Here is a 115,343-nt window from a genome sequence, read left to right as displayed (position 1 = left end):
TTCTGCGAGGTAATTTGGCTAATGATATTAGCGATTGCAAATTTCAATAAAGCACGATCACTTTCATTGTAAGTTTCCAAGAACGATTGATAATGATCCAAACGGAATAATACAAGCTGGAGAGGTCCGTTCAAATCCACATTAGAGCCATATTCTTTTTGCTTGCTTAGCAAATCTTTGGTGCTTAAAAAAGTAGTTCCTTGAAGAATATCCTTTAGCCAGCTGTTTTTTAGGCTGTGATGATGATTTCTGTGTTCCCGCTCGAGTTCCTCGGTTTTCATTATCATATCGCTAAATGCATTATGCAAAAAATGAATATCCGCCGAAGAAGCGTCGTTGCTATATGGAGCTTTTAATTTCTGGCGGACAGTGTTCATCAACTTGCCAACGGGGGCATAAATAGATCTCGACATAATAATGGAAGTGAGCAACCCGAATAATAAAACGACAAGGCAAATGATCAAGGTAGAAAATTTAATAGAATTAACAGGACCCATAAACGAATTGTATGATGTTAGACTAATAAATTTCCAGTTAGGATTATCGGAAGAAACAAAATTCACATTATAAAGTTCGTTATCTATTTTAATTTTGAAATTTCCTGTTGAAGTTTGAAAATCCAAAACTTTCTGGATATATTCCGTGTGCTCCAAATTTTTAGAAAATAAGTTGTTATTGGTGCCATTGACAATTAAACCATTCGAATCGATCACCGTAATGTGATTACCTGGCGTTTCTGATTTGGCATTCAACGAAGTAATTAGACCACTTAGCTGGTTTGATTTGATGTTGACTACAACGGCTTTATCTGGATGCTTGTCTGAGCCATTCCAATAAGGAACGATGTAAGTATATACATTCGTATGCTGCGATGGGTCACTCACATTATATCCATTCGGTATTGTTCGAGCTATAGGCATAGAAGAAGGCGTTACTATGTTCATATTTTTCAGTATGCTAATAATATTTTGATCGTAGAAATCGCTTTCATTGTAGAACCGACTAGTTTCAGTAGAAGTAATCCGATCTAGCGTGAGATTGACCGTGTAAACGGAAGAAACATAATCTTGAAGCAGAGTAAGGTTGTTAAGATTTCGCAGCGCATCACCGAGCAAGTACATGTCATCTTCCTTATTGTATATAAGAATAGACGTGAATGGACTTGTGATGAGGGAATCTATAAAACTTTTAGATAAATTCTCCATATAATTAGCGCTATAGCTAATTTGAGATAGTTTTGATGAATCCATACGATTGATAAGTTTCAGGGAAGCTGATGAGTAATTTTGGTACAACAGAAGGGACAACCCTGATATAAGGACGGTCAACATAATGGTTAAAGAGATCAGCAATTTGGCAAACAAACTGTTTGAATAGGACTTAAAGGGAAAAATCATAGGTACAAGTCTCCTGTAATCTCTAGTATTTTATAATCGTTAATACCTATTAATTATAAATATGTAATTATGTTTTTGCTATAGAAAGTCAACAAATTATAGAAAAAGTTATTATTTTGAGAGCCAACAGGACTAAAATTGGTGGCTGGATTGCATTTTATAGTATTTATTTGGTGAGTGCCATTGTACAGTGAAGTTGAGCAAAAGAGTAACCAGAATTAGAAAATATGGTTCTATGAGAAAGGGGATTTATTACAGAGATGAATAAGGGATCTGAGGTAGCAGTTAGAAGTCATTCACGTATTGGAAAAAAATTAAAGTCTGTTTTGCCATCGAGAAGCGAATGGAAAACCCAACGAGCATTCTATACAATGATGATTCCAGGAATACTTTTATTGTTTGTTTTTAACTATATTCCAATGTTCGGGGTCATCTTGGCTTTTAAGGATTTTAATTTATCAGAAGGAATATTGGGAAGCGATTGGGCAGGGTTTAAAAACTTTGAATTTTTCTTTAGCTCCCAAGATGCTGCAAGGATTACATTTAATACGATTTATTACAATGGTATTTTTATTGTCAGTGGATTACTTGTTGCTTTAATTTTTTCTCTACTACTTAATGACATAAAAAATAGCCATCTATCGGGATTTTATAAAAGCGCGATGTTCCTTCCTTTTCTTATGTCGTGGGTTGTTGCAGGCTATATATCATATGCAATGTTCAACGTTGATCTAGGGATCGTCAATCAATTGTTAAATGCGTTAGGTTTAGACTCCGTGAATTGGTACTCGGATGCAGAGAAGTGGCGATACATCCTCCCAATTGCTAACTTATGGAAAACAGTTGGTTACTTGAGTGTTATCTTTATCGCTGGATTAGCAGGAATCGATAATTCGTATTACGAAGCGGCTGAAATGGAAGGGGCCGGAAAAATTCGTCAAGCACTTAGTATTTCCCTTCCTATGTTAATGCCGATTATCGTGACGTTATTCTTGTTACAGCTTGGCAAAATATTTTATGCTGATTTCGGTCTGTTTTATAACTTACCAAGAGAAAGCGGTTTGTTGTTTAGTACGACCGATGTTATTGATACCTATGTTTTCCGTGCTCTTAGAACGATGGGAGATATCGGAATGTCTTCAGCGATTGGATTATATCAATCTGTAGTTGGTTTTACTCTTGTCGTTTTATCCAATTGGATTGTACGCAAGTTCAATAGTGAGAACGCATTATTCTAAATGGGGAGGAGGTACATGATGATACAGAAACGCAGAAAGATATTTTCAGGTCAAATCATTAGTAACATGATTCTAGCAGTTTTCAGTCTTTTTTGTATATTGCCACTGGTGCTCGTGCTTTCGATTTCATTATCAGATGAGAGAACAATAGCTAGCTCAGGATATAGTCTCATTCCAGAAAATTTCACATGGTTCGCCTATGAATACGTTATGAAATCATCGGCAAGTCTATTAAATGCTTACGGCGTGACCATATTCGTAACTGTCGTAGGTACAGTGCTAAGTGTAATAATAACTGCCTTACTCTCTTATCCATTATCACGCAGTGAATTACGCTACCGCCGACCGGTTCTGTTCTACGTTTTTTTCACGATGCTGTTTAATGGTGGTTTGGTGCCTTGGTACATTCTGATCACACAGTATTTAGATATGAAAGACCAGATTTTCGTACTGATCGTGCCGTACTTGGTTTCTGCATGGAATGTGCTCTTAATGCGAAATTTCTTCCGTACTATTCCAGAATCTATTATGGAATCTGCTCGAATTGATGGTGCTGGGGAGTGGCTTATTTTTTTCAAAATCGTAGCACCGTTATCGTTACCTTCTTTTGCTACGATTGCGCTGCTTAACTCGATAGCTTATTGGAATGATTGGTGGCTTGGTTTGTTGTTTATTGAAAATCGCAACTTGTTCCCACTTCAACTCTTACTTCAATCCGTCTTATCTAATCTTGATGCTCTTGCAGCATTCTCGGCAGCTCGGAATATTGTCGTAGAGATACCTGGAGAAACAGCAAGGATGGCGTTATGTATATTGGCGATTGGGCCGATTATAATAGCTTACCCGTTCCTTCAACGTTACTTTGTCAAAGGCTTAAGCGTAGGTGCTGTTAAGGAATAAAGTAAACGGTACGTTAGGTTCGGTGATATTGCAGATTATCTGCATTCACATATAGGCTTCATAAATATAAGGGAGGTTTTTTTCGAAATGATGAAAAAAAAATCAAGTCGTTCCAAATGGGCAGCACTAGCAATGGTGAGTATTTTTTCAGTAACTGCTCTATTATCCGGATGCGGGGCGGATAAACAGAATACGCCGTCACCCACACCCGATTCAGAAGGAACAACAAATGATTCACTAGCTCCAGTAGAGTTGAGTTACTATTATGTCGCTCCGCCGCAAAAGAACCAACAGGCAATCGAAGATGCGCTGAACGTAATTACAAAGAAAAAGATTAATGCAACTGTCAAATTAAATGCACTTGACTTCGGTAACTATGAACAAAAAATGACAGTCATGATCGCTTCTGGTGAAAAGTTCGACCTTGCTTTTACTGCATCTTGGTTTAACAACTATTTTGCTAATGCAGCCAAAGGAGCTTTCCTTCCGATTGACGATCTGATGGATCAGTATGCACCGCTCACGAAAGCTGGCGTACCTGCTAAAATTTGGGAAGCAGCTAGAGTAAACGGTAATATTTACGGTGTCATCAACTATCAAACGATGGCGGCTGGTCAAGGGATCATGGTTCAAAAGGAATTAGCGGATAAGTATAATTTCGATTGGAAATCGGTTACTAAGCAGTCTGACTTAGAGCCATATTTGGCAGCCGTTAAAAACGGGGAACCGGATAAGGTGCCTCTAGAATTCTCCACAGGATCGGATTTATTTAATCTTAACATGCATGGATTCGATGGCATCGGTGATACCAAATCACCGGGAGTTATTTCCTTAGCAGATTCAGATTTGAAAGTTGTGAATCAATATGAGTCCGAGGAATACAAAGGTTTCATTACTATGTTGCATGATTGGTATAACAAAGGATATTTGCGTAAAGATGCAGCAACGGTTAAGGATGTTTCCTCTGATCGTAAAATAGCGAAATACGCGGCAGTAATGCCAGCGGGACTAGATTTTGATTCGACGAGCTCTTATGATCAGTTCGGCAAATTGAAGGCATTAACTAGTGTGGAGTGGTATGACAAATTAATTACGAAACCGATAGTAACGACTTCCTTAGCATCAGCAACGCTTACAGCAATTTCTAAAACTTCAGCGAATCCGGAACGTGCAATGATGTTTATCGAGCTATTAAATAGTGATCCAGAGGTTTCAAATTTACTTAACTACGGAATTGAAGGCGTTAACTATAAGAAGGTTGGCGAAAACAAGATCGAACAAATCAAAGACAGCGGTTATGATCCGGTCGTTCCATGGGTATTCGGTAACAATATGATCGTTTGGCAAAACCAGAACGAGACTCAAAATATGACTACAGTTTGGGATGAGTTGAACAAAACAGCCGATGTATCGCCAATTTTGGGATTTACGTTCGACGTAGAACCTGTTAAATCAGAGATTGCTCAAACCCAAGCGGTAATCGACCAGTATTTGGCTGCACTTTCTTCAGGTACAGCAGATCCAGAAAAAGTTCTGCCAGAGTTCGTTGGAAAGCTAAAAACAGCTGGATCTGAGAAGATCATTGCTGAAAAACAAAAGCAATTGGATGCTTGGCGCCAAGTAAACGGCAAATAAATAGTTGAAGTAAGCTTTATAGTTGAGGGAGCTATCCTACTCGTGGATATAGCGGGGGAAAGTTCCCTTTTCTACAGGCATTTAAGGAGTGGAAATGGATATGAGGAAAATTACAGCAGTGTTAATCGGGGCTGGGCAAAGAGGCGCGGGATCGTATGCTCCTTACGCATTAAAACACCCGGAAGAAATACAATTTGTTGCAGTTGCGGATACCGATCCAAAGCGGAGAGAGTTATTCCAGCAAGCACATGTTATTCCCGAAGAGAATTGTTTTGCAACTTGGGAGGAACTTCTTGCAGGTCCTAAACTAGCGGATGCTATTCTAATTTGTACACAAGACAAAATGCATTTCGAGCCTTCGATTAAGGCATTGGAGAAAGGGTATCACGTACTATTGGAAAAACCGATGTCACCCGATCCGTTGGAATGCATCATTATGGGCGAATATGCCGAGAAATATAATCGTGTATTCTCGATCTGTCACGTGCTTCGTTATACTGATTTTTTCTCCAAAATCAAAGAAATCATTGCGAGTGGACAGATCGGCAACCTTATTTCGATACAACATACGGAAAATGTGGAGCATCGACATCAGGCACACAGCTTTGTCCGAGGAAATTGGCGGGATTCGGAAGTGTCTAGCCCGATGATTCTAGCCAAAAGCTGTCACGACATGGATATCATTCAATGGCTGGTGGATTCGGATTGTACAAAAGTCTCTTCATTTGGCGCCTTGACTCATTTCAAAAAAGAGAATGCGCCAGAAGGAGCCCCTAAGTACTGTTTGGATGGTTGTCCTGTTCAAGATACATGCCCATATTATGCGCCTAAGACGTATCTGGAGCGGGATGACTGGGTAGGAGAAGTGCTCCGTGCCGTTGTTAGCAATGATACAAGCGACGAGGGTGTTCTTCGTCAATTGAAAGATGGGATTTACGGGAGATGTGTGTATCATTGCGATAATAATGTGGTAGATCATCAGGTAGTTAATATGGAATTTGCCAATGAGGTGACTGTGTCCTTTACTATGAGTGCTTTTACTTTAGAAGGCGGTAGATCGATGAAGTTGATGGGCTCACTCGGACAAATTCGAGCGAGTACGGACAAAAATGTAATTGAAGTAACAAACTTTAGTACTCGCGAGACGGAAACAATCCAGTTAGATAATGATTTGGCAGGACACGGTGGAGGAGATAGCGGTATTATGCGTGACTTTGTGCGATTGGTGCAAAGCGACGGTAGGGATAAAGCCCTTACCGGGGCAGATGCTTCTATTAAAAGTCATCTTATTGCATTCGCCGCGGAAAAATCACGCTTGGAAAGCCGTGTCATTCTGATACCAGATTATATAAATGAATTGAAAAATACGGATAAATAAGTCGAAATAGTGAGGTGGTATCCGTGTCTACGACGCGCACAATCGTATGTAAAGTAGCTAAGCTATATGCTGATCAAGTTGAAAATTATGAGAAGCTTCATAACGAAATTCCCGAACTGAATAAGAAATATATGCAGGAAGCGGGCATTATTTCATTGCGAATTTTTCGGGAAGGATTAAGCCTGTTCATGATAGTGGAATCAGATTCCATGCTTGAAGTACCAGATAGATTCGTCGATCCTGTCGTTGAAGGGCGATGGCAGCAACTCACTGGTGCCTGTTTCTGGGAGACGTGGGAGGATGCAAACGAAATATTCACTTTTACGCGGAGAGAGGATTAAGCAGAATGAACGTTATTGAAGAAGCTAACTTTAAGAATCCTGTATTACCAGGCGACAATCCTGATCCATCGATTGTGCGCGTCGGATCGGACTATTACATGGTAACGTCAACGTTCCAGTTTTTCCCTGGCGTACAAATTCATCACTCACGGGACTTGGTTCACTGGAAGCCGATCGGTCATGTTATCACTCGCAAGAGTCAATTAGATTTGACTGGAATGCCGGATTCATTCGGCGTATTCGCGCCGGACATCTCTTATTATGATGGGAAGTTTTGGGTCGTCGTGCCGTATTATCACGGGCAACCAAGATGTACGAATCTATTGTTTACCGCAGACCGTCCAGAAGGCCCTTATAGCGAAGCGATAGAGTTGAATCATCATTTTATTGATCCGTCTATCTTCAACGACGATGACGGAAAGCGCTACTTGGCATTTGGCGGCGGTTGGGTACATGAGATGGCGCGGGATGGCTCGCGACTCATCGGAGAAGCGAAGCAAGTATGGCCAGGAACTGGCGGTTCCGCCCCAGAAGCACCTCATCTAGTAAAGAGAAATGGTTGGTATTATCTTATGCTCGCAGAGGGAGGCACTTTCTTCGAGCATAAGGTAACGCTAGCGAGGAGTCGATCGATTTGGGGGCCTTACATACCATGTCCGCACAATCCAGTACTTACTCAGAAGGACCCAGAGAAACGCATTCAAAAAGCGGGCCACGGAAAATTGGTGCAGGATGAATCTGGAAACTGGTGGATGTATCATCTTGGAGGCCGGCCTCTTACGCCTGGCGGTTTCTGTCCACTCGGCCGTGAAACGTTTCTGCAGCCAGTTCATTGGACAGAAGATGATTGGTTCGTTGTCGGGGATAAGGGAATTCCGATGGATGCTATTACGATTCCGTACATGAAGAGCATGGACGTACCGAACTTCGAATCGTTAGATACATTTTCTGAGAAGGAATTATCTCCAGAATGGGAGTGGGTACGTCATCCAGTAGAGGATGGATTCCGATTAACGCCTGAAGGACTTCGGATATTCTGTAAGCCGTTCATCCCCTATGGACTTCAATCTACACTTATTTTAACCCGGCGATGGAAGCATTTCGGTTTCGAAGTGACGACGAAGCTAGTATTTGATTCGAAGACCCGAGGAGAAGAAGCGGGATTGACTCTCTACCGTGATTCCGACGCGTTTCTATTCTTCTCTATACGGAACGGACTCGGGCAAACTACTGGGCAGGCCTTCGATGTAAGTCGACGACATGAAAACCAGGAGATTGATGGACTCTACCTCGAGGTTGATCAATACGTTGCTGTCGGCAAAAAAAATCTCAAGAGGGTATCGCTCCCAATAGAAGCTTCCTTGGCAGTATGGCTCAAAGCGCAGTTACACTCAGATTCGAAAACTTTCACTTTCTCTTATTCACTAGATGGGGAAACTTATACGGATGTTGGAATGGAATTGTCTGCGGAATTTCTATATCCCGAACGCCATACGCGATTTTTATGCTTTACGGCTCCTCGCGTCGGTATCTATGCGAAGGGCGTTAAGGGGCACATCGAAGGGAATTCGACATTTGAATCGTTTGAATATAAAGGATTGTAAGCGGTTTAGCAACTAAAAAACAGCTTCATACATGTTTATTTAGTAAACGACTGGGGGAAAATGAAATGCTTAAAAAGCAATTAAGTTTTTTGATTGTGCTGAGTATGCTAATCACGACATTGCTAGGCTCGGGAATTAGTGTACAAGCCTCAAGCATGACGGAAGACAGAATACAGGCACAATTTTTTGTTGCACCAACCGGTAACGACACCAATGATGGGTCTTACGACCATCCATTCGCTACGATTCAAGCGGCTAGGGATGCCGTTCGCTTAATTAACAGCAATATGACAGGTGATATTTATGTATTTATAGCTGCTGGTACCTATTATGTTGACGAGACAATCGCATTCAATGAAAGCGATTCGGGAACAAATGGGTTCGACGTTATTTATAGAAATCTGGATGAATTGGGTAGCGCGCAATTTATCGGTGGTAATAAAGTGACATCGGCATGGGAGTTAGTCACTCGTACAGACGCGGATGCAGATTTACCTGCAGCAGCAGAGGACAGTGTGTATAAAACGAATGTGGGAACAGAAGTAGACTTCAATACATTATATGTAAATGATGTCCGTGCAACGATGGCACGCACGAAAAATAAAAAGGATGACCCTAGATTTCCAGCTTCGTCCACTGAATATATGCGATCAGCTGGCGGTGGAATTTCTTCATTAGTGTATCATGCGGGTGATCTGGATGCAGAATCACTAGCTGGCTTAGTAAATGCACAGACGCGCGGCGAGTTAGATGCACAAGTATATATGTGGGACGGGGGATACTGGGATTGGATGACAGATACGATTCCGGTTGCAGGTATTAATGCTTCATCAAATACTTTGACTTACAAAACAGTGCCAGGAAAACCGCATAAATATCGTCCGAAATATGCAACAGGAACTAACGCTAGATACTTCTTACAGGGTAATTTAGGATTTTTGGACCAACCCGGAGAATATTATTATAACAAAAAAACGGGATATCTCTATTACTATCCGCTAGCTGATTCGGGAAATATAGAAGATCAGAATATCGTCATCCCTGCTGTAGAAAAAATCATCGATATTAAAGGTAAATCTCGTACAAGCATGGTATCGCATATAACATTCAGCGGTTTAACATTTAAAGATACAAATTTCCCTGACTATTATGCCTACGGTTGGAACTGGGGAGATGCTGGTGTTGGCTTAGGGTACTACCCGCCAGAAGCAGCTGGTAGCACACAACCGTCATATGCTGAACAATCTGAAAGAGTAGAGTTTCAGGTTGGTGTTATTACGTTGTCCAACACGAATAACATCACAATATCCAAAACGCATATTAAAAATGCGGGTATGTTTGGAATAGAGCTTTATTTGGCCAACCAGAATACGACGATTGAAGATAGTCTTATCGAGCATACCGGACATGGCGGGGTCAATATCGAGGGCGGTTATCCTGGCACTGGCGGAGATGCTAATGGAGATGGGTATAGCAGAGATAATACCGTTACGAATTCGATTATTCACGATATCGGTCAGTTAGTGGGTCAAACTGCGGGTGTTACGATCAATAATTCAGGTTATAACACGATTTCACATCTGGAAATTTACAACTCGCCAAGAAGAGGAATATTTATTACAGGTGGTTATAACCGCAATCCTAACGTAGATTTTCCTAACGGAGATAAAAATTATAATATTATGACTGATTTATATGCCCATCACAACAGCTTCTCCTATATCTACATGCACGATATGCAACAAGATGGCGGAGATGATGGCGCATTCTTTTCTATGAATTTATACAAAGGTTCCACCAATAGTAAACCCAACTATATTAATCAGATGTTGATAGACAATGTAGGAGCAAATCCTAGTATGACGGACTTTGCACCTAACGGCATAAATCTCGATGTAGGCGCTTCCGGATTTGAACTTAGTAATCTGAAAGTCATCAATCCGCAAAACTTTAATGTTGAAGTGAACACGATCGTACAGTATGGAGACAAAATAAAGTTTACGAACACCAATGTTGATTATGGTTCTGTTGTTAGTCAAATCGGTACTTTTGACGATACTTTGATGGAGTATGATCTAATTGGCGTTACGAAGGATTTCCCAAGTACTTATTTGCCAGCGAGCCATATCGCAAGTGAACCAGATGATATTTATTTCAAGGAAGATTTTGAAAATGGTATTGCATTTTCGAAATGGTCATACAAAGGTACTGCACCAGTGATTACAACCGAATGGATGTCAGAGGGCGTTCTCGATGGTAAGCAAGGCCTAAAAGTCGATAGCAATAAAGCATCAGGTGCGAAGCCAGTGCTGTACAGAAGCTTTGCGGATGACCTTAATAAAATCGTTACTGTAAAAATGTTTGACAGACAAAATAATAATCTTGCTTCTTACGATTCTGGGGTTCAAAATTCCTCAAGAGTCAAATCACTAGCAAGAGCAGATGACGGTACTCATATTCTCGGTCTAGGAATAGATGCGGTTGTGGATAGCAACTATTATGTTATGTCCAATAATGGTACGGTAACATCAACTGCTGTTCCTCGCACATATGGTTGGCATGAGTTGAAATGGGATTATACGAGTGGCAGCGATGTAAAACTGTATATCGATGATGTATTGGTCTCCACTACTACTACATTGACAAGTTTCAATAACGTTTCAATCGGTTCTGAAGATGGTTTCGGCATCAGTTATTACGACCAGCTGTATATTTATGGCGGGGAAGATGCAGCTGATCCTGGCTCAGTATCCACACCTACAGCACCAGCTTATGATTCATCTAATGACAATGTAATACGGTTGGATGAAAGTTTTGAAGATGGTGTCACGCCGGACTTCACTCCGAATAATAGATCGACAATGAGCGTTATTGCCGATTCAAACGATCCGGATAATAAAATATTGGAAAATGTTAATGCAGATGGATCGAATTTTTATGAAACAGGTGCGTCATGGAATAACTATATATTTAATTTGAAGTGGAAGTTTGGTGGATGGGGTACAGAAAATGTACTTGGACAAGCATATGATAATTTCACCATCTATGTAATGACCGCAGTCATTAATGGAACAACATCAAAAAATCCTGCAGCCTATCAAGTGATCTACAGAAGAAATAAAAATGGCACAACCGGATTTCCAGCAGGAACTCCATATTTCGAAGTGAATAAGCATACTTCTTCAAGTGATATCTCGCTCGGGAAGAGTGCGGTACCAGAAGGATTCGTCGCTACAGACTGGCATGATTTCCAAATCCAGACATACGGCGGTAAAGTCGGGTTTGTTGTAGACGGATCCACATTATTGACAGTAGACGATGGAACCTATACGTATGGCGGAGTAGGTTTTGGAGGAATTAATTCAAAGGTTTACATGGACGATTTCAAGATTACTTCAAATCCGACCTACGTAAATTATGGAACGAATTTCAATTTGGGCAATGCAACATTATCCGGTGATTTTAATCCAAACTGGTATCTGTATGAAGCATCTATCAACGATGATTCACAGCCGATCACCTTGGTTAGACCTGAGCCGATATTGGCTGGATCAAGCACAAAGGTGAAGCTCAATGGTAATGATATTACGGATCAATTTACCGATTATACAACAGCAATAGAATTGCCTAACTTAAATTATGGAAGAAACACTTTAGTTTTATCAGAAATTACACCAGCAGGCACGAAAACGTATACGATTAATATCGAGAAAACGTATACGATTTCGTCGATTGAAACTATCGATTCTCTGACTACTGAACTCGGAACGGCTCCAGTCTTACCAGTTACAATCGATGTTACTTTTGACGATGAAAGTATTAAAACGGTAGGAATTAAATGGGATCATGTAAAGCCAGCACAATATAAGAAGACAGGAATGTTTACAGTAAGTGGACAATTGGTGGGCATAAATGGAAAAGTCAGTACAACTGTAAACGTTGTAGGACTCGAGTCGATTAGTGAACTTGAAGATGTTATCACGACTGCAGGCACAGCGCCGACGTTAGCAGAAACGATTAGCGCACAATTTACTGATGGACCTCAACAATTAGCGTTAACGTTTGCTGAATTTGATCCAGCTATGTATGCAAATGCAGGTACAATTATTGCAGTTGCTATCGTTGAAGGTTATCCGGGTAATGTTTTGCAGAAGGTTATCGTGGAAGCGGCGCCTATAACAACGGATTACACTCTAACGGCTACGGGAGACGCTAGCGTCATTGCCGGTGAATCCTTTGATGTGACCTACATCTTGAGCAATGTTGCAGACAGCGTTTATGCACTGGATCAAACGATCCATTATGACAGGGCCCAAGTCGAATTGATTTCAGTCGATGCTTTGCAAAGTGGATTTTCGATTGTTGGACAGAAGGAAGGAGAAGGTGAGGTTCGTATTCTGATGGCAAGTGCGGGGTCCGGAAGTGCAATAAAACACACGGCTCCTGTATTGAAAGTGAACTTTAAGGCCAAAGAGGCTGACCAAAACGTAACGAGCTCCATCTTCTTAACTGACGTGGCTGTTGCGGGTGCAAGCGGAGTCGAAACGACGGTGGACAATGGTTCCGCGTACACGATTCAAATTATCGCAGTGGATAAAGCAGTATTGCAAGCACTTATTACAAGTGCGCAAGCATCGCATGATGCAGCGGTAGAAGGAGCAGGAATCGGTCAGTATCCTGCTGGTTCGAAAGCGATATTGCAAGCGGCAATTGATCTTGCCAAGGCAGTAGCGGGTCAAGGCGGGGCTACTCAAGATCAAGTGGAGCAAGCGATCGTTCAACTAGAAGCAGCGTTGCAAGCATTTACAGCTTCCGTGAATGTAGAGGCTAATGGTGACCTAAATGGAGATAGTAAATTCAGCATTGGTGATCTCGCTCTCATCGCAGTGAGTTATGGAAAGACTTTTGCTGATGCGGATTGGGCTATGTATAAACAAGCGGATATGAACGGTGATGGTAAGATAGACATCGTTGATCTTGCAGCTGTTGCAAAATTGATAATAGGCTAACTACAAAAGGGGGAGGGTGCAATACCTTCCCCCTTATCTTTTTTATCGAAAATATGAATGAGTCAATGGTACGTAAACTACTTTGATGCAGCTTAGCTTTGGTACTCTATGTTTCCGTCTTGCCTTCGAAAGCTGCGTTCGCAGATAAAGCTCCTACCTTTTCATTGTCCATCACCAATGCAAGCCCAACGGTGAACGAAACCTTTGAAGTCAAAGTGATGCGTGGGCAAAACCTTATGTAGCTGCTGCAAATGAAGCGGGTATCATTAAGGGGCGAAGAAATAACCTATTTGCACCGAATGAGAATGCAATAAGAGCGGAAGCGGTAACGATGGTCTTGGCGATGTTGAATTACAAATAGTAGGTTTACTACGAAAGGAGGAAGGTCTTTTACCTTCCTCCTATTTTTATTGTCGCAAGGATAACTAAATGATTGTTTACCGTATATCATCAACAAATTGAAGAAAAAGCAACTTTTTAGGGATGCTTTTGGTGAAATATCGGAGATTTAATTGCTTTTTGCTCTGTTAATTATACCAGTACAACTGTAATGTTTAGTTACACTAGAATTATTAACCGATGTGAGCTGTTCCATGCCACAGCATATTTGGGAACTGAAGAAGGATATTGCGAAGGTTGAAATCCGTCAATTGGCGAATCGTTTATCTCAATTCTAAGGAGGTAGTCATAAATGAGGTTAGAAAACAAAGTTATTCTAATTACAGGTTCTGGTTCTGGTATCGGCAAAAGCACGGCATTGTTATTCGCTCGTGAAGGCGCAACTGTAATTGTAAATGATCTCAATGAAGTCAATGGAACAGAGACGTTGAAGGAAATTCATGCTGCCGGAGGAAAAGGTTACTTCATCTGTGCAGACGTGACAAATCCGGAAGCTGTATTACAGATGGTAGATCAAATCATTGAAAAATGCGGTCAGATTGATGTGTTATTTAACAATGCGGGAATTAGTGGTGTCGGAGCTTTGCATGAAATAGAGCCCGATGCATGGGACCGAATTATTCAGGTCAATATTCGTGGTGTATACTTGCCTTCCAAATATGTGCTTCCGCATATGATGAAACGCAGATCTGGTAACATCATTAACATGTCCTCCTTCGTTGCAGAAATGGGACTTGCCAGAAGGGCATCTTATTCCGCAACTAAGGGAGCAGTATTAGCACTGACGAAGTCGATGCAAGTGGATTACGCATCATACAATATCCGTGTAAATGCCCTTCTGCCCGGTACAATCCTAACACCATTCGTTGAGAACTATTTAAAAACATCTTACGATGATCCAAAAGCTGCAATTGATTCACTCAAGAAACGCCAGCTCAGCGAGGAGCTCGGTTTACCTGAGGATGTTGCTCAAGCTGCATTATTCCTCGCTTCGGATGAATCGAAATTTATGATGGGTTCTCCTCTGTATATCGATGGAGGCGCTACTTTCGGAAAAAATGCGTAAATAACATTAAACGACAAAGGTGAGGGTTTGACAATGAAATTATTAACATTCATTAACAACGGAGAATACCAACTAGGAGTCAAAACAGAAAAAGGTATTCTGGATGTTGCAAGTGCATTACTAGATATGCCTATGCATAATGGAGAATCCGTGCCGCTGACCGTTCATGAAGTGATCAACGGTGGTGAGGCAGCGGTTACGGCACTTGCTCAATTCACAGCACAAGCACTAGAGAAGTCTGGCGACGATTGTTCCTACTTGCTTGATGAAGCGAAGCTGACGCTCGGGCCCTGTGTGACCCATCCGAATAAGATCATTTGCGTAGGTCTTAACTATCGCAAGCATGCGGAGGAAACGAATGCAGCGATCCCGCAATACCCGATTCTATTCAATAAATTCAACAATACATTAACGGGCCATGGCGACGATATTCCACTTCCGAAAGTGACGACGAAAGTCGATTATGAAGCGGAGCTCGTCATCGTTATCGGCAAAACTGCAAAGTACGTTACCAAAGAGGATGCGCTTAGCCATGTGTTTGGTTATTGCAGCGTGAACGATTTGTCTGCACGAGACTTGCAGCTGAGAACACAGCAATGGTTGCTAGGCAAGTCATGTGATAAATTCTCTCCACTTGGACCGTATCTAGTTTCGGCGGATGAAGTCGGAAATCCGAATGATCTGGATATTAAATGTACGGTCAACGGACAGGTTCGCCAGCATTCCAATACGTCGGATATGATCTTCCCTTGTGACGAGATCGTGAGTTATATATCACAGCATATGACACTTGTACCTGGGGACATTATATTAACTGGAACACCTGAAGGCGTCGTTCTCGGTTATCCGGAAGATAAACAGATTTACTTAAAGGATGGAGACATCGTCACGATTGAGATTGAGAAGCTGGGTAAGCTGACGAATCGGCTTGTTAGCGAGGTTTAATAATATGAGAATTGATGCTCATCAGCATTATTGGCAATTAAATCGAAACGATTATGGATGGCTTACACCAGAGATTCCTACACTTTATCGGGATTTTATGCCTAATGACCTTGCAGAAGCATTAAATCGGCATGGAATAACGAAAACAATTGTTGTTCAAGCTGCTGCCACTGTTGAGGAAACCGAATTTCTTCTAGGTTTGTGCAAGACGCATGATTCAATAGCTGGTGTAGTAGGGTGGTTGGATTTTGAGCAGGACAATTTCGTGGAAACATTTGAACGGTTACGTAATGATCAATATTTTATCGGTGTCCGTCTCATGCTTCAAAGTATAGATGCTATGGAATACTTGCAACGTCCTCAAGTTATTCAAAATTTAAGATGGTTGGAGAAGTTGGGATTCCCTGTAGATTTATTAATCCACGCTGCCCAATTCCCTGCTGTACTAAAATTACTAGAGCTTGTACCTAATTTAAATGCGGTCATTGACCATTTGGGTAATCCACAAATTTCTAAGCAAGAAGTATCACCTTGGCAAGAGTGGATTACGGAAGTCGCCCAATTTCCACAACTGTATTGTAAACTATCAGGCATGGTTACCCAAGGGAATATTTCAGATCGGGTAGAATCTGATTATAGCTTTTATGTGGAACATGTCATAAAAACATTCGGATTGAAGCGAGTCATGTTCGGCAGTGATTGGCCAGTTTGTCTACTTGCAGCAAGCTATGATCAGACAGTTGGCATTTTGCATTATAATTTACCTAATGAGCTTACAAATCAACACTTAGACGATGTTTTTGGCAATAATGCGATTCGATTTTATCAATTGGAAAGACTGTGCAGTTAAAGATAGAGATGAGCAAAATATATAAGAACGTTGAAATACTTGATGACCGTGAGAGGAAGTTGTCATTGCACGGTGTTATATCAATAAATGAAACCAAATGGCAGAGATTCCGTTTGGTTTTTTTTGTATACACACTCATCCCATGTGGAGGTTACAGTAAGACTTGAAAGAAAAGATACAGCCCGATAGACTGTACCTTAGTTGGTGGCGTAAGGATTGGAAAGGTTATAGTGAATCTTAATCCTTTCGCCTTCAAACACTTCGATTTTGTGGATTAACCGTTGCAGGACTTGCTTCATTACTTGCTCGTCGTCGAGGTCAAGCGTAATGAAACGTCCTACTTCTTTTTTTGAATGTGTGTAACTGTTGGTCGCAATTCTGTTGCAGTGCCATTTTTTTTGAAATACGGTGTACGTACAACAATTGCTCAGAATCTACAGAATCTATATATTCTCTTAAAAAAGTAGCTATTCACGTTTCTAAAAGATGCTAAACTGTAAATGTGCTTGAAGAATTTTACATTGGAGTTGTTTACGTGAATAAAGAGATTTATTTAAAGTTAATATCACGTGCATTGGCAAAACTAGCACTTGAAGTGGAACTTAGAAATTGTTTAAGTCTATTTGATATCAATATTATTGCGGAGGACTTCTACAAAGAGTTTTTGAAGTTAGTGTACGGCTATAACTTGATAAATTTGAATATTCTTGAAAAGAATATGTCAGCAATTGATTTAGCTGACCAAGTTAGTAGAATTGCTATTCAAGTCACCTCTGATAACTCTAGCACAAAGATAATTGATACTATAGTAAAGTTTAATGATAAGAAGATACATACTCAGTATGACAGATTAATTTTTTTAATGCTTATCAAGAAGAAAAAATATACAACAACATTTGATACAAGCGGTCTTTTCTCTTTTTCGAAAGATATTGATATAATTGATCATTTTGACATGATGCAACATATTAAAGAAAAAGATACTGAAGATTTGAAAAGGATTTGCGAATTTTTAGATAGAGAATTATCTGTGAAGGTCAAAGAAACAACAAGAAAACAGGCGAGTGAAGTAGAAACAGTCATTACCTTAATTGAGTACTTAAGCAGTCATAAAAAGGTTACTGCAAAGAAAGAGGAGACAGTTACTGACCCTGAGGATAAAATTAATAGAAGGTTTAAAGAGTACTCCGATTTTCTAAAAGGGCTTTATATCGAATTAGTTTCACTGTATGGGGAAGCTGTTAAGCAGGCAAACGACATATTGGGCTTAGATGATGTGAAAATTTTGGTAATTAGGCTATACTTGAAAGACATTAGTAATCAATTTTTGGAACAAACAGGTGGAAATCCTAGGGAGGCACTAGAATTGTTAGCGTCGTTTTTCGAAGCGCAAATGGGTGCGTCGGGTTTTGAATTTGACAGAATGGCAATAAAATACTATTTGATTTCCGAAACAATAAAATGCAATGTATTCCCCAATATAGTAGGTGAAAAAGTTGGCGTTATTAGTTGAAGATGGTGAGAACTTTAAATCATCCGCTGTTTATATCGGATATTTGATACTGAAAGAAGTAAAAAAGAGTGAAACTAAAAAGGTTTCTATATATAAGGTGTCCGATACTCTGAAGAAGAATGGGATATCACACAGCAGACAATTAATATTCGGATTATTGTTTTTATATTCACTGGGAATAGTGAAATTTGAGGAGCCTTATTTATGGATAGAGTAGTAAATAGAATCAAGTTGTTAAAGTTGTATTCTGAACCTGAAGTATTCGAAACCATTGTATTTGAAGATGGAATAAATGTTATTCTAGGTGAGAAATCAGATGCTAATACAACTCGGGGCAGAAAAACTAATGGTGTTGGGAAATCAATGTCTATTGAGTTTATTAATTTTTGTTTATTTAAGAAATATAGTGATAGCAGAATTAGGCTAATACCTGATGAAGTGTTCAGTGTTGACGTGCTAATAAAGCTTGATCTACAAATTGGTAAAGAAGAAATAACAATTATAAGAAGTAAGGGCGAACAGAATAGGCCTCTATTAAAGAAGAATGAAGAGACCATTATTTTTGAAAGTGTGGATGAAGCCCAAAGATATCTTAAGGACTTACTATATAACGATTTTAATGAGGGGGTACTTCCCTCCTTTCGTGAACTGATATCCCCGTTGATACGAGATGAAAAATCTGAATTTAAAACCATATTAGAGTGTTTTGACGTTAGCAAAAAAATTCCTGTAAGCGTTGTTCCTCATTTATATTTTCTTAATATCTCGTTGGAATTTTATATGAAGGTTCAAGTAACTATTAAGAAAATAGAGCAATATAAGAGTGTTTCGACAAATACCAAGAAAGAAGTAACAAACGGTAATCAAAAAAAGATTAATGATGTAAGAGCAGAATTAAATGCATTAAACGATGAAGTGCTAAAAATGAATGATGCAATTGAAAGTTTTAGAAGTAACGAAGCATTCAATTCAATTGAGAAAGATCTTGTCGGATTAGAGGATTTATTAGACAAACTTAGAGTTCGCCAAAAAGCTATTAAGTATGAACTACAAAGGATTAAAGGTCTTCCTAAGCCTGAGGAAATTGATAGTTCTGAAATTGAACTTATTTATAATCAGTTTAAGCAGGGTCTCGGTGAACTAATTGTAAAATCGCTTCAAGAGACCCTTGGATTTAAAACAAAGATAGAAACTTTCCAGAGGTCATTAATTAACCAAAGGGCTTCTGACTTGCAAAATGAATTATATGAAATAACCGAACAAATAAGAGGGTTAGACGAAGAATACGGTGATAAATTAAGGATTATAGATCAAAAAGGGGTTTTGAAAAATCTAAAAAGCAGCTTGAAGATCTATAATCATAAAAACCAAGAGTACTCAAAAAGAATAGGCTTATTTAAAGAATATGAACATGCTGAGAAAGAAAAGAAAACGCTGTTCTTAAAGAAAACTCAAGAGGTACTTGAATTGGATAATGAAATTGATGAAAAGAAGAATGTCTTAAATAGTTTCCTTAGAACAATACTATCAATTCATGAATTAATAATGGGTAATAAGGAATGCTCATTTACGATTGAAACTATAAATAGTAAAACAAGTAAACAAATAGTCAAAATGGAATTGCGAATTTACGACGATGGTAGTCACAGTGTAGATAGAACAAAGGTATTTATTTATGATATGGCTCTTTTGTTTAATCAATATACACGAATGCGCCATCCGGGCCTTCTAATTCATGATAATATCTTTGATGTGGATCAAGATACACTTGTTCAAAGTTTAAATTTCTTAGCTAAACAAGAAGAAAAATATCAAGACTTCCAATATATCCTCACTTTAAATCGAGATAAAATTGAACATGAAGAGAATCTAAATCAAATAAAGCTTGATATTGAAAAGCATAAAATTGCTACTTTTACAAAAGAAAATAAGTTCTTGAAAAAAAATTATCAGGAAAAATGACATTTGATTTTTATCAACCTTTTTAAAACCTAGGTGACACTATTTACTATCTGTAAAACGATAACGAATTATGGGGAAAATTTATAAACGTATCAACTGTAAGATTTTAACTGATAGTTTTTGAAAATGGGGGAGCTATTTGGACAATAAAAACATTAGATACTATAACATTACTTTTTCAATAAAAGAATTAGTTAATCAAATATACAATGGGGAAATAGTGCTAGAGAAAGATAAGTATAGGAATTTAGTTTGGGATGTAAAAAAACAAAGTTTATATATAGACTCAATTTACAGAGACTTCCCAACCCCTGCAATATATCTTTTTGAAGATGAAGATCGATTACTAACTGTTATAGATGGAATACAAAGGCTTAGAACTCTGTATTCGTTTTATAATGATGAGTTTAAGATTCGCGACATTAATTCTGACATCAATGGTCTGAAGTATTCTGAACTATCTGAAATGGATAAACATAAAATTAATATGGGAAGGATTTATATTACAATAATTGAATACACGTGGAATAGCTCGTATATTATTACTGAATTATTTTATCGTTTAAATGCAGGTGGAGAAAGCCTTACTGATCAAGAGTTTAGAAACCGAATGTATTTTGGGAACATGATAAATAGTATAAATGATCTAAATACAAACTATTTGTGGCGAAGAATGTATAACAATCCTGTGGACAAAAGATATAAGGATTCAGAGTACATTCTAAAATTTTTTACTTTTCTGAGTGAGAACTATATAAATGCTAATAGTATTTCGAAAGCAATGAATGATTTTATTCAAAGCAATAGAAATAATGAATATTTAGCAGAACATTATCGAAGAATTTTTATTCATACTTTAGAAGTGATACAAAATTCGTTAGGCGAAAAGGCTTTATTAGTAAATGGCCGTTTCAGTAGTACATTATTTTATTCTCTATTCATACCTCTAGGTCTACTAATAAGCCAAGGAAAAGATTATAACTTAAATTTTGCTTATAACAAATTACTTGAGTTAATTTCGGAGAATGTCATTCAAAATAAATCACCGAACATAAAAATAAGGCTTGGTATTGACTTTTTGGTAGGTGATAAATTGTGAGTTTTAAACATCCGGATATCGATATTTATTATAAAAGCTTTTTGAGAGATATGGATAATATTGAAAGATTTGAAATTAGGGATGCTAATGATGTGAAAATAAAATCGATACTAAACATCGATATCTATACTAAAGCAACTAGGTTTCTAGAAGGTTCGATTAAAAATATTATCTATAGTTGTAGTTTAATTAGAGGAGACAATGCTAGTGATGTAACACTTCTTATCAGCAGACTAAAGCGGTTAAATAATCCTAAATTTGAAAATATAAAAGAATTATTTACTCAAGAGTTGATTTTTGATATTGAGGATGGGTTAAGGAGTGGGAATTATAATGGTAGGGATAAAACTTCGCTGAATGAAATTGTTTTAAACAGGCATAGAAACGTACATGCAACAGAAGATGCATCTCAATGGTATAATGCTAATGCCAAAGATCTTGAGAACTTTAAAGTAGAGTTCGAAGGATTATTAAATGTTTTAAAATATGTAGACGATATTAAATACTCTAGACAATCAAATTCGTTTTATGTTTAACTTTAGAGCAAACCTCTGGGTATTATTCATTATTGGTATAGAGCCGGAAAACTGATTAAGAAACAAGGCGGATAAAAAAATCACCCCTATCTTTCAAAAGAGGGGGATTTTTGTTTGCAAACGCAATGGAAGATGAAGTGGAGGGATTACCATGGGAAACATTCGGTCTTATTTTGAATGTGTTGTTTGTAATCATATAACGCTTGTACGTGCACAATATGGATGGCTAGATAGTCATCCCATAAGATATACATGTGGACATTGTAAAATTTTAATCAAGGGAATTGCTATCCTTGACCAAGAAAATGCTGATTTTACAATTAATATTGAAAATGCTTCGTTGGTTTCTCCTGAAAATGAAGCGGATTTTTATATTGAAACATCGGGGGAACTTTTAACTGAAAAGTTACAACCCTTTAATTCTGACACTCATTGGTACATACCGCCCCCGTTTTTTCAAGGTTTATGGGGAATGGGTGACCCAAGTGTTCCGCAGAGTAGTTATGAGAAGTTTGATAAATTTAAACAAAATGTTATGAGCTTTCTTTATAAGATAAAAAATGATTGGCCAAGAATAAGAAGAATAAATGAACTATGGCATCACGAGAGTCATGAATATTTAATTCAAGAAGTCCGTAAAGTATTACCAAAAATGCAATTTCCAATGAATAATAGACTTGAATATTTGCGTGGAGTTCATTTTGTTACAAGATTATTCTTACAACCAGTTATTAGTAATGATCATAACGAACTAATATTCAAAGAACTAAAAACTAATTTAGAGCAAAACCCTGCGAACCTGATAGAGTTGTCAAAATATTTTCAAGAGCATTTTAGAAGATATGATAGACGAATATTGCGTACAATAGAGCATTTTTCAGAAGTCTTCAAATTCTTAATTCCTGCATATGGACTTACTTATTACCACGAGATTCCTGAAGGAATATATGAAGAGAAGGGTATGACTACAGCAGCATTTGAAGATATTAAAGAATTTTATATAGATACTTACGAACTGGTGGCTGAGATTTTGCCAATCATAGTTAGTTATAATAATTCCAAGTATCGTAGCGATTTTAAAAAGATGTCTGATACAAAGCCTAAGTATGAGTTTGATAAATTCTTTGAAGCATCTAAGGGGAAAAAGGTTGAGTATATTGATGGAATGGAGGTATTTGATCATTTAATTGTTGAGGGCGCTATTGACAATAAAATACGAAATGCAATTGGACATAACACATATGAATTTGATGGAGTAAGTCAATTAATTAAATATGACCCTGTTGGAAAAAATAATCATTCCGATATCCGTTCAATGTATCTCGTTCAGTTTGCAGGTAAATGTTTGTCAATCTTTCAGACCGTAATTCATATTTGGGAATTGATTTACCAAACCGAAAAAAATTTATATACGAGTCAAGGTATGGAGTCGGTTAACCCAAATGTATTTAATATGAATTACCTTAAACAAGAATCATTAAAGAAAAAGGAGATACGGAGAAAGCAGAAAGGTGAGAAAAATATGAAGAAAAAGATAAAAGAGCAAAAACGAAAAAATAGGTAATAACTAAAATTTTCAGCGAATACTGTCACATCAAATTCTGTTCATTTTACGCAACCCAAACATGTGGAGTGCCTAATATTGATGGTACGAAATGAGATGTGACGGTACTGCTCAATTGCAGGGAGTTTGACTCCCGTTGCCTTTATTCAAAAAAGCCTGATCCTATGCGAATTGGTCTTTTTTCCTTTCTGAAACAGTAGACATCTGATGTCTACTGAATTGTGTAAGAATGAATGATATATACTTCTTATACGGACGCAGGTATAATAAGTGGTTCGAAAATTACTTTGATTATTTGTTGTACTCATTCTTAGGCTATCGCCCATTGTTGTAATACTTTCGCCATGTTAGATGCAAATCTTTTAAGTTAAAATTAGCAGGAGAAGGTCAGTTATAAATAACGAATTTATTATTTAAAGAAGGGGAGGCTTTTGATGAGTGAAAAATGTAGTATTCAAATAAGAGAGGAAATCCTATTCGGCATTCCACCCAAAGAAGTAAATGACGATATTTTTTTGAAGGTCGGAAGTTCATATCAGGCCTGTTTATCTTTGATTTGGATTGAAGAAAAGTTTAATATAGTATCTGATAATTACTATGAATGGGAAGAACAAATAAAAGAGGGTTATGACTTCTTCCTTGCTAATCAAAATGATAAGCCGGACTCTAATGAGATATTTTTGAATTATGGTATGGTTGAAGTTGTTGTGCTCAATAGGAGATTAAATAATCTACTTAGTACTATACGGCTGTATCGTGATCAAGTACTTCATGGGTTGTCTCTTTTGGAAAAGCAGTTGTGTGTTTCTGACTTAAAAATAGTGTTTGAAAATGAGACGAATAAATTGTATGACCAAACTGTTTCATATCAGCTTATGGAATTTATCCGCAATTTTATGCAGCACCAGGGGTTAATTGTAGAGCGTATCACAGCAGTAATACCACTCTTTAATAGAACGGTGGGTAGTCAATTACCTTATTTTGTAGAGGCAAACTATAAAGAGTTGAAAAAAGTAGATAAATTCAATAATAAAATCAAATTAAAAGACAAATTAGAAAATCAGAGCGAGTGGATAAACCTTATACTATTGGTTCGGGAGTATTATAATCAAATTATTGAACTACATAATAAATATAGAGATATCACTACCGAAATTTATGCAACTGTTTCTCAGGACGTTACTGAAATAGTAGGAGTGTACTATGAGAATTTACCAGTTAAGGAAGTTGCATTTTATGGAAGAAAGGACAGAGATGAGTATAAAGATTTTTTAGTGCAGTTAACTTATATTGATAAATTGAAAAGTTATCGTCATTCTTTAGTTAAGCTTGAAGAATCAAAGTCATACATAAATAAGGTAGCGTTTATTGACTCGGGTACAGTTCGCCTTAGTAACTCTACGACTTGTAGTATAAGATATAATATGTAGATGTAAAATATGACCTTGGCTACTTACTGGTATTCTTTCATGTCTTATGTAGAAGCGGTAATATCGCGCACTGTGATGATAATAATTTCAACACGAAAAGAGGTGATGCCCTATGACAACTCACAAAGTACCCAATAGATTAGCCAAGGAAAAGTCGCCATACTTGCTGCAACATGCGCATAATCCGGTGAACTGGTTCCCTTGGTCGGAAGAGGCTTTTGAAGTCGCCAAGCGCGACAATAAGCCTGTCTTCTTATTTATTTGGTACAGCTAGTTGTTGATTCACACGTACATGTCATTGATGGGATGTTCGCGTGAATCAATTTTTAGAAGCTTATGCTGAAGGAATTGGCGGAGGTTTTTTGTTTGAAAGTATAGGATTAGTGATCGTAATATTCCTCCATTCAATAGTATAATAAAAACATGTTTCAAAAAGGCTATTTAGACACGATGAGTTCGTTTAATCGATTGTATTTCTTATATTTACGAATTTCGTGAATATTACGTTATCGGAAAGATAAGGCAAAGACCCACGTTCTAAGCGGATTTTGAAAGAATTATAATAAAAGAATATGCCATATAATATCAGTAAAATGCAGCTAAACTGGAATTTGTGGGGGGATTAAAATAGAAGAATTAAAACCAAATGAAAAAGAGAAAGAAGTATTATCATTATTTTATAATAGATTCTATGATTTATATGAAGAAGTTGTAAATGATGTTTTATTAATAAGGATGCTAAAATAAGATTTTATAAACTAAGAGAATCATTTTCGATATATAAAGAATTATTGAGTTATGAGCCGATTAAAGAATATATTAATTGGATGAAAAAAGGTGGACGACCTCATTTTGAAGGGATAATTGCGGATGATTTGTTTAGTTTTATAAGAAATTTATTATTACATTTTCCTATTTTTGATACATGGGATGAAGTTTATATAAATAAAAACTTAGCCACGTGGAGTAAAGTGGGACAAATAGATAAATTTCTAACTAAAGGTATTGAAGGGAAAATTGATGGTAAAGGCACGGTGAAATATAGAATATGGGAAGAAAAAAAGAAAAAAATGACATATTTTTGTATTAATTTTCCCGAAAAATATGATAATACAAATATTTACTTGAAGGATATAATATCTGAAGAAGTTGGAATGAAATTTTGTATGGCATTAATGAGAGCGATATTAGATGCTCAGGTAGAGGATTCAGAAGTACCAGATATAAAAATAATGTCTCAAGTATATTTACCAATAAAAACAAATATTTGAAACTGCATAAATTCTAATTTATTAGTGAGATTATGAGTGCAATAGGTATTTTGAAAAATGATAATTCAAGCTCGTATTATCCATGTTATGCAAATAGATTAAAGGTATGTAGAAGGTGAACTGCCAGGGGGAAAATCGTTGGTTTGAGGATTCTATCCGCTACTCAGGATTATCTCAATGGTACAAATATCATCAAAACCTTAGGGATATTAGCTACAATGAAGGCAAGAAAATAATTGGAATATGTATCCAGTATGAACTTATCTCACAACTTTCAAAAGATGATTTCGATGCACTTGTAACTGCCGACATTTTATGTGGTCCAGGTAACTATAACCTTCGAAAGAGATGGTGAGTGGAACTTAAAACAATCCCATGGCTATAATAGCCATGGGATTGTTTATGTGAGGTTGTTGCATCTAACTGCTCTGTTTCTCTAGGGCTGGAAATGAATCGCCCATTCCAAGTACTTAATGGCTTTAACTATTTCCCCTGACTCTAAGCAACGCTCAGACATGAACTGACTAAGCGTAAAAAGTTTTTCTTCCCATTTACACGTTCTCTCAATATCCAATCATCGGACAATATTCTAAATGAGTTCTTATGAAGCTGCTCAAACAATTGCGTACAAAGTTGCTGTTTATGTATGGAATCCTGTTCAGTCCAAGCCTCATCCAGGAGTTTAATAAATACGGTTAAGTCACATTCAATATTTCCGCTTAAGTAGATATGTTCTTTGTCCAAAATAAGAAATTGGTACTCATCGTTCCTAATGAGCTTTCGCAAATGCGTTAAGTACATCCGTAAATTGTGCCGAGCTATTCCTGTCGAAACATTCCCCCATAGATCATCACATAGTTGTTCCCTTGTTACTGAGAGGTTCATGACCAAATAGATGAGAATTGGCTTGGCGTAGCGCTGATTCCAGCCTTCAACAATTTGCTCTCCATTAACAAAAACCTGAAACTGATTTATTAAATCTACTCTTAATGTATCCACGGAAGAAGCCTGGTTCTGTTCATCCAGCCTTTCAAATAGTTCACTATGTAGTGCTTGAAGAAATGAATCCTCACTTTTGGGAGATGCATTGCCATTCTGAAAAAAGTGATGAATCTGTTTGTAAGTTTCTTCAGGTTGGTCATAAAACGTCATATTCGATGAATTGAGAATCGTCATGCATTGCGAATTCGGAATATAAGCGGTCTGTAAACCGGATAAATAGGTCGGATAAATAGGGTCAAGATCACCGGGAACGATTACTACAGGCTTGGTATTTCGTTTAAGCTCAACAAAAATTTCATCATGAATGTCTACAAAAGCATCCCAAAGATCAAAATAGGTTTCAAGTGAAACCTTATAGAATCCCTCATACAATTTTTGTATCTCAGGACTACTGGAAGCATAAGAGAGTAATGTTTGGAATGATATGATCAGCTAGACCATGAATGGACTCATTTTGAACCAAGGATTTACGATGCTCTGTGATTTTAGTTGCTGTGCTTTTTGGAAAAAATAATGGAATAGAGTGCAGGCTGCAACCTAAAACCATTTCCGGTTTGAAAATTCCGAGTAGCACGGCACATATGCTTCCTGCTCCAGGACCAACGGCGAAAAAAGAAGAAATATTTAAGCTGGTGGAGCGGATTGTGTATGAAAGGGGAAGGGAATCGGGTGGAGTTGACGGTTTGTTATAGGTGAAGATTGATAAGATTTTCTTACCACCGCTTCCTAACATGTGGAGTGCGGAAACATGAAGATTATTTTATGGGGACGGTTTTATCAGCGATTGCGGCTGCGGGATTGCTGGAGATTATAGAGCATCTGGACGAGAATGATTCTGATAAGGCTTATTATACTGACTGTATAATTCACGCTGGATCACATGGGATGATGGAACAGAAGAGGTAATGGGAAGCTTGGAAAGACCATTTATTTTATTCCAGGATAACAAACCAACACATGTATTCTTTGCAACAGCAGATGGTCCAGGTGAGTTCACAAATGCTAACAACACATGGAATATGGTTGTACCTTTGAAGTAGTATCAGTTAGTCACGTTCCCGAATCTGAATTCAAGTATGGGGGGAGAATAATAAATCTCCCCCTACTTCAATCCTGAATTTCACTAATCTAACTGAGCAAACAGATTTTCCATCCCACAATTTGCGGGGTTGTTTTATTGCAAAATCACTTTGGCTACGAATGCAAGATCTGCAATGTCAACATTGCCGTCTTTATTGACATCCGCATTCCCGTTCCAGCCCTCTTGACCTTCTTCTTTGCTGTAAGCCGCTGCAACAATAGCCAAGTCTCCAATAGAAATTTTTCCATCCCTATTGATATCCGCATTGATTTTCTTGGTGTCAAACACTTGAATGGCCGCTTCCAATGCAGCTTTCGCGCTATCCACCTGCTGCTGAGTGGCATTCGGATCATTTGCTGTCGCGCTTGCCGCAGCGATTGCCGACTGCAATGGCGCTTTGGATCCATTCACATACTGGCCGTGTCCATTGCCTTCCACTGCTGCATCGTACTTAGCCTGAGCGCTTGTGATTAAAGCATTCAAGAGTGATTTATCCACAGGTATACTAATTTGTACTTCATGGGAGGCTCCGCCGACCTGCAGTTCATTCCCCTGTCCATTGGCAATCACAACATTGTCGACAGAAATTGTCGCTACCTCCGCTGCAGATTTGGCTGTAAATTTGAAATTCAGTAAATCGCCTTCGGCAAGTATCCCTTGGTTTGCTTCCACGCTGGCAGCAATAATACGAATTTGCCCCGGCGTTGTCTCTTGTTGTTCAATGACTTGGAATCCATCTTTCAGCGATGTAACCGAGTCGAATTGCAAATTCGCTGGATTATAATGCAGCGTCAAATCTTGGGCATACATTTGCTGGTATACACTTTGTGTTACGCCGGTCAATCCCATCTTTACATCAAATATTTGACCAGAGTTCACCTGCTGTAAACCAGTCAATGTAGTCTGAGGCATTGCAGCCGGAGGCACCGGCGCGAAAATTTTCATTTCCGACAAACCGACATTTGATCCGCTTCCTCCGGATACCTGGAATTTGACCCATGTCACCGTCTTCTCAGGGAAAGTTACAGAATAAGCGCTTCCATCATTCGGGATTCCTGAAACCGCAAAAGTGCTTCCGTCGCTGAAGGTAAGCGTTCCGCCGGGAGCCCAGTCCGCTGAATTAGGCCGATCATTGAAGATAATCTTGTTGAACGTTTGACTCATCGGCCAATTCACCTGGATCCATGGATTCTTTTCTCCCTTGGAGGCCCATTCGCCGCTGCCCGATTGCCCAACGATACCATCGAACGCTTTAACGGGAGTATAATCAGCACTGTATTGCGATGAAGCGGTAACTGTGGCGGTCTGCGTTGGGATCTTATTAACAGATACTGTAATTCTTGTTGTCAAAGGCACGTTATCGGGATTTAACACCCCAGGTGGCAAAGTTACAGTTCCATTTACAGTGAAGGTCTGCGCTGTCGTGGCAGTTGGATTGTAGCTTGCACTATCTACATCCCAATTCACATTGGCAACCAAGTATCCCAAATCGGTTACAAGCGTTACTTTGGCAGGCAATCCAAGGGCGGCCGCTGTATTCGCCGTTCCGATCGCCAAGTCTGTTATGTTAGCAGGCGCAGTGATGCTGTTCAATTTAGTCTCTGTCAATCCATATATCAAATCCGCAATAATCGGCAGATGGTCGGAAGCGACACGGGTCGTTTCCGTTAGCAGGACATCCGCGTTCTTCATCACTATATTCTTGGAGGCAAAGATATAATCGATTCGCATTCCCGGTATGGTGTAATCCTCGTTCTGACCCAATGAGCCGAACACATCGTTATAGGCTTGCATCATAGGTTGCATTTCGGCGCTGTCCGGAATAGCATTGAAATCGCCGACGAAAATTGCTGGTCCTTCGTTTTTCCCGCCCCACGCTAGTATTTCCTTGATCTGCTGCGTCCGTTCTGACGCTCTTTCCCAATCAAGATGGGTGTTGAAGAAACGGAATGGGGTTCCTTGAACGTCGACTACAGTTTCCAACAATCCCCGTTGTTCGCTCATACTGAAAAGGAGGTGATTCTCGGAAGAAACAATAGGATATTTGCTTAAAACGGCCGTTCCGTATTGATGGCCATTCGAATTCAGATTAGCCCCGTAAGCGAATTCCATGCCCAGATACTCGGACAGCCGTCTGGCCTGATCTTCGAAATTGCTCCGAGGACCGTAGTTATTATCTACTTCTTGCAGGCCGATGATGTCGGCATTCGAGTCTTTGATAATGTCACCGATCCGTTTCAAGTCCAATTTCCGATCGGATCCTTCAGCGTGATGAATGTTGTAGGACATCGCTCTGATTTGAACCTTCTCCAAATCAGAAGATTCCGCCGCCGTAACGGATGTCCCCATCACGAACGGGACCGCCAACAAGGACAATATGGTGCCGACAAGAAGTGATTTCTTTAAAATTGATTTTATAAACAAGCTACCACTCTCCTATATTTTTTTAAGTAAAAAAGCAACAATAGAGTTAAGAAATGAGCGTTTGTCGTCTTGCATTGCCCGTTAACGTCGAATCATATTTCCCTCCCTCGTCGTAAAGCTTTTGAGCTGAATTCGCAAGCATTGATCCTATACAGCTCTTGCTACAAGATCTCCACACCAATTTATCGTATCAACTATCACTGATATATTCTATTTAATATATTGTTAAGATAAGGATAATTTGCATTTAAAAGCTAATTCTAGTTGACAACAGAAGGAGAGCTTGATCGGTAGAAGGAATGGTATTATGACAGCGCTTCCTCAATTCTATATCTTTAGGCTCTGACCGGACGCTCCTATATCTATAAGTTCTGTGTTGAAGAAGCCGGCGATGCCGGTTTTTTTCTATCTGCCGCGTATACGCATCAAGTTACCATATATGGTGTCGCGGAAAATACACAAGTTTATAAAGGTTCTGTAAATGAAATGAAATGTCATGTCATCTGAAGTAATATATAAATAAACAGATGTAACGAGTGCAAGGAGATAAAATGACAAAAAAACAAAAAAAGTATAAACGATTCAGGGATGATATAAAAAAAACATTTATCATTTATGCGTTTACTCCAGTTATCATCGTTGCACTTACCAGTTATATCCTTTTATTTTCTAGTTTTTATAAGACGATTGTTTCAAGCAACTATGATTACAACGTCCAGATCGCCGAGACAGTAAGTAATATTATAGGTTCTTATCAGAATCAAGCCTATCTTATGTCAAAGGATAGTAGCTTGTTAACATCTCTGGAGTCGAAGCTTCCGAACAGCGAAATATACGGAGAGTTATACAATTTTATAAATCAAATGCAAATCAAGGGTAATTTCTTTGTGTTTGACGATAAGCTTAACCCTATATTACAAAGCTCGAATCATATCCCCGAATATGTCCAAGGTAATGATTCTGTGAAATGGGGACTCCTTCGAAGAATGCTGGATAGCCCTGAAAAAGTCATATTGGTCAGGGAACAAGGTTTTATTGACCACAGTCGAAGCTTGACCATTGGCAAAGCCATAGTAAAGGAAAGCCGTGTAATGGGATTTATTATCTTCGACATTAACCAAAGTGACTTAGTCGAGCTTATCAGCACAAATTTTTCAACTAGTGTCGTTATAACTGATTACTTCGGATATGTAATTGCAGGCACAAATGAATTGCTAGTCGATCAATTAGGAAAAATTGATTCGAATTTGAGAGATAAATCTGGAGTTGTCAAATCGAATAAAGATACTGAATATGTGACAAGAACAGAAATACTAGATGGGCTTGTTATTATTTATACTCTCACCTCTGTCGGTTACTTTAAATCGATGCTAATTCTGGCAGGTTCATTATTAGGCTTGCTTTTCGGCATGTTTGCCTTGACAACCTTCATATCAGCCATAAAAATTGCCAACAGTAAGACCAGAGCCTTAGATGACATAATAAGGGCGATTGAGAATGTTCAACATGGTAATTTGGATACCCAGCTCATAGTCAGTACGAACGATGAATTTCAAGTCTTCGCAGAAACTTACAATCAAATGCTTGCCGATATTAAAAAGTTGATTGAAGCGAACAATGAAAAGGCCCGGCAAAACGTAGTATCCGAAATTAAACAACTGGAGTCCCAATTTAATCCTCACTTTCTTTTCAACACGCTGGAAACGATTCGTTATATGGTAAAAATGGATCCTTCTACTGCCAATAAGATGATCATCGTGTTATCCAATTTGTTAAGATACAGTATCAATAGCAGCATTACGGAGGTTAGCCTCGGGGAAGATATTGAGTATACTAAGAACTATTTATTCATTCAAAAATACCGTTTTGGTAAAAGTTTTGATTACGAGATCCATGTGGAGGAAGCTGCACTGGACTGCATTGTCCCAAGGCTTATCGTGCAGCCGATTATAGAAAATTCAATTATTCACGGATTTGCTAGCCGTAAGTCCTTGACTATACAGATTAAAGCGGTCATTACTGAAAAACATCTGGTCGTCGACATTCGTGATGATGGTAAGGGGATGGAGCCGAATGTTTTGCAAAACATCAAGGAAATCCTAAAGCAGAATAAAAACACTTCATCCCATATCGGTTTGTACAATGTTCATCGGAGAGTACAGCTTATTTACGGTGAAAATTACGGAGTAGACTTATCAAGCGAGCATCACGGCGGGACAGTTGTCAAAATTACAATACCTGTTAGGCAAGGGGGAGTATAATCGTGTTGAAGGTAGTTATTGTGGAAGACGAGGAAATTATTAGAAAAGGGCTAGTTCACACGGTTGATTGGCTGTCTATGAATTGTACCGTTGTAGGCGATGCCGGTGACGGGCAGGAAGGACTCCAATTGATTGAGCAGCTCCGTCCCGACTTAGTCATTACTGATATCCGGATGTGTGTCATGAATGGGATAGAAATGGTAGAGCAAGCTTTGAAAATATATCCGTTCCAAAGCATTATACTGACCAGCTATAGCGAGTTTGATTATGCGAAACAGGCGATCTCCTTGAAGGTCTTTGAATATTTGTTAAAGCCCGTAGATGAAATAAAGCTTGCAGGCATTATCGAGAATATCAAGCGAGAAATAAAACAAGGAAAAGTGTACGACGAGTTCGTCAATATAACGAAACCGGAAAGCGATCATTATTTGATTGATTTGGATGGTTATCTGTTTACCGAACATAGACAAAATTATTATGTCAGTGAGATGATCAAGCGCATTAAGAGCGATTACGATCAAAAGCTGACTATAGAAGCTATCTCCGGTCAACTGGGAGTCAGTCCGAGTTACTTGAGTCGAAAATTGAAGGAGGTTACTTCCCAGACATTCTTGGATATCCTAAACAAGTACAGAATTCAAAAAGCTGTTGAATTGCTCGACATTGGTAAATGTCGGATTTATGAGATAGCCAATATGACTGGATTTAGTGATTATAAACATTTTTGCTCTGTATTCAAAAAATACACAGGCACAAATCCTACCAATTTTATGAAGTCCAGTCACCGAGTAGTCGTGAAAAATAGATCAGTATGCGTAAATTAACGATTAGAAGAAACAGCTCAATTAGGTCGACACCTTTATGAGCTGTTTTTTTTTTGAGAGTATTTAAGTTCATTTACTAGGATAGTTAAACTATTTTTTCGGATTGTTCAGATTATTGGGCTCTATTAAAATGATTTCAAAGACATAGTACATATGAAGGGATGAAAAAAAGTTGAGATACAATTATCACATGCATTCCTGTTATTCTGACGGCACGGACACACCGGAACAATTAATTAATCTGGCACAAGAATATGAAATGAAATCGGTTGCTTTAACGGATCACGATACTGTGGATGGAGTAGAGGTTTTTATGGCTGCCGCTGCACGAGCGAATATTGAAGCCATTCCTGGAGTAGAAATTTCATCACGCATTGGCCAGAAAGGCATACATATTCTTGGGTATGGGATCGACATAAAAAACATAGAGCTGCTCAAATTGCTGGATACTTTATCCCTTGAAGCTACAGCTTACACTAAGCATGCTTTTAAATTTGTAGCTGATAAGTTTGGTTATTCTTGGGAACAAGTGGAGTTTCATGATAGATATAAGAAAGGAAAGGGGCTTTATCTATCAGATGTGTTCTCAGCCATGCTGAAGGATGGATTATTCAACAACTGGTGGCAGTACGGGGGGCTTGTTGATTATTGCTTTAGTAATGTAAAGCAGGAATATGGTGCCCCGGCTGAAACAGCCATTCATGCAATTAAGAAAAGCGGAGGAAAAGCATTTCTAGCTCACCCTAAGCTCATGAAAATGAGCCTGGAGGGGGAATTAAGTATATTTAAGCAACTAAAAGATTTGGGGTTAGATGGTATAGAAGCCTATTACCCCGAACACTCGCCTAAAGAATCCAGCTGGTATGAACTCTGCTGTGAGAAATTAAACTTGGAGGTATCTGGCGGAACGGACTGGCATGGAATGGCACGCCAGAAATCGCCTTTGTACTATTGTGGAAATATATGTATAAAATAATGACTTAAAATCGTATATTTGTAGGAATTGTAAACTTAAGTTAATTCAGTTATTCGGATAATTGTACTTTTTTTTCAGATTGTTCGACCTATTCAGACAGAATACAATAAATATGAAGACAAAATATAAATATTTGGAGGAGTTAGAATGAAACGGATTTTTGCAATCGGACTTATGGCAAGTACGCTGTTTTTAGCCTCTGCTTGCTCAAACTCAACACCAGTAAATACAGGGGAAGCAACAACCAGCCCAACAGCAAATTCATCAGCTAAGGCACCAGAATCCAAGTCGCTCGTCGTTTATACGGCAGCAGCGCAAGATGTCATGAATGTTGTAATCCCTGAATTTGAAGCTCAAACTGGAATTAAGGTTGATGTTGTTACCGCGGGTACCGGTGAGCTGCTTAAGAGAATCGAGGCGGAACAGGCAAATCCGTTGGGCGATGTTGAATGGGGTGGAACAGCATCGGTTATTACTCCGAAACAAAATCTGTTTGAACCTTATACATCAGTGAATGAAAGCTCTATTATAGATTCGGCCAAAAATACGGAAGGGATGATCAGCAGAAACAACATTATTCCGATGGTGCTTCTCGTGAACAAAAATCTTATTGGCGATATTAAAGTTGAAGGCTATGCGGATCTTCTCAATCCAGAACTGAAAGGCAAGATTGCATTTCCTGATCCTGCCAAATCGTCAACAGGCTTAACTCACGTAGCAAACATATTACAGACTATGGGTGCCGGTGATGAGAATAAGGGCTGGGATTACATCGAAGACTTGGTCAAGAATCTTGATGGCAAGCTTATCGGAAGTTCATCCGCAGTACCCGAGGGTGTTGCTAAAGGCGAGTATACTGTAGGTTTCACTCACGAAGAGCTGGCGTCCGCGGCTGTCAGACAAGGTTCTCCGGTAGAGGTTGTCTACATGAATGAAGGCGTAATCGTATCGCCTGGCACCGTGCAAATTATTAAAGGTGCTAAAAATATTGAGAATGCAAAAAAATTCGTTGATTTCCTGACATCCAAAGATTTGCAGACTCTTACAGCTGAGAAACTTAATATGCGTGCTTCCAGGGCAGATATTACTGCGCCAGCAGGGTTAAAGGAGATTTCGGATATCAAGATCGTTCCGGAAGATCTGGAATCATCGCTAGTTAACACGCAAGCATGGCTCGACAAGTTTAAAGATGTTTACACAAGCAATTAAGTGATAGCCGGTACTAAATTACGATAAGAATTAGAGTGCTATGGAAGCCTGTGACATTCACATGTTGCAGGCTTCTATAGTAAGGGAGGAAATCAAGTGAGCATTGCCATTCATGTTAACCAGGTTGTAAAAAAATATGATAACGCTAGACTTACGATCATTCCGGGGCTTTCAGTTGAAATAAAGAATGGTGAGTTTTTTACACTTCTTGGACCATCGGGCTGCGGCAAAACGACATTGCTAAGAATGATTGCGGGGTTTAACTCAATCGAGGAAGGGGAAATCCTTTTTGGCGATCAAGTCATCAACGATATTCCGGCTCACAAGAGAAACATTGGCATGGTGTTCCAGAATTATGCCATATTCCCGCACCTGACAGTACAGCAAAATATAGAATACGGATTAAAGCTGAGAAGGCTTCCCAAAGCAGAGATTAAGAAAAAAACGGAAGAAATCATGAATATCGTTCAGATTGATCAATACAAGCAAAGACTTCCGGAGAAGCTTTCCGGCGGCCAGCAGCAGCGTGTAGCTCTTGCAAGAGCTATTGTCATTCGCCCCAGTGTTCTTCTGATGGACGAACCGCTCTCCAATCTGGATGCCAAGCTGAGAATTGAGATGAGAACCGCGATAAGGGAAATACAAAGGGATGTAGGTATTACCACCGTCTATGTAACCCATGATCAAGAAGAGGCTTTGGCAATATCCGATCGAATTGCAGTCATGAAGGATGGCGTGATCCAGCAGGTTGGAAAACCGAGAAATATTTATACTCGTCCGTTCAATACATTCGTCTCGAAATTCGTGGGTCATTCGAACTTATTTAAGGGATCCATTCGGTTAAAAGCGAACGAAACACGCATCGAATTCCAAAACGGCTATTCTATATTGATGCATAATTTGGCTGATGATGTGTTTGATGGACAGAATGTTATTATTGCGGTTAGACCCGAACAATTTTTCGTAGCAGAGAGTGGCTTGAAGGCAACAATCAACAAAAGTACATTTCTGGGTCAATATATTAATTATGAAGTGAATCTCCAAGGAGAGATGATGACAGATGCCGGACATCCCTGTGAATTTGTTCAAGATTTGGGTCAAACGAGCAAATTTTACGAAGTGATGGATGAGCTGTTTCTTGCTCCAAACAGTGAAAAGATCAACGTGTTTACCGAGGATGGAGAACGGAGTTTAATCGAGGGCGTGAAAAGGCATGACTAAAATTAAATTAGATTTCTGGACAATCATGGCCCTGATTATAGCTATATTATTAGCATTATTCCTGATCTATCCTATGTTTTCGTTGTTAGTGAGCAGCTTTAAAGATCCTGTGACAGGAACGTTTACGTTCCAAAATTTCAGTAAGTTTTTCGAGAAACCATATTATTATCTAGGTTTATTGAATAGTTTCAAGATTTCTATTTCTGTTACTATTTTATCCATTCTAATCGGCGCGCCGATGGCCTATCTTATGACGGCATACGAAATCAAAGGCAAAAAAATGATTGAAATCCTGATCATCATATCGATACTTTCGCCGCCATTTATCGGAGCATATTCCTGGATCCTTCTAAGCGGTCGCAGCGGTGTGATCACGAAGTTCTTCTCGACTCTGGGAATCGAAATGCCTAGCATATATGGCTTTGGCGGTATTGTTCTGGTGTTAACTTTGAAATTATTTCCATTCATATATCTCTATGTGTCCGGAGCATTGAAGAAGGTTGATGCATCACTCATCGAGGCTGCCGAGAGTTTGGGATGCAGTCCATTCAAGAAGGTATTCAATATTATCCTGCCATTGATTGCTCCAACATTGCTAGCTGGCTCGCTCTTGGTATTTATGGATGCTATGGCGGATTTCGGAACTCCGATGCTTATCGGAGAAGGGTTTAATGTCATGCCTGTTATGATTTATTCCGAGTTTATTAGCGAAGTGGGCGGGCAGGCGAATTTTGCAGCGGCAATGGCAACTATTATGGTATTGATAACAGCCTTATTATTTGTTGGTCAAAAAATTTATCTTAATAAGAAATCTTTTACGATGAACTCCTTAAGGCCAATAACGCCGGCAAAATTCAAAGGGATTAGTGGAATTTGGGCACATATCATGATCTATTTCGTTGTTTTGTTTGCAATTATTCCCCAGTTGACCGTAGTGGTTACTTCTTTCCTTGAAACGAAAGGCACCAGATTTATTGCAGCCTTTTCATTGGAGAGTTATAGAATAGTTTTTGATACGCTTTGGGAATCGATAGTCAATACGTATATTTTTGGCTTTGAAGCGTTAGCTATTATCGTTGTTTTGGGGATGTTCATAGCTTACCTATCAACAAGGAAAAAAAATGCGCTTACTTCCTTAATCGATACCATTTCAATGTTTCCATTTGTTTTACCTGGATCAGTGCTTGGCTTAACTCTACTTCTCGCGTTTAATCAGAAGCCTATGCTGCTGAGCGGAAGTGTGATGATTCTGGTGCTTGCTTTTGTAATAAGAAAGCTTCCATATACGCTTCGGTCCAGTGCGGCAATTATTTACCAGATTAGCCCAAGTATCGAGGAAGCATCCATCAGTTTGGGGTCTTCGCCGGTAAAAACATTTTTTAAGATTACGGCGGTCATGATGCTTCCGGGCGTCCTCTCGGGAGCGATATTGAGTTGGATAAACGTTATCAATGAATTAAGCGCATCTATTATTCTTTATACCAGTAATACCAAAACGATGTCAGTTGCCATATATGCGGAAGTAGTCAGGGCAAGTTACGGAACAGCCGCAGCGATATCTAGCATTCTTACTTTCACAACCATTATAGTACTAATGATTTTCTTCAAGCTGACCGGGAACAAATCTGTCACCATGTAACAATTTATAGCAGATCAGAGCATTTCCATCTTCACCGTCTGAGCTAGATGCGGATTATATTATTACGACAAAGGAGTAATAACTGTGCTATTAGAAGGTCAGCCAATGTATTTGCGAATCGCAAATGAAGTTGAACGAATCATAAAGCACGGAAATTTAAAACCACATGATCCTGTTCCTTCTGAGGGAGAATTGGCAAAAATGTTTAGTGTCAGTCGAATGACCACCAAGCTGGCACTTGAACATCTTGCCAAGCAGGGAGTGGTTTACCGAATGGCTAGAAAAGGGACGTTTCTAAGTAATCTCTCGAGCGAATTATCGCAAACTGACGGCAATAGCAAAAAAATAACATCTGCTGGCATGATGAGTAATTGTATTGGACTAGTAGTACCAAATTTGGATCCCTATACGTCCCAAGTCATATCCGCAATTGAATCCGAGGCAAGAAATCTGAACTACAACCTTATCATTAAAGTAAGTAAGGGACTTGTAGATGAGGATTTCTGTCTTCGTCAGCTTGTTCAAGAACAAGTTAGAGGCATTATTCTGCTTCCTCGGACGCGCACGTATTACAGTGACCAAGTGATGCAATTGAAGATAGATAGATACCCTGTTGTTATAATTGACCGTTATTTTCGAGAACTCCCTATTGATTGTGTATATCATGATTATTTCCAGGGAGTATACCAAATGGTTGAACATTTGATTAAGAAAGGACACACGAAAATTGGCTTAGTCACAAACATAGTCTCCGCAATTAATCGAAGTGAAGAACAACATGAAGGATATTTTAAAGCACTGTATGACAATGGAATCCCAGTAAAAAGTAATAATATCCATATCGTAGATCAATTAAAAGATCATACAAATTATTCGGATTTTGATCCGCTGCTGGATGAATTTATACGAAGAAATTCCGACATAACCGCCATCATGTGCGGAAACGACTACTTGGCAGCCTCGGTTCTTTATTGTGCAATGAATCGGAAAATCGTAGTGCCGGATCAGCTTTCGATCGTTGGATTTTCAGATATCCAAATGGCAACAATGCTTCCTGTTGCTCTTACAACCGTTAGGCAACCGACGGAGGAGCTGGGAACAGAAGCGGTTAAGCTTCTGGTTAAGCGTATGAACCTCTGTGACGAGAAGCAGATTACTGTGAAAATAAGAACGCAAATTATCGAACGGAATAGTGTTTCCGTTTGTTCAGAATAATATTCATATGAAGGCTTGTACATTGGTCACTCCATTTTATTCATTTGAAGGGAGCTTGTAATTATGCTATCCACGTATACTCGAGTCAGTATTCACGCAGCTACTGCGGTCTTGTTTCTCCTCACTATTTTCGTTGTTTTAAACCAAGGCGCTCCGTTGCAATTCTTTATGACTTCCGAACAGGTACAATCCTTCAAAACCATTTTCATCAGCATTATATTGGAGGCTATTCCTTTTATTTTGATCGGTGTATTTCTGTCTGCTGCGCTGCAAAGTTTTGTTTCTGAACAGACGATCCGGCGCTTGATTCCTTCCAATCCATTATTGGGTATTATATATGCCTGTTTATTGGGCATTCTTTTCCCTGTATGCGAATGCGGCATGATTCCTGTGGTCAGAAGACTAATGATGAAAGGAATGCCCGTATATATCGCTGTAGTTTTTATTCTTACAGGACCCATTATTAATCCTGTTGTGTTCTCCGCCACTTATTTTGCTTTTCGTAGTTCTCCTGCTATGGTTTACTCGCGAATGGGGCTTGCTTTTTTAGTCGCCTCCGTTATCGGCTTGCTGATATACCGGTTCGTGAGAACAAATCCTCTTCGTAGCAATCACTTACATGTTTCATCCCACGAAGGACATCAGCATCATAACAACAAATTAACCACTTTTTTCGTCCATGCATCGGATGAATTTTTTGTAATGGGCAAGTATATTGTCTTCGGTTCCCTTCTTACCGCAATCATCCAAATCTTTATGCATAGGGAAAGTCTTGTCGCTATCGGACAAGGACCGGTTAGCTCGCATTTATTTATGGGGGGCCTCGCTTACATCATGTCGATATGCTCAACATCGGATGCTTTTGTGGCGTCGTCCTTTGGTACGACATTCACATCAGGGTCTCTGCTGACGTTCCTCGTGCTCGGTCCAATGCTCGATATTAAAAGTACACTGATGCTGCTCTCTGTATTTAAATCAAAATTTGTGCTCGTACTATCGATACTTATTGTTGTTACCGTACTGGCGGGATCCATGCTTTGGGAGGTTTTGTTATGAATAACAATCGCATGCTGAGCTTGCATTATATTATTCGTATGCTTATACTGCTTGGCTTTTCCTCTTATATCGTATATTTGACTAAAACCGACGCACTACAATATTACATTGCTGCACGCATGATGATCTTCGTCAAAGGTGTCGCTGTTGCCTTATATGTCATTGCCTGTTTTCAGGGTTATTTGGTTTTCAGCGTTTACAGGGGGAAACGAGTAGACTGCGAATGCGAATGCGAACCTCAAGCTTCGCGATCTTCCTTTCCTATCTCCCTGTCTTACTTATTACTGATCTTACCTTTGCTTCTTGGCTTTGGCCTTCCGGATACTGCTCTAGGAAGCGCTATGGCTTCGGCGAAAGGGATGAGTCTTTCAACAGTGAAGCAAGAACCACTGCAGCGCAGCGCATCAGAAATAACAACCCCAAAAGCAGGGACGGAAGTAACCGATGCGGAGATCGAACAGATGTTCAACGATGAGTGGGAGGAGGTATATTCCAAAATAGGAAGGAGTCTTTATAAAAAAGATCCGATCGTTGTCAAACAGTCTCTTTATAAAGAAATTATATCGACGATTGATTTGTTCAAACATCATTTCATAGGTAAAAAAATCGAAATCAGCGGCTTTGTTTATCGTGAAGAAAATATGACAAGCAATGAGTTTATCGTTGGACGTTTTGTCATCAATTGCTGTTCCGCAGATGCCATGCCATACGGGGCGATGATCGAATTCCCAGCAGCTCAAAATTATCCAACAGATACTTGGGTCAAGGTCACAGGAACCATTCAAAGCGGCAGTTACAATGGCAATGAGATCTTCAAGATAAAGGCTGACCAAATCGAGGAAATCGAAGTCCCGGATTCACCGTATCTTAATGCGAATTACGATCCCCTTAATGATCTTGACTAAAATTAATAAAAAAGAGGTAATCAAGTGAAAAATTTGCGTTTATTCCTGTCTTTATTAATCATCTTGTTAGGCTTAGGCGCTAGCACAACTGCATCTGCGCATATTTCAAATGCGGGATACTCGGAGTTATACGTTGAAGGAAACGAGATTGCCTATGAACTTTTTATTAGTGAATCAGAATTAATGCAACTGTTCGATTCCAACGGTGATAAACAATTGGAGAACGAGGAATTGGCATTGCAAAGAGAGAGTCTCGAATCGTATTTACAGAAAGGCCTTCGTATAGATATAGATTCAAAGCCCTTAAAGATGGAATTGCTTTCAGTTAATGTGGAAAGAAAAGTCACAAGAGGCGTGGTGTTTCAACTGACGTTTACCGGAGATGAAGAGATTGAAAAATTTAATCTTCATTATAATCTGGTGTTTGATGACGCTGCGCCTGACCATATGAATGTACTTTTAGTCCATTCAGGGGAAAATTTACAGAATGATATTATGGATAATACGAAACGAGATTTTCTGATCAACCTTCCTCAGCCTAAGACTAGCGCTGTTTTGTGGGAATACTTTAAGCTTGGCATCGAACACATTTTGATTGGTTTTGATCATTTGCTCTTTTTGCTTTGCTTGGTATTAATCGCAACTCGCTTTAAAGATGCCATTCAAATTATTACTGCTTTTACAATCTCTCATAGCATAACCCTATTTCTTGTAGCCTCGGGAAGGCTCCAAGTAAACTGGCCTTGGCTCGAAGCCGCGATTGCCCTGACAATTTGTTATATGGCAGTAGAAAATATGTTTGTTCAAAAGGCCAAATGGCGCTGGATATTGACATTTGTATTTGGCCTGATTCACGGCATGGGCTTCGCTGGGGCTTTAGCTGAAACGGGTCTTCCAAAGCACAATTTGATTAGTGCTCTCCTGACGTTTAATTTAGGTGTGGAAGTGGGACAGCTAATGGTCCTATGTCTGTTGCTGCCCCTCCTCATTTGGCTGAGAAAATTCAAGTTTTATCGTAAAATAATACTTTCAACGTCGTGCATTATTTTTGTGGTGGCATTTATTTGGTTTATTCAAAGATTGTAATGAGATTTTTTATATTACTGATATGAAACGGATAATGGTCTTCAAATTTTTTTAATAGAAGAGCCGTTGAACATACCAGTGACATTATATACGATGAGCTGGACTTGGCTCGCAGAGACGATCGTCCATTCGTTTCTTTATTCATCATTAGATGCTACATATTAAACTGGAGGTTAAGAGTATGTTTTTTCTGAAATGGTTAAGAAAGTCATATCTATCGTTAAGTTTAATCGTTGCAATCCTGCTAGGCAGCATTGGTCTTGGTACTGTGCTTTTTCAAGAACCAAGCTTGGCTGCGGGGGCGGACCCTGAGAGCGGTCCTCTTCTTAGGTTCATGTCCATATCTGACATTCATGTCAATACAGCAAATCTATCCAAGGCGTTGGATGACTCTGTTGCTAACAATGTCGAAGCAATAACTGTAGCCGGAGATCTAACCAATCACCATACAGACAGCGAGTATGACGCCGTCATGAATATGATGAAATCAAAACCTCATGCTCCAGTCTATTATACAATGGGCAATCACGAGTATGATTACCACCCTCAGGATGATTTCAAAGCAACCCAAAGCAAATTCGTAGAGAAAACGGGAGCACCAGATATAAACTACGATAAGTGGATCAATGGCTATCATTTCATTTTTTTAAGTGCTGATATTAGATATGCAGGCTGGACTGACGAGACGATTAGTTGGTTTGAAAACGCGATTGCTGAAAATGCCGACCCTAGCAAGCCGATTTTTGTGTTCATGCATCAACCATTAGATAGAACTGCATCACAAACCTATCCATCTAATAACTATCTTGGGCTTCTACCAGATTCGAATCATCAAGTAACTGACATTTTGGCGAATTATCCTCAAAGTGTGTTTGTAACAGGGCATATTCATGACGATATTAAGATCGAAGGTAATTTATTTAGTGAGAAATTCTCTGCAGTAAGAGATGGAGCTATTGTGAACAACAATCAAGGTTTAATCTTTGATGTGTATAGCGACAGAGTGCAAATAAGCGGCAGAGACTTCAATACCAAATCAACGATTTGGAATGGAACGATACAATTACAACCGAATACAACCGGCATATACGAAGCCGAAGATGGTTCATTCACTTACGCAACCAAAGCCGATGATGCAAATGGGTCTGGCGGCAAGGTTGTCAATATGAAGGATGGTCGAGCCTATCTAGAGATGCTCAGAGTTGACGGAGGCGCATCTGGCGGCGAAAAAGTATTGAAAGTAAGTTATGCCGCAGCTGCCAACGCTTCGATGGGGGTTTATGTAAATGGATATAAGGTACAGACGATTAGTGCTCCGTCTACCGGAGGAACGAGTACCTATAAGGATTTGGATGTAGCTATTGAACTGAATCCGGGTTATAACAAGATCGCCTTAAAGAGAGAAAACAACGCAGTAGAAGTGAACCTGGATAAATTACAAATTCTCGAACCCGTCAATTACAGCACGATGTGGGGATTCAACAGCAATGGTGACGACAGTATCCCGAATGGGTTCAATGCAACATTGCATGGAAGTGCTGCCTTTGACACGGCCAATAAAATGGAAGGATCAGCTTCACTCAGCTTCGACGGTGCTGACGGTAATTATGCAAGTGCTGACCTTGTATCAACCCAAACTGACGATGTAACCCTCACTTCATGGGTGAAGTGGGATGGTGCTACTTCAGGCTCTCAGCAGATTTTGACGAATGGCGACGGTCTTTCCAACGGCTATTCCATCGCATTGGATCATACCCAAGGCGATAAGGTGTCCATAGCGGTCAACGGCCAGACGATCCTAGGATCGCAGACTGCTTTGACGCCAGGACAATGGACCAATATTACGGCGGTAAGAAGAAGCGGCACCTGGGAACTTACGATTAATGGCATCAACGCACCGATAACGAATAATACATCAGCGCCTGATACTCCTACAACGGGAACGTTCATAGGTGCAGACAGCAGCGGCAAGCAGGGCTTTAACGGTCTTATCGATTCGGTTAGGTTCTACAATCAAGCTTTGTCTACCGATCAGATCAAGGCGATTGCCAATGAAACCTCTGCCCCTAAATTGGTAAGTATCAAAATAACAAAGCTGCCAGACATACGGAGGTTTCCGGTAAATTCTAGAATTGATATTACCGGTATGACCGTTGTAGGCACCTACAGTGATGGTTCTACAAAGAATGAGACCATAACTGGAAACAACGTCCTCGGTTTTAATACTAGTTATGCTGGTGTGCAAACAGGTAAGACGTTAACGGTTAATGTGGGTGGGAAGACGGATACTTATACTATAGATGTATACAGTGTAAAGGTAGGTACAGTACCTGTGCCTGGAGTGGTCGAAGTCATAAACAATGTAGCGAAGCATGACGATGTATATTATGCAATTTTTGGACAAGCTCTTCATCATCCAGCTAACACATGGACGGAATACTCAGTGGATGTACAAAAAACAGGAATTTACCAAATAAATTTATCTGCTAATGCTGCTGATCAAGCTGATTTTATTGTTGATGGTGTTTTGCAGAAAACAATTGCTACCAATGTATTCTCCTCATCTAATAGTGTAGCTTTAACCGAAGGCATCCATACGATAAGATTGCAAGTAAAGGGCAAAAAATATGGCATTTATAACTTTGAAGTGCTAGACACAAGTCAAAGCTACAGAAACATAGCACCTACTGCAAGTGTAACTGCATCCACCTATTTAAACGCAAATTCTGACCCGAAATTTGCCGTTGACGGGGTAATCGAAACGGATGGTAGCGGTGAATGGGTATCGTCTGAACAGAAACCATGGATACAGCTGACATGGGACAACAGCCAACCGATTGATAAAGTCATCCTGTTCGACCGAAAGAATGCTAGCGCTAACGTGAATGCTGGTACTTTAACTTTCAGCGATGGCAGCAGTATTGATGTTACGGAAATGGATCAGCTCGGTTATCAGCTCGGTTATGGCAAGGAGGTCACATTCCCGGAAAAAACAGTGACCTGGGTTAAGTTCCAGGCAACTGGAGGCGCGGGAGCTAATAACGGGTTGTCCGAATTTCAAGTATACTTCAGCGGGGCTGGAACGCCTGTAACATCGATCAATGTAAGTGGCGCAGACGGTGTGAATGAGATCACAAGCCAGAGCGGGACACTGCAAATGCAGGCTGAAGTTCTGCCTGTGGATGCAACTTTCAGAAGTGTGACATGGGGTGTCTTCGAGGCCGATGGAGTCACGGCCACGAATAAAGCGACGATTAATGCGAGCGGACTGCTGACGGCAAAGAACAATGGAACCGTGAAGGTAATTGCGACATCCACCGAAGACGACAGCATACAAGATACCGCTACAATTACTATTCAAGGCCAAAGCATAGCAAATCTTGCAACTGCAACTGCATCCAGCGAATATAATGCTGATTTTGCCGCAAAATTTGCAATTGATGGGACAATCGGCGCTGCTGGTCGCGAATGGGCATCAAAGGGTACAGCGAATCCATGGATAAAGCTGACATGGAACACCCCGTATACTATTAATAAAGTAGTCCTTTACGACCGACCAAATACTACCGATAACGTGAATGCCGGCACTTTATCATTCAGCGATGGCAGCAGTGTTAATGTAACAGGTATAGATACGTCCGGTGCCGCCAAGGTGGTTACATTCCCGGATAAAACAGTCACTTGGGTCCAGTTTCAGGCAACTGGAAACACAGGAGCTCGTAATAATGGGTTGTCTGAAATTCAAGTATATGGAGGTCCTGCCGTACCTCCTGTTACATCCATTTCTGTAAGTGGCGCAAACGGTGCGAATGAAATCTCAACCAAGAATGGCACACTGCAAATGCAGGCTGACGTTCTGCCCGAGACCGCAAACAATACCGTAACTTGGAGCGTCTTCGATGCCGATGGAATCTCGGCAACGGATAAAGCGACGATTGATGAGAATGGATTACTTACAGCGATAAAAGATGGATCAGTGATTGTAGTAGCGACAGCGACAGACGGCAGCGGCGTAAAAGGTGCTGCGACGATTACGATCAGTGGTCAAATGGAGCAGCAGCCTCAGGCTACTTTGACTGGTTCACAGCAGGTGAACGCTGGTCAAACATTTGATGTAAAGATGGGGTTGACCGGCGTAACAGAAAGTGTATACGAGCGTATGTATGCCCAAGATCTGACGCTGCACTATGATCCAGCGAATTTGCAATTCGATTCGGTTACATCGCTGAAAGATGGATTCCAAGTCATTGACCAAATGGAGACAGCACCGGGTCAAATTCGGATTATTGCTGCCAGCGTGGAAGCAAACCAAGGGGTACTTGCCGAAGGCGATATGATGACTTTCAAATTTACAGCCAAATCTGCAGCGGAGGCAACGACAATTACTGTCGACAATGTTGAGATCGCCAATGCTGAGGGGAATGAGCTGCAGGTCGGCGGAGCCTCCCATGAAGTACAAATTAGTATACCTGTGGATAAATCACTCTTGAATGCTTTGATCACAAGCGCTCAGGCTAAGTACGATGCAGCAGTGGAAGGAAATGGGCACGGCCAGTACGTGAATGGATCCAAAGCGCAATTGCAGTCAGCCATCGATGCGGCAAGCGCGACAGCAAATGATCCGAATGCCACTCAGCAGCAGGTGGATAGCGCGAAAGCTGCATTGGAAGCGGCCATTCAAGTGTTTGACACCAAGAAAATCAATGCGGATGTCAATGGGGATGGAAAAATTTCTATTGGCGACTTGGCTATTGTTGCAGGAGCATACGGCACACAACAAGATCAGGCGGGCTGGAATGCGAAAGCGGATGTAAATAAAGACGGCAAGGTGGATATTGTAGACCTTGCAATCACAGCTAAAGCAATCTTGCAGTAAACAAACCCGCAATTATGCTTGTTTTAGCGAAATTTAGGTTGTGCTGGTAATTGAAATGGGAGGGGAGACCTTGTTCTCCCCTCCTTACTTATGACGAGTACAGAAAGGGCGAATTGTCCAATGATAAAAAAACTACTTGCATTTAGTCTGGCGTTGCTTTTGACAGTACTCGTACTTCCCCAAGCCGTTACTCAGGCAAGCTCGGGCCCTAGCTTTTCGTTGTCCATCTCGGATAAGAACATATCCGCAGGCGATGACTTCCAAGTGACGGTGAGCGGAAAGAAATTAAGCGACTTGTACGCATATGAACTCAATTTAACCTATGATACCAGCCGGTTGGAGTTTGTGAAGGGTGTTACCAAAGGCAGCGGATTTGCCGTGGACCCTATTGTGAACGGAAATAAGATTCAAATCGCGCATACGCAAATAGGCAATGCTGCGGGCCAGAACGGGGATGTAACATTGGCTACGCTGACATTTCGTGCGGCTAGTCAGGGTAAGGCCGATATTGTACTGGACAGCGTGAAAATGGTAAATTCGCGGCTCGCGACTACTGAAGTTTCAAGCAAAAGCGAAGCATCGGTGAATATAAAAGCTACAAAACTTGCAAGCGATGTATTCAAGATCGACATTGTTAATGTAACAAAATTGCTTAATACAATCTCGTCCAAAGTAGCGGAAGCTAATAAATCTGGTATAAAGGTTAAAATGGCTGACATTAAAGGTCATTGGGGCGAAAAAAACATCGGTACGTTCGTGAAACTGAACTTTATCGAAGGGTATGGGGATGGAACGTTCCATCCGAACGGAAGCATTACACGCGCCGAATTTGCAGCGATCATTTCTCGTGTATTCGATATCAACGGTGGCGGCAATCAGTCGGTAGTTCTGAACGATATTAACAGCCACTGGGCTAAAGACGCCATTAAGAAGCTTGCTAGTGCAGGAGTGATTACCGGATATAATGACGGGACGTTCAAGCCGAACAAAACGATTAACCGTGAAGAAATGGTTATAATTCTATCTCGTATTGTGGACTTAACTAAAGTGGACAAAGATGCTTCCAAAGGCAACTTTGCTGATATAGCAAGCGCAAGCTCTTATGCAGTGAATCAAATCAAGGATGCGGCAAAAGCGGGCATCATCAGCGGCAAGGGCAATGGCTTATTTGATCCGAAGGGCAACTCCACACGCGCAGAGGCGCTTACGATCGTGCTGAACGCATTGAACCTTGGCTCTGACGTAAAAACACTCTTGGACAACTTGAAATAATCCTTTCTTCATTATTAGGCAGATCTGTGAAATTCGCACAGGTCTGCTTACTATCAAGCGGAGCGACCATAAAGAAACAACGAGGAAAAAGGAGGGCCAATCCTTTGAAATATTGCTTATACGATAGAAATCATGAACGGGTTGTTCTTATAGAAAACAATATACTGTCAGCTTTTAGTTTGAAGACTAAATGTGGACTGTCCAGTGATATTTCTGTACTTCCAATCCTGTCAAAAGCTGAGTATTTATCTTTTCCCGCTTCGCTTCGAGGAGAAGTTGACGGTACCTTTTATTTACTATATGAGGTTCCGGGTGTTTTGAAATCAAGGTTTGATCAAGTTATTGTTCGGGATTAGGACATTGCTAAAAACATGTAATTCACAAACTTCTATGGAACATAAAACCACAACCTCGACAAGAAAGCAATCTCGTCTGGGTTGCGGTTATTTTAGTGCAATTTAAACATTGAAACTCGATCCTGAAGCTAGCTAACAGCAGACTGGTCCCCATAGACTGGACCCAAATGCCTCCTTTTTTGGTTGATTCAAAGATTGTAATGAGATTTTTTATATTACTGATATGAAACGGATAATGTTCTTCAAAATTCTTTAATATAAGAGCCGTTGAATATACCAGTGACATTATATACGATGAACTGGACTTGGCTCGCAGAGACGATCGTCCATTCGTTTCTTGATTCATCATTAGATGGTACAAATTAAACGGGAGGTTAAGAGTATGTTTTTTCTTAAATGGTTAAGAAAGTCATTTCTATCGCTAAGTTTAATCGTTGCAATCCTGCTAGGCAGCATTGGTCTTGGCACTGTGCTTTTTCAAGAACCAAGCTTGGCTGCGGGGTCGGACCCTGAGAGCGGTCCTCTTCTCAGGTTCATGTCCATATCTGACATTCATGTCAATACAGCAAATCTATCCAAGGCGTTGGATGACTCTGTTGCTAACAATGTCGAAGCAATTGCTGTAGTCGGAGATCTGACCAATCATCAAACAGTGGGCGAATATGACGCTGTCATGAATATGATGAATTCAAAACCTCATGCTCCTGCATATTATGTAATTGGCAACCACGAGTATGACTACGAAAATGATTTCAATATATCCAAGAACCGATTTATAGAGAAGACAGGAGCGCCGAGTTTATCCTACGATCAGTGGATCAATGGTTATCATTTCATTTTTTTAGGTCCTGATTACAAACCGCAAGAATTATCTGACGAGACGTTAAGTTGGTTGGATAGCACGCTTGCTTCAAATGCCGACCCAAGCAAGCCAATTTTTCTATTCATGCATCAGCCAATATACCAAACTGTATCTAAATCATTTTCTGATAATTATGGAAGTACTCCGCAGACATATAAATTGAAGGAAGTTCTGAAGAAATACCCCCAAAGTGTTTTTGTAACAGGACATCTTCATGACGATATTAAGATCGAAGGTAATTTATACAGCGAGGAATTCTCAGCCGTAAGAGATGGCGCTATTGTGAGCAACAATCAGGGTATAATCTTTGATGTTTATAGCGACAGGGTGCAAATAAGCGGCAGAGACTTCAATAACAAAACAACGATTTGGAATGGAACGATACAATTACAACCGAATACAAGCGGCGTATACGAAGCCGAAGATGGTTCATTCTCGTACGCAACCAAAGCCGATGATGCAAATGGGTCTGGCGGCAAGGTTGTCAATATGAAGGATGGAAGAGCCTATCTAGAGATGCTCAGAGTTGACGGAGGCGCATCAGGCGGCGAAAAAGTATTGAAAGTAAATTATGCTGCTGCTGCCAACGCTTCGATGGGCGTATATGTAAATGGAACTAAGGTACAGACGATTAGCGCTCCGGCTACCGGAGGAACGGGTACCTATAAGGATTTGGATGTAGCTATTGAACTGAAGCCGGGTTCATATAACAAGATAGCCTTAAAAAGAGAGAGCAACGCAACTGAAGTGAACCTGGATAAATTGCAAATTATCGAGCCCGCCCATTACAGCACGATGTGGGGATTCAACAGCAATGGCGACGACAGTATCCCTAATGGGTTCAATGCAACATTGCATGGAAGTGCTGCCTTTGATACGACCAATAAAATGGAAGGCTCAGCTTCACTCAGCCTCGACGGGTCTGACGGTAATTATGCAAGTGCAGGTCTTGTAACGACAAAAAATGACGATGTCACCCTGACATCATGGGTGAAATGGAATGGCGCCACTTCAGGCTCTCAGCAGATCTTGTCCAATGGCGATGGGCTTACCAATGGATATTCCATCGTGCTGGATCATGACCAAGGCGATAAGGTGTCCATAGCGGTCAACGGTCAGACGATCCTAGGATCGCAGACTGCTTTGACAGCGGGACAATGGACCAATATTACGGCGGTAAGAAGAAGCGGCACCTGGGAACTTCATATCAATGGCAGCAGCGCGCCGGTAACCAATAATACAACAACGCCTGCCACACCTACAACGGGAACGTTTATTGGTGCAGACAGCAGGGGCAATCAGGGCTTCAATGGTCGTATAGATTCGGTTAGGGTTTACAATCAAGCTTTGTCTAACGAACAGATCAAGGCGATTGCCAACGAAACCTCTGCCCCTAAGTTAGAAAGCATCACAATTACAAAACTGCCAACACAGCGGAGTTATGCGATAGGTGAGAGTTTTAAAGTCAGCGGCTTGACCGTTGTTGGCACCTACAGCGACGGTTCTACAGGGAATGTGAACGTAAATGCAGACAATGTAACAGGCTTTAATAACTCAGCTCCAGTAACGGGTCAGACGTTAACGGTTACTGCGGGTGGGAGGACTGCTACTTTTACTGTAGATATATATTCTTTAAAGACCGGTACAGTATCAGTACCTGGAAAGATAGCAGCTCCAAACTATATAGCAAAGCATGACCAGGTACTAGTTACTGGAGGACTGGATTTAAATTATCTAACGCCAGGCGTTTGGATGGACTACTCAGTGAATGTAAAGAAAACAGGAGCTTACACTGCAAATTACTTATATGGTAGATATGACAGTGGTAATGCTGGAATTGATTTTATTGTTGATGATGTTCTTCAGAAGACAACACTTTTGCCGAGTACCGGTGCCTGGGAACCTAATAGAATAGCTTCAGATTACGTAGCTTTAACCGAAGGTCCCCATACGATAAGGTTGAGAGTTAATTCGGGAAAATTTGTCTTTCGTTCACTTGAGTTGATAGAGCAGCCTGACCAAAAATTAACCAGCATCACAGTACCTGCACCGGTAACAGTGGACATCGGAACGGCCAAGACAGCGGCGGATCTTTTATTGCCCGCAAAATTATCCCTAGTAACCTCTGGGGGGAATAGGGATGCCAGCGTGAATTGGGATTTAAATAGTGCAAACTACGATCCAACTGCCATGACGGGACAGACCTTCACGGTAACAGGAGAGGTAACTCTGCCTATTGGAGTAATTAACCCGGACAGCGTCCCATTGACAATAAGCATGAGCGTAACTGCAAAGCCTGCTGAACTAGCAGCTCACTGGAAGTTCGATGAAGGCTCCGGTACAGTCACCACCGATTCATCAGGCAATAGTAAAACGGGTACATTGAACGGAGGAGCTGCGTGGGCAGCAGGTCAAGCGGGCAACGCTCTTTCCTTCAATGGCACCAACTCCTTCGTTAATATACCTGATGCTGTAGACCCGACAGCATATACGGTTTCCTTATGGGTAAAACCAGAGGCGGCAACGGCGCAGAATATATGGGTAAGAACGGATTCTGCTGGTGCATCTGCATCATTTTCACATCAATTGCGAATTAATTCGAGCGGTAAGTTTGAGGCCTACTTGTATGATGGAGCGGTAAAAACTGTGACCGGTACAACCACTGTTCAGGCTGGAACATGGTACCATATTACGCTGTCAGCAATCAATAATGGACAGATGAAGCTGTATGTCAACGGTCAATCCGAGGGTACGCCTGCAAGTATAGGCACGATGTGGACAGGAGGAACAAGGTATTGGCTTGGTTCTAACAGCGGAGGCGGATTTGGATGGTTTAAAGGTATAGCCGATGAAGTCAAGCTGTACAACGATGTGCTAAGTGACTACCATATATTTATTGATTATGACATTCAGCGACCACCTGCCACTACATTAACAGGTGTACAGCAGGTGAACGCTGGTGAAATCTTCAATCTTAAGATGGGATTGACCGGCGTAACACAAAGTGTATACCAGTCGGTGTACGCCCAAGATTTGACATTGCACTATGATCCAGCGAATTTGCAATTCGATTCGGTTACATCGCTGAAAGATGGATTCCAAGTCATTGACCAAATGGAGACAGCACCAGGTCAAATTCGGATAATTGCTGCCAGCGTGGATGAAAACCAAGGGGTACTTGCCGAAGGCGATTTACTGAATTTCAAATTTACAGCCAAATCTGCAGCGGAGGCAGTGACAATTACTGTCGACAATGTTGTGATTGCCAATGCTGAGGGGAATGAGCTGCAGGTCGGCGGAGCCTCCCATGAAGTACAAATTAGTATACCTGTGGATAAATCACTCTTGAATGCTTTAATCACAAGCGCTCAGGCTAAGTACGATGAAGCAGAGGAAGGCAATGGGCACGGCCAGTACGTGAATGGATCCAAAGCGGCATTGCAGTCAGCCATCGATGCGGCAAGCGAGACAGCAAACGATCCGAATACCACTCAGCAGCAGGTGGATAGCGCGAAAGCTGCATTGGAAGCGGCCATTCAAGTGTTTGACACCAAGAAAATCAATGCCGATGTCAATGGGGATGGAAAAATTTCTATTGGAGACATGGCTATTGTTGCAGCGGTTTACGGCAAACAACAAGATCAGGCGGGCTGGAATGCGAAATCGGATGTAAATAAAGACGGCAAGGTGGATATTGTAGACCTTGCAATCATAGCTAAAGCAATCTTGCAGTAAACAAACACTGGTCCCCATAGACTGGACACTTTGAAAAAAGGTGTTTAGGCTGTGGGGGCCTTTTTGTATACTGGTGTTTGCCCTCCCAAATGCCTCCTTTTTTGGTTGATTCAAAGATTGCAATGAGATTTTTTATATCACTGACATGGAAGGGATAATGGTCTTCAATATTCTTTAATAGAAGAGCCGTTGAATATACCAGTGACATTATATACGATGAACTGGACTTGACTCGCAGAGTCGATCGTCCATTCGTTTCTTGATTCATCATTAAATGGCACAAATTAAACGGGAGGTTAAGAGTATGTTTTTTCTTAAATGGTTAAGAAAGTCATTTCTATCGCTAAGTTTAATCGTTGCAATCCTGCTAGGCAGCATTGGTCTTGGGACTGTGCTTTTTCAAGAACCAAGCTTGGCTGCGGGGTCGGACCCTGAGAGCGGTCCTCTTCTCAGGTTCATGTCCATATCTGACATTCATGTCAATACAGCAAATCTATCTAAGGCGTTGGATGACTCAGTTGCTAACAATGTAGAAGCAATTGCTGTAGTCGGAGATCTGACCAATCACCAAACAGTGGGCGAATATGACGCTGTCATGAATATGATGAAATCGAAACCGCATGCTCCAGTCTATTATACAATGGGCAATCACGAGTATGATTACGAAGCTGATTTCGAGGTATCCAAGAAGAGATTTATAGAGAAGACTGGAGCGCCAGATATAAACTACGATATGTGGATTAATGGTTATCATTTTATTTTTTTAAGTCCTGAGATTAAACCGGCAGGTTTTACTGACGAGACGTTAAGTTGGTTGGATCGCACGCTTGCTGAAAATGCCGACCCAAGCAAGCCGATTTTTCTGTTCTTGCATCAGCCATTAAGTTCAACTGTATCTTATACATATCCATCTCAATATGATAGTTTTGTTAATCCAGACTCGGATTATAAAATGAAGGAAATTTTGGCGAAATATCCGCAAAGTATTTTTACAACAGGACATGTCCATAACGATATTAAAGCACAAGGCAATTTATACAGTAACGAATTCTCTGCAGTAAGAGATGGAGCTATTGTGAGCGACAATCAGGGTTTAATCTTTGATGTTTATAGCGACAAGGTGCAAATAAGCGGCAGAGACTTCAATACCAAAACAACGATTTGGAATGGAACAATACCATTACAACCGAATACAAGCGGCGTATACGAAGCCGAACAGGGTTCATTCTCGTACGCAACCCAAGCCGATGATGAAAACGGGTCTGGCGGCAAGGTTGTCAATATGAAGGATGGACGAGCCTATCTGGAGATGCTCAGGGTTGACGGAGGCGCATCAGGCGGCGAAAAAGTATTGAAAGTAAATTATGCCGCAGCTGCCAACGCTTCGATGGGGGTTTATGTAAATGGATACAAGGTACAGACGATTAGTGCTCCGGCTACCGGAGGAACGGGTACCTATAGGGATTTGGATGTAGCTATTGAACTGAATCCAGGTTATAACAAGATCACCTTAAAAAGAGAAAACAACGCAGTAGAAGTGAACCTGGATAAATTACAAATGATTGAACCCGTCCATTACAGCACGATGTGGGGATTCAACAGCAATGGCGACGACAGTATCCCTAATGGGTTCAATGCAACATTGCATGGAAGTGCTGCCTTTGACACGGCCAATAAGATGGAAGGCTCAGCTTCACTCAGTCTCGACGGGGCTAACGGTAATTATGCAAGTGCTGACCTTGTATCAACCCAAACTGACGATGTAACCCTCACAGCATGGGTGAAGTGGAATGGTGCTACTTCAGGCTCTCAGCAGATTTTGACGAATGGCGACGGTCTTTCGAGCGGCTATTCCATCGCATTGGATCATGCCGAAGGCGATACGGTGTCCATAGCGGTCAACGGCCAGACGATCCTAGGATCGCAGACTGCTTTGACGCCGGGACAATGGACCAATATTACGGCGGTAAGAAGAAGCGGCACCTGGGAACTTACGATTAATGGCATCAACGCACCGATAACGAATAATACATCAGCGCCTGATACTCCTACAACGGGGACGTTCATTGGTGCAGACAGCAGCGGCAAGCAGGGTTTTAACGGACTTATCGATTCAGTTAGGTTCTACAATCAAGCTTTGTCTAACGAACAGATCAAGGCGATTGCCAATGAAACCTCTGCCCCTAAGTTAGAAAGCATCGAAATTACAAAGCTGCCTGATAAACGGAGATATGCGGTAGATGAAAAAAATGATGTCAGCGGTATGACCATTGTTGGCACCTACAGCGATGGCTCTACTAAGAATGAGGCCATAAATGGAAACAACATCAGCGGTTTTAATTCTAGTAAAGTGGAAAAAGGTCAGACGTTAACGGTTAATGTAGGCGGGAAGACAGCTACTTATACTGTAGATATCTATACTTTAAAGGTAGGTACAGTTTCCGTGCCTGGAGTGATAAATGCTGTAAACTATATAGCAAAGCATGACTTTATATACATGGGAGCAACTTCTACAGGTATTCTACCTTCAACAGAATCATGGCTTGACTACTCAGTGGATGTAGAGAGAACAGGAACTTACCTAGCAAATTACCTTTACGGTAGACACGATGGTGGTTCCGCGGCAATTGATTTTATTGTTGATGATGTACTGCAGAAAACAACAACATTGCCGAGTACCGGTTCGTGGGGAGCTAATAGGATAGTTTCAGAAACCGTAACTTTAACCAAAGGCTCCCATACGATAAGGCTGAAAGCTTCAAATAGATTGGTAATTCAATCGCTCGAGTTGCTAGACGCAAGTCAAGGTTACAGAAATATAGCACCTTCCGCAACAGCAACTGCATCCACCGAATATAACGCAAGTTATGCCTCTAAATATGCAATTGACGGGGTAACTAGCGTTAATGGCAACGGTGAATGGGCATCGTCTGAAGTGAATCCATGGATACAGCTGACATGGAATAACAGTCAAACGATTGATAAAGTAATCTTGTTCGACCGAATGAATGCTGGCGCTAACGTGAATGCCGGTACTTTAACCTTCAGCGATGGCAGCAGTATCGATGTAACGGGAATAGAGGAGCTCGGTTATGCCAAGGAGGTCACGTTCCCGGAAAAAACAGTGACCTGGGTTAAGTTCCAGGCAACTGGAGGCATGGGAGTTAATAACGGGTTGTCCGAAATTCAAGTATACTTCAGCGGGAATGGAACGCCTGTAACATCGATCAATGTAAGTGGCGCAGATCGCGTGAATGAGATCACTAGCCAGAGCGGGACACTGCAAATGCAGGCTGAAGTTCTGCCAGTGGATGCAACATTCAGAAGTGTGACATGGAATGTCTACGAGGCTGATGGAGTCACGGCCACGAATAAAGCGACGATTAATGCGAGCGGATTGCTGACGGCAAAGAACAATGGAACCGTGAAGGTGATTGCGACATCCATCGCTGATGACAGCATACAAGGTGCCGCAACGATTTCAATTCAGGGCCAAAGCATAGCATCTCTTGCAACAGTAGAAGCATCCAGCGAATATAATGCTGATTATGCCGCAAAATTTGCAATTGATGGGGTGATCGGCGTTGCTGGTCGCGGTGAATGGGCTGCAAAGAATGATCGGAATCCATGGTTAAAGCTGACATGGAACACCCCGTATACGATTAATAAAGTAGTCCTTTACGACCGACCAAATACTGGCGATAACGTGAATGCCGGCACGTTATCTTTCAGCGATGGCAGCAGTGTCAACGTAACGGGTATTAGTACGACCGGTGCTGCCAAGGAGGTCACATTCCCGGATAAAACAGTCGGTTGGGTTAAGTTCACGGCAACTGGAGGCACGGGAGTTAATAATGGGTTGTCTGAAATTCAAATATATGGAGATCCGGCAATACCTGTTACATCGATCACTGTCAATAGTGCAGACGGTGCGAATGCGATCACTGACCAGAATGGCACACTGCAAATGCAGGCTGCTGTTCTGCCCGCGAATGCATCAAACAGTGAAGTAATATGGACCGTCTTCGAAGAAGATGGCGTTACGGCGACGAATAAAGCGGCAATAGATGCGAGCGGATTGCTTACGGCAACGAACAATGGAACTGTGAAGGTGGTAGCGGCAGCCAAAGATGGCTCCGGCGTACAAGGTTCCGCAACGATTACAATTAGCGGCCAACCGATCGTGCTCGTTACATCAATCACGGTAAGTGGTGAAGGCGGTGCAAATACGATCAACGCCTTGAACGAAACTCTGCAAATGCAGGCTGCTGTTCTGCCTGCGAGTGCAACCGACAGTCGTGTAACATGGACCGTCTTTGAAGCGGATGGTGTCACGGCGACGAGTAAAGCGACCATAGATGCAGATGGTTTACTTGTGACGAAGGAATATGGAACCGTGAAGGTAGTAGCGACAGCTAAAGATGGAAGCGGCATACAAGGTTCCGCAACGATTGCGATTAACGATCCAACGCAAACGCCAATAGCTTGGTGGAAGTTCGACGAAGGTACCGGTTCAATGGCTGGCGATTCATCGGGTAATAACAACAATGGAACGCTAATCAGCAATCCGACATGGACTACCGGCAAGGATGGTGGAGCCCTTCAATTTTCTGGCAACCGAGTTGAAGTACCTGGTTCGAATCTTTCAACGAGCCTTTTGTATCAAGCAGGACGAGAGACGTCGGGGATGACCGTAACAACTTGGTTTAAGACGAGTTCGAAATCTACGGCTAATGCTTCTATCTTGCGTTATAGTTCGCACCTGACGGCATTTCAGTATTATGGCGGTGGCAATGCTCGCGTAGCCTATTGGCCAAGTGCGGGGTGCGGTAGTTACTGTAGTTATACGTACGCGATCAATTCATACGCCGATGATAATTGGCACCATTACGCAGCGTCTTACGATACAACGACTGGATTAAAAGTCTATATCGATGGTGTACACGTGCCGGGTGCATCAAATCCGAATAGCACAGGAATTTTGGGCGTCCCGACAGAGGTCTTCATGATGGGAGCATCGCCAGGCAATGGTGAACCCTATACTGGAGCGCTGGACGACGTTCGCGTATATGGTGTCGCGCTAAACCAAGACCACGTACAGCAAATCATGGGTCTCGTTAAATCCATTTCTGTAAGTGGCGCAAACGGTGCAGATGAAATCTCAACCAAGAATGGCACACTGCAATTGCAGGCTGACGTTCTGCCCGAGACCGCAAACAACACCGTAACTTGGAGCGTCTTCGATGCCGATGGAATCTCGGCAACGGATAAAGCGACGATTGATGAGAATGGATTACTTACAGCGATAAAAGATGGATCAGTGATTGTAGTAGCGACAGCGACAGACGGCAGCGGCGTAAAAGGTGCTGCGACGATTACGATCAGCGGTCAAATGGAGCATCAGCCTCAGGCTATTTTGACTGGTTCACAGCAGGTGAACGCTGGTGAAATCTTCAATCTTAAGATGGGGTTGACCGGCGTAACAGAAAGTGTATACGAGCGAATGTATGCCCAAGATTTGACGCTGCATTATAATCCAGCGAATTTGCAATTCGATTCGGTTACATCGCTGAAAGATGGATTCCAAGTCATTGACCAAAGGGAGATAGCGCCGGGGCAAATTCGGATTATTGCTGCCAGCGTGGAAGCAAACCAAGGGGTACTTGCCGAAGGTGATTTGTTGACTTTCAAATTTACAGCCAAATCTGCAGCGGAGGCAACGACAATTACAGTCGACAATGTTGAGATTGCCAATGCTGAGGGGAATGAGCTGCAGGTCGGCGGAGCCTCCCATGAAGTACAAATTAGTATACCTGTGGATAAATCACTCTTGAATGCTTTAATCACAAGCGCTCAGGCTAAGCATGATGCAGCAGAGGAAGGTAATGGGCACGGCCAGTACGTGAATGGATCCAAAGCGCAATTGCAGTCGGCAATCACTGAAGCCAAAGCGACAGCAAACGATCCGAATGCTACTCAGCAGCAGGTGGATAGCGCGAAAGCTGCATTGGAAGCGGCAATCCAAGTGTTTGACACCAAGAAAATCAATGCGGATGTCAATGGAGATGGAAAAATTTCTATTGGCGACTTGGCTATTGTTGCAGGAGCATACGGCAAACAACAAGATCAGGCGGGCTGGAATGAGAAAGCGGATGTAAATAAAGACGGCAAGGTGGATATTGTAGACCTTGCAATCACAGCTAAAGCAATCTTGCAGTAAACAAACCCGCAATTATGCTTGCTTTAGCGAAATTTAGGATGGGCTGGTAATTGAAATCGGAGGGGAGAACTATGTTCTCCCCTCCTTATTTATGACGAGTACAGAAAGGGCGAATTGTCCAATGATAAAAAAACTACTTGCATTTAGTCTGGCGTTGCTTTTGACAGTACTCGTAGGCAAAGCAGCTCAAAACATTTAATTCACAAACGTCTATGGAACATAAAACCGCAACCTCGACAAGAAAGCAATCTCGATGTCTGGGTTGCGGTTATTTTAGCGCAATTTAAACATTGAAATTTTACTTTGCTGATTATGCATTGCGCATGAATAGCGTTTCTATGAGGACTTGATATAAGCCTGAATATTATCTTCATATAACTTTAATAGTAGAGTCATTGAATGTATCAGTGATTATAAATACGATGAAAAGGGGGGGATGAAGGAAGGAGAACAAGATTTGACATTAACCGGCTAAGCAAGGCGAACGCTATTCTATTTTTCATCACCGATTATTTTAAATTTCTACAGGAGGTTAATTCATGTTATTTCTTAAAAAGTTAAAAAAGCCATTTCTAATACTAACGATGATGGCTACAATCAGCTCTGGCCTTAGTGCTGTGCTTCCGACAGAAAGTTCTGCAGCAGGGGCGGAAAACCCGACGGATGCTCCAATCTTTAGCTTTATGTCAATGTCGGACACGCATAATAACACAGGTAATACGATTAAAGCTGTAAAGGATGCTGTTGCTAATAATAGCAGTGCAATCGTTTTACCCGGGGATTTAACCAATTTTGGGGAAAGCGCTGAATATGATGCCATAATAAATGCTATTAATTCTGTACCGGATCGTCCGCCGGTGTATTATCTAATTGGAAATCATGAATATGATTGGCAGTCGGATTTTAAAGTAGCGCAGAACAGATTTATACAAAAGGCAGGAATACCAGAAAATAAGGTGTATTACCACCGGGAAATACAAGGCTATGACTTCATATTTTTAGGGTTTGATAGGAAACCGGCCGATTCCGCGTATATGTCCAACGAGCAGTTAGCCTGGTTGGATAGTACGCTTGCTGCAAATGCTGAACCGGAGAAGCCGATGTTTGTGTTCACGCATAACCCTATTTACCAGACCGTATCCAAGTCATATTCGGATAATTATGGTCAAAATACGATACAGGAACAGAAGTTCAGAAATGTCCTTGAAAAATATCCACAGGTTATTTTAACAACAGGACATCTTCACGACGATACTAAGATACAAGGCAACATGTACACCAATAAATTCACTGCTTTAAGAGACGGTGCGGTTTTAGAGAGACAAGCTATGATTTTTGATGTATATAAAGACAAGGTGCGTTTAAAGGGAAGGGATGTAACTACACAAAAAACCGTATGGGAAGGTACTATTAGTTTGCAGCCAAATACAACCGGTGTGTATGAGGCCGAGGATAGTGTATTCGCATATGCAACTGCTGGTGACGACATAAATGCGTCCGGCGGCAAGGTTGTCAATATGAACCATGGAAGCGCATATATCGAGTCGCTCGAGGTTGACGGTGGAGCTTCTGGCGGCACTAAAATATTGAAAATCAGATATGCTACTGATGCTGCCAATGTTACCAAGGGCTTATATGTAGGCATACATGTAAGCGGACGCAAGGAACAGACGCTCAGCTTTCCGACTACCGGAAGCATGAGCTCGTATAACGATTTGGTGGTACCTGTTGAGCTGAATCCTGGTCCAAACAAGATCGTCATAAAAAGCGATGGCAACGCAGCGGGCCTGAATATTGATAAGTTCCAGATTATGGACAGCGCCAATTACAGTACGATGTGGGGATTTAACGGCAATGGTAATGACAGTATCCCGGATGGGTTCAATGCAACCTTGAATGGAAGTGCCGCCTATGATACGGCCGATAAAATGGAAGGTTCAGCTTCGCTCATCCTAAACGGCGCTGACGGCAATTATGCGAGCGCAGGCCTTGCATCAACTAAAACAGACGATTTAACGCTAACAGCTTGGGTGAAGTGGAATGGCGCAACTTCGGGATCGCAGCAGATCTTGTCCAATGGCGATGGCCTTAGCAACGGTTATTCCATCGTGCTGGATCATGACAAGGGCGAAAAGGTATCTATTGCGATCAACGGTCAGACGATCCTGGGATCGCAGACTGCTTTGACTCCAGGACAATGGACCAATATTACTGCGGCAAGAAGAAGCGGCACCTGGGAGCTTTATATCAATGGCAAGAGCCTACCTATAACCAACAATACAACAGATCCTTCTACGCCAACAACGGGAACGTATATCGGTGCGGACAGCAGAGGCCAACAAAGCTTCAATGGACGTATTGATGCAGTAAGAGTTTACAATCAAGCATTGTCTACAGAACAGATCATGGCAATGGCCAACGAGACTTCTAACGTTAAGTTGCAAAGCATCGAAATAACTGAACTGCCAACAAAGTTGAATTACCTGTATGCAGATGCGCTTCTTTTAAATGGGCTGGTTGTGACAGGCACTTACAGCGATGGAACAACAAAAGTGGAGAACGTAACGGGTGATCATATTACCGGCTTTGATAGTTCCACTCTTAAAGAAGGAGTGCCACTGACTGTGACTGTAGGTGGAAAGACAGCCAGCTTTAATGTAAATATTTTGGATGAATTGCCTGGTTCAGCATCGGTGCCAGGAAGGATAGAAGCTGCAAACTACAATAAGAAACAGGGTGCTGTATTCAGATATCAAGGGACTAATGATGGCGGACCCGCATTGCGAGTGAATTTTTTAGAAAAAGGCGACTGGATGGAATATAACGTAGATGTGGCAAAATCGGGATTCTATCAATTAGATTACAAGGTGGGATCAAAAACGGGGTATACGGGAGAGGTTGAATTCGAGGTAGATGGAGTACCTCAAACGAGAACCTCATTCTCAACTGGGGATTGGAACAACTATGTCATTAAATCCGAAACGGTCAGACTGAGTGAAGGCTCACATAAAATAAGGATGAATGTAACTCAACCTTTTTGGGTTTTTCGCTGGTTTGAATTGACAGAGACTCAAGAAAAAAAATTGAATAGCATCACAGAACCTGCTTCGGTAACAGTGGCCATCGGAACGGCGAAGACAGCGGAAGCTCTTGGATTGCCTGCTAAAGTAGCCCTTGTAACCGATGGGGGAAATGTGGATGCCAGTGTGAATTGGGATGTAAATAGTGCAAGCTACGATCCAACTGTCACGACGGCGCAGACCTTCACGGTAACAGGGGAAGTCACCCTGCCAATTGGAGTCGCAAACCCAGACAGCGTTCCATTGACAACAAGCATTAGCGTATCTGCAAAGCCTGCCGAACTAGTAGCCCACTGGAAGTTCGATGAAGGCTCCGGTACAACGGCCGGCGATGCTTCAGGCAAAGGTAACACCGGAACTTTGGTTAACAACCCGTCTTGGATTTCGGGCAAGATCGGCGGAGCGCTTGCTTTCAGCGGCGGCAAAAGGGCCGAGTTCAGCTCTTCGGCAACTTTGAATCAAACGGGTGACGAGTCCGTATCGTTGTGGTTCAAGACTTCTCAGGCTGCGATCGGCAACGCGAACATTTTCCGTCATGATAAGCGTTTCACGGCCCTTCAGATAACAGCCGGGGGTCAAGCTCGCGCGGCCTATTGGCCCAACGGTTCATCCAGTTATAAAGCGTTGTCGTTTCCATGGACCTACAACGATAACAAATGGCATCATTATGTGGCTGCCTACGATAAGACACAGGGGCTGAAGATCTATGTCGACGGTAACTTAGTGGCAAGCAAAGCAACGGATCTTGGACCGCTTCCGGCTGTAACGAATAAAATCGTGCTCGGAGCCGCTGAAACAGGCGGAGAAGCTTATAATGGACAGTTGGACGACGTTCGCGTATTTAGCGGCGTATTGACTCAGGCCGAGGTAACGCAATTGATGAATGCGGGGCAAGGACTGACGCTAAAGAGTATCACTGCGCCCGCAGCCATCACAGGGGTGGCGAACGGAACGGCCAAGACGGCAGCAGCCCTTGGATTGCCTGCAACCATAGAACTGGTAACCGATAATGGAAATACGAATGCCAATGTGGTATGGAATGTCGAAGCTTCAAGCTATGATCCAGCTGTTAAGACTGAACAGACCTTCACGGTTGATGGAACCGTAACCTTGCCGGAAGGTGTGGCGAATCCGAACCACGTAGCCTTGACAACCAGCATCCAAGTGACTGTGCTTCAAGCATCAACAATGCCTCATTCTAAATTGACAGGTGCACATCAAGCAGCTCCTGGCCTACCATTCGATGTCACGATGGGACTAAGCGGCGTGACAGAAAGCGTATATCAGCAAATGTATGCGCAAGATTTGACGCTGCATTATGATCCGGCGAAGTTGCAATTCGATTCGGTCACATCCCTGAGAGATGAATTTGAGGTCATCGATTACAAGGAAAACGTGCCTGGACAGATCCGAATTGTAGCAGCTAGCGGAAAACAAGGCGTGTCAGCTGAAGGAGATTTATTGAAATTCAAATTTACGGTGAAGACCGAGGCCCAAGAAACCGATACGACCGTTTCTGTAGGCGATGTGGCCATTGCGAACGGAGAGGGAAATGAACTGCCGTTGAATGGAGCTTCTCACGCGCTGCAAATCAGTATCCCGGTTGATAAATCAGGTCTGAATGCTTCGATCGCTAGCGCTCAGGCGAAGCACGATACAGCTGTGGAAGGAAACGAGCACGGAATGTATGCGAATGGCTCCAAGGCGCAATTGCAGTCGGCGATCGATGCGGCGAAAGCGACGGCGAACGATCCGAATGCTACGCAGCAGCAGGTGGATAATGCAAAATCCCTACTAGAACTAGCCATTCAAGTGTTTGAAAGTAAGAAAATCTCCGCCGATGTCAATGGAAAAGATGGTATCACGATTGGAGACTTGGCGATCGTTGCAGCAGCTTACGGTAAGCAAGAAGGTCAGCCAGACTGGAATGCGAAAGCTGATGTCAATCATGACGGTAAGGTAGATATTGTAGACCTGGCGATCGTGGCCAAGGCGATTTTGCAATAATACGTTTGAAAAAGCCAGTGGTCAAATTTTTAATGGGATCACTGGCTTTTTTCATGCGGCGGAAGTTGAAATTTCACAACCTTAATGAAAAGTGCTTATTATAAAGACCCGCAATAGCCATTTTCAGAAGAAGATGTTCTTTTTTTCTATATTCAAGCCTTACCTAATCTATTAGTGTGAAATTGCAATCATAGAAAGAATAGCATCAGTGATATGTTACAGCGTAGAACTTGACTAAATGAATTTATGAAAAGAGGTACAGCTATGATCCGACGTTCATTTCTTTTGTTCATAATCTTACTATTCATCGGGACGGCCACTACTTCATTCGCGGATGTCGCAGACTTGGGGTACTCGAAGTTATATATTCAAGGGAATGAGATTGACTATGAACTTTTCATTGAACAAGACTTGCTTGGGCAATTCGATACCAATAAGGATGATAATCTGGATAACGAGGAACTGGCCTCGCAAAAAGATAAGATCGATTCGTATATAAAGAATGGTCTACGTATAGATATAGACTCAAACCCCTTAAAGATGGAACTGCTTTCGATGAACGTAATAGAGAATAGTTCCGGAAAAGGCGCAGTGATCGGACTAAGATTTACCGCCGATGAAGAGGTCGAACAATTTGATCTTCATTACAATCTGGTGTTTGATGATGCGCCTAATCATACAAGTTTACTCTTGGTTAATTATGGTGAATATACCCAACAAGAAATGCTTGCAACCGACAAAAGAGACATTCATATCAACGTTCCTCAAGCAAACGTTGGCATCGTCCTGTGGAGATATTTTGTACTTGGAATCGAACACCTTTTGTTCGGATATGATCATGTACTTTTTTTGATATCACTAATATTAATCACATCCCGCTTCAAGGAAGCGGTGAAAATTGTTACTGCTTTCACCGTCGCTCACAGCATTACACTTTTCTTGGTGGCGTCGGGCCGAATTCAAGTCATCTCTTCCTGGGTCGAAGCCATAATAGCGCTCAGCATCTGTTATGTGGCTGTGGAAAATATTTTTGTTCAAAAGGCGAAATGGCGGTGGATATTGACAGCCATATTTGGCCTGATTCACGGCATGGGTTTTGCCGGGGCTTTGGCTGAAACGGGACTGCCTAAGAGCAATCTGATCGGCACATTACTGATGTTTAATTTAGGCGTGGAAGTGGGCCAGCTAATGATTATATGCCTATTGCTGCCCGTCTTGATATGGATGCGAAAGTTCCCGTGGTATCGGAAAATGATGATTTCAACGTCGTGCTTGATTTTTGTGCTGGCATTTTATTGGTTGATTCAAAGATTGTAATGAGAACACGTCGTATTTTCTCCAGCTGCTTGATATGAGCCTGAATGTTATCTTTACATAACTTTAAAAGTAGAGTCATTGAATGTATCAGTGATCGTAGATACGATGTCATTGGTGGATACTCCTTATAGTAAAGAAGGAGGGGGAACAAGATTTGACATTTACTGAAAAAGCAAGATAACCACTTTTAACTTCCAAGATTCGACGATAAAGGGCTATGCAAGATGACAAACGCCCATTCTTAACTATTATTGTTTTTTGTACAAGAAAATCTAGGAGAGTGGTAACTTGTTTAAGATGTCAATTTTTAAGAAACCAATTGTTGTCGGCACCATATTGTCCTTGTTGGCGGCTCCGTTCGCGATGGGGACATCCGTAAAGGCGGCGGAATCTTCTGAATTGGAGAAGGTTCAAATGAGAGTAATGTCCTACAACATTCATCACGCTGAAGGATCGGATGGGAAGTTGGCCCTGAAACGGATCGGTGACATTATCAAAGACTCGCAGGCCGACGTCATCGGACTGCAAGAAGTAGATAATAACTTCGGTTCTCGGAGCAATTTCGAAGATCAGGCCAAACTGCTATCCGAGTATCTGGGCATGGAATACGCGTATGGGGCTAATCTGGATAATGGGGGCCATCAATACGGAACGGCCGTTTTAAGCAAGTATCCAATTGTTTCTTCCGAGAATCACCTCCTTTTCAGTACGAGCGAACAACGGGGATTGTTGGAAACTGTAGTTGACGTTAAAGGAACCCAATTCCGTTTCTTCAACACCCATCTTGATCACCTAAAAGCGGAAGAACGGACGCAACAGATCAAGGAAGTGCTGCAGTGGGGCGGGAAAAACGAAGGACCAGCAATCTTTGTCGGCGATTTCAATGCTCTTCCGAACAGCGCCGAAATGCAACCGATGATGCAAGCCTATAACGATGTATTCGGCTCATTGGGTCAGAACGAGGATTACACCGATCCGTTGCCGAACCCGGTAAAACGAATCGATTACATCTTTGCCTCCAAAAATATAGGGATGAAGAATGCGGATGTGCTGCTAACGGAAACGACCCGCGCAGCTTCCGACCATCTGCCGATTATCGCGGATTTGATGTATGGATTGACAGAGATTAAATTGAACAGCATCACAGCACCTACATCTGTAACAGCGGCCATCGGAACGGCTAAGACAGCGGAAGCTCTTGGATTGCCTGCCAAAGTTACGCTTGTAACCGATGTGGGATACTTGGTTGCCAGTGTGAATTGGGATGTAAATAGTGCAAACTACGATCCAACTGCCACGACGGCGAAGACCTTCACTGTAAATGGAACTGTAACTTTGCCACCTGGGGTGTTAAATCCCGATAACATGCCTTTGACAACAAGCATTAGCGTCTCTACAAAGCCTGTCGACCTATTAGCAGCCCACTGGAAGTTCGATGAAGGCTCTGGTACAACCGTCGGCGATTCTTCAGGCAAGGGCAACATCGGAAAGCTGATTAATAACCCGACTTGGACCGATTCGGGCAAGATCGGCGGAGCACTTGCATTCAGCGGTGGCTCAAGGGCCGAGTTCAACGCTTCGGCAACTTTGAATCAAACGGGTAACGAGTCCGTTTCATTGTGGTTCAAGACTTCTCAGCCAAAGACCCTCACGAGCATTTTCCGTCACAGTAATCGTTTCACGGCCCTTCAGGTGGTAGGGGCACAGGCTCGCGTTGCCTATTGGCCTAATGCTTCATCCAGTTATAAAGCGTTGTATTTTCCATGGACCTACAACGATAACAAATGGCATCATTATGTGGCTGCCTACGATGGAGCACAAGGGCTGAAAATTTATGTCGACGGTAACGTAGTAGCAAGCGACGGAACGAATCTCGGACCGCTTCCGACTGTCACGAATAAGATTCTGCTGGGAGCCAATGAATCTGGCGGGGAAGCTTACAATGGAATGCTGGACGATGTTCGCGTATTTAGCGGCGCATTGACTCAGGCCGAGGTAACGCAATTGATGAATGCGGGGCAAGGACAGACGCTAAAGAATATCACGGCGCCCGTAGCCATCACAGGGATGGCGAACGGAACGGCCAAGACGGCAGCAGCCCTTGGATTGCCTGCAACTGTAGAACTGGTAACCGATAATGGAAATACGAATGCCAATGTGGTATGGAATGTCGAAGCTTCAAGCTATGATCCAGCTGTTAAGACTGAACAGACCTTCACGGTTGATGGAACCGTAACCTTGCCGGAAGGTGTGGCGAATCCGAACCACGTAGCCTTGACAACCAGCATCCAAGTGACTGTGCTTCAAGCATCAACAATGCCTCAATCTACATTGACAGGTGCACATCAAGCAGCTCCTGGCCTACCATTCGATGTTACGATGGGACTAAGCGGCGTGACAGAAAGCGTATATCAGCAAATGTATGCGCAAGATTTGACGCTGCATTATGATCCGGCGAAGTTGCAATTTGATTCGGTCACATCCCTGAGAGATGAATTTGAGGTCATCGATCACAAGGAAAACGTGCCTGGACAGATCCGAATTGTAGCAGCTAGCGGAAAACAAGGCGTGTCAGCTGAAGGAAATTTATTGAAATTCAAATTTACGGTGAAGTCCGAGGCCCAAGAAACCGATACGACCGTATCTATAGACGATGTGGCCATTGCGAACGGAGAGGGTAATGAACTGCCGTTGAATGGAGCCTCTCACGCGCTTGAAATCAGTATCCCGGTTGATAAATCAGGTCTGAATGCTTCGATCGCTAGCGCTCAGACTAAGCACGATGCAGCCGTGGAAGGAAACGGGCATGGTCTGTATGCGGTTGGCTCCAAAGGGCAATTACAGTCGACCATCAATGCGGCGAAAGCGACAGCTAACGATCCGAATGCAACGCAACAGCAGGTGGATAACGCGAAATCCACACTGGAAGCGGCCATTCAAGTGTTTGAAAGCAAGAAAATCTCCGCCGATGTCAATGGAAAAGACGGCATAACGGTTGGAGACTTGGCGATCGTTGCAGCAGCTTACGGTAAGCAAGAAGGTCAGCCTAGCTGGAATGCGAAAGCGGATGTCAATCATGATGGAAAAGTAGATATTGAAGACCTTGCGATCGTGGCCAAGGCGATTCTGCAATAGAAGAAGACCGTACATCGTTTGCATGAGTAAATTGGTTTAATGAAGCCATTGATTCCATTTATATGGGATCAATGGCTTTTTTCATACAGCGAATCGAAAATCGGTTGGAATGATTATCTTTACAGGAAGATTTATGTCTGATAAACTAACCACACCTAATTGTTAACCAAAATAAATTTTATTAGGTTAACAATTAGGTGTATCAAATTAAAGGTGGTAATCACTTGTGACCATGCTGCATTATGAACGACTATCTGCCATCAATAAGCAATATTTATGGCATCCTTTTACTCAAATGAAAGACTACAATAACTCCGATCCTCTAATTATCGAACGCGGTGAAGGCATCAAATTATATGACGTTAATGGGCGTAATTATTATGATGGCTTTTCCTCGGTGTGGCTTAACGTCCATGGGCACAACGTCCCTGAGCTAAATCAAGCGATCACAGATCAGTTAGGACGAGTTGCACATTCTACTCTTCTTGGTATGGCTAATGTGCCTGCCATTGAACTTGCAGAGAAATTGGTAGAGATTTCTCCTGAAGGGTTAAATAAAGTGTTTTACTCTGATTCTGGGGCAACGGGTGTTGAAATTGCGGTCAAAATGGCGTTTCAATATTGGAAAAACCAAGGACAGGAGGGTAAAACGAAGTTTATTACGATGAATCAAGCGTATCATGGAGATACCATTGGAGCGGTAAGCGTAGGTGCGATTCCACTGTATCATGAAGTGTTTCGTCCCATGCTCTTTCCTTCGTATGTCATTCCATATCCTTATACCTACCGCTATGATGGCGGTGAAGAGGAAGCAAAGGAAGCTACGTTAATGGCATTGCGTCAATTACTCGAGACCAGCGCAGATGAAATCGCAGCACTCATTGTAGAGCCGATTGTTCAAGGGGCTAGCGGCATCATTATTATGCCAGAAGGCTGTTTACGAGAGATGGCAGCACTTTGCCGTAAGTATGGTGTATTGTTCATTGCGGATGAGGTGGCGACAGGTTTTGGGCGTACAGGTGCTATGTTTGCTTGTGATCTTGAAGAGGTATCACCTGATTTGCTTGTCATCGGAAAAGGCCTTACAGGCGGCTATCTACCCGTGGCAGCGACGCTTGCGACAGACGAGGTGTACAACGCATTTTATGCAGATTATGAAGAACAAAAAACATTTTTCCATGGTCATTCCTTCACAGGTAATCCGCTCGGCTGTGCCGTTGCTTTGGCCAGCTTAAAGCTGTTTGAAGAGCGTAACATCATTGAAGGAGTACGATCTAAGGCATCATTCATAGAACATAAGCTCGCAGTTTTACATAATTTTCTGCATGTTGGTGACATAAGGCAAAAGGGACTGATGATTGGAATTGAGCTTGTACGCAATAAGGTTACTCGTGAACCGTATGATTGGTCCGAACGAATCGGTGTTCGCGTAACCCAAAAGGCCAGAGAGCTTGGAATGCTTACGAGACCGCTAGGCAATGTTGTCGTATTCATACCTCCACTAGTTAGTACAGAGGCCGAGCTTGATATTATGACGGATATTTTGATGGAGGCCATTCTCAGCGTCACTGAAGGAGAATCCATCCTATGAGGTCGATGCGTGGATTATTTGTGGTCGGGACAGACACTGGCGTTGGCAAAACCATTGTAACTGCGGCGCTTACTGCGGCTCTTCGCGCCGATAACAGGAATGTCGGTATTTGGAAGCCTGTACAATCAGGTGAGCTGCTAGGTGGCGGAGCTACCGACGCTGAGCGTCTACTACGATACACCGGACTAAATGAGCAGCCGGAGGCGGTAGCGACATTCACATTCGAAGCTCCGCTCACGCCGCTGCTCGCAGCCAAACAAGCGGGTGTGACCTTAACATTAATGGGGCTAGCAGCTGCTGGCGAAGACTTATTACAGCGTTACGATTCGCTGCTTATCGAAGGTGCTGGGGGCGTAGCTGTGCCGCTAACCGATGATTTTCTAATGGTGGATTTGATAAAAGAGCTTCGGATTCCGGCTTTGATTGTAGCCCGTTCGGGTCTCGGAACGATTAATCACACGCTACTTACGATGTCCTATTTACGGGAAAATGGGGTTCCGATACTAGGTTTTATTTTCAACGATGGACAATTAATTGACAGGACTGTCGACCCGAGTGTGGCAACCAATGCTGCGTTAATTGAACGTTATAGCGGCATCAAGTTTCTCGGGCATATCCCTTACTTGAAGGACGAAATAAATACAGTATCGCTGATCCATGCGGTTCGAGAACAGATTCAATTGGAAGCGATCGCGCGCGCACTAACCATTCAAACAAAGTGAGGATGAACGAAATGACAATAAAAAAATCGGAAATAGAGTGGTCGTTACTTGCTGAGAAAGCGCTAAGGGGTGAATGTTTAACGGTTGAAGAAGGGCTAGCTGTTCTTGAATCAGATAACGATGACATATTGTCCTTGATGCACGCTGCTTTTCAAGTCAGACAACACTTTTACGGCAAAAAAGTGAAACTGAACATGATCATTAACGCAAAAAGTGGACATTGCCCCGAAGATTGTGGTTACTGCTCACAGTCCATCATATCGACGGCGCCCGTAAAAAAATACACCTTGCTCGACAAAGAAACACTTCTTGCAGGAGCGCGTGAGGCTATGGCACGTAAAGCAGGAACCTACTGTATTGTAGCCTCGGGGAAAGGCCCAACGGAAAAAGAGCTGGATCAAGTCGTAAATGCAGTTGAAGAAATACGTGCAACGATGCCGCTGAAAATATGCGCATGTCTCGGAATTTTGAAGGACGGTCAAGCAGAACGTTTAGCAGAAGCAGGTGTACACCGTTACAACCACAACTTGAACACAAGTAAAGATAATTACTCGTCTATTACGACTACGCATACCTATGAACAGCGTGTTGAAACCGTGGAGAAGGTAAAAACATTTGGTATGTCTCCCTGCTCTGGTGTAATTATCGGTATGGGTGAAAGTAATCAGGAAATAGTTGAGATGGCTTATGCGCTCCGTGAGCTCGATGCGGATTCGATTCCGATTAATTTTTTGAATGCTATTCCTGGGACCCCTTTGGAGGGAGCAGGACGTACCCCGGCTCTGAAAGGGCTTAAGGTACTGGCATTGTTTCGGTTTATCTGTCCGTCAAAAGAGATTCGTGTTGCAGGAGGGCGCGAAGTTAGTCTCCGTACGTTGCAGCCATTGTCGCTATATGCTGCCAACTCACTCTTTGTAGGTGATTATTTGACGACCGCAGGTCAAGATATATCATCCGATCATCAAATCATTGAAGATTTGGGTTTTGAGATTGAGTTAAATGCTCTTTAAAATTGATATGAACGCCCTTTAAGGTGGTACGGATTATGAACTGGATGGAAAAAGAACTTGAGTTATTACATGACGCTTCGCTAGAGCGGTATTTACGTGACAGTGCTCCAGCTCCGCAATGTCCTGGTTACACGGTGAGAGGAGGACGCTTGCTGCTCAATCTGGCCTCTAATGACTACCTTGGACTAGCTCAAAATCCTGCTATTATTGAAACCATGTGCGAAACGCTGCATACCGAAGGAAGCGGCTCAGGAGCGTCACGTCTTGTGACGGGCAATCGCTTGCCTTATAGAGGTCTTGAAGAAGAGCTGTCACATTGGCAGAAGAGTGATGCGGCACTTGTTTTTGCAAATGGATATATGGCTAATTCCGGTGTTATTAGTGCGCTTGTAGGACGTAACGATGTGGTTTTCAGCGACCAGTTAAACCATGCGAGTATTGTAGACGGTATTATTTTGAGCCGCGCGGAGCATGCCCGGTACCGACATAACGATATGGAACATTTGGAGGCTTTGCTCAATAAGCATCGTGATAAAAGGCGCAAGTTGATTGTTACGGATGCCGTCTTCTCCATGGATGGCGATGCAGCTCCCTTAGCAAAGCTGGCTGCGCTCAAACGTAAATACGGAACGATGCTGATGGTGGACGAAGCGCACAGCGGGGGGATTTACGGGGAACAAGGTCAGGGACTGTGCTTTGAGCTCGGTCTGCAGCATGAGGTGGATGTACATATGGGAACATTCAGTAAATCGTTTGGTGTATATGGTGCATATGTCTGCGGTAGTCGTACATTAATTCGCTGGCTAATTAACAAGGCTAGACCGCTCATGTATTCGACGGCATTACCGCCTTCCTTGGTAACGGGTATTTCAACATCACTCGCCTTAGTCCAAGCTGATCATTGGCGCCGCGAACGACTCTTCTCGTTAAGCAAATTGTTTCGATCTTCGCTGCTTAATGCTGGTTTTAATGTCGGCAGCGGCGAGTCTCCTATTGTACCGGTGATTGTTGGTGATAATGAACTGACCCTTCGCTTCAGTGAAGCACTTGAATGGAAAGGGATAGAAGCGGTAGCCATCCGACCGCCTACGGTTCCTGATGGTACAGCACGAATTCGCTTCTCTTTAACAGCTGCTCATAATGATAAGGAATTGGTCAATGCGCTCGAGATAATCTGTACAATTGGGCATCAATTAGGAGTGATTCGTTCATGATGAGTGGTGTTATTTTGTGGTTGACTGGATGGAGCATGCCGGATACTGTTTTTGATCGGCTTCGCGAGTTACTGCCAGAATATGCTCATGTTTCTGTGGAATATAAGGATGCGGACTCTCCTGAGAATATGCTTCATATCACGGAAACCGCAGCTAAGAAGATCCGGTTTGCAGATGAGGCAGGTTGCAGCAATAGGCGGTTTCAAGGGCCAATACTAATCGCAGGCTGGTCACTCGGAAGTTTGCTCGCGCTGAGATTAGCGGCTAATCGTTACGCTGATGGTCTTGTGCTGTTTGGTGCAACGGCTCGTTTCACTCGTTCCAAAGAAGAAGGTGCCCTCGGCATATCAGATGTCTACGTTCGGCAGATGATCAGAGGAATCTCAAAGGATCAGCAAGCTGTTGAAACGAATTTCAGACAGCTTATGTTTACGGATATGGAACGGGAGAGCGGTCTTTCTGCAAGCCTTCCTCCAATCGGCAGTTGGACAGCCCCAGCACTAATTTCAGGCCTTCAGATTTTACGAAACGTGGAATGCTTGTCTAGATTGACGAGTATTACCTGTCCTGTGCTTCTTATCCACGGGACTGAGGATAAAATTTGTTCTTATCATGCTGTTTTGGAGCTAAAGGATCAGTTGCCTCAAGCCAAGTTAGTTACAATACACGCCTGCGGGCATATGCCTTTTTTGGGAAAGGAAGTACACATAGCTGAAGAATTGAGGGGATGGTGGCATGACCAACAACAGAATTAGTGCTATTCAACGTCAATTTAATCGTAGTTCCAATTCATATGATACGCATGCTCATGTTCAACGAACAATGGCTGATGAGCTTATAAAATCTCTCATAGGATGGAAAAACAAACGGTTCATAGTTGAACCTAACATTCTTGAGATCGGTTGTGGCACCGGGTCTCTAACCCAAATGATAGTGAAGGAATGGCCTAGCGCGAAAATTACTGCACTTGATGTTGCACCCGAGATGATTAAAGTAGCTGTGAAACGTGTCATATCAGCAGATGATCATCTGGGCACTGGAAATAGTACATCGGATCGTATACGTTTTATTAATGCAGATATAGAAAGGTGGGCGGCTGAGGCTAAGGCGGCATCGTTCGATATCATCGTATCCAACGCCTGTTTTCAATGGCTAAGCAATCCCGAAGAAACGCTCGAACACCTTCAACGAATGCTGCGTTCAGGAGGATTACTCATATTTACCACATTCGGGCCGGATACATTCAGTGAGATGCATAGGTCATTTAATGAAGTTTATCGAACATTCGGAATGGAGCCACAACGTCATGGACTGTCGTTTCATTCTCCGCTTGAGTGGAAGTTCATCCTCGAGAGATCAGGTTATTCAAGTTTCAATTATAACCGTTCTATTCATATTGAAAAGTATGCTTCCGCAAGAGATCTTCTTCATTCCGTTAAAGCAATGGGAGCTAGCACTTCAGAAGCAGTTACTATGAAGGGGCACAGTTTACGACGCCTCTTCACCAACATGTATAAGGAATACGAGGAGAAATTTAGTCTACAAGGAGGAGTTGCAGCCACTTACGATCTACTATTAATCCAATCAAGTAAAAATCAAAAATAATACATGAAAAAGCACCTCGCGTATGGTCAAATTGGTTGTAGGGATACTTCCATTTTTCCATGTTCGCATAGGTGCTTTTTTGTATTAAATTAGAGGCTTTTTTGAACTGACTCATATAGGAGATTTTTCGACTATCTGAAGAGATTATTCTATTAAAAGATTCTCATCCCGATGTTATTGTTAAAATATGGTGGGTATCCCCCGTATAGAATAATTAGAAGGCAGGAGGTACAAACATGAACAATACAAGTAGAGTCTACGGAAAGTTCCACCTTTCCGCGCGTATCCTGGCGCTGCTGCTAGGGGTTTCCATGCTGATGAACATGGATTCGACAGTGCTGGCTCGGGAGGTTGCGCCGGAAACGCATTCATCTGAGCCCAAATTGGTGGATCAGGCTGTGCAAGCGGCTGCTAGCAACGGTATGCGTCTGTGGTACAAACAGCCGGTCAAGGACTGGCAAACCGAAGGTCTTGTAATCGGTAACGGATTCTTTGGTTCCGTGCTCTTTGGTGGCGTGGCCAAGGATCGGATCCACCTCAATGAAAAGACCCTCTGGACTGGCGGCCCGGCAACGTCGAGAAACTATAATGGCGGCAACCGGAGCACACCGATGTCGAAGGATACTGTCAAAAAGAATCAAGATGGGCTGGAAAGCCAAGCATACAACAATGGCGGAGGCAATGTCAGCGATATGTTCGGCAACCTTAACGGCATGGGCAGCTATCAGGACTTTGCTGACCTTTGGGTGGACTTTGCGCCCGCCGGACATACGGATGCCGCGGCCAGAAACTATGTCCGCGACCTAGACCTCAACACTGGTATCGCTTCGGTTTCCTACCAGAACGACGACGATACCTTCCGGCGTGAGTATTTTGCCAGCTACCCCGACAAGGTGCAAGTCTACCACTTCACTGCCGACAACAAGGGCAAGCAGAGCTTTGATGTCAGTATGTCCAGCCAGCAGGGTGGTGCTACGATTACCGCTTTGGATAACACCATCACTCTGCGTGGCGCGCTTTCGGACAACGGCCTGAAATATGAGGGACAGATCCGCGTGATGGCCAGAGGCGGTACCACAAATACGACCTCCTCCGGAACCATTCAGGTGCGCAACGCCGATGCTGTGACCATCGTGATGGCTTCCGATACCGACTATAAGAATGACTATCCTACCTATCGCGGCGAGGATCCCCATGAAGAAATCACAGCCAGCCTGGACAATGCAGTGAGCATGGGCTATCAGGTGCTGCACAACCGCCACATCGAGGATTACTACTCGCTGTTCTCCCGTGTCAGCCTGGATGTGGGCGCTGCCCCGGCCAATGTACCCACCGACGAGCTAATTGGCGAGTACCGCAAAGGAAACTTTAACCAAATATTGGATGTGATGGTGTTCCAGTTCGGACGCTATCTGACCATCGCCGGCTCCCGCGAGGGCGCATTGCCGACCAATCTCCAGGGTATGTGGGGCGTGGGCAGTATGGCCTGGGGCGGTGACTTCCACTTTAACGTCAACGTCCAGATGAACTACTGGCCGGTGTACAACACCAACCTGGCTGAGAGTGGCGTCCCCTTTGTGGAGTACGTGGACTCGCTGCGCAAGCCGGGCCGTGTCACCGCCGCCAATTCTCATGGTGTAATCAGTGGACCTGGCGAGGAGAACGGCTGGGTTGTCCACACCCAGAATAACCCCTTCGGCATGACCGCACCCGGCGGCAGCCAAGAGTACGGTTGGAACATGGGCGGCGCGCCTTGGGCGCTGCAGAATGTGTATGACTACTACCGCTTCACCGGCAATGTGGAGTACCTGCGTTCGACCATCTATCCGGCCATGCGCGAGCAGGTCAAGTTCTGGGACTCCTATCTGATTTGGAGTACAAAGCAGAATCGCTGGGTGGTTTCACCTTCGATATCTCCCGAGCAGGGCCCGACTTCCATCGGCAGCACTTATGACCAGTCGCTAGTTTGGCAGCTCTATAAGGAGACCATCGAGGCCTCCAAGATCCTCGGCGTGGATGAGGAACTTCGCAAAGACTGGCAGGAGAAGATGGATGGTCTAAACCCCATACAGATCGGCAATCAGGGCCAAATCAAAGAGTGGTATGACGAGACAAACATAGGCTACATTGGGAGTAGCAGAGCCTACAACTTCAATGCCGGCGGCGCGGACGTGCATCGTCACAATTCCAATCTAATCGGCATGTATCCTGGCAATCTGATAAACAAGGAAAACCAGACCTACATGGACGCCGCCAAGGTTTCTCTGGAGCATAGCGGTTTCGAGATCACGACCGGCTGGTCTAAGGGTCACCGTCTGAACCTCTGGGCTAGAACCATGGACGGCAACAAATCATACCGCATGGTGCAGTCGTTTTTAACCCAGAACGCCCGCGGTATTATGAACAATCTGCTGGATTCCCACGGTTCCCATGGTGGTTCACTAGCCAGCGCAGGATATATCTTTCAGATCGAAGGTAACTACGGTTACACCTCCGGCGTTGCGGAAATGCTGCTGCAGAGCCATCTTGGTTACATCCAGCCACTGCCCGCACTGCCCGACGCATGGCCTAGCGGCAGTGTCAAGGGACTGGTTGCCAGAGGAAACTTCGTATTTGATATGGACTGGGCCGGCTCGAAACTCTCGGCCATGACCATCACTTCCCGCGCCGGCGGCGTCAGTGAGATAGAATATCCCGGTATAGGCAGCGCCACCGTTTCCGGCGCATCCGTCCAAAAGATTTCCAATGACAGAATTTCCTTTCAGACCACCGAGGGTGGCGTGTACACCCTATCGAACCTGCCCGGCCAGACCACAGCTGACGTGGAGCGGCCTCGGAGTGTGCAGGCCGTCCGCACTGGCGATGAGACCATCGAACTAACCTGGGACAATACTCCCGGCGCAACGGAGTATGTAATCTACCGCCAGAAGCTTCAGACCGTAGCCTCCGGTCAGTCCGCCGGCTCTGTTTACGGTACGGGCTATGAGCGGCTCGCCACCGTGAGCATCAACACCTATACAGATACTGCCGTGACCGTAGGTTCCATTTACTACTACACGGTAGCGGCGGTCACCCCGGCCGGCATCTCATCGCCAACCGCACCGGTGGAAGCCAAAAAACTGTCCGTGGTGATCACCCCTAGCCGCAAGCCGCTAGGTAGGGGAGATAAGCTGACCATGGATCCTTCGGTCAAGGATAATAGATTAGTGATCCGTTACACGCTGGACGGTAGCGTGCCGACCGCTGCCTCTGCGAAGTATATCGACGCTTTGACCTTGGAGACCGCCGGCTCTATCCGCCTGAATGCGCAGCTGTTTCTAAACGATCTACCGGTAGGTAGCTTGGCGACCTTCAACCAGTATGGCTCTACGAATCTGGCGCTGAATAAGACGGCTTCCAGTTCCATCCCTTATTGGGGAGATCCTTACGCACCCGGCAAGGCTGTGGACGGGAACATGGGTACTCGGTGGGCATCGCAAGGTGACTCTAACACATCCGATCTGATTGTTGACCTTGGGCAAATCGAATCGCTTGACACCGTCATTTTGTACGAGGATACGAGTGCCGGCATGGGTCACCGTATGCGCGCGTTCGAGATACAAGTTTCCGACACCGGTGATGCTGGCAGCTGGACGACCGTGTATTCGACTCAGGAGGCAAAGGAAACACACGAAATTATTTTGCCCGCTGGCGTGGCAGGTCGATACGTCAAATACAATACCATTAGTGCAACTAAAGAGGTCACATTGAAAGAGTTTGAGATCTATGGCGGGGGGCAGGCGACGTTCACACCCCCAAGCACAGAAACGGTAACGATCACGCTAAGCGGTAATAATAACGTCAATGCGGGAGACGGATTTGATTTGATTTTTGGTCTGACCAATGTGAATGACAGCGTGTATGCCCAAGATCTGACATTCACTTATGATCCTGCAATGTTTGAATTCATTTCAGCGGAATCTATGAATGACGGTTTCAAGATAGTGAGCCGTAAAGATGCTCCAGGTCAAGTGCGAATCCTTGCTGCAAGTTTGGGAGAGGGTAACGAAGTAAATGAAAGCGGAGACTTGCTGAAGTTTAGCTTTAAAGTCAAATCAATTACTCATTCAGTACAAACAGAAATAAACCTGACTAATTTGGTTCTTGCTACTGGCGAAGGAAAAGAGATGCAATTGGAAGGTGTTTCGCATCACGTGTCAATCAATTCCATAAACAAAACGGCGTTAAATGAATTGATTTCTATTGCTCAAGCCGCATATGATGCCGCAACAGAAGGAACAAATGTCGGTCAATATCCAGCGGGATCGAAAGCCGCGCTTCAAGCAGCAATTGATAGCGCTCGCGCAACAGCTGAGAATGCCTCGGCATCTCAAGAGCAAGTGGATCAATCCGCGAGCGAATTGAGTGATGCTCTGGGAACATTTAAAGCTTCGGTGATAACCCGAATATTAGGAGATCTGAACGGTGACGGAAAAGTTAGAATCGGAGATTTGGCTTTGATGGCAATGTGGTATGGCAAAGATTCGAGCGATCCACAATGGGATCTATATAAGTTCATGGATCTCAAAGCTGATGGCAAGATTGATATTGAGGATCTCGCAATATTGGCAAGAATAATCATTCAGACAGAATAACAGAATAGTGATGTAGTAGTTTTACTACCAATAATTATCCCCTTACGGTAGACAGTGAAAAAAGAGTTCAAGATATTATGGACTCAACATTGTTTATCTGAGGGGATTTTTTTGTTGCTACAAAAATTTAAACATATTTAGCAGTTCATACAAGGTAAACTCACTTTTTTGTTGAATAGGGATATATTGTTAATTGTGATATTAACTCAATTGATTAGATGACAATGTAGCATGTAACTAAGAGGAGGGGAATTCGATGTACAAGCTCTTGATCGTGGATGATGAAGCATTAATACGGGAAGCGATTAAGGACCAGATGAATTGGGAGCAGCTCGGGTTTATATGTATAGGCGATTGCGAGGACGGCTTGGAAGCGTTAGAGTTTATTAAGCGCGAGAAGCCGGATGTTGTACTTACAGATATCGGAATGCCGTTCATGAACGGCATTGAACTGACACGCGAGCTGGCGGCAAGTGAGCCGCAAGTGAAGGTCATTATCCTCACTGGATATGACAATTTCGAATTCGCACAGCAAGCGCTTAAATTACAAGCTACAGACTATATTTTGAAACCGATTACAGCTGCCGAGCTTGAGATAGTTATGCGAAGAGTAGTAACAGAATTAGATTTCGAGAGAAGGAAAATTCAAGAGTATGAGTTGCTGAAGCGTCAACTAACGGAAAGCTTCCCACTATTGAAGGAGCGATTTCTGGAACGCATGGTGTCTTCGTCGATGACCCAGAAACAATTGAAGGAAAGATGCAGTTACTTTCAAATCCAATGGAACGGTCCGTTATTGGTCGAACTTGCTATTGATGTGGACGAGTTTGGATTAAGTTTACCTTCGACATTATTCGAGCATGAGCTCTTACGATTTGCCGTATTTAATATTGCGCAAGAAATTACGGCTACATATATAGGGACTGCGATTTTCCGGGATCGGGAAAATCGTGTGTTCGTACTACTGTCCGGCGATGATAGTGAACAATTGCTGGAGTATGCCATGTTAAGGGCAGAAGAAATACACATCGCGGTTACTTCATTCTTACCAATAAAAGTTTCGATAGGGATCGGGCATGCTTCTATGTGGGAGGACAATGCGTCTCTTGTTCACCGGTCTGCATTATCAGCTCTTGAGTATAGATTTGTTATCGGCATGAATGAAATTATTCGTATCTCTGATATGGAGCAACGTGAACGTCCGGAATTGCTTTCAGTTGTTAAATTGGAAAACGAGCTGATAACAAAACTAAAGACAGGAACGTTGCAAGAAATGAATGAATGGATGACGAATCTGTTCTCGGAGTTTCGAGATCATGTATTTCCAATTGATATCTGTTACATATACATCCAGCGTATTATATTAACCTTGATGCATACGCTTTACGAAATGGATAGCAACAGCCCACAAGTGTTCGGTGGAGCTAAAAATCTGATTACGGAAATAAACCAGTTTGCTACACTGGTTGAAATTGAATCTTGGATGAAGGAATTATGCGGTAAAGCGGTATTGGCCATCCAAAGCATGCGTGAGGACCAAAGTGTGCGTCAAATTGCTATGGCCATGGATTATGTGAGACAGCATTATATGGATTCGGAATTATCTTTAAAGTCGGTGTGTAAGCAAGTATCGATGAGTACAAGTTATTTCAGTAGTAAATTTAAGCAGCACAATGGGCGATCATTCATAGAATTTTTAACTGATGAACGAATGGAAAAGGCCAAAGAGTTGTTATATTTAACATCAATGAAGAGCTATGAGATTGCATATGCGGTTGGTTATAACGATCCGCATTATTTCAGTGGAACCTTCAAAAAAAACACCGGGGATACTCCAACGGAATTCCGCAATAAAATGAATATACAGAAAGCGTGATGTAGGGTGAATATCTTCTCGAAGTTCCGCAGTATTCAGACAAATATGGTGCTTTCCTCGGCTTTACTCATACTGATGATGATTATAATTATGAGTGTGATCTCGTATTACTTGACGAAAGATGCGGTTCAAACGAAAGCACAGGAATATACGACGGAGCTTGTGAAGCAAGTAAACAACAACATTACGGCTTATGTGAATGGCATGACATACATGTCGGAACTAGTCGCTGGCAACCCCCTCGTGCAGGATTATTTATCAAAAGAAAGCTTCGAGACCTTAACGGAAGAAAAAGAAGCTAAAGAAATGATATCGAAGTTGTTGGAATCGATGCTCGTATCTCGAAGCGACATCACTTCAGTTAATGTGTTTGGTTATAACGGCCAGTTTGTCTCTGGGCGGAGGGAGTTTGAGCTTAATTCGTCTATCGATCGAACAAGCTTAAGCTGGTACCGTAACGCTCAGGAAGCGAGCGGAAAAAGCGTCATTTCTTCGTCACACGTACAGCCGATATTTAAAGACCACTATCCATGGGTTGTGTCGTTAAGCAGGGAGCTGCTGAGCAGGGACGGAGATAAGAAGCTGGGTGTCTTTCTTGCGGATTTAAATTTCAGCGTAATGAATGACATGCTCAAAGATATCAGGCTTGGCCAGAGAGGTTATTTGTTTATCGTCGATTCTAGCGGGAAAATTGTCTATCACCCCCAGCAACAGCTAATATACAGTAAATTGAAGTCTGAAATGATCGATCAGGTGCTGGAAATCAAGCATGGAACCTTTACAAGCGATGAAGGCAATTATAGTCGGATGTATACTGTACAGGATTCAAATTTCGGTTGGAAAATTGTTGGTGTATCATATGTCAATGAACTTGTCGGCAATCAGAATGAGATTCGGATGTCACTTTTTTTGCTAGGCTTAATCTGCATCGTCATTGCGATTGTGATTTCTTTCCTTTTGTCACAGCGAGTGAGCCAACCAATTAAGCAATTGCAGAGATATATGAAGGAAGTAGAGAAGGGGAACTTTGACATTCATGTGTCGGTTCCAAGATCGTATGAGATTGGCAGGTTAGCACGGGCATTTAACATCATGGTTGGTAAAATAAAAGAGCTGATGAATCAGGTTGTGCACGATCAGGAGCAGAAGCGCATTAGTGAACTGAACGCACTGCAAGCTCAGATCAATCCGCATTTTTTGTATAATACATTGGATTCAATTGTATGGATGGCGGAAAGTAATAAATCACGAGAGGTCGTCTTAATGACCTCGGCGCTCGCCAAATTATTCCGAGCATCGATTAGTCAAGGAGAAGAGCTTGTTTCGATAAGAAATGAGGTCGAGCATATTACGAACTATTTGATGATTCAAAAAATGCGCTATAAAAACAAATTGGATTATCAAATTGAAATAAGCGATACGGTTTGGGATTACAAAACGATCAAAGTTATTTTACAGCCGATTGTTGAGAATGCAATCTATCATGGCATTAAGATGAAACGAGGGCCTGGTCTAATCCGAATTCGTTCTGAGGAAACGGAATCGGCGCTCCTCCTGATTGTTGAAGATAATGGAAAGGGAATGGATGAGGATAAGCTGAGAACTATATTGATACCCCGGTTAGGAAAAGAGGGAGGGAAGGGCGTCGGAGTGTTGAATGTTCATGAACGGCTTAAGCTTTATTTTGGCCAGCAATACGGATTAGTTTATGAGAGTATACCGGATGAAGGAACAACCGTATATATTCACTTTCCTAAATTCCTTCAGCCAATGGAGGCTGACAAATGAATAAAGCAAAGCATAGATGGATAATTGGAGCGATTGTTGTTGTTCTTGTTATTGCGGTAAGTTTAATCTATGGATCTAAAGGATTGTCGAACAAAAAGTCTTTGGACATGGTAGTCATTATTAAATCAAATGATGCTTCAATTGAGTTCTGGCGGGTGTTGGTCGATGGGGTGCATGTAGCTGCCCAAGAGTTTGATGCGAATGTTCAGGTGTGGGGAGCCAAAGATGAAACGGATGTAGACGGACAAATTGCTCTTGTGGAGAAAGCAATCGGCGAACGTCCGGATGCGGTCGTGCTGGCTGCTACCGATTTTGATAGATTGATACCTGTCTCCAATAAGGTTATAGCAGAGGGCATTAAGCTGATCATCGTAGATTCGGGGATTAATTCTGATATTGCTCGAAGTATTGTCTCGACGGACAACGTCCAAGCCGGTAGAGAGGCGGGTCAGGCGATGCTCAAGGAAATTATAGGTCCAGCTAAAATCGGTATTATTAGTTATGTCAAAAATGCTGCTTCTCATATAGACCGGGAAAAAGGCGTGCGTGAGGTGTTAAGTGATCATCCAGATATTGAACGATTGGACACTTATTTTGTGGATGGGTCCGAGCAGAAGGCTTACTTAAGTGCAAAGGAAATATTGCAGACGCATTCTGATATACAAGGAATTATTGGGCTGAATGAGCCAACTTCAGTCGGAGCGGGGAGAGCAATTAAGGAGCTGGGGGTTAGCGAGCAAGTCAAGTTAATCGGCTTTGATAGCTCGGTGAATGAAATAAAACTGCTGGACGAAGGCGTCATGAAGGCGACCGTTATTCAGAGACCTTTTCAGATGGGGTATTTAAGCGTCAAAACAGCCGTAGAAGCGGTCCGAGGAAAGAGTGTGCAGAAACAGATAGATACGGGGTCATTGGTTATTACCAAACAAAATATGTACGAAGAGGAAATTCAAAAACTGCTGTTTCCATTCGTTGGCAAGTAATGAGGATGGTTAACCAATGTGAGGACATGAATAAATATGCAATGAACAAAAGCAGCTGTTCCGGAAATAATCGGGACAGCTGCTTTGTGTGTTTAAGCCGTACGAAAATTCAAGGTAGATAGCAATTCCAAAAAAATATTCGACTATTTCAAGAGAAAACCACATGTAAGTGACGGTGCAGACCGTGTAAATTAAATAGTAACAATAAGAACAAGGAGTTGAGAGGGGGAAAAAATGAGCCAGGTTGTTGTAAAGATGGAAGAAATCGAGAAACATTTTGCTGGTGTTCACGCATTGAAGCAATGTCAGTTCGAGTTGCGATCCGGTGAAGTGCACGCTCTTGTTGGAGAGAATGGTGCAGGTAAATCGACAATGATGAAAGTATTGACTGGCGTTTATTTGAAGGATGGGGGACGCATTATCCACAAAGGGAAGGAAGTTCATATCCCGGATACGCGAACAGCTCAGCAGTTTGGAATCAGTATGATTCATCAGGAGCTTAATCTGGCGCCAGATCTGACCGTAGCTCAGAACATCTTTATTGGCAAGGAGCCACGCAAAGCTATTAGGCTGTTTCTCGATGATAAAGAGATGAATCGAAAGACTGCAACCCTACTAAAGCAGATGAATTTGGACATTGAGCCGACGACACTTGTGTCAGATCTGACTGTCGCCAAGCAGCAGATGGTTGAAATTACCAAAGCAATTTCCTATGACTCACAGGTGTTGATTATGGATGAGCCAACAGCAGCGCTTAGTGATGCTGAGATTGAAGAGCTGTTTAAGATGATCAACCAGCTGCGGGCGAAAGGAGTAGGAATCGTATATATTTCTCACCGGATGGCGGAGTTGAAGCGGATTTCGGATCGAATTACGATCATGCGCGATGGCAGCTACATAGATACGGTTTCAACTGCTGAAGTTAGCATCGATCGGATTATTGCAATGATGGTAGGCCGGGAAATCTATCAGCCTGCCAAGCCGAATCGCCAGGAGGACAACGATAGAGAACTCGTGCTAGATGTGCGCAAGTTGAATCGTAGGAATACGCTCCACGATGTGAGCTTCTCACTCCGCAAGGGGGAAATTCTCGGAGTTGCCGGGCTCGTCGGGGCTGGAAGAACCGAGATGGCCCGAGCCGTCTTCGGTGCAGACTCGATCGACTCGGGAGAAATATTCATCCATGGCCGGAAAGTGCAAATTTCGGGGCCCTATCAAGCAGTGAAACATGGCATAGGTTATCTATCCGAGGATAGAAAGCAGTATGGCTGCTTGGTCGAAATGGATGTCAAGACGAATATCGCAATGGCCACATTAGGCCGCTTCGCGAAAAGCTTCGGATGGATTAATGACAAGCGTATGACTGAGGTGTCGCAGAAGGTAGTCGAAGATCTGAAGGTCAAGACACCCGGTATTGAGCAGAAGCTGAAAAATTTGTCTGGAGGCAACCAGCAGAAAGTGATTATCGGTAAATGGTTGACGAGGGACTGTGACATTCTCATATTCGATGAGCCGACACGAGGCATTGACATCGGTGCCAAGAGCGAGATTTACAGGCTGCTCGAAAACCTTGCAGACTCGGGGAAATCGATTATTATGATCAGCTCGGAGCTGCCAGAGATACTGCGGCTCAGTCACCGGATTATCGTCATGTGCGAGGGCAGAATTACAGGTGAGCTCATGAATGATGAATTCACTTCGCAAGAACAGATTATGACATACGCGACGGACCGGATTAGCCGATAGAGGATGATTAAGAAAGAGAGGAAGTAGAATGAAGGAAGCAATAGGAGTCGTTCAGAAACAACGTTTTATATTCACTGCGGGGCTCCAGCAATTTTTGGCCTTTGGGAGCTTGATCTTACTTTTTACTTTTTTTTCAATAGCATCAAGCAATTTTTTTAACTTCTCCAATATCGTCGGGATTTTGCTCTCCACAGCGGTAATCGGTGTGCTGGCGCTGGGCGCGACGTTCATTATCGTTACAGGCGGCATTGATTTGTCGGTCGGTACAGTTATGACGCTGAGCGCGGTAATGACGGGGGTCTTCATTACGATGTGGGGACTGCCAGTGTGGGTTGGCATTATCGGAGGACTATTAACGGGAGGAGTTTGCGGGTTGTTCTCCGGAATTGTAATTGCACGTCTTGGAATCCCGCCGTTTATCGCTACACTTGCGATGATGATGATCGCCAAAGGTCTTGCGCTTGTGATCTCGAGTACGAAGCCGATCTATTTCACTGATAATGAAGTGTTTATGGAAATCTCTCTTGGCTCGGTACTTGGTGATCTCATTCCAGGCTTTGATATCCCGAATGCTGTGCTGATTTTCTTCCTTGCAGCGATCATAGGAAGTCTGCTATTGTCCCGCACAATAGTCGGCCGTTATAACTTTGCGATCGGCAGCAACGAGGAAGCAACGCGACTTTCCGGTGTTAATGTGCAGAGATGGAAGATTGTCATCTACATGGTTGCAGGCTTGTTTACAGGACTTGGTGGTATTCTGATGGCGTCACGACTTAACTCAGCTCAGCCCGCACTTGGTATGGGTTATGAACTGGAAGCCATCGCAGCGGTCGTCATTGGCGGAACCTCGTTGAGCGGTGGCAAGGGAACGATTATCGGCACAGTCATCGGTGCTCTGATTATGAGCGTGTTGACGAATGGGCTTCGGATTCTGTCGGTACCCCCGGAGTGGCAGACAGTCGTTGTCGGCTTTGTCATTCTGCTCGCGGTATACGCTGATATATTACGGCGTCGCAAGGCATAACCGCGGTATCGTCTCCATTGGAGATTATATGTATAAAACATCATTATCACTCAATTCGAAAAGGGGATATGAAAATGAAAAAGTTATTTGTATTGGCAGTATTATCACTTGCATTGGTTATAAGCGCATGTAGTTCGAACAACGGCGGCAACAATGGATCGCCGTCTGCAACTGCGACTTCGAAGGCATCTGAAGCACCTAGCAGCACACAAAAGATGTACATTCCAGTCGTTTCCAAGGGATTCCAACATCAATTCTGGCAAGCGGTTAAGATCGGCGCTGAGAAAGCTGCGGCAGAGCTTGACGTTGTAATTACGTTCGAAGGTCCTGAGAATGAATCACAAGTTGATAAGCAACTCGAAATGCTACAAGTTGCACTGGACAAGAAACCAAGTGCAATTGGTTTTGCAGCTCTTGACAGTCAAGCATCAATTCCTTTACTGAAGAAAGCAGAAGCAGGTGGAATACCTGTTGTTGCCTTCGACTCAGGTGTTGACAGCACTATTCCAGTGGCAACGGTAGCGACGAATAACGCTGTAGCAGCAGGTATCGCAGCAGATAAAATGGCTGAACTTATCGGCGGTGAAGGGGAAGTTGCTGTTATTGGACATGACCAAACGAGCCAAACGGGGATTGATCGAAGTGAGGGCTTTGTCAATCGTATGAAAGAAAAGTATCCGAATATCAAGGTTGTGGATGTTCAATATGGTGGAGGAGATCATCTGAAATCGACCGACTTAGCTAAGGCGATTATGCAGGCCTATCCGAATCTGAAAGGAATTTTCGGTACGAATGAAGGCTCTGCGATCGGGGTAATCAACGCAGTTTCTGAAATGAAGAAAGAAGGAAAAATTACAGTTGTAGGCTATGATTCCGGCAAAGCGCAAATAGACGCAGTAAAGAATGGTTTGATGGCTGGCGCAGTTTCTCAGAATCCGATCGGCATCGGTTACGAAACGGTTAAAGCGGCTGTAGCGGCAGCAAAAGGTGAAACGGTTGATCCTGTAATCGACAGTGGCTTCGTATGGTATGACAAAACGAACATCGACAATGATGATGTTAAGGCAGTACTATATGAATAACGTAGACCGATTAGAAACGTATTCTATTGGTAAATGATGTTGTTGTTTTCGAAAGGCCTGCATATGCGGGCTTTTTTGATTGGAAATTATGCGATGTGCAATGGACTCAAACGGCCGTTACAGAAACAACTGCGATACATTAATATGATGGCCGCGTGCGATAAAATCTGTTGGTGACATCGATGTAAACTTTTTGAAAATACGAAAAAAATAGGAGGTATCATAGTAGCCGAGATAATTGGAGATATGGGCAACGGTCATATCGGAATTAATGAGCAAGCTGCAAGCTTCCATAATGCGCAGCTGATGGATATAGTTGATTGGCGAAGAGCCGATTACTTCCCGAAAAACAGCAATCGTGTAGTTTGGCGAACGTTGAATAAGCTGCGCCAGCTGCTTGATCTTGATTTGCTCGCGGTAATGCTCTATTAAGTATTCCTTGATTAGCTGGGCAAACTTGATCTTCATTGGCGTAACCTCTGGTTTTTCCATTTCTCTTGAGAGAAGCCCGAGCAGTTCATGCAAAATGCTTTCACTGACTAAAGCCTGATAGGCATCGCGGTTTAGCATCTCCTCATACAATCTTTCGAAGCGGAGCAAGATATATTGGAAATTGTGAGGTTTGAATTTTACATATTTTTGATTGCTGATTAACGGTATGCCGCTGTTTAACGGCTTTGATGGTGTCAGAAGTATAGTGTATTTTCTATGCGGTCCGGAAGGGTGGTTACCTCCGGATCTTCTTGTTCCTTCGGGAAAGTATATAAAGTCGCCGCGTTCTGCTATTACTTCAATGTCATTGACATTGTAAGTCACTTTACCTTCAACAATCAGAACGAGAATATGATACGTAATAGGCTCTCGCAACGTTATCCAGTTCGGAATGAAATCATCATAATGTACAGAATAAATGATTGACAAACTTTTCCCTGCTCTCCTTGAATATAGGATGGATATAGCACAATAGTAGCAGTTTGTAAGGGGAATCACAATATAAATCAGCTAATCGATGAGAGATTGATTACAAGTGATCGTTGAATCGTACATCTAATATTGATTTTGTACATAGACGCGGCTTTATCTGAAATCCTATAATGAGAGCACAGTTTAGAAAGCGCTAACAAAAAAGGAAGGCAATAAGATGCGTAAAATTTAGCAACCTGCGGCTATGCGCGGGGCAGATATTCTTTTCCGGGCAAAAAAATCATCAAAGGAGTTTTAGCTATGAGAGTATTATTACTGGATCTGGATTCAACGAAACCAAATCATTTGGGCTGCTATGGCTACCACCGTAATACTTCACCCCATATTGACAGTGTCGCTGCGGAAGGGGTTCGTTTTGAGAATTACTATACGTCGGATGCGCCTTGCTTTCCTTCAAGAACGGCATTAATGACAGGAACCTTCGGCATCCATAATGGTGTTGTCGGTCATGGAGGTACTGCCGCCGATGTTCGTCATGATGGAGAAACGCGTATGTTTAGAAGTCAGCTCGATAGCAGCAGCTTCCCATCGCTATTTCGCAGGGCCGGCCTGAAAACAACATTAGTCAGTCCATTCGGGGAAAGACACAGCGCGTGGACATTCTATGCAGGCTTTAACGAAATTCATAATACAGGGAGAGGCGGTATGGAATCAGCTGAAGAAGTTACTCCCGTAGTATTAGACTGGCTGGAGCGCAACGCGGAGCAGGATGATTGGCTGCTTTACGTGAATTATTGGGATCCGCATACGCCTTATCGGGCACCTGAGGAGTTTGGCAATCCATTCGAGAACGAGCCTCTTCCGGAGTGGATTAACGAAACTTTGCTCGACAAGCACAGCAATAAGGTAGGCCCGCATAGTCCGAAAGAAATTAATATGTACACCAGCGAGACGTATCCGCAGTATCCGCGTTATCCTGGTGAAATCGCCGATATGAAGGATATGCGCCGTATGATTGATGGTTATGATTGCGGAATTAAGTATATGGATGAGCATGTCGGCATGATTTTAAGCAAAATGAAGCAAAAAGGTATTATGGACGATGTTGTCATTATTATTACAGCTGATCATGGCGAAAACATGGGCGAGCTCGGTATTTACGGCGAGCATGGCACCGCAGATCAGGGGACATGCCGTATCCCAATGATCATTCGCTGGCCTAGCAAAACATTCGGAACAGTGGATACGGGCCTTCATTACCATCTCGACCTGCCGCCGACAATGGCGGATATGATGGGACTCGCACCAGCCGAAACTTGGGATGGAATAAGTTATGCTAACGCAATTCGTGATGGTGCTGAGGCAGGACGCGATTATTTGGTCGTATCACAGTGTGCCCATGTATGCCAGCGCAGCGTACGTTTTGGGGATTGGCTTTATATCCGGACTTATCACGACGGCTATCATTTATTTGACAAAGAAATGCTGTTTAACATAAAGGATGACCCTTATGAACAGCATAATATAGCAGCACAGCATCGCGAACTATGTATGCAGGCAGTTTATTATTTGAACGAGTGGCACGATGAGATGATGTCATCTATGAAGCATGATGTAGATCCTTTATGGACGGTTATGAAAGAAGGGGGACCGTATCATGCGAAGGGTTATTTGAAAGAGTACTCGGAAAGGCTGGATGTAACTGGCCGTTCTGCCGGGGCCGAAGAGCTGCGTAGAAGACATCCAAGGGAAGTTTAGGAGTTTAGAGAATATGCGCAGATGACATCTACATTATAGCTTGAGTGTAGTTAAGTGTCACGGATTGAGAAAAGGGCTCTGATGAAGCTTTATCATGAGTTTTATAAGGTGATGCGGTAAAAAAATTTTGATCTAGACTGTTCTTTTAGAGCAGTCTTTTTTTTTTGTTTGAACGCTATTGCTGGTTGTGTCTTTTAAGGAAACGATCAGTGATATACTTCAGTTATAAGGTTGCTAATCATAAATTTTGAATGGTCTCGGGGGGAAGTTATGAATCGCATACAGGATCTACAAAAGCTGATAAAGCAAACGGGAGATCGCGCGAAGTTAGATGCTAAGGCTAACGATACCTATGTTGTTTATAAAACAAAAGATGGACAGTTTGTGAAAGAATATAGCAATGGGAATATCGAACAAATTGAGAAATAGGTAAATGATCATGAGTGAACCAACTGATGTTATGTTTGTATTCGCTAGGAATAATGGCAGCGGTAAGAGCACAATTCGCAATCTAATTATCGATCGGCTTGGGATTAGTGTTAATGTTGATCCAGATTCATTGGCACGCCGTATTGATAACGAAAATCCTGAAAAACATAGGGTATCGGCAGGTAAAGAAGCTATCCTAAATGGTAAAAAATTTATAAACCCTATGCTTCAAGCTGGCGCCGTAAATCTAACGGCGTCAGCTTGTATTATTTAACAGGCTGCGGCCATTCATCTACTTTTGGAGGTGAAACTCGAAGTGCAGTGTCCTAGTGAGGCAGAAGATTGGAATTGGCCATGTTGGAAAATTCCTCCTAAAATTATGATTGATTTGCTCAGTGCCAATATGTTATAAATAGATTAAGCGCTTTACCTTTTATACATGACTACACCATATCGGCAACAGATTGCTTCAAGCCGGTGAGCAAATATTGGGATCGCATCGTCCGCCCTGAGAAATTGATAAATTTTTAATCACAAAAATGAGTGTTTACTATCCGTTTGCGGAGATATCCTTAAATACAAGAGGAGAATAGCATCCTTAATAAAACTAGGGAGTGAGAGATTATGAAAGAGCAAGTTCGTTGTGCTGTTCTTGGTTTAGGACGGCTCGGTTATTGGCACGCCGAAAATTTGGCAACAAGAGTGAGAGGAGCAAATCTAGTATGTGTTGTAGATCCATTCGGCAATCAGGCCGAAAAAGTTGCCCGTGAATTGAACATAGAAAAATCAACTAAGAACTATAACGAAGTTTTCGAAGATCCAACCATTGACGCGGTTATAATAGCAACACCGACAAGCACCCACGCTGAAATGATTGAAATAGCCGCAAAGCACAAGAAACACATTTTTGTTGAAAAACCGCTTACCAATGATTTAGAGGAAGCCGATAGAGTCATTCAAACCATCAAAGACAACAACGTTTTTTGTCAGGTTGGTTTTATGAGGAGGTTTGATAGCGCTTACATTGAAGCTCGTAATAGAATACAAGCAGGGGATATCGGAACACCCCTATATTTTAAAGGCGTATCCCGTGATCCTGGTTCTCCCCCAGCCGAGTTTATAAAAAATAGCGGGGGTATCTTCTTAGATATGTCGATACATGATTATGATATCGCCAGGTATTTGTTAAATGCGGAGGTAACTTCCGTTTCCGCACATGGGGACATTCTGCTCCATTCCTTTATGAAACCGTATAATGACGTAGACCAAGCGATCACTTATTTAACCTTCGACTCTGGTGCGGCTGCAGATATAGAAGCTAGCCGGAATGCATTTTACGGTTACGATATTAGAGGAGAAGTCATAGGCAGCGAAGGAAGTATACTAATTGGATCGTTACGGTATCATGATATTCAAATATTAACAAAGAGCGGAAATACACATGATATTATTCCGGCGTTTCCAGAGCGTTTTAAAGATGCCTATTTAAAGGAAATAGATCATTTTATCAGTTGTTTAAGAAATAATAAAAAACCGGCAGTCAGCGAGATTGATGGCAAGATAGCACTGGAAATCGCACTGTCCGCAAAAAAATCGTTTGAAACGGAAAGAAAAATTTCTTGGACTCAAAATGAAGCTAACAGTTTATAAACCCTATGCTGCAAGCTGGCGCCGTAAATCTAACGGCGTCAGCTTGTTTTATTTAACAGGCTGCGGCCATTCATCTACTTTTGGAGGTGAAACTCGAAGTGCAGTGTCCTAGTGAGGCAGAAGATCGGAATTGGCCATGTTGGAAAATTCCTCCTAAAATTATGATTGATTTGCTCAGTGCCAATATGTTATAAATAGATTAAGCGCTTTACCTTATATAATTATATTAATTATTTTTATTTTGAAAGCGTTTATATAAAAAGCGCTTAACTTTATATTCGAGGAGGATTCTATGAGCACAATCCGCTTAACAATGGCACAGGCCTTATTGAAATTTCTCGATCAGCAGTACATTTCTATTGACGGAGTAGAAACAAAGTTCGTAGCTGGTGTCATGGGCATTTTCGGTCACGGAAACGTGACGGGAATCGGCGAAGCGTTGGAACGCAGCCCGGGTAATCTGGTTTTCGTGCAAGGAAAAAACGAACAAGGAATGGCACATGCGGCAACCGCTTATGCCAAGCAATTAAACCGCACAAGCATCTACGCTTGCACGGCTTCGATCGGTCCCGGCGCTTTGAATATGGTAACTGCAGCAGGAACAGCGACGGTTAACCGCATCCCGCTGCTGCTCCTTCCGGGAGATAACTTTGCATCGAGGCAGCCGGATCCGGTGCTGCAGCAATTGGAAGCGGGACATGACTACACCATATCGGCAACAGATTGCTTCAAGCCGGTGAGCAAATATTGGGATCGCATCGTCCGTCCTGAGCAATTGATGAGCGCAGCCCTTCAAGCGATGCGGGTATTGACGGATCCAGCGGATACCGGAACGGTTACGCTAGCTTTGCCACAGGATGTTCAGGCGGAAGCATACGATTATCCGGCGTCCTTCTTTGAGAAACGGGTACATGTCGTGGATCGCCAGCAGCCATCGACGGACGCGCTGAAACGCGCGGTTGCACTCGTTGATTCAAAACGCAAACCGCTTATCATAGCGGGCGGGGGCGTGCAGTATTCCTTCGCGACGGAGGCACTTGCCGCATTCGCTGAAAAATTCGATATTCCAGTCGCCGAGACGCAAGCGGGCAAAGGCTCCTTGCCTTGGAATCATCCGCTAAACGTTGGAGGCATTGGCGTAACCGGAGGATTGGCAGCAAACAAGCTGGCTAAAGAAGCAGATCTGATCATTGGAATCGGAACGCGATATTCTGACTTTACGACGTCCTCCAAATCGGCATTCCCTCATCAGGAAGTCCAATTTCTAAATATTAATATCAACCGTATGGATGCGGCAAAGCTGGAAGGTACGGCACTAGCGGGGGATGCGAAGGAAGCAATCCGCCTGTTGGCAGAAGGACTTGTGGAGGCTGGTTATGCATCTGGCTATACAGACGGCGAGATTGCTGATGTTAATACGGAATGGAATGCCGAAATTGACAGGTTGTATTCGCTGGAGCTGGAAGAGGGCTTTGCGCAAACGCAGGCGCTCGGCGTTATCAATGAAACCATTGATGATGATGCCGTAATCGTCTGTGCAGCAGGCAGCCTGCCGGGCGACCTTCAACGCTTGTGGCGGGTTGGCTCGCCTGGCGGTTATCACATGGAGTATGGATTCTCTTGCATGGGATACGAGGTGAGCGGCGCGTTTGGCGCTGCGCTGGCGGAACCGGACCGGGAGGTTTACGCCCTCGTGGGAGACGGAGGTTATTTGATGCTTCACTCCGAGCTAGTGACGAGCTTGCAGGAAGGAAGAAAACTAACTGTACTGTTGTTCGATAACCATGGCTACCAATGCATTCATAATCTGCAGCGCGGCCATGGCAGTGACGGCTTCGGCAATGAATTCCGCTACCGCCAGCCAGAGACTGGCCGTTATACGGGCCAACCATTGCCAATCGACTTTGCGGCCCATGCCCGCAGCTTGGGTTTAGCTTCCTACAAAGCATCCAATGCGGAGGAGCTTCGCAAAGCGCTGAAGAAAGCGAAGGCGGAAACGCGCACGACGCTGATCGAGATTCCCGTTCTGGCCGGCACGAATACGGGCGGCTATGAGTCGTGGTGGAACGTTGGCGTTCCAGCCGTATCGGAGAGTGCAAAGGTCGTTGCAGCGCATAATGAAATGAACAAAAAGCTGGTACAAGCAAAAGCCTATTAGGAGGATTTATAAATGGCGTTGTTTCCTTTTCATTTAGGTGTCCATCCGATCAATTGGGTCGGCGAAGACGTAAAAGAGCATGGCGAGCATACGACTTACGAGCAAATTTTGGACGACATTCAGGCGCTTGGCTTGAGGGGAACGGAGATGGGCAGAAAGTTTCCCACTGATATCGAGCTGCTTAAGCGAGAGCTTTCGAAACGGGATATCCAGCTCGTCTCCCAATGGAAATCTGTGCTGTTCTCAGATCCAGCCTACCGGGAAGCGGAGCTGGAAGCTTTCCGTAAGCATACCGAGTTTTTGCAGCAGATGGGAAGTAAGGTCATCAGTACGTGCGAGGTTGGAGGATCGCTGCATTTTGATCCACGCCGCACGCCGAATGAAACCGAAGTGATCCGCCTCGATGAGGCTGGCTGGGCGAGCCTGGCTGAAGGCTTGAACGCCGCTGGTAAAATCGCGCTGGAATACGGGTTGAAGCTGACGTACCACCATCATGGCGGAACGGCGGTCGAGAGCCCGGATGAAATCGACAAGCTGATGGCTTTGACCGATCCGAAAGCCGTGTTCCTTCTATTTGATTCAGGTCACGCGTTGTACGGTGGGGCAGATCCAGCGGCGCTGCTTCGCAAGCATTATGACCGGGTCGCCTATATTCATCTGAAGGATGTGCGCGTGAATCGACTTAAGGAAGCGAAAGCTTCAGGCGTCGATTTTGTCACTTGTATCCGCAACGGAGTGTTTACCGTCCCGGGTGACGGGAATATCGATTTTGGGCCGATCTTGAAGGAGCTTCTCGAACGGAATTACGATGGCTGGGCGCTGCTGGAGGGCGAGCAGGATCCGGGCGAGTATCCGGCACGAGAGTATGCGGCCAGAGCTATCGAGTACCTCGGCTCCTTAATGGGCGAGAAGGAGAGTGAGTAAATTGTCAACCCTTGCATTCCCTTCCGACAGGAAGTTTGACTTCACGGCGATTGGCCGTCTTTGCATCGATCTCAATGCGAACGAGATCAACCGTCCAATGGAGCAAACCATGACGTTTACCAAATACGTAGGCGGATCACCGGCGAATATTGCAATCGGAATGAGCCGGCTTGGCAACAAGACAGCGTTTATCGGCAAAATCGCAAACGATCAGATGGGCAGATTCATCCGGAACTATCTCGACAATGAGGGCATTGATACAAGCAATGTCGTGACAGACAATACAGGGGCCGTTACTGGCCTTGCTTTTACCGAGATTAAAAGCCCATCGGAATGCAGTATCCTCATGTACCGGGACAACGCTGCCGATTTGCTCCTGAATCCGCTGGAAGTGAGCGAGTCGCTCATCGCGGACAGCAAAGCGCTGCTCGTCTCCGGCACGGCGCTGGCGGCGAGTCCTTCACGGGAAGCTGTGCTTCTGGCATTGGATTATGCACGCAAGCATGGCACAATTGTTATTTTTGATATCGATTTCCGGCCTTATACATGGACTTCTTCGGAAGAAACAGCCGTTTACTACAACTTAGCGGCAGAAAAAAGCGACATCATCATTGGAACTCGTGAAGAGTTCGACAGCATGGAGCGATTCGAGCAAAACGTGGAACACAGCGACCGGTTCACCGCTTCCAAATGGTTCAATCATTCCGCTAAAATCGTCATTATCAAGCATGGCAAAGAAGGCTCAATCGCCTATACGACGGACGGTTTGGAGCATCGTGCGAAATCATATCCGGCTAAAGTTGTCAAAACATTTGGGGCAGGCGATTCCTATGCGGCAGGCTTCCTTTACGGAATAATGTCTGGCAGTACGCTAGAGAAAAGCATGGAATTCGGAAGCGCGGCAGCATGTATCGTCATCTCCAGCCATAGCTGCTCGGATGCGATGCCAACGGTAGAGCAAGTCAATGATTACATCGAACGCTGCAATCGCGGTGAAATTACCGCAAGTTAGATTTCCAGGTTTATCGCCTTGCAAGCTTACAACTTGAAGAAACGAGGGAATAACATGACGACTATGCTTAAAAACTGGATTGGCGGTCAATGGGTCGAGGCATCGACGGAAAAGTACGACAATGTATTTAATCCTGCAACCGAGGAAATTTTGGCGAAAGTCCCGCTCTCATCCGAGGCGGATGTGGACGCGGCTGTTCAAACGGCAAGACATGCATTCGAGAGCTGGAGCAAGACGCCGGTTCCAAAACGTGCTCGCGTATTGTTTAAATACCAGCAGCTTCTCATTGATCATTGGGAAGAGCTTGCACGCCTTATTACGACAGAGAATGGCAAAAGCTATGCCGAAGCGTACGGTGAAGTGCTTCGCGGCATCGAGTGCGTCGAGTTCGCTGCAGGAACTCCGACGCTCATGATGGGCAAGCAGCTGCCTGATATTGCAACGAATTTGGAATCTGGCATGTATCGTTACCCGATCGGCGTCGTTGGAGGGATCTCTCCATTCAACTTCCCGATGATGGTTCCTTGCTGGATGTTCCCGCTCGCGATTGCTTGCGGTAACACATTCGTTCTGAAGCCATCGGAGCGTACGCCGCTACTGGCTAACCGTCTTGTAGAGCTGTTCCATGAGGCTGGATTACCACCCGGCGTGCTTAATGTCGTCCACGGCGCGCATGAAGTGGTTAACGGCATTTTGAAGCACCCGAACGTACAGGCTATTTCTTTCGTCGGCTCACAGCCGGTTGCTGAATATGTGTACAAAACGGGCACTTCTTACGGTAAAAGGGTTCAAGCGCTTGCCGGCGCCAAAAACCATTCCATCGTGATGCCAGACGCGGATCTTAACCTTACCGTTAAAGAAATCGTCAGCGCGGCATTTGGCTCTGCGGGCGAGCGCTGCATGGCTTGTGCCGTCGTAATTGCAGTAGGCGATGTTGGCGATGAGCTGGTACGCCGGTTGTCCGAAGCGGCGGACAACATTACCATCGGTAACGGACTGGAAGAAGGAACGTTCCTTGGTCCCGTTATTCGCGCTCCCCATAAGGAAAGAACGATCGGCTATATTGAATCCGGTGAAACCGAAGGCGGCTTGCTCGTGCGTGATGGCCGCAAAGATGCAGCTACCCAATCGGCCGGCTATTTCATAGGTCCGACGATTTTCGATCAAGTTAGCTCCGAGATGAAAATTTGGAAAGATGAGATTTTCGCTCCTGTCCTGTCCGTTATGAGAGCAGAAACACTGGAAGAGGCAATTGTGATCGCAAACCGTTCGGAATTCGCCAATGGCGCTTGCTTGTTCACAAGCAACGGCAGCAGCGTGCGACAATTTCGCGAGACGATTGACGCAGGCATGCTTGGCATTAACCTTGGCGTACCGGCTCCAATGGCATTTTTCCCATTTTCGGGCTGGAAAAAATCGTTCTACGGCGACCTTCATGCGAACGGCACGGACGGCGTAGAGTTCTATACCCGCAAAAAAATGGTGACCGCTCGCTGGTAATCGCGGCTATTCGGCAGTTCGAGACAAGAGAAAGGCGGACGAATATGAAAAAAATTAGGATCGGCATCATCGGTGCAGGGAGAATCGGCAAAATCCATGCCGACAATTTGAGGAGACACCCACAAGCAGAAATCGTAGCGATAAGCGATCTGTTTGCTGGTCCAGAGCTGACCGAGTGGGCGCTGGAAAGAGGCATTCCCATCGTGACGAAGGACAGCGAAGAGCTGTTGGCAAATCCGGACATAGACGCTGTATTCATTTGCTCTTCCACGGATACGCATGTGCCTCTCATTAAAAGTGCTGCTCAGCAGGGCAAGCATATTTTTTGCGAAAAGCCGGTTAGCATGGACATACGGCAAACGGAGGAAGCGCTGGAAGAGGTTCGCAAAGCCGGCGTTCACCTTCAAGTTGGCTTTAACCGCCGCTTCGATCATAACTTCAAGCGAATCCGCGAGCATGTCCAGGCTGGAGCGATCGGCGAAACGCAACTAATCAAGATTACTTCCCGCGACCCTGCACCTCCACCGGAAGCCTATATTAAAGTATCGGGCGGTATTTTCATGGATATGATGATCCATGATTTCGACATGGCTCGTTTTCTATCGGGCAGCGAGGTAGTAGAAGTAAACGCACTAGGCAGCGTTCTTATTGACCCAGTATTCGGCAAGCACGACGACGTCGATACGGCAATTGTGACGCTCAGATTCGCAAACGGCGCGCTTGGCGTTATCGATTGCAGTCGCAAGGCAGTGTATGGCTATGATCAGCGTGCCGAAGTATTCGGCTCGAAAGGCGCCGTGGCAGCAACGAACGATCACCCTAATACGGCTGTGCTCAGCACGGAAGAAGGCGTCATCAGCGAGAAGCCGCTTCATTTCTTCCTAGAGCGCTACAATATCGCTTATATTGAAGAAACAGAGCAGTTTATCAATGTTTTGCTTCACGGAGGCGAAGTTTCGGTTAGCGGAGTGGATGCATGCCTGGCAGAGAGAATCGCGCTCGCAGCGAAGCTTTCACTGCGCGAAAACCGCAGTGTGAAGCTCTCGGAGCTTTTGAAATTGAAAGAAGGGGTGTAATCGAATGAGCAATCTAATCGTTAGTCCGCAGCGTCAAGCTTCGGGACTTACTCCCGTACTTTCGATTACTCCAGAAACGGCAGGCTGGAGCTATGTCGGCTTCGAAGTTTACCAATTGAATCCGGGGGAAAAGTTAAGCCGAGCAACAGGAGAGAATGAAGTTTGCCTAGTGCTGCTCGGCGGATTAGCCAACGTGACAACGGCTAAATCCGCATGGACGAATATCGGCCAAAGAATGAGCGTCTTTGAGCAAACGCCTCCTTATTCCGTCTACGTGCCAAGCGACGACCGATACGAGATGGAGGCCCTTACGCAAGTGGAGCTTGCCGTATGCGAAGCGCCTGGAAAAGGCAACCATCCCGCGCGCCTTATCGCGCCGGGAGACGTCGGTGTCGAGGTTCGCGGAACGGGAACGACGCAGCGGCATATTCACAATATTTTGCCCGAGCAAGAGCCTGCTGACAGTCTGCTTGTCGTTGAAGTGTTTACGCCGGAAGGACATTGGTCCAGTTACCCGCCCCACAAGCATGATCGCGACGCACTTCCCGAGGAGTCGCTGCTGGAGGAAACCTACTATTACCATGTACAGCCTGAGCAGGGCTTCGCCATCCAACGCGTCTACACGGATGATCGCTCGCTTGACGAGACTTTGGCGGTCAAAGACGGTGAAGCGGTGCTTGTTCCGCAAGGGTATCATCCAGTTTCGGCGCCTCCGGGCTATCAGGTCTACTATCTTAACGTTATGGCGGGTCCAACCCGCATCTGGAAGTTCCATAACGATCCGGATCATGCTTGGATCGCAACCAGGCAGCAGCCGTAGTCACCGTTTATTTGCAAATCGTTCGCAAATCGATTGCAAATTTAGCGAATAAATCGGATAATATCCGGGTAAGGGGGCTTACAGCCTATCCTTAACATCCGACAATAATGAGGTTGGGCATGAAAGCGACCACGATATATGATGTTGCCAAGGAGGCAGGCGTTTCCATCGCGACCGTCTCCAATGCGATAAACAGCAAAGGAAAAGTAAGCAAGAAAACGCGGGATGAAATATTTAAGATAATGGAACGTCTCCAGTACCGGCCGAGCGTAATCGCTTCGGCGTTGATGGGAAAGAAAACGTACACAATTGGCCTGCTCATTCCCGATGTATCCAACCCCTTTTTCTCCGAGATTGCCCGTTCTGTGGAGGATTTGGCGCATTCCGAAGGATATAGCGTCATCGTCTGCAGCACAGACAACAAGGATGATCGGGTAGAGAAATATATTCGGCTGCTGGAGCAAAAAAGCGTAGACGGTATTTTAATCGGAACCGGCGTGGAAAATGCAGATATATTGACGCAGCTGGCAGAAAAATCCCTGCCAATCGTTATGATTGCCAGGGAAGCCGTCGCGATGCCGGTTCACAGCGTGCTGACGGACGATTTCAAAGGCGGGTCGCTTGCCGCCGAGCATTTGATTGGCGAAGGCCATCGACGAATGGCAGTGTTATCTGAAAGTTTTAAAGTAACCAGCAGCCTCGAGCGGGTAAGAGGCTTTAGATTCACATTGTTCGAGGCTGGAATTGCCTTAGACGATGCCGACATTTTATCATGCGATTCCAGCATTAAAGATGGAAAACGAGCGGCTGCGTCGCTAATCCACGGGGAAAACATTCCGTCGGCTATATTTTGCTGCAACGATTTGCTTGCAATCGGTGCATTGCAAGCCGCCAAGGAAGCAGGAGTACGGGTACCTGAGCAGCTGTCGATTATCGGCTTTGATGATACGATTCTGTCTACCGTGACGAATCCAGAGCTTACGACGATCGCCCAGCCGATGGATCAAATGGTCAAGCTGGCGTTCGATTTGTTGATTCGCAGCACGGAGGACACGGATGAAATTAAGCAAAGGATTGTTATGCAACCCAAGCTGGTCGTCCGGGAATCCACAAGCACACCAACAAATTAATTGTGCCAGGAATCTGTAAATCCTGAATACTTAAAAAGTGCATACCACACTTTTTAAGTATTCAGGATTTTTTTTGCTCTCAAAGACGCTTGCACCTCAAACCGATTAAGATGTTTTAGCCTGTCTGCGGTATTCAGCTGGCGTAACGCCAGTGATTTCCTTGAAGACTCTAAGCTCGAAAAATAGAAAATACATCTTGCATAAGTTAGAGCACTACAATTCTAAAGAAAAGTTGCAATTAGACGACAACATACAAATTGAGCGTGATTTATCGCTAATTCTGCATGCCATTATTGTGCGGACCGGATCGCTACTTTCAGTTCCAATATCTAAAGAGTTATGCAATGCTATCACTGATTTGATTTCGTTGTAAAGATTTTAGGTGGTGGTCCGGGTAAACATCACCACATCTTTTTAAAGCGTCTGCGACCTACAATCAAGACATGTGGAGTAGACAGTGTGAATGAAGAGAATATAAATTCTGACAAAGAGCCCTTGCTACGCAAGGGCTCTTTGTCGTGGTAGAGAGAGATCTCTTAGGCTGAATTGACGCTACATCGTTGTTGATTGTAATGCTATGAGCATTATCCCAACTCCGGTTGATCAACAAACTGTAACTCTAAGCTATCTGTTCCGTCAATGTCAAATACAATGATTTCATTGTTGCCTTGACGTAGAAGCGGTGCAGGAATGTAAAGTGTCTGCTGTGGACCAGCTTTCCAATATCGACCTATATTGAATCCATTAACGTACACTACCCCTTTAGACCATCCTTCCAACTTCAAGAATGTATCTGCTGGTGCATTTTCAATGCGTAATTCTGCACGATAAAATGCTGGACCATTTGTTGTTGTCTTCTCTATCGCAGCAAAGTTTAAAGGTTTCAAGTCGTCAAGTGGCAATGTCCAAACAGTCCATCCATAGAGGAATTGATTGCCGTGACGAACTCCTTCGGTAATACCTTTACGATCAGCTAGAAATGGTCCGTAGTTGATACGCCCCATATTCTCAACTAAAATTCGCAGACGTGCGCCACCATTTGGCACTTCAAATTTTACTTTTTTACTGGAATCCCATCTCTCGATGATTCCTTTAAATTCATCATTCAAGAATATAAGTGCTCGGTCGTGGCAATCTTGAATAATTAGTTCTTTTTCTTCACGTGGTCCTGTAATAAATGTTTCATATAGGATAAATCCGTTATTTTGTCCGTAACGCTCCATTGGCTCTGGAGTGACAGATTTTACTGGTACAGACAATTGGTGTAACTGATCAAATAAGACGGCATTGCTAGTAGCAAGCACAGTTCCATAGGCTTGCTTAGGCAAAGCTTTAGGAACTTCCATCTCAGGAAGATCTGTATATTTCGCTATAATATCGCGTATTGCAAAGTATTTCTCAGTAGGATCGCCAGCTTCACTCAATGGTGCGTTATAATCATAGCTTGTAACCGTAGGCTCATAATGATCTCGTTCTAAGCCATTCGCTCCGCTAGTGAAACCAAAATTAGTGCCGCCATGGAACATATAGAAATTCACAGAGGCCCCTAAAGAAAGCATATCCTCAAATACTTGAGCCACTTCATCACCATTACGAATATGATGTTCTTCACCCCAGTGATCAAACCAACCATTCCAGTATTCCATACACATAAGTGGGCCTTGTGGTTGATATCGACGAAGCATCTCGAAAGACTCTTCTGCTCTTGAACCGAAATTCGCAGTTTCTAGAACATTTGGAACCATTCCACCTTGAAGCATATGATTCTCTGGTCCATCAGAAGTGAATAATAATACGTCAATTCCACGACTTATCATAGCTTGCTCTAAATATTGTAGATATTCTGTATCGTTACCATAGCTTCCATATTCATTCTCTACTTGCATAGCAATAATAGGGCCACCATTTGTGGAAAGTAATGGTTTCAGTCTTGGCAATAGTTCATCGTAATATGCGTCCACTTTTTCAAGATATGGGCGGTTCATACAACGAAGTTGTATCTCTCGATCTGCAAGCAGCCATGCAGGTAATCCACCGAATTCCCATTCTGCGCAAATATATGGACTCGGGCGTACGATGACATGCAAATCTAGTTCGCCTGCTAATCGAATAAAGCCTTCAACATCAGCCATACCATCAAAGTTAAACTTACCAGGTGTAGGTTCATGGAAATTCCATGGAATATAAGTTTCTACTGTATTAAAGCCACATGCCTTTAGTTTCAATAAACGATCATACCAATATTCAGGCACGACTCTAAAGTAATGGATAGCTCCGGAAATTAAGCGAATAGGCTTGTCATCGTAATTAAATTGATCATTTTGTACAGTTAACACAGTCATCTATGTGACCTCCAATTCTAAGTGGGTGCGCGCTTCGTAGTGATACTTCCCATTTTAAGCGGAAAAGCATTATCAAACAAATGGACAAAAGTAGATATTATTTGACCTTTTGTTCAGAGGGAGTTACGTTATAATAAGATACTTGAAACATTGTACGTAAGGAGGTCCATATAAAATGGATATTAATTATTCACTCCCTAACTTAACGAGTACGCTACAGATTATCGGCTGTCATGTAGGGAATTTTCATCCGAATTGGTCTTTTCCACGACATCATCATAATCTCTTTGAACTATTGCATTGTAAGAATGGAGAGATAAAGCAAGCGATAGGTGACCATGTTTTTACGTTTAGCAGTGGGGATTGGATATTAATAAAGTCTGGAATTATACATGCTTCTGAGAATAACTCAACATCCGTTTATCGTTTCTTTAATTTACATTTCGACCTGGATGACCCGATTATTCGTGCACGATTATGCAAAACGGATTATGTGATCATTAAGGCAGAAGAGGCAACTCAACTATCTTTACTGTCACATGTTAACGCTATTGAAAATGCTCTTTTGCACAATAATCGAATAGATACAGTTGAAGACGATAAAGCTTATAATCGCCTTATTATCCAATCTCACACTATAGGGATCATTAGTGAATTTATAAAGTACAGCGAAAAAACGATTAGTCCGATTCTGATGAGTGATGATAAGATGCATAATGCCTCCATATTTGAAACTGAGCTAGCCCATGAGATTGAAGACAAACTACGGAATGGAAATAATGAAGGAGTAGCTGAAATTGCTGCCTCATTAGGGATTAGTCGCGGACGCTGCACGCATATATTTACTAAGGTTTATGGGGAATCGCCGCGACAGTATAGGAGTAAAATTGTGCTTAATCAGGCGAAGCATTTGCTTGTGCATTCGACCTATACGATGGAAGAGCTAGCTGAACAGCTTGGATTTCAGTCTGCAAGCCACTTTTCTAGACAATTCCGTCGGTGGACAGGCAAACCGCCTAGTGCATTTCGACCGAAATTTGTTCGTTCTCAAAGCAACGAGGGCAGGTAATCTCTATTGTTAATATTGTGTGCTCATATTCGCTTGAATCTCAAGTTCAGGATTTTCTGTATAAAGATGATAGCGCTTCAATGCATTTGATGTCGAAAACCTTTACAGATTACAAGAAATAGATTCTACAAAAGCTGATAAAGTTAACGGGAGATTGCGCCAAGTTAGATGCTAAGGCGAATGGTACCTGCGTCGTTTATAAAACAAAAGATGGGCAGTTTATAAAAGAATATAGCCATGGTAATATTGAACAAATTAAGAAACAGGAAAATGATCATGAATGAATCAACTGCTGTTATGTTTGTATTCGCTGGTAGCAGGCTACAAGAGGTTGAACCGCTTAAGGAAGTCCGGTAAGCAACTTTACCATAAACGAAAAGAAACAATTGAGGTAAGCTTCGCGGATGCTAAACAGCACCATGGTTTCGCTATTGCCGTTTGCGAGGGTTGCGGCAACGGGCCGCAACCCTCAAGTGTATATTTCAGGGGGGGTCATGAATGTAACTTAACCTTTGAAAAGGAAGTCTTCTATATAACGAAGCGAAGATTAATATTTTCTCAATAGCGCCGGAAGAACGAAAGCATTGATCGTCTCATGCAACTGCTCGCTTGTGACAGCTTCCCGATGCTTGACGGCATAGATGCTCGCACTTTCTAACATGCCGAGTAAGCAGGCAGCTGCGAGCTCGAAGTTCAGCTCGTTTAATTCCCCGTCATTATGTCCCTGGCGGAGGACTTCGGACAAGAAATCGATGTAATTCTGCTTGATTACACCGATCCGCTCCAATATATCCGGCTCGATTCCGTTCGTTATCTCGTTAGAGATAATATGAATAAGCTCTCCGTATTGCAAGAATAACTCGATATGCTTGCTAACAATTTTCCGGATTTGTATATCGGCGGTCTCGTTTTCCTGCAGCACGTCCTCGATTTTCTCCATCAGCATTTGAAGTCCGTCCGTCACGATCCGCTCGAACAGTTCCCCTTTGCCCGAGAAATGATAGTAAAGCGTACCCTTAGCTACGTTGGCTTCTTTGGCGATGTCGTCCATGCTCGTCTTGTGATAACCGAATTCAGAAAAAAGTTTGATTGCGGCATCGATAATTTTATTTCTGCTCACCGTACTATCGGTCCCTTCCAACGAATCGATTTTCCCTAGAGTATACCATATGCCGGGGGATTAAACGATTCTCAGTGTCCTTCTTCCACCGCCTGATGGCTGCAAGCAAAGAAAACCCGCTGTCGTGCCTTCTAAGCCAGACCATTCATATCCACTCTCAGCGGAGGTTAGCGTCAAGTCTGCGGACTGCATGGCTTTGATATCCGGGAAATATATTCTCGTCGGTACGTCGACGCCGGCATCCTCATCCCACTCCATCTCGAAACGGTTGTGACCGCGATCGTAGGAGTAGCTCAGGATTTTCCCGGCGACCGCTGAAGGAAAGCCTCGGCACACTCCGTTAAAGGAGCTGTATTGATCCATCTCGGGGTACAAATAACACCAGTAAATATCACCGCATAACAATCGTTCAAAGTTTTTCTGAACGTCAAGACACGCTTGTTCCGCCAGATGGGATTCGCCGTAAGCTCCCCATTCCCCGATGACCATCGGCATGTTTAGCCTGTTCTGGGTTTGCGAGTGATTGTCGAAAATAAAGTCGACGCGACCGCTATTGGCGACGTGCACGTAATCGGAATCTGTAACCAAATCGTAGCCATGCGGCGCATACGCCTGCTGATCATCTGGTTGGCCGTTTGACCCCACAACCGGTTGGATCGAACTGGTCACTCCCAGATTTGAAAAGTAATTCGTTTCAAGAAACAGAATTCGGTCAGGATCGGCATCGCGAATGGCTTGACCCGTCTTCTGGAAAAAGGGAGAGAGCACATCCCGTTCGAAAGCGACCTGCACTGGTGCCGTCGCATGCATGACTTGACGATAAACGTCGATGGAATCCAGTAAACTTAGTGCCTGCAACTTCTTCTCTGGATCGAGCCATACGTTCAGCAGCTCTTCCATGTTAGGGGGGAGTTGACCCGTTAGTTCTGCTGCCTGTTCTCCGTATGCGGCAAACATGCCTTGAACCATTTCCCCGACTTTGGAGCCGATGAAGGGTTCGTTCATCATATCGTATCCGATCAGATTAGGCTCGTCGCGAAGCCTTTCGACGACGAAACGCCAAGCTGATACGTAATGGTCCTGTAAGCCGACGCCATCGGAAGCAGGGGTGTTGTTCCAGAAGTGGTCGAATGCGGTTTGTACTGCCCGGTCAAACAGATAAGCATCGCTCCAGAGATCTGTTCGGACATACTCGTGGTTGTCGGTCAACGTGGCCCAGGCAGGGGCGCCGTCCGCGTATAGCGAGCTATACAAATCTTGGTGCATATCGAGAATGACGTACAGGCCGAATTGATCGGCCAACCGGATCATCTCCCGGACGTTATCTACATATTGGCCGTTGAATTGTCCTGGCGACGGTTCGATTCCGTCCCAGATAATTCCCAGCCGGATGACGTTGAATCCCCATTGCTTTAATTTTCGAAAATCCGTCTGTGTCCATTCATCGATATATCCTTTTTCTTTGTCCTTACAAACCATGCTTATGCCGTGAAGAATGACTTGGCGTCCTTGAGCATCAATGAAACGAGAGCCTTTCGTTGTCATGCTGTTCATATGAATTCCTCCACTCTTTAAATTTGTACTGACTAGTCAGTTTAATCATAAATGGTGGATATTGGGGATGTCAATCTAAAATTGAACGAAAGGTCATTAGTTATGACTCGGCTTAAACCGATGCTTGGATTCAAAACGTTCTCCTGTACCAGCAAGTAATGTTGAGAACGGGTTGTCACCTTGTACTATTTAATGGTTCTGGAACGCCAATTCATAAACATCATAAAGGACCGAAAAACTTATATGTTTCAAAAAAAAGTGATATATATTTCGAATCCTATGCCCAGATATAATAAGAGACAAACGATAGAAAGTGAATCTATTATAGTTAGGAGAACGATGAGAAATGAATATGAAGAAAAAAAAGTGGAAAATCTACGTGATCCATCATTCTCATACGGATATCGGTTATACAGAGAGACAAGAGAAAATCGAGCAATATCATGTAGACTTCATTCGGCAAGTGCTCGAAATATGCAAAGCTTCTCACACGGAGGATCGTCAGGAATGGAAAGGCTTTAAGTGGACCTGCGAAACCTTCTGGGCTGTTGAGAAGTTTCTAGAAGAAGCAACGGAAGGGGAGAAGGATCAATTCGTAGCCGCTCTGCAGCGAGGCGATATCGAATTGTCGGGCACCTACTTGAATATGACGGAATTGATCAATTTCGAACTATTAAGTAATATGCTCTCACGGGCAGGGAAGTTTGCCGAGCCACTGGGACTTCAAGTGAAATCGGCAATGACCGCAGACATTAATGGGTACAGCTGGGGGTACTCCCAGGCAATGGCGGACGCAGGAATTGAAAATTTGCTATCGTGTATCCACACCCACCATGGGATGTTCGCAATAGGCCGCAAGCAATTTCCGTTCTACTGGGAAACTCCTAAAGGAGATCGCTTATTAGTATGGAGCGGAGAGCATTACATGATGGGGAATGATCTTGGAATCAATCCGGATGGTACGCTTTCCTATACGATAAGAGACGAAAATTTTGTATGGGGCATTGCTGAGGATCACTGGACACATGCAGAAACTAGAATTTCCCGGTACCTAGAGCAATTAGAGAGGGAAGATTATCCATACGATTTTATTTTGGTTAATGTTATGGGACTGCTCCGGGACAACGCGGCACCGAATGGCAGAGTTGCGAGCTTTATCAACGAATGGAATCAGAAACACGGAGATAGAGTCGAGATCGAAATGACGACACTCAATCACTACTTTGATTTATTGAGGCAGCAAGATGTTGAAATTCCTGTATATCGTGGAGACTGGCCGGATTGGTGGTCGGATGGCGTTGCATCCACAGCGATGCACACGCAAATTTACAGAAATGCACAACGTACATTAGATGTCGTTAAGAGATTGGATTCAGATTGTAAGGTTGTCGATTCGCGTGATATTGCCCAAGCTGAACAGAATTTAATTATGTATGCGGAGCATACTTGGGGATATCATTCTTCTATATCGGAGCCATGGCAGATGATGGTGCAGGAGCTTGCTGTACGAAAAGAAGCTTATGCAGCTAATGCAAGCAGACTGGTGAATACCTCATTAGATGAGGTTCTTAAGGTGCGGGGAGATGTATTGTTAAGGGCGAACAGGGCATTCACGTACAAAGTGATCAATTCCTTTGATTATCCTGTGGAGGATTTGGCGCATTTCTACCTGGAAGAGCAATGGGAAGCGGACTATTTCAGGAAAGGCTTTGAAGTTGTTGATGAACAGACGGGAGAAGTCATTGTCCATCAACAGGAAAAAGTGAGCAGAGGGTACCAAATCGCTATCATGATTAAGTTGGATGCCAAGGAAGAGAGAAGATTTTTCATTCGCGAAGCTTCGAAACAATCTTCCGTTACAACCAGCAGTACAAGACTCCAAGGTGCGGATCGTATCCATGATCTTCAGAATTTGATACGCTTAACTCAGGAAGAAGCACCGCAGCTTATGATTACTGAGAATTCCATAGAGTCTCGCTATGCTCGCATCTCTTGGAATACAGGGGAGGGAGTCAACTCCTGGATTGATAAGCAGACGGGCAAGGAATTGATCGATCTTGATCAGGCTCATCGGGCATTCACCCCAGTATATGAAGTGACTCATGGAGAACGTAATGATCAAATGAACGTAAGAAGAATAATGGGCAGGAATCGCAAAGGAATGAATGTTCAGCGTTATTCCGGCATTCTTACTGGGGTAAAGGAAATAACGAACGGTCCGATTTATGGTATTGTTGAATTACAATATAAGGTACAAGGGATGAGCCATTATTCGTTATTTATCAAAGTATACAAGGAACAGCAGAGGGTTGATGTATCTGTTCGTATACACAAGGATAGCGTATGGGATCCCGAGAATGTCTACGTCTCACTTCCGTTTAATAAAGCAGACAACGGTGAGTTGTGGTTCGAGAAGGCAGGAGCGTCCATAAGACCAGGTACAGATCAAATACCGGGTACACTTACGGATTTCTATTGTATCCAGGAAGGACTTGCCTTTATATCTCCTCAAGGGGGACTAGCGATCGCGACTCCGGATACGCCTTTGATGCAAACCGGACCTTTGGAATACGGTCCAAGACTTGTTCATGGACAACAGAAGGATGACGGAAATAAGTCGTTGTACGCATGGGTACTGACCAACTATTGGGAGACGAATTTCAAGGCAACGCTAGGAGGATTCTATGAGTTCCGTTATATTCTACAATGGGGAAGTATAATGGATACGGTAGAGAAAGCCAATCAGGCTTGCCATAGCGTCAATGTAGGCGCGGTTTCGTTTAGAACATCATAAATTCGGGGGACAAAAGAAGGGCTGCATCTTTCATAGAGAAGCACTTCTTTTTTTCTGTTCCGAGGAGGATTGAGGCATGTATCGTATTCTGATCGTCGATGACGAACGAATTGAAAGGGAAGGAATCAAGCGATTAATTCAAGGCCACAAGCTGGGTCTTGAGACGATCTTAGCAGAGAACGGTGAGGTTGCGCTGGAGATCATTAAGGAGCAGCATATCGATATTCTGATTACCGATATCAAGATGCCCTTTATGGATGGACTGGATCTGTCGGAAAAAGTCAGTGAGATGGGTCTAGGTATTGAGATCATCATTTATAGTGCCTTCAATGAGTTCGAATATGCGAGAAGAGCAATACGAACTGATATTTCCAACTATTTACTCAAACCGATACAAATCACAGAGTTTCTTGGTGTCGTGAAACAAGCAATAACGGCCTGTGAGGAAAAAGCAGCAGAGAAAAAACGAAATGATCAATTGTTGAAGGGGTATAACCGGAGTATTGCGTATGAGAAAGAGAAAATGCTGTTAGATGCATTAAATGGGGTGGAGCATCACGGGAATCTCACGACATCTCCGGAGTTGCTGGAATACGCAAATAACGAGCAATGGTTCCATTTGATTCTTGTGGATTGCTCTAGGAAGTTTTTCGATATCCACAATGATGCATTTATTAGGTTATTAACGGAGCAAATGAGCTATGATCTCGATTATGTAAACTTAAATGAGCATCAAAGTGTGCTATTCGTTAAGCATCATGAGCCCATCCATAAAGAGGCTCTTCAAACGCTTGGAGAAGAGGTTATTCGTCGAACTGCTGAAAGCTTAAAGATGAAAGTGGGTCTTGTAATAGGGAACTCGGTAGACCAATTGGAACATATTTATAGCATTTATAACGAGATGGAGAAAGTTTTGGATTATAAGTTTTTTGTGGAAGATCAAGCGATCTTATTTACTGATGAACAATTTTCACAAGCAAATTTCGATGAAATTGAGCTGAATCCGATATTAGAGAAGGTATACCAATGTCTGGAGTATCACGATATTCAGGGAGCTCAATACAGCATCGAGCTGCTCTTCTCCTTTTTGAAAAGTAAAGGGCAATTCTCTTCTCTCTATACTAAATTCATATGCTCGGAAATTATGAAAAAAGTGGTGACGAGGGAGAACAGGCATGAATTTTCAGAGATTAATGATTATTTGGACAAAATTTCAAGAACGGTATCTCTACATGACTTGAAGGGGCTTATGTATTCCATTTTCTCTCTAATCGATAATAGTGAAGGATCAAAGGAGAAGGATAATTCTAATCTTAAACTTATCCGGACGATTAAGGAATTGATTGAGGAGGAATATAGTCAAGATCTCTCGTTGGAGAGTATCTCTGAGAAAGTGTATTTGACACCCAGCTATTTAAGCTATTTATTCAAGAAAGAAACGGGTCAAAGTCTCATCCGATATATTACACAGATCCGTATGGAAAAAGCCGCTGAACTGTTGACGGATACGAATATGAAGATTGTTGATATGTATAAGCAGCTGGGATATAGAAGCTCAACCTACTTTATTCAAACCTTTCGTCGTTATTATGGGGTGACACCGGCCAAATTTAGGGAAGCATCTTCGTAAAAAATCTATTTATATCATAAATTTGTGATATATCAGGTGATTATGGAAGCCTGCTATGATTGAAATGTAAGAAATACCTAATTAACGGAGGATGGTCATGAAAACAAAGAGACTACTTGCATTATTGTGTGCGGTTGCATGTTTTGGACTAGCTGCCTGCGGCAACACCAATACTTCGAGTCCGAAGGTAGAATCAAGCAATTCCCCACAACCAACAGAGTCTAACGCTGTGGCGAAAGAAGAAAACGCTTTCTCGAGGTATGATGATACCGTTACGATCACTCTCGGCAGACAAGGGGTTGCAGGAAATAACTTACCTCCTGGCGATACGCTTGAAAGCAACGATTATTTGAAGTATGTTGAGGATCGTTTGAATGTGAAGGTGAAATACGATTTCTCGGTAGAAGATTTGGATGCTTATAACCAGAAGGTCACGTTGGCGATTGCAAGCAATAGTATTCCGGATGTATTGGTCGTTGATGAACAACAATTCAAAAGAATGGCTAAAGCGAATATGCTTGCAGATTTGTCAGATGTTTATGAACAATATGCATCCCCACTGATTAAAGATTATTACAGCTCCTATTCGGGAGACAGGGTGTTGAATACAGGAAGAATTGACGGCAAGTTATTAGGCCTCCCGAATACGAATATTGATGGCAGCTACCAACTGTTGTGGATTCGTAAAGATTGGATGGAAAAGCTTAATCTGGAGCTTCCTAAAACAATGGACGAAGTGACAGCCATTATTAAAGCATTTAAAGAAAATGATCCTGATGGGAATAGTAAGGCAGATACAGTAGGATTGCTTGGGGACAAAGCGCTTGTGACGGACGGAGGATTCTTCACTTTCGATCCAATATTCAATGTTAATCATTCATATCCGAAGAGCTGGTTTAAGGATAACGATGGTAACATTATCTATGGTTCCACGACTCCCGAGACGAAGCAGGCTTTGACCGTATTAAGGGATATGTATGCTGATGGTTTAATAGATAAAGAATTTCTGACTAGAAAATATGAGGACAATGCAGGACTAGTGTCCAGCGGCAGAGCGGGAATTTTATTCGCTCCTTGGTTTGGTGGTTGGGCATTGTCTGATGCTGTTAAGGCTAATCCTGATGCGGATTGGATTCCTCTAGCCGTGCCATTAGATGGTGAAGGAAAGAGAAATGTTGTGCCATCACCTCCTTCTGGTACATTCTTAGTCGTGAATAAGAAGGCTAAAAATCCAGAAGCCGTATTGAAAATATTAAGCGTTGAGTACGAGGGGATTCGTCTTCTTGATCCGGTTACACGGGAGCTGTACAAGGATCTAGGTGTAGGTTGGTTGAACTATCCGCTTAATCTGCAACTTGATTACCAAGATGCGCTTGCCCGTGATGTTCCGGTTTATGAAAAAGCCATTCAAGACAAAAATATAAGCGATCTTCCTAGCAGGATTTTGCCGAGGGTTGTCGCCGTATTGAAAAATAGTGAAAATCCAAAACAAGATATGCCTGCCTATGCGGATTCGCTTGCCTTCTATACTGCAGCTTCCGTTACAGGCGCTAAAGAGATTAACAAAATTGAGCCTGTCTTCTATGGCAAGACCGAGACTATGCTCAAGAAGGGTGCTAACTTGGAGAAGCTTGAAAATGAAACTTTCTTGAAGATCATTACAGGAGCCGCACCGATTGAAGAATTCGATAAATTTGTTGCCACATGGAAGAGTATCGGCGGGGATGCAGTCACCAATGAAATCGCTGACGCCGTTAGTACTCAGTAATTCATTACAAATGTAATCATCAAGGTTTGGGGTATTCTTGCGAGGCAAGAATATCCCAATTACTAAAGCCTCGTTAGGTGGGGAAATAATGAAAAATCGATCATCTATTTTGAACTACCACATCATGCTGTTACCTGGAATTCTCTTGCTTATTGCATTTAGTGTCATTCCAATGTTCGGAGTAGTCATTGCCTTTCAAGATTTTCAGCCAACGCTCGGAATATTCCATTCAGAGTGGGTTGGATGGGAAAACTTCGAATATATGCTTAGTTTACCAGATAGCAAGCTAATCTTAATTAATACGCTTACAATCGCAGTAATGAAGATTGTTGCAGGCTTGATTGTTCCCTTTGTATTTGCCTTGCTGCTTCATGAGGTGTTCCATGTTAAATTCAAGCGAGTGATCCAAACCATTGTTTATTTACCGCACTTTATGTCTTGGGTTATCCTTTCGGGTGTTCTGATAAACCTCTTAAGTTTGGATGGGATCGTTAACCAAGTCATCAAGTGGTTC

Annotated in this window: 74 protein-coding genes and 2 pseudogenes (2 of these 76 cut by a window edge); 69 read left to right on the top strand and 7 right to left on the bottom strand. The window is 43.1% G+C overall.

Going from position 1 to position 115,343, the window contains the following annotated elements:
• Positions 1–1,121, bottom strand: partial view of a helix-turn-helix domain-containing protein gene (locus tag AC0YN6_RS20160; RefSeq protein WP_475749013.1) — the 5' portion only. Its footprint begins 961 nt before the window's first position; 1,121 of the gene's 2,082 nt are visible here — the first part of the coding sequence; it begins with the start codon at positions 1,119–1,121; the stop codon falls past the left edge of the window.
• A gap of 536 nt (positions 1,122–1,657) precedes the next feature.
• Between AC0YN6_RS20160 and AC0YN6_RS20155 the strand changes: the two genes are divergently transcribed.
• The 19 genes and pseudogenes from AC0YN6_RS20155 to AC0YN6_RS20065 all read left to right on the top strand — a co-directional run bounded on the left by AC0YN6_RS20155 (position 1,658) and on the right by AC0YN6_RS20065 (position 26,137).
• A complete protein-coding gene (locus AC0YN6_RS20155; RefSeq protein WP_475749012.1) occupies positions 1,658–2,635 on the top strand; it encodes an ABC transporter permease in 978 nt (325 codons plus the stop codon).
• Between the two features lie 15 nt (positions 2,636–2,650).
• Complete coding sequence (locus AC0YN6_RS20150; protein ID WP_475749011.1) at positions 2,651–3,535, top strand: carbohydrate ABC transporter permease; 885 nt, start codon at positions 2,651–2,653, stop codon at positions 3,533–3,535.
• A gap of 87 nt (positions 3,536–3,622) precedes the next feature.
• The gene (locus AC0YN6_RS20145) at positions 3,623–5,170 is read left to right on the top strand and encodes an ABC transporter substrate-binding protein (RefSeq protein WP_475749010.1); all 1,548 of its coding nucleotides are present in this window, start codon (positions 3,623–3,625) and stop codon (positions 5,168–5,170) included.
• 100 nt (positions 5,171–5,270) lie between these two features.
• Entirely contained in the window at positions 5,271–6,548 is a 1,278-nt protein-coding gene (locus AC0YN6_RS20140) for a Gfo/Idh/MocA family protein (RefSeq protein ID WP_475749009.1), read from the top strand.
• 23 nt (positions 6,549–6,571) lie between these two features.
• A complete protein-coding gene (locus tag AC0YN6_RS20135) occupies positions 6,572–6,889 on the top strand; it encodes an L-rhamnose mutarotase (RefSeq protein WP_475749008.1) in 318 nt (105 codons plus the stop codon).
• A gap of 5 nt (positions 6,890–6,894) precedes the next feature.
• Positions 6,895–8,493, top strand: coding sequence for a glycoside hydrolase family 43 protein (locus AC0YN6_RS20130; protein WP_475749006.1), 1,599 nt, complete (start codon positions 6,895–6,897; stop codon positions 8,491–8,493).
• 65 nt (positions 8,494–8,558) lie between these two features.
• Positions 8,559–13,502, top strand: coding sequence for an Ig-like domain-containing protein (locus tag AC0YN6_RS20125; RefSeq protein WP_475749005.1), 4,944 nt, complete (start codon positions 8,559–8,561; stop codon positions 13,500–13,502).
• Between the two features lie 223 nt (positions 13,503–13,725).
• Positions 13,726–13,863: pseudogene (locus AC0YN6_RS20120) on the top strand (S-layer homology domain-containing protein); the annotation flags it as partial.
• Positions 13,864–14,193: 330 nt separating this feature from the next.
• Positions 14,194–14,967, top strand: coding sequence for an SDR family NAD(P)-dependent oxidoreductase (locus AC0YN6_RS20115; protein ID WP_475749004.1), 774 nt, complete (start codon positions 14,194–14,196; stop codon positions 14,965–14,967).
• Between the two features lie 33 nt (positions 14,968–15,000).
• On the top strand, positions 15,001–15,912 hold the full coding sequence (locus AC0YN6_RS20110; protein WP_475749003.1) for a fumarylacetoacetate hydrolase family protein: 912 nt from the start codon (positions 15,001–15,003) through the stop codon (positions 15,910–15,912).
• A 4-nt stretch (positions 15,913–15,916) separates the two neighbouring features.
• Complete coding sequence (locus AC0YN6_RS20105; protein WP_475749001.1) at positions 15,917–16,762, top strand: amidohydrolase family protein; 846 nt, start codon at positions 15,917–15,919, stop codon at positions 16,760–16,762.
• Positions 16,763–17,297: 535 nt separating this feature from the next.
• Positions 17,298–18,275, top strand: coding sequence for an SMEK domain-containing protein (locus tag AC0YN6_RS20100; RefSeq protein WP_475749000.1), 978 nt, complete (start codon positions 17,298–17,300; stop codon positions 18,273–18,275).
• 204 nt (positions 18,276–18,479) lie between these two features.
• Positions 18,480–20,237: a DUF2326 domain-containing protein gene (locus tag AC0YN6_RS20095; RefSeq protein WP_475748998.1), complete on the top strand. Its 1,758-nt coding sequence runs from the start codon at positions 18,480–18,482 to the stop codon at positions 20,235–20,237.
• 139 nt (positions 20,238–20,376) lie between these two features.
• Complete coding sequence (locus tag AC0YN6_RS20090) at positions 20,377–21,336, top strand: DUF262 domain-containing protein (RefSeq protein WP_475748996.1); 960 nt, start codon at positions 20,377–20,379, stop codon at positions 21,334–21,336.
• Entirely contained in the window at positions 21,333–21,872 is a 540-nt protein-coding gene (locus AC0YN6_RS20085) for a hypothetical protein (protein ID WP_475748995.1), read from the top strand. The genes AC0YN6_RS20090 and AC0YN6_RS20085 overlap by 4 nt, the downstream gene beginning before the upstream one ends.
• A gap of 151 nt (positions 21,873–22,023) precedes the next feature.
• On the top strand, positions 22,024–23,436 hold the full coding sequence (locus tag AC0YN6_RS20080) for a hypothetical protein (RefSeq protein WP_475748993.1): 1,413 nt from the start codon (positions 22,024–22,026) through the stop codon (positions 23,434–23,436).
• 434 nt (positions 23,437–23,870) lie between these two features.
• A complete protein-coding gene (locus AC0YN6_RS20075) occupies positions 23,871–24,866 on the top strand; it encodes a hypothetical protein (protein ID WP_475748991.1) in 996 nt (331 codons plus the stop codon).
• 112 nt (positions 24,867–24,978) lie between these two features.
• On the top strand, positions 24,979–25,140 hold the full coding sequence (locus AC0YN6_RS20070) for a DUF255 domain-containing protein (protein ID WP_475748989.1): 162 nt from the start codon (positions 24,979–24,981) through the stop codon (positions 25,138–25,140).
• A gap of 553 nt (positions 25,141–25,693) precedes the next feature.
• Positions 25,694–26,137 carry a hypothetical protein gene (locus tag AC0YN6_RS20065; RefSeq protein ID WP_475748987.1) on the top strand — a complete coding sequence of 148 codons (444 nt, stop codon included), beginning with the start codon at positions 25,694–25,696 and terminating at the stop codon, positions 26,135–26,137.
• A gap of 498 nt (positions 26,138–26,635) precedes the next feature.
• Here the strand turns inward: AC0YN6_RS20065 and AC0YN6_RS20060 are convergent, their stop codons facing one another.
• Positions 26,636–27,511 carry a hypothetical protein gene (locus AC0YN6_RS20060; RefSeq protein WP_475748985.1) on the bottom strand — a complete coding sequence of 292 codons (876 nt, stop codon included), beginning with the start codon at positions 27,509–27,511 and terminating at the stop codon, positions 26,636–26,638.
• A gap of 107 nt (positions 27,512–27,618) precedes the next feature.
• Here AC0YN6_RS20060 and AC0YN6_RS20055 point away from each other — a divergent pair, with 107 nt between their 5' ends.
• From AC0YN6_RS20055 to AC0YN6_RS20045, 3 genes are all read left to right on the top strand, one after another.
• Positions 27,619–27,831, top strand: a complete 213-nt coding sequence (locus tag AC0YN6_RS20055) for a hypothetical protein (RefSeq protein ID WP_475748984.1) — start codon at positions 27,619–27,621, stop codon at positions 27,829–27,831.
• Positions 27,832–27,901: 70 nt separating this feature from the next.
• Entirely contained in the window at positions 27,902–28,045 is a 144-nt protein-coding gene (locus tag AC0YN6_RS20050; RefSeq protein WP_475748982.1) for a hypothetical protein, read from the top strand.
• Between the two features lie 8 nt (positions 28,046–28,053).
• The gene (locus AC0YN6_RS20045; protein WP_475748981.1) at positions 28,054–28,179 is read left to right on the top strand and encodes a hypothetical protein; all 126 of its coding nucleotides are present in this window, start codon (positions 28,054–28,056) and stop codon (positions 28,177–28,179) included.
• Between the two features lie 134 nt (positions 28,180–28,313).
• On the opposite strand, the gene AC0YN6_RS20040 is transcribed toward AC0YN6_RS20045, so the two are convergent.
• A complete protein-coding gene (locus AC0YN6_RS20040; protein WP_475748979.1) occupies positions 28,314–30,644 on the bottom strand; it encodes a DUF7402 domain-containing protein in 2,331 nt (776 codons plus the stop codon).
• 536 nt (positions 30,645–31,180) lie between these two features.
• On the opposite strand from AC0YN6_RS20040, the gene AC0YN6_RS20035 reads away from it, so the two are divergent.
• From AC0YN6_RS20035 to AC0YN6_RS19890, 30 genes are all read left to right on the top strand, one after another.
• Positions 31,181–32,905 carry a sensor histidine kinase gene (locus AC0YN6_RS20035; protein WP_475748977.1) on the top strand — a complete coding sequence of 575 codons (1,725 nt, stop codon included), beginning with the start codon at positions 31,181–31,183 and terminating at the stop codon, positions 32,903–32,905.
• Positions 32,906–32,907: 2 nt separating this feature from the next.
• Complete coding sequence (locus AC0YN6_RS20030; RefSeq protein ID WP_475748976.1) at positions 32,908–33,729, top strand: response regulator transcription factor; 822 nt, start codon at positions 32,908–32,910, stop codon at positions 33,727–33,729.
• A 190-nt stretch (positions 33,730–33,919) separates the two neighbouring features.
• Positions 33,920–34,705 (top strand): PHP domain-containing protein, encoded by a 786-nt coding sequence (locus AC0YN6_RS20025; protein WP_475749031.1) that lies wholly within the window; start codon positions 33,920–33,922, stop codon positions 34,703–34,705.
• Between the two features lie 147 nt (positions 34,706–34,852).
• The gene (locus AC0YN6_RS20020) at positions 34,853–35,914 is read left to right on the top strand and encodes an ABC transporter substrate-binding protein (RefSeq protein WP_475748974.1); all 1,062 of its coding nucleotides are present in this window, start codon (positions 34,853–34,855) and stop codon (positions 35,912–35,914) included.
• Between the two features lie 96 nt (positions 35,915–36,010).
• On the top strand, positions 36,011–37,135 hold the full coding sequence (locus tag AC0YN6_RS20015) for an ABC transporter ATP-binding protein (RefSeq protein WP_475748972.1): 1,125 nt from the start codon (positions 36,011–36,013) through the stop codon (positions 37,133–37,135).
• The gene (locus tag AC0YN6_RS20010) at positions 37,128–38,774 is read left to right on the top strand and encodes an ABC transporter permease (RefSeq protein WP_475748970.1); all 1,647 of its coding nucleotides are present in this window, start codon (positions 37,128–37,130) and stop codon (positions 38,772–38,774) included. The genes AC0YN6_RS20015 and AC0YN6_RS20010 overlap by 8 nt, the downstream gene beginning before the upstream one ends.
• An 84-nt stretch (positions 38,775–38,858) precedes the next feature.
• Positions 38,859–39,989 carry a GntR family transcriptional regulator gene (locus AC0YN6_RS20005; protein ID WP_475748969.1) on the top strand — a complete coding sequence of 377 codons (1,131 nt, stop codon included), beginning with the start codon at positions 38,859–38,861 and terminating at the stop codon, positions 39,987–39,989.
• A 63-nt stretch (positions 39,990–40,052) separates the two neighbouring features.
• Positions 40,053–41,045: a permease gene (locus tag AC0YN6_RS20000; protein WP_475748968.1), complete on the top strand. Its 993-nt coding sequence runs from the start codon at positions 40,053–40,055 to the stop codon at positions 41,043–41,045.
• Positions 41,042–41,950, top strand: coding sequence for a TIGR03943 family putative permease subunit (locus AC0YN6_RS19995; protein WP_475748967.1), 909 nt, complete (start codon positions 41,042–41,044; stop codon positions 41,948–41,950). The genes AC0YN6_RS20000 and AC0YN6_RS19995 overlap by 4 nt, the downstream gene beginning before the upstream one ends.
• A gap of 24 nt (positions 41,951–41,974) precedes the next feature.
• Entirely contained in the window at positions 41,975–43,036 is a 1,062-nt protein-coding gene (locus AC0YN6_RS19990; RefSeq protein ID WP_475748966.1) for a HupE/UreJ family protein, read from the top strand.
• A gap of 181 nt (positions 43,037–43,217) precedes the next feature.
• Entirely contained in the window at positions 43,218–47,912 is a 4,695-nt protein-coding gene (locus AC0YN6_RS19985) for a DUF7402 domain-containing protein (RefSeq protein ID WP_475748965.1), read from the top strand.
• A 120-nt stretch (positions 47,913–48,032) separates the two neighbouring features.
• Positions 48,033–49,184 carry an S-layer homology domain-containing protein gene (locus AC0YN6_RS19980; protein ID WP_475748964.1) on the top strand — a complete coding sequence of 384 codons (1,152 nt, stop codon included), beginning with the start codon at positions 48,033–48,035 and terminating at the stop codon, positions 49,182–49,184.
• A gap of 738 nt (positions 49,185–49,922) precedes the next feature.
• A complete protein-coding gene (locus AC0YN6_RS19975; protein WP_475748963.1) occupies positions 49,923–54,137 on the top strand; it encodes a LamG-like jellyroll fold domain-containing protein in 4,215 nt (1,404 codons plus the stop codon).
• Positions 54,138–54,441: 304 nt separating this feature from the next.
• Positions 54,442–60,357, top strand: coding sequence for a DUF7402 domain-containing protein (locus AC0YN6_RS19970; RefSeq protein ID WP_475748962.1), 5,916 nt, complete (start codon positions 54,442–54,444; stop codon positions 60,355–60,357).
• Positions 60,358–60,896: 539 nt separating this feature from the next.
• Positions 60,897–65,444, top strand: a complete 4,548-nt coding sequence (locus tag AC0YN6_RS19965) for a LamG-like jellyroll fold domain-containing protein (protein ID WP_475748961.1) — start codon at positions 60,897–60,899, stop codon at positions 65,442–65,444.
• Between the two features lie 264 nt (positions 65,445–65,708).
• On the top strand, positions 65,709–66,761 hold the full coding sequence (locus tag AC0YN6_RS19960; protein WP_475748960.1) for a HupE/UreJ family protein: 1,053 nt from the start codon (positions 65,709–65,711) through the stop codon (positions 66,759–66,761).
• 297 nt (positions 66,762–67,058) lie between these two features.
• Complete coding sequence (locus tag AC0YN6_RS19955) at positions 67,059–69,896, top strand: endonuclease/exonuclease/phosphatase family protein (protein WP_475749030.1); 2,838 nt, start codon at positions 67,059–67,061, stop codon at positions 69,894–69,896.
• A 232-nt stretch (positions 69,897–70,128) separates the two neighbouring features.
• The gene (bioA, locus tag AC0YN6_RS19950) at positions 70,129–71,487 is read left to right on the top strand and encodes an adenosylmethionine--8-amino-7-oxononanoate transaminase (protein WP_475749029.1); all 1,359 of its coding nucleotides are present in this window, start codon (positions 70,129–70,131) and stop codon (positions 71,485–71,487) included.
• Positions 71,484–72,209: a dethiobiotin synthase gene (gene bioD / locus AC0YN6_RS19945; protein WP_475748958.1), complete on the top strand. Its 726-nt coding sequence runs from the start codon at positions 71,484–71,486 to the stop codon at positions 72,207–72,209. The genes bioA and bioD overlap by 4 nt, the downstream gene beginning before the upstream one ends.
• Before the next feature lie 11 nt (positions 72,210–72,220).
• Complete coding sequence (gene bioB, locus AC0YN6_RS19940; protein WP_475748957.1) at positions 72,221–73,219, top strand: biotin synthase BioB; 999 nt, start codon at positions 72,221–72,223, stop codon at positions 73,217–73,219.
• Between the two features lie 35 nt (positions 73,220–73,254).
• A complete protein-coding gene (gene bioF, locus AC0YN6_RS19935; RefSeq protein WP_475748956.1) occupies positions 73,255–74,433 on the top strand; it encodes an 8-amino-7-oxononanoate synthase in 1,179 nt (392 codons plus the stop codon).
• The gene (locus AC0YN6_RS19930; RefSeq protein WP_475748954.1) at positions 74,430–75,188 is read left to right on the top strand and encodes an alpha/beta fold hydrolase; all 759 of its coding nucleotides are present in this window, start codon (positions 74,430–74,432) and stop codon (positions 75,186–75,188) included. Before bioF ends, AC0YN6_RS19930 begins: the two co-directional genes overlap by 4 nt.
• Positions 75,169–76,038 carry a malonyl-ACP O-methyltransferase BioC gene (bioC, locus tag AC0YN6_RS19925; RefSeq protein ID WP_475748953.1) on the top strand — a complete coding sequence of 290 codons (870 nt, stop codon included), beginning with the start codon at positions 75,169–75,171 and terminating at the stop codon, positions 76,036–76,038. Before AC0YN6_RS19930 ends, bioC begins: the two co-directional genes overlap by 20 nt.
• Positions 76,039–76,274: 236 nt before the next feature.
• On the top strand, positions 76,275–80,672 hold the full coding sequence (locus AC0YN6_RS19920; protein WP_475748951.1) for a glycosyl hydrolase family 95 catalytic domain-containing protein: 4,398 nt from the start codon (positions 76,275–76,277) through the stop codon (positions 80,670–80,672).
• Positions 80,673–80,928: 256 nt separating this feature from the next.
• Positions 80,929–82,548 carry a response regulator transcription factor gene (locus tag AC0YN6_RS19915; RefSeq protein WP_475748950.1) on the top strand — a complete coding sequence of 540 codons (1,620 nt, stop codon included), beginning with the start codon at positions 80,929–80,931 and terminating at the stop codon, positions 82,546–82,548.
• Positions 82,549–82,638: 90 nt separating this feature from the next.
• The gene (locus AC0YN6_RS19910; protein ID WP_475748949.1) at positions 82,639–84,336 is read left to right on the top strand and encodes a sensor histidine kinase; all 1,698 of its coding nucleotides are present in this window, start codon (positions 82,639–82,641) and stop codon (positions 84,334–84,336) included.
• On the top strand, positions 84,333–85,319 hold the full coding sequence (locus tag AC0YN6_RS19905; RefSeq protein ID WP_475748947.1) for a substrate-binding domain-containing protein: 987 nt from the start codon (positions 84,333–84,335) through the stop codon (positions 85,317–85,319). Before AC0YN6_RS19910 ends, AC0YN6_RS19905 begins: the two co-directional genes overlap by 4 nt.
• Before the next feature lie 234 nt (positions 85,320–85,553).
• Entirely contained in the window at positions 85,554–87,065 is a 1,512-nt protein-coding gene (locus AC0YN6_RS19900) for a sugar ABC transporter ATP-binding protein (protein ID WP_475748946.1), read from the top strand.
• Positions 87,066–87,093: 28 nt separating this feature from the next.
• Complete coding sequence (locus tag AC0YN6_RS19895) at positions 87,094–88,089, top strand: ABC transporter permease (RefSeq protein WP_475748945.1); 996 nt, start codon at positions 87,094–87,096, stop codon at positions 88,087–88,089.
• Between the two features lie 68 nt (positions 88,090–88,157).
• Positions 88,158–89,171, top strand: a complete 1,014-nt coding sequence (locus tag AC0YN6_RS19890) for a substrate-binding domain-containing protein (protein WP_475748944.1) — start codon at positions 88,158–88,160, stop codon at positions 89,169–89,171.
• A 117-nt stretch (positions 89,172–89,288) separates the two neighbouring features.
• On the opposite strand, the gene AC0YN6_RS19885 is transcribed toward AC0YN6_RS19890, so the two are convergent.
• Positions 89,289–90,092 (bottom strand): helix-turn-helix domain-containing protein, encoded by an 804-nt coding sequence (locus AC0YN6_RS19885; protein ID WP_475748942.1) that lies wholly within the window; start codon positions 90,090–90,092, stop codon positions 89,289–89,291.
• A 303-nt stretch (positions 90,093–90,395) separates the two neighbouring features.
• Here AC0YN6_RS19885 and AC0YN6_RS19880 point away from each other — a divergent pair, with 303 nt between their 5' ends.
• The 11 genes from AC0YN6_RS19880 (at position 90,396) to AC0YN6_RS19830 (ending at position 102,552) form a co-directional block, all read left to right on the top strand.
• The gene (locus AC0YN6_RS19880; RefSeq protein ID WP_475748941.1) at positions 90,396–91,853 is read left to right on the top strand and encodes a sulfatase family protein; all 1,458 of its coding nucleotides are present in this window, start codon (positions 90,396–90,398) and stop codon (positions 91,851–91,853) included.
• A 270-nt stretch (positions 91,854–92,123) separates the two neighbouring features.
• Complete coding sequence (locus AC0YN6_RS19875; protein ID WP_475748939.1) at positions 92,124–92,282, top strand: hypothetical protein; 159 nt, start codon at positions 92,124–92,126, stop codon at positions 92,280–92,282.
• Positions 92,283–92,292: 10 nt separating this feature from the next.
• A complete protein-coding gene (locus AC0YN6_RS19870) occupies positions 92,293–92,556 on the top strand; it encodes a hypothetical protein (RefSeq protein WP_475748938.1) in 264 nt (87 codons plus the stop codon).
• A 350-nt stretch (positions 92,557–92,906) separates the two neighbouring features.
• Complete coding sequence (gene iolG, locus AC0YN6_RS19865) at positions 92,907–93,932, top strand: inositol 2-dehydrogenase (protein WP_475748937.1); 1,026 nt, start codon at positions 92,907–92,909, stop codon at positions 93,930–93,932.
• A gap of 292 nt (positions 93,933–94,224) precedes the next feature.
• Positions 94,225–96,090 (top strand): 3D-(3,5/4)-trihydroxycyclohexane-1,2-dione acylhydrolase (decyclizing), encoded by a 1,866-nt coding sequence (iolD, locus tag AC0YN6_RS19860; RefSeq protein WP_475748935.1) that lies wholly within the window; start codon positions 94,225–94,227, stop codon positions 96,088–96,090.
• 12 nt (positions 96,091–96,102) lie between these two features.
• Positions 96,103–97,014 carry a myo-inosose-2 dehydratase gene (iolE, locus tag AC0YN6_RS19855; RefSeq protein ID WP_475748934.1) on the top strand — a complete coding sequence of 304 codons (912 nt, stop codon included), beginning with the start codon at positions 96,103–96,105 and terminating at the stop codon, positions 97,012–97,014.
• 1 nt (position 97,015) lies between these two features.
• Positions 97,016–98,026: a 5-dehydro-2-deoxygluconokinase gene (gene iolC / locus AC0YN6_RS19850; RefSeq protein ID WP_475748932.1), complete on the top strand. Its 1,011-nt coding sequence runs from the start codon at positions 97,016–97,018 to the stop codon at positions 98,024–98,026.
• 54 nt (positions 98,027–98,080) lie between these two features.
• Positions 98,081–99,526: a CoA-acylating methylmalonate-semialdehyde dehydrogenase gene (locus AC0YN6_RS19845; protein ID WP_475748931.1), complete on the top strand. Its 1,446-nt coding sequence runs from the start codon at positions 98,081–98,083 to the stop codon at positions 99,524–99,526.
• A gap of 44 nt (positions 99,527–99,570) precedes the next feature.
• The gene (iolG, locus tag AC0YN6_RS19840) at positions 99,571–100,602 is read left to right on the top strand and encodes an inositol 2-dehydrogenase (protein WP_475748929.1); all 1,032 of its coding nucleotides are present in this window, start codon (positions 99,571–99,573) and stop codon (positions 100,600–100,602) included.
• Between the two features lie 4 nt (positions 100,603–100,606).
• Entirely contained in the window at positions 100,607–101,422 is an 816-nt protein-coding gene (gene iolB, locus AC0YN6_RS19835) for a 5-deoxy-glucuronate isomerase (protein ID WP_475748928.1), read from the top strand.
• A 119-nt stretch (positions 101,423–101,541) separates the two neighbouring features.
• Positions 101,542–102,552 carry a LacI family DNA-binding transcriptional regulator gene (locus AC0YN6_RS19830; RefSeq protein WP_475748927.1) on the top strand — a complete coding sequence of 337 codons (1,011 nt, stop codon included), beginning with the start codon at positions 101,542–101,544 and terminating at the stop codon, positions 102,550–102,552.
• 584 nt (positions 102,553–103,136) lie between these two features.
• Here AC0YN6_RS19830 and AC0YN6_RS19825 read toward each other — a convergent pair.
• Positions 103,137–104,894 carry a glycoside hydrolase family 35 protein gene (locus AC0YN6_RS19825; RefSeq protein WP_475748925.1) on the bottom strand — a complete coding sequence of 586 codons (1,758 nt, stop codon included), beginning with the start codon at positions 104,892–104,894 and terminating at the stop codon, positions 103,137–103,139.
• Between the two features lie 175 nt (positions 104,895–105,069).
• Between AC0YN6_RS19825 and AC0YN6_RS19820 the strand changes: the two genes are divergently transcribed.
• Entirely contained in the window at positions 105,070–105,963 is an 894-nt protein-coding gene (locus tag AC0YN6_RS19820; RefSeq protein WP_475748923.1) for a helix-turn-helix domain-containing protein, read from the top strand.
• A gap of 334 nt (positions 105,964–106,297) precedes the next feature.
• Positions 106,298–106,413 (top strand): annotated as a pseudogene (locus AC0YN6_RS19815) (transposase); the annotation flags it as partial.
• A 97-nt stretch (positions 106,414–106,510) separates the two neighbouring features.
• On the opposite strand, the gene AC0YN6_RS19810 reads toward AC0YN6_RS19815, so the two are convergent.
• Both AC0YN6_RS19810 and AC0YN6_RS19805 read right to left on the bottom strand, forming a co-directional pair.
• On the bottom strand, positions 106,511–107,083 hold the full coding sequence (locus AC0YN6_RS19810; RefSeq protein WP_475748921.1) for a TetR/AcrR family transcriptional regulator: 573 nt from the start codon (positions 107,081–107,083) through the stop codon (positions 106,511–106,513).
• 60 nt (positions 107,084–107,143) lie between these two features.
• Complete coding sequence (locus AC0YN6_RS19805; protein WP_475749027.1) at positions 107,144–108,628, bottom strand: cellulase family glycosylhydrolase; 1,485 nt, start codon at positions 108,626–108,628, stop codon at positions 107,144–107,146.
• Positions 108,629–108,983: 355 nt separating this feature from the next.
• Here AC0YN6_RS19805 and AC0YN6_RS19800 point away from each other — a divergent pair, with 355 nt between their 5' ends.
• From AC0YN6_RS19800 to AC0YN6_RS19785, 4 genes are all read left to right on the top strand, one after another.
• Positions 108,984–111,431, top strand: coding sequence for a glycoside hydrolase family 38 N-terminal domain-containing protein (locus AC0YN6_RS19800; RefSeq protein WP_475748920.1), 2,448 nt, complete (start codon positions 108,984–108,986; stop codon positions 111,429–111,431).
• Positions 111,432–111,507: 76 nt separating this feature from the next.
• Complete coding sequence (locus AC0YN6_RS19795) at positions 111,508–113,061, top strand: response regulator transcription factor (RefSeq protein ID WP_475748918.1); 1,554 nt, start codon at positions 111,508–111,510, stop codon at positions 113,059–113,061.
• 97 nt (positions 113,062–113,158) lie between these two features.
• Positions 113,159–114,829 (top strand): extracellular solute-binding protein, encoded by a 1,671-nt coding sequence (locus tag AC0YN6_RS19790; protein ID WP_475748916.1) that lies wholly within the window; start codon positions 113,159–113,161, stop codon positions 114,827–114,829.
• An 88-nt stretch (positions 114,830–114,917) separates the two neighbouring features.
• On the top strand, positions 114,918–115,343 hold the 5' portion of the coding sequence (locus tag AC0YN6_RS19785) for an ABC transporter permease (protein ID WP_475748914.1). It continues 465 nt past the right edge of the window; only the first 426 of its 891 coding nucleotides appear in the window; its start codon is at positions 114,918–114,920; the stop codon falls past the right edge of the window.

The organism is Paenibacillus sp. J22P15, assembly GCF_056269345.1.
The sequence above is the reverse complement of the archived record's forward strand: the minus strand, read 5'-3'. Positions and strand labels throughout refer to the sequence as shown.

Bases quoted from the DNA above. Each gene is read 5' to 3' on its own strand.
- AC0YN6_RS20155 (WP_475749012.1), top strand. From the start codon at position 1,658: ATGAATAAGGGATCTGAGGTAGCAGTTAGAAGTCATTCACGTATTGGA.
- AC0YN6_RS20150 (WP_475749011.1), top strand. From the start codon at position 2,651: ATGATGATACAGAAACGCAGAAAGATATTTTCAGGTCAAATCATTAGT.
- AC0YN6_RS20145 (WP_475749010.1), top strand. From the start codon at position 3,623: ATGATGAAAAAAAAATCAAGTCGTTCCAAATGGGCAGCACTAGCAATG.
- AC0YN6_RS20140 (WP_475749009.1), top strand. From the start codon at position 5,271: ATGAGGAAAATTACAGCAGTGTTAATCGGGGCTGGGCAAAGAGGCGCG.
- AC0YN6_RS20130 (WP_475749006.1), top strand. From the start codon at position 6,895: ATGAACGTTATTGAAGAAGCTAACTTTAAGAATCCTGTATTACCAGGC.
- AC0YN6_RS20125 (WP_475749005.1), top strand. From the start codon at position 8,559: ATGCTTAAAAAGCAATTAAGTTTTTTGATTGTGCTGAGTATGCTAATC.
- AC0YN6_RS20115 (WP_475749004.1), top strand. From the start codon at position 14,194: ATGAGGTTAGAAAACAAAGTTATTCTAATTACAGGTTCTGGTTCTGGT.
- AC0YN6_RS20110 (WP_475749003.1), top strand. From the start codon at position 15,001: ATGAAATTATTAACATTCATTAACAACGGAGAATACCAACTAGGAGTC.
- AC0YN6_RS20105 (WP_475749001.1), top strand. From the start codon at position 15,917: ATGAGAATTGATGCTCATCAGCATTATTGGCAATTAAATCGAAACGAT.
- AC0YN6_RS20095 (WP_475748998.1), top strand. From the start codon at position 18,480: ATGGATAGAGTAGTAAATAGAATCAAGTTGTTAAAGTTGTATTCTGAA.
- AC0YN6_RS20080 (WP_475748993.1), top strand. From the start codon at position 22,024: ATGGGAAACATTCGGTCTTATTTTGAATGTGTTGTTTGTAATCATATA.
- AC0YN6_RS20075 (WP_475748991.1), top strand. From the start codon at position 23,871: ATGAGTGAAAAATGTAGTATTCAAATAAGAGAGGAAATCCTATTCGGC.
- AC0YN6_RS20070 (WP_475748989.1), top strand. From the start codon at position 24,979: ATGACAACTCACAAAGTACCCAATAGATTAGCCAAGGAAAAGTCGCCA.
- AC0YN6_RS20065 (WP_475748987.1), top strand. From the start codon at position 25,694: ATGAAAAAAGGTGGACGACCTCATTTTGAAGGGATAATTGCGGATGAT.
- AC0YN6_RS20050 (WP_475748982.1), top strand. From the start codon at position 27,902: ATGGGGACGGTTTTATCAGCGATTGCGGCTGCGGGATTGCTGGAGATT.
- AC0YN6_RS20025 (WP_475749031.1), top strand. From the start codon at position 33,920: ATGCATTCCTGTTATTCTGACGGCACGGACACACCGGAACAATTAATT.
- AC0YN6_RS20020 (WP_475748974.1), top strand. From the start codon at position 34,853: ATGAAACGGATTTTTGCAATCGGACTTATGGCAAGTACGCTGTTTTTA.
- AC0YN6_RS20010 (WP_475748970.1), top strand. From the start codon at position 37,128: ATGACTAAAATTAAATTAGATTTCTGGACAATCATGGCCCTGATTATA.
- AC0YN6_RS20000 (WP_475748968.1), top strand. From the start codon at position 40,053: ATGCTATCCACGTATACTCGAGTCAGTATTCACGCAGCTACTGCGGTC.
- AC0YN6_RS19995 (WP_475748967.1), top strand. From the start codon at position 41,042: ATGAATAACAATCGCATGCTGAGCTTGCATTATATTATTCGTATGCTT.
- AC0YN6_RS19985 (WP_475748965.1), top strand. From the start codon at position 43,218: ATGTTTTTTCTGAAATGGTTAAGAAAGTCATATCTATCGTTAAGTTTA.
- AC0YN6_RS19980 (WP_475748964.1), top strand. From the start codon at position 48,033: ATGATAAAAAAACTACTTGCATTTAGTCTGGCGTTGCTTTTGACAGTA.
- AC0YN6_RS19975 (WP_475748963.1), top strand. From the start codon at position 49,923: ATGTTTTTTCTTAAATGGTTAAGAAAGTCATTTCTATCGCTAAGTTTA.
- AC0YN6_RS19970 (WP_475748962.1), top strand. From the start codon at position 54,442: ATGTTTTTTCTTAAATGGTTAAGAAAGTCATTTCTATCGCTAAGTTTA.
- AC0YN6_RS19965 (WP_475748961.1), top strand. From the start codon at position 60,897: ATGTTATTTCTTAAAAAGTTAAAAAAGCCATTTCTAATACTAACGATG.
- AC0YN6_RS19960 (WP_475748960.1), top strand. From the start codon at position 65,709: ATGATCCGACGTTCATTTCTTTTGTTCATAATCTTACTATTCATCGGG.
- AC0YN6_RS19955 (WP_475749030.1), top strand. From the start codon at position 67,059: ATGTCAATTTTTAAGAAACCAATTGTTGTCGGCACCATATTGTCCTTG.
- bioA (WP_475749029.1), top strand. From the start codon at position 70,129: ATGCTGCATTATGAACGACTATCTGCCATCAATAAGCAATATTTATGG.
- bioD (WP_475748958.1), top strand. From the start codon at position 71,484: ATGAGGTCGATGCGTGGATTATTTGTGGTCGGGACAGACACTGGCGTT.
- bioB (WP_475748957.1), top strand. From the start codon at position 72,221: ATGACAATAAAAAAATCGGAAATAGAGTGGTCGTTACTTGCTGAGAAA.
- bioF (WP_475748956.1), top strand. From the start codon at position 73,255: ATGAACTGGATGGAAAAAGAACTTGAGTTATTACATGACGCTTCGCTA.
- AC0YN6_RS19930 (WP_475748954.1), top strand. From the start codon at position 74,430: ATGATGAGTGGTGTTATTTTGTGGTTGACTGGATGGAGCATGCCGGAT.
- bioC (WP_475748953.1), top strand. From the start codon at position 75,169: ATGACCAACAACAGAATTAGTGCTATTCAACGTCAATTTAATCGTAGT.
- AC0YN6_RS19920 (WP_475748951.1), top strand. From the start codon at position 76,275: ATGAACAATACAAGTAGAGTCTACGGAAAGTTCCACCTTTCCGCGCGT.
- AC0YN6_RS19915 (WP_475748950.1), top strand. From the start codon at position 80,929: ATGTACAAGCTCTTGATCGTGGATGATGAAGCATTAATACGGGAAGCG.
- AC0YN6_RS19910 (WP_475748949.1), top strand. From the start codon at position 82,639: ATGAGTGTGATCTCGTATTACTTGACGAAAGATGCGGTTCAAACGAAA.
- AC0YN6_RS19905 (WP_475748947.1), top strand. From the start codon at position 84,333: ATGAATAAAGCAAAGCATAGATGGATAATTGGAGCGATTGTTGTTGTT.
- AC0YN6_RS19900 (WP_475748946.1), top strand. From the start codon at position 85,554: ATGAGCCAGGTTGTTGTAAAGATGGAAGAAATCGAGAAACATTTTGCT.
- AC0YN6_RS19895 (WP_475748945.1), top strand. From the start codon at position 87,094: ATGAAGGAAGCAATAGGAGTCGTTCAGAAACAACGTTTTATATTCACT.
- AC0YN6_RS19890 (WP_475748944.1), top strand. From the start codon at position 88,158: ATGAAAATGAAAAAGTTATTTGTATTGGCAGTATTATCACTTGCATTG.
- AC0YN6_RS19880 (WP_475748941.1), top strand. From the start codon at position 90,396: ATGAGAGTATTATTACTGGATCTGGATTCAACGAAACCAAATCATTTG.
- AC0YN6_RS19875 (WP_475748939.1), top strand. From the start codon at position 92,124: ATGAATCGCATACAGGATCTACAAAAGCTGATAAAGCAAACGGGAGAT.
- AC0YN6_RS19870 (WP_475748938.1), top strand. From the start codon at position 92,293: ATGAGTGAACCAACTGATGTTATGTTTGTATTCGCTAGGAATAATGGC.
- iolG (WP_475748937.1), top strand. From the start codon at position 92,907: ATGAAAGAGCAAGTTCGTTGTGCTGTTCTTGGTTTAGGACGGCTCGGT.
- iolD (WP_475748935.1), top strand. From the start codon at position 94,225: ATGAGCACAATCCGCTTAACAATGGCACAGGCCTTATTGAAATTTCTC.
- iolE (WP_475748934.1), top strand. From the start codon at position 96,103: ATGGCGTTGTTTCCTTTTCATTTAGGTGTCCATCCGATCAATTGGGTC.
- AC0YN6_RS19845 (WP_475748931.1), top strand. From the start codon at position 98,081: ATGACGACTATGCTTAAAAACTGGATTGGCGGTCAATGGGTCGAGGCA.
- iolG (WP_475748929.1), top strand. From the start codon at position 99,571: ATGAAAAAAATTAGGATCGGCATCATCGGTGCAGGGAGAATCGGCAAA.
- iolB (WP_475748928.1), top strand. From the start codon at position 100,607: ATGAGCAATCTAATCGTTAGTCCGCAGCGTCAAGCTTCGGGACTTACT.
- AC0YN6_RS19830 (WP_475748927.1), top strand. From the start codon at position 101,542: ATGAAAGCGACCACGATATATGATGTTGCCAAGGAGGCAGGCGTTTCC.
- AC0YN6_RS19825 (WP_475748925.1), bottom strand. From the start codon at position 104,894: ATGACTGTGTTAACTGTACAAAATGATCAATTTAATTACGATGACAAG.
- AC0YN6_RS19820 (WP_475748923.1), top strand. From the start codon at position 105,070: ATGGATATTAATTATTCACTCCCTAACTTAACGAGTACGCTACAGATT.
- AC0YN6_RS19805 (WP_475749027.1), bottom strand. From the start codon at position 108,628: ATGACAACGAAAGGCTCTCGTTTCATTGATGCTCAAGGACGCCAAGTC.
- AC0YN6_RS19800 (WP_475748920.1), top strand. From the start codon at position 108,984: ATGAATATGAAGAAAAAAAAGTGGAAAATCTACGTGATCCATCATTCT.
- AC0YN6_RS19795 (WP_475748918.1), top strand. From the start codon at position 111,508: ATGTATCGTATTCTGATCGTCGATGACGAACGAATTGAAAGGGAAGGA.
- AC0YN6_RS19790 (WP_475748916.1), top strand. From the start codon at position 113,159: ATGAAAACAAAGAGACTACTTGCATTATTGTGTGCGGTTGCATGTTTT.